118 protein-coding genes and 2 tRNA genes are annotated in these 109,120 nt (G+C 59.8%); 50 read left to right on the forward strand and 70 right to left on the reverse strand.

What is annotated here, in order from left to right; all coding sequences use genetic code 11:
- Positions 1–363 precede the first annotated feature (363 nt).
- Together Q1K31_RS11985 and Q1K31_RS11990 are read right to left on the reverse strand one after the other, a co-directional pair.
- Positions 364–870: a hypothetical protein gene (locus Q1K31_RS11985; RefSeq protein WP_300379763.1), complete on the reverse strand. Its 507-nt coding sequence runs from the start codon at positions 868–870 to the stop codon at positions 364–366.
- A gap of 934 nt (positions 871–1,804) precedes the next feature.
- Positions 1,805–2,596, reverse strand: coding sequence for a helix-turn-helix transcriptional regulator (locus tag Q1K31_RS11990; protein WP_300379766.1), 792 nt, complete (start codon positions 2,594–2,596; stop codon positions 1,805–1,807).
- 204 nt (positions 2,597–2,800) lie between these two features.
- Between Q1K31_RS11990 and Q1K31_RS11995 the strand changes: the two genes are divergently transcribed.
- From Q1K31_RS11995 to Q1K31_RS12010, 4 genes are read left to right on the forward strand one after another with little or no spacing between them, the layout of a single operon-like run.
- Entirely contained in the window at positions 2,801–4,906 is a 2,106-nt protein-coding gene (locus Q1K31_RS11995; protein ID WP_300379768.1) for a TonB-dependent receptor, read from the forward strand.
- Positions 4,907–4,917: 11 nt separating this feature from the next.
- Positions 4,918–5,649, forward strand: a complete 732-nt coding sequence (locus Q1K31_RS12000) for a cysteine hydrolase family protein (protein ID WP_300379771.1) — start codon at positions 4,918–4,920, stop codon at positions 5,647–5,649.
- The gene (locus Q1K31_RS12005) at positions 5,646–6,650 is read left to right on the forward strand and encodes an enolase C-terminal domain-like protein (RefSeq protein ID WP_300379774.1); all 1,005 of its coding nucleotides are present in this window, start codon (positions 5,646–5,648) and stop codon (positions 6,648–6,650) included. Before Q1K31_RS12000 ends, Q1K31_RS12005 begins: the two co-directional genes overlap by 4 nt.
- A 7-nt stretch (positions 6,651–6,657) precedes the next feature.
- Positions 6,658–8,016 (forward strand): MFS transporter, encoded by a 1,359-nt coding sequence (locus Q1K31_RS12010; RefSeq protein ID WP_300379777.1) that lies wholly within the window; start codon positions 6,658–6,660, stop codon positions 8,014–8,016.
- Between the two features lie 46 nt (positions 8,017–8,062).
- On the opposite strand, the gene Q1K31_RS12015 is transcribed toward Q1K31_RS12010, so the two are convergent.
- Genes Q1K31_RS12015 through Q1K31_RS12030 form a run of 4 tightly spaced genes read right to left on the reverse strand, consistent with a single transcriptional unit; the run spans position 8,063 to position 11,538 of the window.
- Entirely contained in the window at positions 8,063–9,052 is a 990-nt protein-coding gene (locus tag Q1K31_RS12015) for a dipeptide epimerase (RefSeq protein ID WP_300379779.1), read from the reverse strand.
- On the reverse strand, positions 9,049–9,519 hold the full coding sequence (locus Q1K31_RS12020) for a M55 family metallopeptidase (protein ID WP_367187582.1): 471 nt from the start codon (positions 9,517–9,519) through the stop codon (positions 9,049–9,051). Before Q1K31_RS12020 ends, Q1K31_RS12015 begins: the two co-directional genes overlap by 4 nt.
- Complete coding sequence (locus Q1K31_RS12025; RefSeq protein WP_300379781.1) at positions 9,413–9,871, reverse strand: M55 family metallopeptidase; 459 nt, start codon at positions 9,869–9,871, stop codon at positions 9,413–9,415. Before Q1K31_RS12025 ends, Q1K31_RS12020 begins: the two co-directional genes overlap by 107 nt.
- Positions 9,868–11,538, reverse strand: coding sequence for a serine hydrolase domain-containing protein (locus Q1K31_RS12030; protein WP_367187580.1), 1,671 nt, complete (start codon positions 11,536–11,538; stop codon positions 9,868–9,870). Before Q1K31_RS12030 ends, Q1K31_RS12025 begins: the two co-directional genes overlap by 4 nt.
- A gap of 115 nt (positions 11,539–11,653) precedes the next feature.
- Here Q1K31_RS12030 and Q1K31_RS12035 point away from each other — a divergent pair, with 115 nt between their 5' ends.
- The 4 genes from Q1K31_RS12035 to folE all read left to right on the forward strand — a co-directional run bounded on the left by Q1K31_RS12035 (position 11,654) and on the right by folE (position 16,505).
- Positions 11,654–13,246 (forward strand): serine hydrolase, encoded by a 1,593-nt coding sequence (locus Q1K31_RS12035; RefSeq protein ID WP_300379784.1) that lies wholly within the window; start codon positions 11,654–11,656, stop codon positions 13,244–13,246.
- A gap of 41 nt (positions 13,247–13,287) precedes the next feature.
- On the forward strand, positions 13,288–14,442 hold the full coding sequence (locus Q1K31_RS12040; RefSeq protein WP_300380374.1) for an FAD-binding oxidoreductase: 1,155 nt from the start codon (positions 13,288–13,290) through the stop codon (positions 14,440–14,442).
- Positions 14,429–15,724 (forward strand): N-succinylarginine dihydrolase, encoded by a 1,296-nt coding sequence (locus tag Q1K31_RS12045; RefSeq protein ID WP_367187581.1) that lies wholly within the window; start codon positions 14,429–14,431, stop codon positions 15,722–15,724. The genes Q1K31_RS12040 and Q1K31_RS12045 overlap by 14 nt, the downstream gene beginning before the upstream one ends.
- Before the next feature lie 85 nt (positions 15,725–15,809).
- Positions 15,810–16,505 (forward strand): GTP cyclohydrolase I, encoded by a 696-nt coding sequence (gene folE, locus Q1K31_RS12050; protein ID WP_300379790.1) that lies wholly within the window; start codon positions 15,810–15,812, stop codon positions 16,503–16,505.
- A gap of 160 nt (positions 16,506–16,665) precedes the next feature.
- Here folE and Q1K31_RS12055 read toward each other — a convergent pair.
- A tRNA-Ser gene (locus tag Q1K31_RS12055) sits at positions 16,666–16,756 on the reverse strand.
- A gap of 170 nt (positions 16,757–16,926) precedes the next feature.
- On the opposite strand from Q1K31_RS12055, the gene rplU reads away from it, so the two are divergent.
- From rplU to Q1K31_RS12085, 6 genes are all read left to right on the forward strand, one after another.
- The gene (gene rplU, locus Q1K31_RS12060; RefSeq protein WP_300379792.1) at positions 16,927–17,667 is read left to right on the forward strand and encodes a 50S ribosomal protein L21; all 741 of its coding nucleotides are present in this window, start codon (positions 16,927–16,929) and stop codon (positions 17,665–17,667) included.
- Between the two features lie 42 nt (positions 17,668–17,709).
- Complete coding sequence (gene rpmA / locus Q1K31_RS12065; protein ID WP_300379794.1) at positions 17,710–17,979, forward strand: 50S ribosomal protein L27; 270 nt, start codon at positions 17,710–17,712, stop codon at positions 17,977–17,979.
- Between the two features lie 126 nt (positions 17,980–18,105).
- Positions 18,106–18,630: a GNAT family N-acetyltransferase gene (locus Q1K31_RS12070; protein ID WP_300379796.1), complete on the forward strand. Its 525-nt coding sequence runs from the start codon at positions 18,106–18,108 to the stop codon at positions 18,628–18,630.
- Positions 18,631–18,639: 9 nt separating this feature from the next.
- Positions 18,640–19,683 carry a GTPase ObgE gene (gene obgE, locus Q1K31_RS12075; protein WP_300379799.1) on the forward strand — a complete coding sequence of 348 codons (1,044 nt, stop codon included), beginning with the start codon at positions 18,640–18,642 and terminating at the stop codon, positions 19,681–19,683.
- Positions 19,683–20,798, forward strand: a complete 1,116-nt coding sequence (gene proB / locus Q1K31_RS12080; protein WP_300379802.1) for a glutamate 5-kinase — start codon at positions 19,683–19,685, stop codon at positions 20,796–20,798. The genes obgE and proB overlap by 1 nt, the downstream gene beginning before the upstream one ends.
- Positions 20,799–20,892: 94 nt before the next feature.
- Positions 20,893–22,317 (forward strand): SLC13 family permease, encoded by a 1,425-nt coding sequence (locus tag Q1K31_RS12085; RefSeq protein WP_300379804.1) that lies wholly within the window; start codon positions 20,893–20,895, stop codon positions 22,315–22,317.
- A gap of 5 nt (positions 22,318–22,322) precedes the next feature.
- Here Q1K31_RS12085 and Q1K31_RS12090 read toward each other — a convergent pair whose 3' ends face one another.
- The 4 genes from Q1K31_RS12090 to Q1K31_RS12105 form a co-directional block, all read right to left on the reverse strand.
- Complete coding sequence (locus Q1K31_RS12090) at positions 22,323–22,619, reverse strand: HPr family phosphocarrier protein (protein WP_300379807.1); 297 nt, start codon at positions 22,617–22,619, stop codon at positions 22,323–22,325.
- Positions 22,616–23,020 (reverse strand): PTS sugar transporter subunit IIA, encoded by a 405-nt coding sequence (locus Q1K31_RS12095; protein WP_300379810.1) that lies wholly within the window; start codon positions 23,018–23,020, stop codon positions 22,616–22,618. The genes Q1K31_RS12090 and Q1K31_RS12095 overlap by 4 nt, the downstream gene beginning before the upstream one ends.
- Before the next feature lie 79 nt (positions 23,021–23,099).
- On the reverse strand, positions 23,100–24,713 hold the full coding sequence (locus Q1K31_RS12100) for a stimulus-sensing domain-containing protein (protein WP_300379813.1): 1,614 nt from the start codon (positions 24,711–24,713) through the stop codon (positions 23,100–23,102).
- A gap of 34 nt (positions 24,714–24,747) precedes the next feature.
- The gene (locus Q1K31_RS12105; protein WP_300379816.1) at positions 24,748–25,212 is read right to left on the reverse strand and encodes a peptidylprolyl isomerase; all 465 of its coding nucleotides are present in this window, start codon (positions 25,210–25,212) and stop codon (positions 24,748–24,750) included.
- Positions 25,213–25,351: 139 nt separating this feature from the next.
- Here Q1K31_RS12105 and Q1K31_RS12110 point away from each other — a divergent pair, with 139 nt between their 5' ends.
- Positions 25,352–25,873 carry a DUF1993 family protein gene (locus tag Q1K31_RS12110; RefSeq protein ID WP_300379818.1) on the forward strand — a complete coding sequence of 174 codons (522 nt, stop codon included), beginning with the start codon at positions 25,352–25,354 and terminating at the stop codon, positions 25,871–25,873.
- A gap of 14 nt (positions 25,874–25,887) precedes the next feature.
- Here Q1K31_RS12110 and Q1K31_RS12115 read toward each other — a convergent pair whose 3' ends face one another.
- On the reverse strand, positions 25,888–26,583 hold the full coding sequence (locus tag Q1K31_RS12115; RefSeq protein ID WP_300379821.1) for a response regulator transcription factor: 696 nt from the start codon (positions 26,581–26,583) through the stop codon (positions 25,888–25,890).
- 249 nt (positions 26,584–26,832) lie between these two features.
- Here Q1K31_RS12115 and Q1K31_RS12120 point away from each other — a divergent pair, with 249 nt between their 5' ends.
- The gene (locus Q1K31_RS12120) at positions 26,833–27,873 is read left to right on the forward strand and encodes an acyltransferase family protein (RefSeq protein ID WP_300379824.1); all 1,041 of its coding nucleotides are present in this window, start codon (positions 26,833–26,835) and stop codon (positions 27,871–27,873) included.
- Between the two features lie 127 nt (positions 27,874–28,000).
- On the opposite strand, the gene Q1K31_RS12125 is transcribed toward Q1K31_RS12120, so the two are convergent.
- Both Q1K31_RS12125 and Q1K31_RS12130 read right to left on the reverse strand, forming a co-directional pair.
- Positions 28,001–28,492 (reverse strand): GNAT family N-acetyltransferase, encoded by a 492-nt coding sequence (locus Q1K31_RS12125; RefSeq protein WP_300379827.1) that lies wholly within the window; start codon positions 28,490–28,492, stop codon positions 28,001–28,003.
- A gap of 61 nt (positions 28,493–28,553) precedes the next feature.
- Entirely contained in the window at positions 28,554–29,654 is a 1,101-nt protein-coding gene (locus tag Q1K31_RS12130; RefSeq protein WP_300379830.1) for an alpha/beta fold hydrolase, read from the reverse strand.
- Positions 29,655–29,913: 259 nt separating this feature from the next.
- Here Q1K31_RS12130 and Q1K31_RS12135 point away from each other — a divergent pair, with 259 nt between their 5' ends.
- The gene (locus Q1K31_RS12135) at positions 29,914–30,603 is read left to right on the forward strand and encodes a hypothetical protein (protein WP_300379833.1); all 690 of its coding nucleotides are present in this window, start codon (positions 29,914–29,916) and stop codon (positions 30,601–30,603) included.
- A gap of 18 nt (positions 30,604–30,621) precedes the next feature.
- On the opposite strand, the gene Q1K31_RS12140 is transcribed toward Q1K31_RS12135, so the two are convergent.
- Together Q1K31_RS12140 and Q1K31_RS12145 are read right to left on the reverse strand one after the other, a co-directional pair.
- On the reverse strand, positions 30,622–31,863 hold the full coding sequence (locus Q1K31_RS12140; protein WP_367187583.1) for an argininosuccinate synthase: 1,242 nt from the start codon (positions 31,861–31,863) through the stop codon (positions 30,622–30,624).
- Between the two features lie 172 nt (positions 31,864–32,035).
- Positions 32,036–32,287 (reverse strand): GlsB/YeaQ/YmgE family stress response membrane protein, encoded by a 252-nt coding sequence (locus Q1K31_RS12145; protein WP_300379839.1) that lies wholly within the window; start codon positions 32,285–32,287, stop codon positions 32,036–32,038.
- A gap of 219 nt (positions 32,288–32,506) precedes the next feature.
- On the opposite strand from Q1K31_RS12145, the gene Q1K31_RS12150 reads away from it, so the two are divergent.
- Entirely contained in the window at positions 32,507–33,268 is a 762-nt protein-coding gene (locus Q1K31_RS12150) for a VWA domain-containing protein (protein ID WP_300379841.1), read from the forward strand.
- A gap of 105 nt (positions 33,269–33,373) precedes the next feature.
- Entirely contained in the window at positions 33,374–34,081 is a 708-nt protein-coding gene (locus Q1K31_RS12155; RefSeq protein ID WP_300379844.1) for an HAD family hydrolase, read from the forward strand.
- Here Q1K31_RS12155 and Q1K31_RS12160 read toward each other — a convergent pair.
- From Q1K31_RS12160 to Q1K31_RS12170, 3 genes are all read right to left on the reverse strand, one after another.
- Positions 34,069–34,767 (reverse strand): SdpI family protein, encoded by a 699-nt coding sequence (locus Q1K31_RS12160; RefSeq protein ID WP_300379847.1) that lies wholly within the window; start codon positions 34,765–34,767, stop codon positions 34,069–34,071. The two genes, Q1K31_RS12155 and Q1K31_RS12160, sit on opposite strands and share 13 nt — an antisense overlap.
- On the reverse strand, positions 34,764–35,060 hold the full coding sequence (locus Q1K31_RS12165; RefSeq protein ID WP_300379849.1) for a helix-turn-helix transcriptional regulator: 297 nt from the start codon (positions 35,058–35,060) through the stop codon (positions 34,764–34,766). Before Q1K31_RS12165 ends, Q1K31_RS12160 begins: the two co-directional genes overlap by 4 nt.
- A 119-nt stretch (positions 35,061–35,179) precedes the next feature.
- Positions 35,180–35,755 carry a type 1 glutamine amidotransferase domain-containing protein gene (locus Q1K31_RS12170; RefSeq protein WP_300379852.1) on the reverse strand — a complete coding sequence of 192 codons (576 nt, stop codon included), beginning with the start codon at positions 35,753–35,755 and terminating at the stop codon, positions 35,180–35,182.
- Between the two features lie 294 nt (positions 35,756–36,049).
- Between Q1K31_RS12170 and typA the strand changes: the two genes are divergently transcribed.
- Positions 36,050–37,879 (forward strand): translational GTPase TypA, encoded by a 1,830-nt coding sequence (typA, locus tag Q1K31_RS12175; protein WP_300379854.1) that lies wholly within the window; start codon positions 36,050–36,052, stop codon positions 37,877–37,879.
- Here the strand turns inward: typA and Q1K31_RS12180 are convergent.
- Positions 37,876–38,406: a hypothetical protein gene (locus tag Q1K31_RS12180; protein WP_300379856.1), complete on the reverse strand. Its 531-nt coding sequence runs from the start codon at positions 38,404–38,406 to the stop codon at positions 37,876–37,878. The genes typA and Q1K31_RS12180 overlap by 4 nt on opposite strands.
- Before the next feature lie 152 nt (positions 38,407–38,558).
- On the opposite strand from Q1K31_RS12180, the gene Q1K31_RS12185 reads away from it, so the two are divergent.
- A complete protein-coding gene (locus Q1K31_RS12185) occupies positions 38,559–38,999 on the forward strand; it encodes a GNAT family N-acetyltransferase (protein WP_300379859.1) in 441 nt (146 codons plus the stop codon).
- A 7-nt stretch (positions 39,000–39,006) separates the two neighbouring features.
- Here Q1K31_RS12185 and Q1K31_RS12190 read toward each other — a convergent pair whose 3' ends face one another.
- Both Q1K31_RS12190 and Q1K31_RS12195 read right to left on the reverse strand, forming a co-directional pair.
- Positions 39,007–41,364 carry a prolyl oligopeptidase family serine peptidase gene (locus Q1K31_RS12190; RefSeq protein ID WP_300379862.1) on the reverse strand — a complete coding sequence of 786 codons (2,358 nt, stop codon included), beginning with the start codon at positions 41,362–41,364 and terminating at the stop codon, positions 39,007–39,009.
- Positions 41,365–41,458: 94 nt separating this feature from the next.
- Positions 41,459–41,911 carry an Lrp/AsnC family transcriptional regulator gene (locus tag Q1K31_RS12195; RefSeq protein ID WP_300379865.1) on the reverse strand — a complete coding sequence of 151 codons (453 nt, stop codon included), beginning with the start codon at positions 41,909–41,911 and terminating at the stop codon, positions 41,459–41,461.
- A 73-nt stretch (positions 41,912–41,984) separates the two neighbouring features.
- Between Q1K31_RS12195 and Q1K31_RS12200 the strand changes: the two genes are divergently transcribed.
- From Q1K31_RS12200 to Q1K31_RS12220, 5 genes are all read left to right on the forward strand, one after another.
- A complete protein-coding gene (locus tag Q1K31_RS12200; RefSeq protein ID WP_300379868.1) occupies positions 41,985–42,614 on the forward strand; it encodes a LysE family translocator in 630 nt (209 codons plus the stop codon).
- A gap of 332 nt (positions 42,615–42,946) precedes the next feature.
- Positions 42,947–43,648 (forward strand): hypothetical protein, encoded by a 702-nt coding sequence (locus Q1K31_RS12205; RefSeq protein WP_300379871.1) that lies wholly within the window; start codon positions 42,947–42,949, stop codon positions 43,646–43,648.
- A gap of 7 nt (positions 43,649–43,655) precedes the next feature.
- On the forward strand, positions 43,656–44,282 hold the full coding sequence (locus Q1K31_RS12210; RefSeq protein ID WP_300379874.1) for a class I SAM-dependent methyltransferase: 627 nt from the start codon (positions 43,656–43,658) through the stop codon (positions 44,280–44,282).
- Between the two features lie 13 nt (positions 44,283–44,295).
- Positions 44,296–45,090, forward strand: coding sequence for a heme-dependent oxidative N-demethylase subunit alpha family protein (locus tag Q1K31_RS12215; RefSeq protein WP_300379877.1), 795 nt, complete (start codon positions 44,296–44,298; stop codon positions 45,088–45,090).
- A 53-nt stretch (positions 45,091–45,143) separates the two neighbouring features.
- Positions 45,144–45,581: an EVE domain-containing protein gene (locus tag Q1K31_RS12220; protein ID WP_300379879.1), complete on the forward strand. Its 438-nt coding sequence runs from the start codon at positions 45,144–45,146 to the stop codon at positions 45,579–45,581.
- On the opposite strand, the gene Q1K31_RS12225 is transcribed toward Q1K31_RS12220, so the two are convergent.
- Genes Q1K31_RS12225 through Q1K31_RS12245 form a run of 5 tightly spaced genes read right to left on the reverse strand, consistent with a single transcriptional unit; the run spans position 45,578 to position 49,463 of the window.
- Positions 45,578–46,270, reverse strand: coding sequence for an aspartate/glutamate racemase family protein (locus tag Q1K31_RS12225; protein ID WP_300379882.1), 693 nt, complete (start codon positions 46,268–46,270; stop codon positions 45,578–45,580). The genes Q1K31_RS12220 and Q1K31_RS12225 overlap by 4 nt on opposite strands.
- An 11-nt stretch (positions 46,271–46,281) precedes the next feature.
- Positions 46,282–46,725 (reverse strand): GNAT family N-acetyltransferase, encoded by a 444-nt coding sequence (locus Q1K31_RS12230; protein ID WP_300379884.1) that lies wholly within the window; start codon positions 46,723–46,725, stop codon positions 46,282–46,284.
- Positions 46,722–47,255, reverse strand: coding sequence for an HAD family hydrolase (locus Q1K31_RS12235; protein ID WP_300379888.1), 534 nt, complete (start codon positions 47,253–47,255; stop codon positions 46,722–46,724). Before Q1K31_RS12235 ends, Q1K31_RS12230 begins: the two co-directional genes overlap by 4 nt.
- Positions 47,256–47,294: 39 nt before the next feature.
- On the reverse strand, positions 47,295–48,569 hold the full coding sequence (locus tag Q1K31_RS12240; protein WP_300379891.1) for a TCR/Tet family MFS transporter: 1,275 nt from the start codon (positions 48,567–48,569) through the stop codon (positions 47,295–47,297).
- Positions 48,570–48,602: 33 nt separating this feature from the next.
- Entirely contained in the window at positions 48,603–49,463 is an 861-nt protein-coding gene (locus Q1K31_RS12245) for a DMT family transporter (RefSeq protein ID WP_300379893.1), read from the reverse strand.
- Between the two features lie 125 nt (positions 49,464–49,588).
- Here Q1K31_RS12245 and Q1K31_RS12250 point away from each other — a divergent pair, with 125 nt between their 5' ends.
- A complete protein-coding gene (locus tag Q1K31_RS12250; protein WP_367187584.1) occupies positions 49,589–50,143 on the forward strand; it encodes a LemA family protein in 555 nt (184 codons plus the stop codon).
- Positions 50,143–51,837 (forward strand): DUF2207 domain-containing protein, encoded by a 1,695-nt coding sequence (locus tag Q1K31_RS12255; RefSeq protein ID WP_300379897.1) that lies wholly within the window; start codon positions 50,143–50,145, stop codon positions 51,835–51,837. Before Q1K31_RS12250 ends, Q1K31_RS12255 begins: the two co-directional genes overlap by 1 nt.
- Positions 51,838–51,839: 2 nt before the next feature.
- Here the strand turns inward: Q1K31_RS12255 and Q1K31_RS12260 are convergent, their stop codons facing one another.
- The 7 genes from Q1K31_RS12260 to Q1K31_RS12290 form a co-directional block, all read right to left on the reverse strand.
- Positions 51,840–52,616: a crotonase/enoyl-CoA hydratase family protein gene (locus tag Q1K31_RS12260; RefSeq protein ID WP_300379899.1), complete on the reverse strand. Its 777-nt coding sequence runs from the start codon at positions 52,614–52,616 to the stop codon at positions 51,840–51,842.
- A gap of 10 nt (positions 52,617–52,626) precedes the next feature.
- On the reverse strand, positions 52,627–53,523 hold the full coding sequence (locus tag Q1K31_RS12265) for an alpha/beta hydrolase (RefSeq protein WP_300379902.1): 897 nt from the start codon (positions 53,521–53,523) through the stop codon (positions 52,627–52,629).
- A 103-nt stretch (positions 53,524–53,626) separates the two neighbouring features.
- On the reverse strand, positions 53,627–54,808 hold the full coding sequence (locus Q1K31_RS12270; protein WP_300379904.1) for a VWA domain-containing protein: 1,182 nt from the start codon (positions 54,806–54,808) through the stop codon (positions 53,627–53,629).
- Positions 54,809–54,888: 80 nt separating this feature from the next.
- On the reverse strand, positions 54,889–55,974 hold the full coding sequence (locus Q1K31_RS12275; RefSeq protein ID WP_300379907.1) for a hypothetical protein: 1,086 nt from the start codon (positions 55,972–55,974) through the stop codon (positions 54,889–54,891).
- Between the two features lie 93 nt (positions 55,975–56,067).
- Positions 56,068–56,751: a hypothetical protein gene (locus Q1K31_RS12280; RefSeq protein ID WP_300379910.1), complete on the reverse strand. Its 684-nt coding sequence runs from the start codon at positions 56,749–56,751 to the stop codon at positions 56,068–56,070.
- 57 nt (positions 56,752–56,808) lie between these two features.
- Positions 56,809–56,885: transfer RNA gene (locus Q1K31_RS12285), tRNA-Arg, on the reverse strand.
- Positions 56,886–56,939: 54 nt separating this feature from the next.
- Entirely contained in the window at positions 56,940–57,932 is a 993-nt protein-coding gene (locus Q1K31_RS12290) for a P1 family peptidase (protein ID WP_300379913.1), read from the reverse strand.
- Between the two features lie 112 nt (positions 57,933–58,044).
- On the opposite strand from Q1K31_RS12290, the gene ggt reads away from it, so the two are divergent.
- Positions 58,045–59,808: a gamma-glutamyltransferase gene (gene ggt, locus Q1K31_RS12295; protein WP_300379916.1), complete on the forward strand. Its 1,764-nt coding sequence runs from the start codon at positions 58,045–58,047 to the stop codon at positions 59,806–59,808.
- 6 nt (positions 59,809–59,814) lie between these two features.
- On the opposite strand, the gene Q1K31_RS12300 is transcribed toward ggt, so the two are convergent.
- The 4 genes from Q1K31_RS12300 to Q1K31_RS12315 are packed head-to-tail and all read right to left on the reverse strand — an operon-like array spanning position 59,815 to position 64,352.
- A complete protein-coding gene (locus Q1K31_RS12300; protein ID WP_300379919.1) occupies positions 59,815–61,218 on the reverse strand; it encodes a HAMP domain-containing sensor histidine kinase in 1,404 nt (467 codons plus the stop codon).
- Positions 61,219–61,233: 15 nt separating this feature from the next.
- The gene (locus Q1K31_RS12305; protein ID WP_300379921.1) at positions 61,234–62,745 is read right to left on the reverse strand and encodes an FAD-dependent oxidoreductase; all 1,512 of its coding nucleotides are present in this window, start codon (positions 62,743–62,745) and stop codon (positions 61,234–61,236) included.
- On the reverse strand, positions 62,742–63,494 hold the full coding sequence (locus Q1K31_RS12310) for a VTT domain-containing protein (RefSeq protein WP_300379924.1): 753 nt from the start codon (positions 63,492–63,494) through the stop codon (positions 62,742–62,744). Before Q1K31_RS12310 ends, Q1K31_RS12305 begins: the two co-directional genes overlap by 4 nt.
- 42 nt (positions 63,495–63,536) lie before the next feature.
- Positions 63,537–64,352, reverse strand: a complete 816-nt coding sequence (locus tag Q1K31_RS12315) for a DUF547 domain-containing protein (protein WP_300379926.1) — start codon at positions 64,350–64,352, stop codon at positions 63,537–63,539.
- Between the two features lie 146 nt (positions 64,353–64,498).
- On the opposite strand from Q1K31_RS12315, the gene rpmH reads away from it, so the two are divergent.
- The 4 genes from rpmH to yihA are packed head-to-tail and all read left to right on the forward strand — an operon-like array spanning position 64,499 to position 67,564.
- Positions 64,499–64,633 carry a 50S ribosomal protein L34 gene (rpmH, locus tag Q1K31_RS12320; RefSeq protein ID WP_300379928.1) on the forward strand — a complete coding sequence of 45 codons (135 nt, stop codon included), beginning with the start codon at positions 64,499–64,501 and terminating at the stop codon, positions 64,631–64,633.
- Between the two features lie 28 nt (positions 64,634–64,661).
- The gene (locus Q1K31_RS12325) at positions 64,662–65,045 is read left to right on the forward strand and encodes a ribonuclease P protein component (protein WP_300379931.1); all 384 of its coding nucleotides are present in this window, start codon (positions 64,662–64,664) and stop codon (positions 65,043–65,045) included.
- A gap of 36 nt (positions 65,046–65,081) precedes the next feature.
- A complete protein-coding gene (gene yidC / locus Q1K31_RS12330) occupies positions 65,082–66,923 on the forward strand; it encodes a membrane protein insertase YidC (RefSeq protein WP_300379934.1) in 1,842 nt (613 codons plus the stop codon).
- Positions 66,920–67,564: a ribosome biogenesis GTP-binding protein YihA/YsxC gene (gene yihA, locus Q1K31_RS12335; RefSeq protein WP_300379937.1), complete on the forward strand. Its 645-nt coding sequence runs from the start codon at positions 66,920–66,922 to the stop codon at positions 67,562–67,564. The genes yidC and yihA overlap by 4 nt, the downstream gene beginning before the upstream one ends.
- Before the next feature lie 47 nt (positions 67,565–67,611).
- On the opposite strand, the gene Q1K31_RS12340 is transcribed toward yihA, so the two are convergent.
- From Q1K31_RS12340 to Q1K31_RS12355, 4 genes are all read right to left on the reverse strand, one after another.
- Positions 67,612–68,361 carry a hypothetical protein gene (locus Q1K31_RS12340; RefSeq protein ID WP_300379940.1) on the reverse strand — a complete coding sequence of 250 codons (750 nt, stop codon included), beginning with the start codon at positions 68,359–68,361 and terminating at the stop codon, positions 67,612–67,614.
- Between the two features lie 87 nt (positions 68,362–68,448).
- Positions 68,449–69,006, reverse strand: a complete 558-nt coding sequence (locus tag Q1K31_RS12345) for a DUF1697 domain-containing protein (protein ID WP_300379943.1) — start codon at positions 69,004–69,006, stop codon at positions 68,449–68,451.
- Complete coding sequence (locus tag Q1K31_RS12350) at positions 69,003–69,386, reverse strand: VOC family protein (RefSeq protein ID WP_300379946.1); 384 nt, start codon at positions 69,384–69,386, stop codon at positions 69,003–69,005. The genes Q1K31_RS12345 and Q1K31_RS12350 overlap by 4 nt, the downstream gene beginning before the upstream one ends.
- Positions 69,383–69,904, reverse strand: coding sequence for a hypothetical protein (locus Q1K31_RS12355; RefSeq protein ID WP_300379949.1), 522 nt, complete (start codon positions 69,902–69,904; stop codon positions 69,383–69,385). Before Q1K31_RS12355 ends, Q1K31_RS12350 begins: the two co-directional genes overlap by 4 nt.
- A gap of 135 nt (positions 69,905–70,039) precedes the next feature.
- Between Q1K31_RS12355 and Q1K31_RS12360 the strand changes: the two genes are divergently transcribed.
- Complete coding sequence (locus Q1K31_RS12360) at positions 70,040–70,507, forward strand: GNAT family N-acetyltransferase (RefSeq protein ID WP_300379952.1); 468 nt, start codon at positions 70,040–70,042, stop codon at positions 70,505–70,507.
- Between the two features lie 100 nt (positions 70,508–70,607).
- Here the strand turns inward: Q1K31_RS12360 and Q1K31_RS12365 are convergent, their stop codons facing one another.
- Positions 70,608–70,910, reverse strand: a complete 303-nt coding sequence (locus Q1K31_RS12365; RefSeq protein ID WP_300379954.1) for a hypothetical protein — start codon at positions 70,908–70,910, stop codon at positions 70,608–70,610.
- A 14-nt stretch (positions 70,911–70,924) separates the two neighbouring features.
- Entirely contained in the window at positions 70,925–72,487 is a 1,563-nt protein-coding gene (locus tag Q1K31_RS12370; protein WP_300379956.1) for a DUF4331 domain-containing protein, read from the reverse strand.
- A gap of 183 nt (positions 72,488–72,670) precedes the next feature.
- Between Q1K31_RS12370 and Q1K31_RS12375 the strand changes: the two genes are divergently transcribed.
- Positions 72,671–73,495: a DUF4198 domain-containing protein gene (locus tag Q1K31_RS12375; protein WP_300379959.1), complete on the forward strand. Its 825-nt coding sequence runs from the start codon at positions 72,671–72,673 to the stop codon at positions 73,493–73,495.
- Between the two features lie 19 nt (positions 73,496–73,514).
- Here Q1K31_RS12375 and Q1K31_RS12380 read toward each other — a convergent pair whose 3' ends face one another.
- Positions 73,515–73,937: a hypothetical protein gene (locus Q1K31_RS12380; protein ID WP_300379961.1), complete on the reverse strand. Its 423-nt coding sequence runs from the start codon at positions 73,935–73,937 to the stop codon at positions 73,515–73,517.
- 148 nt (positions 73,938–74,085) lie between these two features.
- Between Q1K31_RS12380 and argB the strand changes: the two genes are divergently transcribed.
- The 4 genes from argB to Q1K31_RS12400 all read left to right on the forward strand — a co-directional run bounded on the left by argB (position 74,086) and on the right by Q1K31_RS12400 (position 79,441).
- A complete protein-coding gene (gene argB / locus Q1K31_RS12385; RefSeq protein ID WP_300379963.1) occupies positions 74,086–74,985 on the forward strand; it encodes an acetylglutamate kinase in 900 nt (299 codons plus the stop codon).
- The gene (locus Q1K31_RS12390; RefSeq protein WP_300379966.1) at positions 74,975–76,024 is read left to right on the forward strand and encodes a DUF1036 domain-containing protein; all 1,050 of its coding nucleotides are present in this window, start codon (positions 74,975–74,977) and stop codon (positions 76,022–76,024) included. Before argB ends, Q1K31_RS12390 begins: the two co-directional genes overlap by 11 nt.
- Positions 76,021–76,767 (forward strand): pyrimidine 5'-nucleotidase, encoded by a 747-nt coding sequence (locus Q1K31_RS12395; RefSeq protein ID WP_300379969.1) that lies wholly within the window; start codon positions 76,021–76,023, stop codon positions 76,765–76,767. Before Q1K31_RS12390 ends, Q1K31_RS12395 begins: the two co-directional genes overlap by 4 nt.
- A 115-nt stretch (positions 76,768–76,882) precedes the next feature.
- On the forward strand, positions 76,883–79,441 hold the full coding sequence (locus tag Q1K31_RS12400) for an alpha/beta hydrolase fold domain-containing protein (RefSeq protein WP_300379971.1): 2,559 nt from the start codon (positions 76,883–76,885) through the stop codon (positions 79,439–79,441).
- Positions 79,442–79,484: 43 nt separating this feature from the next.
- Here the strand turns inward: Q1K31_RS12400 and Q1K31_RS12405 are convergent, their stop codons facing one another.
- Positions 79,485–80,078: a TetR/AcrR family transcriptional regulator gene (locus tag Q1K31_RS12405; RefSeq protein WP_300379973.1), complete on the reverse strand. Its 594-nt coding sequence runs from the start codon at positions 80,076–80,078 to the stop codon at positions 79,485–79,487.
- A gap of 161 nt (positions 80,079–80,239) precedes the next feature.
- On the opposite strand from Q1K31_RS12405, the gene Q1K31_RS12410 reads away from it, so the two are divergent.
- The 4 genes from Q1K31_RS12410 (at position 80,240) to Q1K31_RS12425 (ending at position 83,481) form a co-directional block, all read left to right on the forward strand.
- Positions 80,240–80,794, forward strand: coding sequence for a carboxymuconolactone decarboxylase family protein (locus Q1K31_RS12410; protein WP_300379976.1), 555 nt, complete (start codon positions 80,240–80,242; stop codon positions 80,792–80,794).
- Between the two features lie 175 nt (positions 80,795–80,969).
- A complete protein-coding gene (gene dapD / locus Q1K31_RS12415) occupies positions 80,970–81,797 on the forward strand; it encodes a 2,3,4,5-tetrahydropyridine-2,6-dicarboxylate N-succinyltransferase (protein WP_300379978.1) in 828 nt (275 codons plus the stop codon).
- Between the two features lie 89 nt (positions 81,798–81,886).
- A complete protein-coding gene (locus Q1K31_RS12420) occupies positions 81,887–82,996 on the forward strand; it encodes a hypothetical protein (RefSeq protein WP_300379980.1) in 1,110 nt (369 codons plus the stop codon).
- Positions 82,997–83,043: 47 nt separating this feature from the next.
- Positions 83,044–83,481, forward strand: coding sequence for a hypothetical protein (locus tag Q1K31_RS12425; protein ID WP_300379983.1), 438 nt, complete (start codon positions 83,044–83,046; stop codon positions 83,479–83,481).
- 13 nt (positions 83,482–83,494) lie between these two features.
- Here the strand turns inward: Q1K31_RS12425 and Q1K31_RS12430 are convergent, their stop codons facing one another.
- A complete protein-coding gene (locus tag Q1K31_RS12430) occupies positions 83,495–84,679 on the reverse strand; it encodes a potassium/proton antiporter (protein ID WP_300379985.1) in 1,185 nt (394 codons plus the stop codon).
- Between the two features lie 177 nt (positions 84,680–84,856).
- A complete protein-coding gene (locus tag Q1K31_RS12435; RefSeq protein ID WP_300379987.1) occupies positions 84,857–85,468 on the reverse strand; it encodes a hypothetical protein in 612 nt (203 codons plus the stop codon).
- A gap of 122 nt (positions 85,469–85,590) precedes the next feature.
- On the opposite strand from Q1K31_RS12435, the gene Q1K31_RS12440 reads away from it, so the two are divergent.
- The gene (locus tag Q1K31_RS12440) at positions 85,591–86,559 is read left to right on the forward strand and encodes a helix-turn-helix domain-containing protein (protein WP_300379990.1); all 969 of its coding nucleotides are present in this window, start codon (positions 85,591–85,593) and stop codon (positions 86,557–86,559) included.
- A 10-nt stretch (positions 86,560–86,569) separates the two neighbouring features.
- Here the strand turns inward: Q1K31_RS12440 and Q1K31_RS12445 are convergent, their stop codons facing one another.
- Positions 86,570–87,580, reverse strand: coding sequence for a sodium:calcium antiporter (locus tag Q1K31_RS12445; RefSeq protein WP_367187585.1), 1,011 nt, complete (start codon positions 87,578–87,580; stop codon positions 86,570–86,572).
- Positions 87,581–87,669: 89 nt separating this feature from the next.
- Entirely contained in the window at positions 87,670–88,137 is a 468-nt protein-coding gene (locus tag Q1K31_RS12450) for a MaoC family dehydratase (RefSeq protein ID WP_300379993.1), read from the reverse strand.
- A gap of 141 nt (positions 88,138–88,278) precedes the next feature.
- Between Q1K31_RS12450 and Q1K31_RS12455 the strand changes: the two genes are divergently transcribed.
- A complete protein-coding gene (locus Q1K31_RS12455; protein WP_300379996.1) occupies positions 88,279–88,722 on the forward strand; it encodes a hypothetical protein in 444 nt (147 codons plus the stop codon).
- Positions 88,723–88,731: 9 nt separating this feature from the next.
- The gene (locus Q1K31_RS12460) at positions 88,732–89,226 is read left to right on the forward strand and encodes a CinA family protein (protein ID WP_300379999.1); all 495 of its coding nucleotides are present in this window, start codon (positions 88,732–88,734) and stop codon (positions 89,224–89,226) included.
- Between the two features lie 15 nt (positions 89,227–89,241).
- Here the strand turns inward: Q1K31_RS12460 and Q1K31_RS12465 are convergent, their stop codons facing one another.
- Together Q1K31_RS12465 and Q1K31_RS12470 are read right to left on the reverse strand one after the other, a co-directional pair.
- Positions 89,242–89,742 (reverse strand): DUF2938 domain-containing protein, encoded by a 501-nt coding sequence (locus tag Q1K31_RS12465; protein ID WP_300380002.1) that lies wholly within the window; start codon positions 89,740–89,742, stop codon positions 89,242–89,244.
- The gene (locus tag Q1K31_RS12470) at positions 89,739–90,581 is read right to left on the reverse strand and encodes a class I SAM-dependent methyltransferase (RefSeq protein ID WP_300380004.1); all 843 of its coding nucleotides are present in this window, start codon (positions 90,579–90,581) and stop codon (positions 89,739–89,741) included. Before Q1K31_RS12470 ends, Q1K31_RS12465 begins: the two co-directional genes overlap by 4 nt.
- Before the next feature lie 77 nt (positions 90,582–90,658).
- Between Q1K31_RS12470 and Q1K31_RS12475 the strand changes: the two genes are divergently transcribed.
- Entirely contained in the window at positions 90,659–91,078 is a 420-nt protein-coding gene (locus tag Q1K31_RS12475; protein WP_300380006.1) for a helix-turn-helix domain-containing protein, read from the forward strand.
- Positions 91,075–91,575 (forward strand): GNAT family N-acetyltransferase, encoded by a 501-nt coding sequence (locus Q1K31_RS12480; protein ID WP_300380009.1) that lies wholly within the window; start codon positions 91,075–91,077, stop codon positions 91,573–91,575. Before Q1K31_RS12475 ends, Q1K31_RS12480 begins: the two co-directional genes overlap by 4 nt.
- 7 nt (positions 91,576–91,582) lie before the next feature.
- Here Q1K31_RS12480 and Q1K31_RS12485 read toward each other — a convergent pair whose 3' ends face one another.
- The 10 genes from Q1K31_RS12485 to Q1K31_RS12530 form a co-directional block, all read right to left on the reverse strand.
- Positions 91,583–92,134: an AAA family ATPase gene (locus Q1K31_RS12485; protein ID WP_300380012.1), complete on the reverse strand. Its 552-nt coding sequence runs from the start codon at positions 92,132–92,134 to the stop codon at positions 91,583–91,585.
- Positions 92,122–92,883, reverse strand: a complete 762-nt coding sequence (gene truA, locus Q1K31_RS12490) for a tRNA pseudouridine(38-40) synthase TruA (RefSeq protein WP_300380015.1) — start codon at positions 92,881–92,883, stop codon at positions 92,122–92,124. The genes Q1K31_RS12485 and truA overlap by 13 nt, the downstream gene beginning before the upstream one ends.
- Positions 92,880–93,377: a GNAT family N-acetyltransferase gene (locus tag Q1K31_RS12495; protein ID WP_300380017.1), complete on the reverse strand. Its 498-nt coding sequence runs from the start codon at positions 93,375–93,377 to the stop codon at positions 92,880–92,882. Before Q1K31_RS12495 ends, truA begins: the two co-directional genes overlap by 4 nt.
- On the reverse strand, positions 93,374–94,327 hold the full coding sequence (fmt, locus tag Q1K31_RS12500) for a methionyl-tRNA formyltransferase (protein WP_300380020.1): 954 nt from the start codon (positions 94,325–94,327) through the stop codon (positions 93,374–93,376). The genes Q1K31_RS12495 and fmt overlap by 4 nt, the downstream gene beginning before the upstream one ends.
- A gap of 186 nt (positions 94,328–94,513) precedes the next feature.
- Complete coding sequence (def, locus tag Q1K31_RS12505; RefSeq protein WP_300380022.1) at positions 94,514–95,059, reverse strand: peptide deformylase; 546 nt, start codon at positions 95,057–95,059, stop codon at positions 94,514–94,516.
- A 66-nt stretch (positions 95,060–95,125) separates the two neighbouring features.
- Positions 95,126–96,484 (reverse strand): DNA recombination protein RmuC, encoded by a 1,359-nt coding sequence (gene rmuC, locus Q1K31_RS12510; RefSeq protein ID WP_300380024.1) that lies wholly within the window; start codon positions 96,482–96,484, stop codon positions 95,126–95,128.
- 74 nt (positions 96,485–96,558) lie between these two features.
- Positions 96,559–97,050, reverse strand: a complete 492-nt coding sequence (locus tag Q1K31_RS12515; RefSeq protein WP_300380027.1) for a flavodoxin family protein — start codon at positions 97,048–97,050, stop codon at positions 96,559–96,561.
- A gap of 147 nt (positions 97,051–97,197) precedes the next feature.
- Entirely contained in the window at positions 97,198–98,295 is a 1,098-nt protein-coding gene (gene ychF, locus Q1K31_RS12520; protein WP_300380031.1) for a redox-regulated ATPase YchF, read from the reverse strand.
- A gap of 79 nt (positions 98,296–98,374) precedes the next feature.
- Complete coding sequence (gene pth, locus Q1K31_RS12525; RefSeq protein ID WP_300380034.1) at positions 98,375–98,995, reverse strand: aminoacyl-tRNA hydrolase; 621 nt, start codon at positions 98,993–98,995, stop codon at positions 98,375–98,377.
- Positions 98,996–99,072: 77 nt separating this feature from the next.
- On the reverse strand, positions 99,073–99,768 hold the full coding sequence (locus Q1K31_RS12530; protein WP_300380036.1) for a 50S ribosomal protein L25/general stress protein Ctc: 696 nt from the start codon (positions 99,766–99,768) through the stop codon (positions 99,073–99,075).
- A gap of 205 nt (positions 99,769–99,973) precedes the next feature.
- Between Q1K31_RS12530 and Q1K31_RS12535 the strand changes: the two genes are divergently transcribed.
- Both Q1K31_RS12535 and Q1K31_RS12540 read left to right on the forward strand, forming a co-directional pair.
- Positions 99,974–100,375 (forward strand): BlaI/MecI/CopY family transcriptional regulator, encoded by a 402-nt coding sequence (locus Q1K31_RS12535; protein ID WP_300380039.1) that lies wholly within the window; start codon positions 99,974–99,976, stop codon positions 100,373–100,375.
- Entirely contained in the window at positions 100,372–101,802 is a 1,431-nt protein-coding gene (locus Q1K31_RS12540; RefSeq protein ID WP_300380042.1) for a M23/M56 family metallopeptidase, read from the forward strand. Before Q1K31_RS12535 ends, Q1K31_RS12540 begins: the two co-directional genes overlap by 4 nt.
- Positions 101,803–101,867: 65 nt before the next feature.
- Here Q1K31_RS12540 and Q1K31_RS12545 read toward each other — a convergent pair whose 3' ends face one another.
- The 8 genes from Q1K31_RS12545 to Q1K31_RS12580 form a co-directional block, all read right to left on the reverse strand.
- Positions 101,868–103,250, reverse strand: a complete 1,383-nt coding sequence (locus Q1K31_RS12545) for an NAD-dependent succinate-semialdehyde dehydrogenase (RefSeq protein WP_367187586.1) — start codon at positions 103,248–103,250, stop codon at positions 101,868–101,870.
- A 111-nt stretch (positions 103,251–103,361) separates the two neighbouring features.
- Positions 103,362–104,294, reverse strand: coding sequence for a ribose-phosphate pyrophosphokinase (locus Q1K31_RS12550; protein WP_300380047.1), 933 nt, complete (start codon positions 104,292–104,294; stop codon positions 103,362–103,364).
- Positions 104,295–104,386: 92 nt separating this feature from the next.
- Positions 104,387–105,850: a hypothetical protein gene (locus Q1K31_RS12555; RefSeq protein ID WP_300380050.1), complete on the reverse strand. Its 1,464-nt coding sequence runs from the start codon at positions 105,848–105,850 to the stop codon at positions 104,387–104,389.
- Positions 105,851–105,871: 21 nt separating this feature from the next.
- Complete coding sequence (gene pgeF, locus Q1K31_RS12560; RefSeq protein WP_300380053.1) at positions 105,872–106,651, reverse strand: peptidoglycan editing factor PgeF; 780 nt, start codon at positions 106,649–106,651, stop codon at positions 105,872–105,874.
- A 14-nt stretch (positions 106,652–106,665) separates the two neighbouring features.
- Positions 106,666–107,304 (reverse strand): TetR family transcriptional regulator, encoded by a 639-nt coding sequence (locus Q1K31_RS12565; RefSeq protein ID WP_300380056.1) that lies wholly within the window; start codon positions 107,302–107,304, stop codon positions 106,666–106,668.
- Between the two features lie 6 nt (positions 107,305–107,310).
- Positions 107,311–108,117 carry a pyrroline-5-carboxylate reductase gene (gene proC / locus Q1K31_RS12570; RefSeq protein WP_300380058.1) on the reverse strand — a complete coding sequence of 269 codons (807 nt, stop codon included), beginning with the start codon at positions 108,115–108,117 and terminating at the stop codon, positions 107,311–107,313.
- Entirely contained in the window at positions 108,104–108,607 is a 504-nt protein-coding gene (locus Q1K31_RS12575) for a YbjN domain-containing protein (protein ID WP_300380061.1), read from the reverse strand. Before Q1K31_RS12575 ends, proC begins: the two co-directional genes overlap by 14 nt.
- Positions 108,608–108,798: 191 nt before the next feature.
- Entirely contained in the window at positions 108,799–109,044 is a 246-nt protein-coding gene (locus Q1K31_RS12580) for an accessory factor UbiK family protein (RefSeq protein WP_300380064.1), read from the reverse strand.
- Positions 109,045–109,120 lie beyond the last annotated feature (76 nt).

Consider the following 109,120-nt stretch of genomic DNA (forward strand, 5'->3'; position numbering starts at 1 on the left):
GACCAGTCCTTTCGCCTTGAGCGATGCAATATCCATAATGTTCTTATTTTGTTCTTGTGCCCGAGAGTCAAGAGGCATGCTTTGATGACAGATACAGATTCCGCGCTCGGGAAGGACTTCGACTTTCCGAAGCGAGAGCGGGGAAGTGCACATACGTCACCCGCGCAAGCTGGACGATCTCAGCTGACGTTTTTGGTAAAGCGAAATGGATTTTGGGCCATGAGGAACGCTAGCGAACCTGACATACCCGCTCAATCGTTAGGTTCCGCTGACAATGCCCTCCTGAGGATACAGCAGGAGATTCCATGGGCGTTTGAGCCATTGGTGACCATCAAAACGGCAGTGTGGGAACAAACAAAGTCCTTATTCGACCGGCCCGAGCGTGACGTCAAAACGCCCGCTTACTTCAACCGGGTTACTCAGGTCGACATCTCGCCCGTAGTTTTTGCTCGTCCCCATCTGGGTGGTGAAAGTTCCAGCGATCTTGAGCTCATCTCCATCCACGGACTTGCTCTCCAAGACCAGGTCGATTCCGCCTTCATCTTCATCTGTGCCAGCGTACAGTTTTTGCCGATCGCCGTCGACAAGTCGGGTCAATGTGATTTCACCCGAGTTCAGGTTGCTCCCCATGGTTTCGAACCCAAGCGTAAATGTTTGGAATTTTGCCTTGGTTTGTTTGTCACCCGGCCGGGCGAAAATGTTGACGCTTGTGTAGCTTTCGGACCCCGACCAGTCGCTTTGGCTCTTCCAAAGTGGAAAGGCATAGGTCGTTTCATCGATCTCCAGGGTGACCTCTCCAGCTTCTTCGGCCGATGCAGTCACGATTGTCGACGCGGCCATCAAAGCGACGGCTAAGTATCGGATTTTCATCTTGAATTCCTTCAGCTCAATCCATTGTCTGTCGAATAGGTTAGCAGCCGCCGGGGCGGCTTGGACATAGGCCGGTTGCCCTAATAATATTGCTCAGGATGCATGTCCGTCCTCCAGAGCCACTATATTGCGGTGACGCTCGCATGCATGTTCCGACCAGAAGACGACCTGTTCTGAACGCCTGGACGGGTGAGGGCCAAATACGAACGCGCCGATCTGCTGCCCGTACACCACACGTATGCAGGCGGCCGACCCAGCGCCTGCGCTACCGGCATTCGCGCTCCAAGTCTTCGACATCGACGCGCATCGCCTTGGCAATCCGGTCTAGGGCGAGCGCCAACGGATTGCGAGCCCCGCCCTCAACACCGCCAAGATAGGTCTGATGGATATGCGCGCGGTTCCTCTGATAATTCTTTAGTCCCTTTCACTTTCGCGGTAAAAAAGAGTTTCCGTGCAAAGCGAATGGAACAGGGAGCGATCACTCAAAACCCCATGTAGCCTGGAATCATGGATTTCCTCGAGTACAGCTTTAACCCGATATGAGTTTTCGATAGCCGAGATATTAAGGCTTACAACAACAGAGCAGCAATCTGAGAGTTGGTCGACAAGCCGTCTGGCTGTCGTCCAGTCATGGGTTTGAAACTCCACCAGCTTTCGCCGCTTAAGTCCAGGGAGTTCGAAATCAGTCTGATCCAAATCTGAACGTGTTTGCCGCATCACGAAAAGCTCCTGTTCTGGAGCCGATCCTTGATCGCATGGCTTGCGGGTAAGCGGCCGGTCAACGGCAACCGCTTTAGCTGTATTTATAATGCGCCCGCAAGCTGGGTCTCAAATCGGCGCCTCAATTAGTTGCATTTGCAACCACATGCCCGGACTTTCGTCAAGTGTAAAATCGGAGCCCATGATTTTGGAGAGTTTTTCTCCGGAATTCGCCTCAGATAGAACCTATGCTTCGCAAAAACCTCTCGAACAGATGAGCTTGCGAATGGATACCGAGCTTGGCGTAAATGTGACGCTTGTGGTTCGTGACCGTGCCTACCTCGATCGATAGCCTGTACGCGATCGACTTGGTTGCATGCCCCCGCAGCAGGAGCTCGACAACCTGGCATTCGCGGTCGGTCAGGTTGCCCATCGCTTCAATCCGCGTGCGCAGATCAATCGGCACGCGGGTCCTGCCGTCGTCACGTTGCATCCTGTCGAGCCGTCTTATCCTGTGGCGAACGAACAGGTCGATGATCGGCCAAAAGCTCCTGAGAAGCCCGAATTCCTGATCGGAAAAGGCTGGCGACTTCATCTCGCGTTCTACAAATACGTGAACGACCCTTGCGTGGCTTATCGGTACGATGAAGCGAACTTCGTCGCGAACATCCGTATGAATGTAGTGGTAGCGGTAGAACTCGCTCTCAAAGAAGTCATCAGGCATGATATCCTGAAGCCGGAGTACTCCCGATATTGATTTCTGGGCTTCGATGACAAATGGATCAAGCAGGAACAGACCATCAGTGAAGTCCTGCATTTGCTCCCGCAGTCTTTTTTCTTGGAGGTTTGAGCCAAGCAGTTCAGGCGGCGTTGTGCCATCGAAGGCGTAGACGATCAGGTTGTCGAATGGGCAGAGCCTGCCAAGCTCGGTCTGAAGGCTCTTGTAGTCCTGTTCATTCTCTGCAGAAGAGATCAGCCGGGCAATCGACTCCATCGATTGACCAAAGGATTGGATGTCAACGCTCAAGGTGAAGTCTCGATGTGTCCATGGAATGCCCTCCGTGTGCTCAAACCCGGCCTGTCATGTTTATGACATATGCAAGCCCGGTCTGATGTCTTTTCCTCGCTAGACAAGCAGCAGGTGATCCATAGCGGGGTAAGACGCATGAAAAACGAAGCGATGAAAGCTAGTCAAGTTAGGTTGCGCGCTTTGTTGCTGGCAACGGTAGCATTGAGCGGGCAGCATGCACTGGCCCAGGAAGCAACGGAGCCTCCCTCCGAGCCGGAACGTGCAGAGGCAAACAAGCTGGACACCATTTTTGTCACTGCTCGCCGGCGAGCTGAGCAGGTCAGTGAAGTGCCGACGAGTCTGGACGTGTTCTCCGGGGACTCGCTTGAGGAGCTCGGTGTCACCTCGCTTGAGACACTTCAATATCAAACTCCGGGCCTCAACATCGCGGTCGGCGGAGAAAGTACGCGGGTCTCACTGCGGGGTGTCGGAACCAATATCGCTTCCGGAGCCCCTTCTGTCGCTGTGCATATTGATGGCGTTTATATTCCCAACACACAGTTCGCGCTAACCGAATTGTTCGATCTTGCACGTGTAGAGGTCCTGAAAGGGCCACAGGGGACCCTGTACGGCCGCAACGCTACTGGCGGTGTCATCAACCTGGTCACAGAAGAACCGGGGTCTGAGTTCAGCGCTGACGGCTGGCTCGGATATGGAAGCTTCGACCTCGTAACCGCGCAGGCGGGTGCTTCAATCCCGCTTGGAGACCGCGGTGGAATTCGGGTCAGTGGCGCGTTCGCCGATGATGAGGGCTATACTGAGAACCTCAATCCGGCGGGCGGTGAAATTGACAGCCGTGGCTATGCCGGCGCACGCCTGAGAGGCCAGTACGACCTGTCAGAGTCCCTGAGTGCGGACTTCACGGTCCAGTATTCGGAGGACGATGGAACACTCGGTTACGGTGGCTCCAACAATCCTGCGTCGCCCGTATTCGCCAGTGTGCCGGAGGCTCAGCGCAGATCACCGGGCGAAATCAACGTCGACACGGCACCTGACTCATACAAGGAGGGTTTGCTGCTCTCGGGAACGCTGACCTGGGATGTTGGCAATATGACCCTGAAGTCGATTACCGGATATGGCGAGTACGAGTTCAACAAGCGTGAAGATGTCGACGGTTCAGGTGGCTTCATTGCTTTTGCCACAACGGATTTTCAGACCGAGTTTTTTTCGCAGGAGCTCCAGATCCTCGGCGAAGAGCCGGGTGGCCTGAGCTGGACGGCCGGTCTGTATTATGCAAGCGAAAGCAATCGTGGCCGGGGCATTGAAACCGATGCGGATTTCCCTGACCCGACACCCTTTATTTTTACGGATGTCTCGCAAAGCATCGACAGTGAAACTGTCGCTGCATTCGGCGAATTGACAGTGCCCCTGACGTCAAAACTCTCCGCAACAGTTGGCGGACGCTACACATCTGCCGAGCAAACCGGCAATGGTGTCTTCGCCGCTCCCCTTTTTCTGCCAGAGCCTATTCCCACCAGCGCTTCGACCGATGACGAAGGTTTCGCTCCCAAGCTGCTCCTGGAGTATCGCCCATATGATGGCGGACATCTCTATGCGAGCGTGACAAGAGGTTTCAAGAGCGGTGGTGTGAACATTGGTTTCGAGGGTGACACCTTCGATCCGGAGAAAATCTGGGCCTATGAAATCGGTTCGAAGAACCGGCTGGCCAATGGCCGGGTCGAACTCGACCTCGCCGGGTTCTATTACGACTATACCGACCTCCAGCTCAGGACAGCGCTCTTCACCGATAATGGCATCGATATTCGCGTCACCAACGCGACAAAGGCCAAGATTGCAGGGGTTGAGCTATCGTCACTATTCCAGGTCACGCCTGACCTGTCCGTTGACCTGAGCGGGGCATACATCGACTCGGAGCTTGAGAATTTCATCTCTCCGGTCACGCTGACGGAGCTCCAGGGGCAACCTACGCCGTTGACGCCGGAAGTCAGCTATACCCTTGGCGCGCAGTACGAAACCCAGGCTTTTGGCCAAGGTACACTCACAGCGCGGGTAGAGGCGAACCATCAGTCATCCATAACCTTCCCCCAGTTCACGGATCTGCAACGGGAACGACGGGATGCAATCACACTCGTCAATGCGAATCTGCGATATGACTTTCCCGGCGAGCAGTACTACCTCGCCCTGATCGGCAGGAATCTCACGGACGAGCAGTACCTGACACAACGCTTCTTCTACGAGGGCTTTGCCGACACGGAATACTATGCCGCGCCTCGCACGATCGAGGCCCGTATCGGCTTCCGGTTCTAAGGAGGTCGATAATGGTTTCAATTTCCGCCCGGCCATTCGACTGGCCCTATGACGACAATCTGGATCCGGCGACTACAGCCATTCTGGTGATTGACATGCAGAAAGGGTTCTTCGCCTCCGATGGATATCTTGCAGGCAAGGGCTATGACACATCGCCAATGCAGACAGTCATCGGCACCGTTTCACGGCTGGTCAAAGGTGCGCGCGATACAGGGTGCAAGGTCATCTGGACCCGGCAAGGGTTTCGTGCTGACGCGGCTGATGCCTCACCATACGACAAATGGCGAGCGTCCCGTGCAGGTATTCAACTCGACGATGCTTCCCAGACTTCGCTCAGCCGGGGTACGCCGGGCCATCAGATACTTCCCGAGCTTGCCCCTCATCCATCAGACATAATCGTCGACAAGACCGCAAACGGGGCATTTTACCAGACCGATCTGGAAATGATCCTGAGGTCGCAGTCCATCACCAATCTTATCTTTTGCGGTGTGACGACGGATGTATGTGTTCACACAACTCTACGCGAAGCCGTCGACCGCAAGTATCAGTGCATGCTGGTTGAAGACGCATGCGCGAGTGGCGACCAATATGCGCATGATGCGGGGGTGCACATGGTAACTGTAGAGGATGGAATATTCGGTGTGGTCGCGTCGACAGATGCCGTTCTGGATGGTTTTTCCAAACTTGGATCTTCGTCAGCGGACTACAGACGGTCAGGTGTCGTCGCAGGTCGTCGCTCATGACTCTTTCAGTTTACGCCACCATGGAGCGCTGGCCCCTCAAAGAGCCATTCTCAATTGCGCGATACACCTTCGTGGAGAGCCTTGTTGTAACAATCCGTGTGCGCGACTCCGAGGGCTATGAAGGCGTAGGCGAATGTGAACCCCATGAGTGGGATGAGCAGGCTAGCCTGGGAATGCTCAAATCTGCAGGTCTTGAGCCGGACAAATGGCTGGAGCCGCAATGGGCAACGCGCCGTATCGATCGGGAGCGATTGATCCAGGAGTTGCCACGTTCGCCAATCCGTAATGCCATTGACTGTGCGCTCTGGGACCTGGCGTGCAAACGCGAAGGCAAAAGGGCCAGTCATTTCGCCGATACTGAATGGTCTCCGCTGACCGTCATCCCCACGATCGGAATCGACACCCCGGAAAAAATGGAAACGATCGCCAGATCCTTCGGGCCAGTCTCGATGATCAAGGTCAAGCTCGGCGCGTCGGACGGGCTGGATGCAGACCGCATGGAAGCCGTCTCTCATGCCATGCCCGGTGTGCCCCTCCTAATAGACGTCAATACGGGTTGGTCGCCCGAAATGTTGACGTCGATGCTACCTGTTGCCCGCCGGTGCAATGTCCGCATCATCGAGCAACCCATGCTTCCTGAAATGGACGAACACATGCTGGCCCCGGTGAACGACATGCTGTATTGCGCCGATGAGAGTTGTCTGGATCGCGCGTCTCTTCCGCGAATCCAGCCCTACTTCCAGTACATCAACATCAAACTCGACAAGACGGGGGGGCTTACCGAAGCCTCGGCGCTTCGGAAAGAAGCTGAACGTCTCGGTATGGGCGTGATGGTTGGCATGATGAGCGGCACATCGCTCGCTGTCGCACCTGCCTCTCTCCTCGCGCAGGGGCTGGAGGTGGTGGACCTCGAGCTTGGCTTCCTCAAGCAGGATCGCGATCCGGCCATGAAAATTGATAGTGATCAGCTGCTTCCGCCCAAGTCCAGTCTCTGGGGATAGGATGGTAATGGGACACGACAACGAGAACAGTAACCCAGAGATAGCACGGACGAGCCTTCGATATGGCATATCAGTCCTGCTGGTGGTGGCGCTGGTCAGCATTACCTTGAACCTCGTCACATTGCCGTTTGCGCAGGTCGCCAACGAGATCAGTGAGACGTATGCGATTGACGATGTGAAGTTCAGCCTCCTGATAGGGGTGTTTTTCGCGATCCCGATCACATTGATGAGCGTGGCGGGAGGCTGGCTATCCGACCGCCTCTCCCGTCGGAACCTGCTGATGATTGCCATAGTTGCCTGGACGGTGGGCGGCATCTGGACTGCGCTGGCTCCCAGTTATGAACAGATGGCAGCCGCCAGGATGCTCGTGGCTGCTGCAGTGGGGATAAAGTTTCCGCTGACAATGACGTGGATCAATGACGCGTTTCCTGCTCACCAGAGAGCAAGGGCGATTGGCGCGCTCTTCGTCGTCCTGAACATCGGGCCAGCCACAAGCGCCGCGATTGCGGGAATGGTCCTGCAAGGCGCCGAAGAAAACGTTTTTTCGTGGCTGCCAATGGTTCCGGGCCTGGCTCCCTGGAGAACGGGCCTGCTTGTGCTCGCCTTGTTGGCTGTAGTGCCCCTTCCTTTTCTGGCTCTGCTGAAAGACGCACGACGCGGACAGGCCGAAGGGCCGGCAAACGGCAAAACGGCAGCTACGCGCTCCTACCCGATCTGGATCATCGGCGCTCTTGTGGTCAGTGCAGCATTGCTTGGGCTGGCAGACACCGCCACGCTTGGTTGGTTGCCGGCCGTGTTGAAGAGGCAGTATGATTACAGTGCCGAACAGGTTGGCTTCACTTTCGCACTCATCGTCATGACTGCGGGTATAGCAGGCCCTCTGCTTGCGGGCTTCCTCGATGACCGTCTGCATAAACGGTATGGCCTCATCGCCAGTCTTGTAACTTGCGGTATTGCTTGTGCGCTATGCGCTCCGCTGATTGCGGCGTTTGCTCAGCCCAGCGCCTACATCCTGGTGGGCGCCCTACTGGTCAGCGGGGTTATTTCAGTAATGGCCATGACAGTGGCCTACGTCGCAATCCAGTCATTGCTGTCCGCCGATACCCGGGGGGCCGGGACTGGCCTTGCCCACGCGCTGGAAAACCTGTCGCGTGCGGCGGCCCCAACGATCGTGGCATCGGTCGCACTGCTGTATACTCAGGCCCCTGGCGATGGCCTCGGTATGGGCGTTGCCACTGTTTGCGTCGCAATCTATCTGGTCAACTGTGTCCTCTATGCCGGGCTGACCCTTAACCTGGTCCGTCGCAAGCGCAGAACGGCAATGGCGGGGGCGCCAGAGCCAGCTGGAAGCTCAGGTATCCAGTAGTTGCCAAGTTCCGGTACCCCGCGATGGCTCCGGTACAGATAAGGCTTTACCCCCAAAGCTGACGGGAGGGGGGCTGGACCATCGGCCCCTCGTAGATGAGCGCATGCTCACGATCCTGCTGGCAGAGCAGCGGCGCGTCCAGATCCACATATGTGCATTTCTGACCGATAACGAAGTGTGGCGCCATTGCGAGCGATGTGCCGCCCATATTGCCGGCCATCAGGCCAAAACCTGCCTGCCTGGCCAGACCGGCGAGAGACAAGGCTTCTGTCAGCCCGCCGGTCTTGTCCAGCTTGATGTTGACGAAGTCATACAAGCCGCGAAGGCCTGTCAGCGAAGAGCTGTCGGTGCAGGATTCATCTGCGGCAAGCCGAACAGGACCAGCATAGCCTTCCAGCGTGCCATCCTCACCTACAGGAACAGGCTGCTCGATAAGTTCCACGCCAAGCTTGTGAAGCGGCCCGGCCAGGGCGTCCAGCAGGTCGCGGTCCCATGAGCCATTCGCATCAATGAGAATTCGCGCGGCCGGGTGAGCCTCGCGCGCCGCCTCCACATTTGCCAAGTGGTGCTCCCGGTCGACTTTGAGCTTGATGATCGGCATGTGCCGGACTGCATCGACAGCGTTATATATTGCGTCGCTTTCCATGATGCCGAAGGTCAGTGCGGTTTGACGAGGCTGCATATCGTCTTCGCCGAAAAGCGCCCAGATGCGCCGCCCTGCTTGTTTGCAGCGTAAATCCCACAAAGCGCAGTCGAGCGCATTTCGAGCGCCCCCCCGCGGCATCAAACGAAGCAGATCAGCTGGCTTGATGGTCTGGCCGAGCAAAGGCGTCATTTCGCGCAATTGCTGCAGCATGCCCTCTATTGTTTCGCCTTCATACGGCAGCCCGGCCGCCTCACCCCGCCCTGTTACGCCATTCTGGTCAGATAACTCGGCTACGATAACTTCCATGGCATAATAGGTTTGCCGTGCAATCCGAACGGGCGCCTTCAAGTCCCACGCCTCAGCGCGAGCTATAAGCTTTAACTCGCTCATGAGTATTTCGACGCAAACCGGAGAAAGGTGAGAATGGCGAGGTAATCGTCGCTCTCCAGTTCCACCTCGGTATCAGATATTAGTTTCGCGCCGGGATAGAATGACCGGGCATAAGCCTCGGCCCCATGCCGAAACTCCACGTTGAGCTTGAAATGGTCCGGCAGGGCAAGCGGAAGTGGCCTGTCGCTGGCGACTGCCCGGCAAACAGCTTCTTCAATGAGTTGAACAGACGAAGATGGTGCGATGGACCTGACGGATGGCCCATGCCCACTCAGTGTGTGCACTGTCATGACACCTGGGATCAGTTTCTCAGCTTCAGCGCACACTGTGCTGTCGCCGGTTACGGCAATGACCGGGACATCAACTGTTGCAGCGGCGAGGGCATAAAGGCGCAGTTCGGATGCGGTTTCGCCATTGAGTTCGATCCCGGCAAACAGCCGGCCATTTATTGTGTGGGGCGAGCGGATTACCGGCCTGGCCGGCCGCGCAGTGGAACCCTATAAAAACAGCTCCGGAAAAGCTCTCATCAATTTCCTGAACCATTCCCAGCGGATGACCGCTCCAGCCGCGAATAAGCTCGAAAGACTTGCCCTCAGGTACCTGGAAATCAGACAGGACGAGATTTCGACCGGACCCATGGGCATCCTTTGTCAGGATTTCAGTCGCGCCAGCCGTAAACGCTCCACGACTTGCCGCCATGACTTCGGCGGCCATCTGCTGGCGAAAAGGCGCGTAGTCTCCGGGCATCGCCATATTGGCTTCACTCGCGGATGCAATGCCAGCAACACCTTCGATATCTGCGCTGATGTAAATCTTCATGTCCGGTCACCATCCCTTCTATCGAACCGCACCCGGCGAGCCCGGTGGGTGTCTATCCACAATCCCCAGCTTATGCCGTCAGCGGCGACGTCAATTTCCATCGAGTAACGTTCAGCGCCGTCTTCGGACACGAGTCCAAGATGGCGGTCAGAGATAGCGAAGGCAGAAAACCGGCGCACGCCGCTATAATCGCCCTGGATCGCAACCTGGCAGTCTTCACTGGCGGATATGGCAACCGTGGCATCAAGTTCTTCACTGAAATACGCGCCCGCTGCTGCCTGTAGGATGGCCGTACATGGACGGGCTGGTTTTTCCAGCAAGTTCATCTGGTGCTTTTTACCCGCGATGGTGACAGGCAAACCGGCGTCGGGGTCATTCTCAAAGTTTGCGAGATCAGACTTTAGCCAGACCAGTGGGCCGAAGCCTATCTCTTCGAACAGGGCAAAGACCGACTGTTCGTCCTCGTAGAGGACGGGCGCAGGCAGCATGTGCATTTGCGACAGGCCTAGCAGTCCGTTCACGTCTCCGAATGAAAGCAACACCCCTGAGGAGTGCGCGAAATGATGGCCGGGCAGATAACCGAAATCGGCCGTTCTTGCGCGCCTACGCGCCGCTTCGGAGAACTTGCCGGATAGACAATTATCCAAGGCAGAGAAAGCAAGCTGCGTCGCGCTCGCAGCAGCACCATTCACAGCAATTACGATGTCGGTTTCATGTTCCGGCACGCTGATGATTTGGGCATTCAGTCCGAACAGACCGCCAGAATGCTGGAAAACTTCCACACCGCGATAGGAGTGAGGTTTGATGCCCATGGCATATGTCGTCTCGAAACCGCTCGCGAGTGTGGCAGGCGCAAGAAGCTCCTCCCATGTCGTATCCGTGCCAACATTCTTTGTGCCTCGCAGGTGCGCAAGCCAGCGAAGCATGTCGTCGACTGTGCTTACAATGCCGCCATCCCCGCGGATCTCCGTATCGACGGGTGGCCGTTCCCAGCGCTCTCCATTTCTGACATGCGCTGATGCCAGGCCCGGCACCATCTCGTGGTCATTCTCGACGATATCTGTGTCGAACATGGCCAGCGGCTCGAAAATGCGCCGTCTGGTAAAGTCGGGAAATGTTTCACCGGAAATCTTTTCGATCACATCGGAAATCGCAACGAATGTTCCGTTGCAATAGAGCTGCTCCGCGCCGGGGTCATACTGGAGACCTTTCTGCCGACTCTGGGCTTGCTCTTGCCAGTCCCGCGGCTGAGGCGCGTAGCCATTGGCAATACTTCCCAGTTCCAGCGTGCACCGCAGCCCGCTTGTATGGGTCATGAATTGCCGGAGCGTTGCCTCTCCAGCAGGGCCTCGAAACCTGGGAAGGTAAGTCGACACTGGCGCGTCAATATCGACCTTGCTTTCTTCGGCGAGCAACATCAGCGCAAGACACGTGAACTGCTTGGTAATGGAGGCGAAACGGATACGGGTCTGGGGTGTATTGGCGAGGCCATGCTGGACGCTCGCCAGCCCGAAGCCACGTCGGTAGATGAATTCCGGACCCGATCTCACAGCCACGATCATTCCTGGCGCATTGCTGTCATTGAACCCCGAAAACAGGTGATCGAGGGCCTCTGCCTGCCTTGTTTCTGGTCGCTGTGGTATCGTCACCAAGAGAATTTGCCTCACACTTCGATGGTCTGCCTATACCCTAAGGAAAGGGGACGCGCGCACCATGTCATAACCTTGCTATCCAAGACGTTTGCGACCGCGGCTACACAGGTAGCCCAATTCGAGGTTCAGGATGGACACACAGAAGATCAGGAAAATCGACGCGCTGTTTGATGCGTTTAACTGCGCTGATGAGCCGGGATGCGCTGTCGCTGTCAGTGTTGATGGACAACCGGTATATAGGCAGGCTTTTGGCATGGCTGACCTGAAGCAGGGCGTTGCGAACCAAGTTTCAACGCCCATGCCGGTCGGGTCAATCGCCAAGCAGTTCACGTCCGCGGCCGTCCTGCTGCTCGAGGCTCAAGGCCGCCTCGCGCTCGACGACACTCTTGGAAAATGGCTTCCCGAGTTATCTTCCGAACATGAAGAGGTTACGATTGAGCAACTGATGCGCCATCAGGGCGGGGTCAGATGCTATCTCGATCACTGGATGTTCAATGCTTACCGCACTTTAAGTGCAGACACGCCCTGGATGATCCAGAGCCGTCAGCAGAGCCTGAATTTCAAGCCTGGCACGCGGAGCGCTTACAGCAATGGCGGATACCTGCTGCTGACAGCTATTATAGAACGGGCCAGAGGCATCCCCTTCGATCCGTTTGTCGCCCAAAATCTTTTTGGACCGGCCGGCATGTACGCCTCATGCATCGCGCCATGGAACGAAATAACCTCTGGCGCGGCGTCTGCTTACCTCTTCGATCAGGATGCCAGCATATGGCGCCCCGCTCCAAAGCTGACAGAAAGAGCCTTTGGGGATGGCGGTCTTATCTCGAGTGTCGACGATTTGCTTCGCTGGGCCAGCTTCCTCCGAACGTCTTCAGGGCCGGTGCAGCTGGATAATTTGCTAGCGCCAAACGTTTCTCGCGCAGTGGGGCCCTCTGACTATCGTTATGGTGTGATTGAACAGGATTGGCGTGGCGTGCGCCTCGTACATCATGCTGGTGGGATGCCCGGAGCCAACAGCATTCTTGCAATGCTTCCAGATGAAGGCATTGACGTCGCCATCCTTTTCAATCGTCCGGCATCTGCAATGACGTACGCTTTCGATGTACTTGAGATCATTCTGGGAGACCGGCTGGAGGCTACATCCGATACCCCACTGACCGAGGACTTTGAAGACCTTCTGGGGACTTACTGGGCGCCCGAAAGCGGGTTTATGTTTGCGTTGTGCGACCTGGGCGGCCAGCTCGGTTTGAGCTTTTTTGGAGATAGTGCCTTTCCACTCGAGAGCTGGCATGGCGATCCCGACGCCTTGCCATTCTGGGCCGATGCAGGCGCATCGCAAATCCGGTTTCGACAAAACGATGTTTCGGGTGCTCTGGATTACTTTGATGGCAGGAGCTGGCTCCAGACTGAAAGACTGGAACCGTCCACGCCTGATCCTGAACGGATTGTCGCGCTCACGCCTGGACGGTTTCATTCAGTGGCTGCCGACGCACAACTGGAGCTGAAGGTGAAAGCAGGCCGGCTGGTTGTGGAGATTGAGGGAAGCGCCGGACTTAGCCGTTACGATGCAGAAGCCCTGACAGAAAATCTTGTGCGTTTCTGGCCGCCTTTGTTTCCGGCTGGGAAGCTGGCACGGATTATTCGTCATGATGGGGCCGTGGAGGCAATTGCCGTGAGCACGCCTCGCACCTGTGAAACGCTTTTCAAGAACATCGATACATAACTGTCAGGGAGGCTGTTTTGATAACCGCCGATTTTTTAGTCGTGGGAGGTGGCATCGCCGGATCATCTGCCGCAGCCGGGCTTGCTCCACATGGGCGAACAATCATGCTCGAGGCGGAAGACGCCTTTGGTTACCACTCGAGTGGACGAAGCGCGACCTATTATCACTTCGGTATAGGCAATTCGACCGTGCGCGGACTGACGGCATTTTCCAGGCGGCACTTCGAGAGCAAAACCTTGAAGGGGGTCGCCCGTTCCCATCTGTCACCAGCCCTGTTTGTTGCGACCTCGGACATGCTCACGGAAATGGATGCACTGCGGCGAGAAATGGGACGATTTACAGATAGTCTCGAGCATATTGATGAGGTCGCTCTGCGTAAAATTGTGCCCGTCCTCAAAAGCGGAGACGAAGGCCTGCTGGCAGGCATCATGGACCATTCTGCCCGGCGTCTCGACAGTGATGCACTTCTGCAGGATTACCGAGCGGCGCTCAGTCAGGAAGGTGGAAAATCGGTCACCAATGCCCGCGTTGCCAGCATTGAACGTAAGGACGGAAGCTGGGTGATAACGACAACCAGGAACGAATGCTACGCAGCACCCGTACTCGTCAATGCAGCGGGGGCCTGGTGTGATCACGTCGCAGGCATGGCTGGTGTCGAACCATTGGAGCTTAAGTCCCTGCGCCGGACGATAATCTCGATTGACGCCCCGCCCGAGCACGATGCCAGGTCCTGGCCCTTCACCAAGACAGTTGTCGACGACTTCTACATGCTGCCGGAATCCGGCAGACTGCTCGCCTGTCCGGTCGACGAAGTTCCAAGCGACCCAACAGACGCTCAGCCCGAAGATTATGACATTGCGCTGGCGGCGGCAAAGGTTGAAGAATACACGAGCATACCCGTCCGCCGTATCGCTCATAAATGGGCCGGATTGCGCACCTTTACGCGTGACCGTGTGCCGGTCGCAGGTTTCGCGCCCGATGCGGCCGGCTTTTTCTGGCTCGCGGGGCAGGGCGGCTATGGATTGCAAACCGCCCCGGCGATGAGCGCCATAACCGAGGCGTTGATTACCGGAGCACCCTGGCCGGATGACCTGGAACAGCTCGGCGTTACAGAAAGCGCACTCAGCGTTGAACGACTGAAGCAGGCGGACAAGAATACTGAGGTTGCGCCCCCGGAGGCACGTGGCAATGCGTGAGGTCAATTTCGATGGCCTCATAGGGCCCAGTCATAATTATGCAGGCCTTTCGCTTGGCAACATCGCTTCATCCAGCAATGCCGGGGACGTCTCTCATCCACGCAAGGCTGCGTTGCAGGGCGTTGCAAAGATGCGTCGGATGATCGAGCTCGGTCTTCTTCAGGGTATTTTACTTCCACATGATCGCCCAAACGTCGCCTGGCTTCGCAAGCTTGGGTTTTCCGGGAACGATGAGGATGTTCTTGCCAGAGCCTGGCGCGAAGAAAAGCACCTGTTCGTAAACGCATTCTCGGCTTCACCGATGTGGACTGCGAACGCGGCAACGGTCTCTCCTTCGCCTGATACGTCTGATGGGCGGTGTCACCTGTCCGTCGCGAACCTCTCAACCATGCTTCATCGCAGCAACGAACCCGCGCAGACGGAGCGTCAGTTGCTACTGGCCTTTTCTGAAAGTGCACACTTTGCGGTACATGGTCCGCTACCCGGTCATATTGGTGATGAAGGGGCCGCAAATTTCATGCGTGTTGGCCCTTCCCATGGAGCGGCATCATTGGAGATTTTCGTCTATGGCTTGCAGGGTGATAACGCATTCCCGGCGCGTCAGAGCGATGCCGCAGGCCGTGCAATCGCCAGGAGGCACGGTCTCGCAGATCTCCGGCAGCTCCATGTGCAGCAAAGCTCTGCGGCGATCGCGGCGGGCGCTTTCCACAACGATGTCGTCGCCGTCGCAAACGAAAATGTGCTCTTTACCCACGAACAAGCCTTCGAGAAGCAGAACGAAGTATATGCCGAAATCCGCGAGTGCGCGCGAGATACGATCATTCTCGAAGTTCCCACCACAGCGGTCAGCCTCGATGAGGCGATAAAGTCCTATCTTTTCAACTCGAAGCTAGTAACGCTACCGGATGGAGCGATGATCCTGGTCGTGCCCGGCGAATGTCGTGAGAGCCCCTCGGTCTGGCAGTGGCTTTGCGACAATACAGGCGGCGACCATCCGGTCTCAGATGTGGAAGTCGTAGAGGTGCGTGAATCCATGAGAAATGGTGGCGGCCCTGCCTGTCTCAGGCTGCGCGTGGCCGCTAGCGAAGCTGCCATAGCCGCAATTGATTCTCGCTTCCTTATTGATGAACGCAAGTGCGACCTGCTTGCTCATATAATCGAAACGCAATGGCCAGAACGCATTTCACCCACTGATCTCAGCAGTCCTGATCTCTGGGCAGAATGTAGGCACGCACGATTATCGCTGCTTGATGCTCTGAACTTCGCGTCTGACGAACTTTGACGGCCCACAATGTCCATTCGAAGTTGTAATCATCAGGCTGACGCTACAGCCATAGGGAAGAAAGATGGCATCGGAGGTTCATCGCATGTCTCACACTGAGCATCCCGGAAATCCGGTTTCGAAACGGATCCGGCAGCGGCTTGAAGCGTCAGGAAAGCGCTATTTCGCAAACGATAATATCGCCGATTTTATTGAGCCGGGAGAGCTGGAAGCTCTGCACGCAGAAGCAGAGAAAGCGGTGGAACATCTTCTGGATGCCCTGGTGATTGACCGCACATACGATCACAATACGCGTGACACGGCACCCCGGGTCGCGAAAATGTACCTGACGGAAGTCTTCGCCGGACGGTACGTGAACCCGCCAGAGACGACGGAATTCCCGAATGCGGAATCCCTGAACGAACTGATGATCGTCGGCCCTGTAACCGTGCGGAGTGCCTGCAGCCATCACCTTTGTCCGATCATTGGCCGCGTCTGGCTCGGCATCCTGCCGAATGCGAAATCGAACCTCATCGGGCTGTCGAAATACTCGCGGCTGACCAACTGGATCATGTCTCGTCCGCAGATCCAGGAAGAAGCGATCGTCCAGCTTGCCGACATGCTGGAAACGATGATCGTGCCGGACGGCATCGCCGTTGTCATGGAGGCAGATCATTTCTGCATGCACTGGCGGGGTGTGAAGGATGACGACACCCAGATGATCAACAGCGTCATGCGCGGCGAGTTTCTGGAAAACGCCTCGCTCCGGCGCGAATTTCTCACGCTCATACGTCTGCGATGAGAGTGAACTTACCCGCCAAGGAGTCGTTAGAGACGACTGACGAATTTTGCGGGAAGAGCAGGGAAAATCGTGCGGGGAGAGACCGCAGCCCAAGAAAAAGCCCGCCAGTGGCGGGCGATTTGCGGAAGTCCCAGATCTGGGCTCTGAAATTGGGTCTCGGTGGCGGAGAGGGAGGGATTCGAACCCTCGGAACGCGAAAAGCGCTCAACGGTTTTCGAGACCGCCCCGTTCGACCACTCCGGCACCTCTCCTACGGGGCGCGGACATAGCGTGCGGGGGCTGTATGCGCAAGCCCTTCATCTCATGCAGGACAGGGTTTGACATGCAGGCTTTGATAGTGTTTATCCGCGCCTTCATGTCCGGCGCTGGGCGCGTGCGGACACCTAGTTTATGAATTTTACCCTGCCGGAAGGACGAGGCCATGTTCGCGGTCATCAAGACGGGTGGCAAACAGTATAAAGTCGCCGAAGGCGATGAGATTGTCGTCGAAAAACTCGCAGCCGACGCTGGTGCTGACGTCACGTTTGACGTGATGATGCTTGGCGACGGCAAGACTGTCACGGCCGGTACGCCGCTGGTCAAAGGCGCAAGCGTTGTTGGTGAAGTCGCCACGCAGCGCAAGGGTGACAAGGTCACCATCATGAAGAAGCGCCAGCGCAATACCTATCGCCGCAAGAAAGGCCATCGCCAGCTTGAGACGGTCGTGACGATCACGTCCATCCTCAAGGACGGTGAAAAGGCCCCTGCGAAGAAGGCTGCTGCGCCGAAAAAGGCCGAAGCGCCAAAGGCCAAGGAAGAGGCTCCCAAGAAAGAAGCCAAGGCCGCACCGAAGAAGGCCGAGGCGAAAGCTGAAGCTCCGGCTGCCAAGAAAGAGGCTGCTCCCAAGAAGGAAGCGGCTGCAAAGGCAGACGCAAAGCCGAAGACGGATGAGCGCGGCCGCCTGGCGAAAGCCGAAGGCAAGAAGGATGATCTCAAGAAGATCACCGGCGTCGGCCCCGCCATGGAGAAAAAGCTCAACGAGGCAGGTGTCTTCCACTTCTGGCAGATCGCCGACCTCAAGAAGGCCCAGATCACCGAACTCGATGATGAAGCCGGTCTCGGCGGACGCATTGAGCGTGACGAATGGGTCAAGCAGGCCAAGCAACTGGCAAAGGACGCCTGAAGTCTGTTATAAGGCTTCAAGACGAGTTGAAGGAGCGCCACGATGGCACATAAGAAATCAGGCGGTTCATCCCGTAACGGCCGCGACTCAAACCCGAAATATCTCGGTGTGAAGAAGTTCGGCGGCCAGCATGTTGTCCCGGGCAACATCATTATCCGCCAGCGCGGCACGAAGACCTATGCAGGCAAAGGCGTCGGCATGGGCAAGGACCACACGCTGTACGCACTTGAAGAAGGCCGTGTGGACTTCAAGCGCTCGCGCGGCAACCGGCAGTATGTTTCTGTCGTGCCAGCGGCTGACGCTGCAGAATAGACAGGCGAGGTCCTCCGGCCTCGACCGCCGGAAGATCAAACCGATTATCGTTCAAGGGGAGACAGCCGGCTGTCTCCCCTTTTTCGTTGCGCGCTCACCGACTGGCGCAAAGCCCGGACCGTCAAGATGACAGAAATCAGAACAGAGCGTTTTCTCATGCGCCCGCCCGTGATTGACGATGCAGCAGCCATAGCCGACATCATTAGTGACAGGCGCATCTATGAAAACGTCGCCTCGATAGAGCCATCTCAGGGTATGGAGAAAACAGGCCGCTGGATTCTCAATGCCGAGCGCGGGGCGCAGCTTGGCACTGATCATGTCTTTCTGGTTGTCGAAGAAGGGGTGGTTATCGCCACAGCGGCGGCCCACCGCCGGGCAACGAGCGAACCTTTTGAGATCGGCTACTGGGTGGCGCCCGCACACTGGGGGCGTGGCGTGGCCACTGAAGCTGCTCGTGCGCTCGTCACCTGGCTGGAGGCACGCGGGCAGGCAGCAAAACTTGTCTCCGGTCATTTCAAGGATAATCCGGCGTCGGGCCGTGTCCTGGAGAAGCTTGGTTTTATAGTCACGCATGAGGCCCCGGTTTATTGCGTCGGACGGGGATGTGACGTCGATCACATCTTCATGGTCCGGAAAGCCGGAACAGAGTAGGACAGCGGCATGAAATTCCTTGATCAGACCAAGATCTACGTGAAAGCCGGTAATGGCGGACGGGGCAGTTCCTCGTTCCGGCGGGAAGCCTATGTCGAGTTTGGTGGCCCGGATGGCGGCGATGGCGGGCGTGGCGGCCATGTCTATGCCGAAGCCGTCGAGGGGCTGAACACGCTGATCGACTACCGCTACCAGCAGCATCACAAGGCCGAGCGTGGCGGGCATGGCATGGGCAAACAGCGCTATGGCCGGTCCGGCGAGGACAAGATCGTCAAGCTGCCGGTCGGCACGCAGATTTTCGAGGAAGACCGCGAGACCCTGATCGCGGACCTCACAGAAGTCGGCCAGCGCGTCATGCTGGCGCGTGGCGGTAATGGCGGCTGGGGCAATATCCACTTCAAGACGTCGACTAACCGCGCGCCGCGCCGTGCCAATCCGGGCGAAGAGGGTGAAGAACGTACGGTCTGGTTGCGCCTGAAGCTGATCGCCGACGCCGGACTTCTTGGCCTGCCGAATGCGGGTAAATCGACCTTCATCCGCGCAGCAACGGCAGCCAAGCCCAAGGTTGCCGACTATCCGTTCACGACCCTCCACCCCGGTCTCGGTGTGGTCGATCTCGGCCCTGGCACACGTTTCGTGCTGGCAGATATTCCCGGCCTGATCGAAGGGGCAGCAGAAGGGGCCGGTCTTGGCCATCGTTTCCTCGGACATGTCGAGCGCTGTAAGGTTCTGCTCCACCTCATAGATTGCACACAGGACGATGTTGCCGGGGCCTGGCGCACGATCCGGAATGAACTGGAAGAGTATCAGTCAGGTATGGGAACCAAGCCGGAGATTGTTGCGCTGACCAAGGTGGATTCCCTGACAGAAGAGCTCATCGATGAGCAGGCAGCCCAGCTGGAAGCCGCATGCGGGCAGACGCCGCTGCGAATCTCTTCGGTTGCTGGCACCGGCGTTCGCAAGGCGCTCGGGCTGATCGCTAGAGAACTCGGTCACATCGAAGCGGCAATCGAGGAAGAAGCCGACGCCGATGAAGAGGGCTGGCAGCCCTGATGTCGAGCCCGCTGGCTTCCGCGCGCCGGATTGTCATCAAGACCGGTTCTGCGCTGATCGCCGCGAAGGGTGAGGCCCGGCGCGACTGGCTGGCCGGCCTGGCTGCGGATATGGCGGCGCTGAAAGCCGAAGGCCGGGAAGTCGTCTGGGTATCCTCCGGGGCCGTCGCACTTGGGCGCAACCATCTGGGCAAGACCAGGCCACGCAAGCTGGAAGAGAAACAGGCCGCCGCCGCGCTTGGCCAGCCACTGCTGATGTCAGCGATTGCCGAAGCTTTTGCGCCTCACGGCATCAAGGCCGCCCAGGCCCTGCTGACGCTGGAGGATACTGAACGCCGCCGCCGCTGGATCAATGCACGCGCGACGCTGGATACCCTGCTGGCCGCCGGTGCCGTGCCTGTCATCAATGAGAATGACACAGTCGCGACCGAGGAAATCCGTTACGGGGACAATGACCGGCTGGCCGCGCGTGTTGCCCAGATGCTGAGTGCAGACGTGCTGGTCCTGTTATCTGATGTCGACGGGCTGTACACCGCAGACCCGCGCAAGGATGCAACGGCTGTCCATATCCCTGAGCTCTATGAGCTAACAGCCGAACACGAAGCGATGGCAGGCGCTGCGAACGCCGCTGAAGGCGTCGGCTCTGGCGGGATGGCGACCAAGCTTGCCGCCGCCCGTATTGCTTATGGGGCGGGCTGTGCGACAGCCATAACGCTGGGCGAGCATGACCGTCCGCTGTCTGTTGTGAGGGCAGGGGGACGCGCGACATGGATCATACCGCCTGTTTCGCCCGCCACAGCACGCCAGACCTGGCTGAAGGGGCACCTCACACCGGAAGGCGCAGTAATCGTGGATTCCGGGGCAGTGAAAGCCCTGGCACACGGCTCAAGCCTGCTCGCGGTCGGTGTGACAGGGGTTGATGGCCGGTTCGAGAAGGGCGCGGCTGTCGCCATCAAGGGACCGGATGGAGCAACGGTTGCAAAAGGGGTTACGGCTTATGATGCCGCCGATGTGCAGCGTATTGCGGGCGCGCACACCGATGATATCGAGGCCCGGCTTGGCTATCGTGGACGCCCGGCCGTCATCCACCGTGATGATCTTGTGCTCGAGCGCTAGCCTCCTCGTGCTTGCTACACCGAAAACAACTTGACCTTAAGTCCCCCGGCTGGCCCATTGCGCCGCCATGGGAGGAAGAACAATTTCATCGAGAATGATCGGACTGGTGCTCGGCCCGGCGCTGGCGCTTGTCATGTTGCTGTCAGGTACGCCCGAGGGACTGAGCTTCGCCGCCTGGGGGACAGGGTGCCTGCTGGCCTGGATGGCGGTCTGGTGGGCGACTGAAGCCATACCTATTCCAGCGACCTCCCTGCTACCGCTTGTCGTGCTTCCGCTGATCGACGCGGGTAGTCCACGTGAAGTTGGCGGCGATTATATGCATCACATCGTGGTCCTGCTGCTGGGCGGGTTCATCATCGCGATGGGAATCGAGCGGTGGGGGCTGCACAAGCGGATCGCATTGAATGTTGTCACGCGGGTGGGCACCTCGCCGCGCGTACTGATCTTCGGCTTCATGGTCGCCACTGCGCTGCTCTCGATGTGGATTTCGAATACTGCGACGACCCTAATGATGGTGCCAATTGCCTTGTCAGCGGCCGGCGCGATAGGCGGCGACTCGCGTGTCTTCACGACCGCCCTCCTGCTGGGTGTTTGCTATGCCGCGTCGATTGGCGGGGTCGGAACGCCCATCGGGACGCCGACCAATCTCATCGCGATCAACTGGCTTCAGGCTGAAGCTGGCGCGACCATCGGCTTTCCGCAATGGATGGCGTTTGGCATTCCTGCAGCGATGCTGCTTGTGCCGGTGGCATGGTGGAGCGTGACGCGCGGCCTTCCGGCTGTTGAAGGCGGCGCATCGATACGTGAAGATATCCGCCAGCAGCTTCGCGCCCTCGGCCGGGTGACGACGCCGGAAGCGCGTTGCGCAAGTGTTTTCGGGCTGATCGCGTTTCTCTGGGTGATGCGGCTCATCATCGTGAATGCGCTGGATGCGGCCGGATGGGACCTGCTCTCGACCTATAGCGGCGCGCAGGTCGACATGATGATCGCGATTTTTGGTGCGGTGCTGATGTTCATCGTTCCGGCCGACGCAGGAGAGCGCCGCGCGCTTCTCAACTGGGAAGAAGCCGAACGCCTGCCCTGGGGGGTGCTGATCCTTTTTGGCGGCGGCATCGCGCTCGGGAATGCAGTTTCGCGGACCGGGCTTTCAGCCTGGATTGGCGAGCAGCTGAGCGTGCTTCAGGTCCTGCCGCCGCTCTTTTTTATCTGCGCGGTCGTCCTGCTCGTCATCTTCCTAACGGAGCTCACCTCCAATGTCGCGACGATGACGACGCTTGCGCCGATTCTCGGGGCGCTGTCAGTTGGCATTGGCGCGGCGCCGGAAAGCCTGCTGGCACCGGCTGCCGTGGCGGCGTCCTGTGCTTTCATGCTGCCCGTCGCGACGGCACCGAACGCAATCATTTATGCCAGCGGCGAAGTCACCATCGGCCAGATGATGCGCCGCGGCCTGCGCGTAAACCTGATCGGGGTCGTGATCATATCTGCGATCGGCTACTGGATCGCACCGCTTGTTCTCTAGGCGGTCTAGTCGTCTTCGTCGTTTTCCCCAAAGCCGTTCTCGATGAGTTCGGCGACAGCTTCGACAGAGCTTTCAGCGTCCGGCCCGGTTGCCTTGACGGTGATGTTGCTGCCCTGATGGGCGGCCAGCATCAAGAGGTCCATGATGGAGTGGGCATTGGCCACGTCATCATCGCGGACCAGGAAAACCTGCGCCGGCAGTGTGGCCGCCAAACGGGCAAGCTTCGCCGAGGCGCGTGCATGTAGGCCCTTCCGGTTGACGATCCTGACGTCTTTCTCGACGGATGTTCCTGTATCGCTCACGCAGTGCGGTCCATGACTTCTGAAGCCACCCTGATATATTTCTGGCCAGCGTCACGTCCAACGCGTACCGCCTCATCGAACTTCACATCTTCGCGAACCTCGATCAGCTTGATGAGCATGGGAAGGTTCACCCCGGCAATCACGTCGATCCGGGCATCCGGCATGACAGAGATCGCCAGATTGGACGGCGTGCCTCCGAACATGTCGGTCGCGATGATCACGCCCTTGCCGGTATTACACGCAGCAACAGTCTCGCGGATCTGCTCGCGCCGGGCGTCGATGTCATCTTCGGCTTCTATCGAGATGGAGCGGAAATATTCCTGCTCGCCGACGACATGCTCTGTCGCACGCACAAGTTCGCGAGCCAGTTTACCATGGCTGACAACAACTATTCCGATCATTCCGGTCCTACCGCTGCTCCGTGAACTGAAATGCTGACAGACCGGGCAGGGAGGTCAAGTTGTTTCCACGCACAGGCGGTTAATTTGCTGGAAGTTCAACGATGAAGCAGGCCCCGCCGCCATCCCGGTTCTCGGCCCATACCCGGCCCATATGGGTTGTCGCGATCTGCCGGACGATCGACAGGCCAAGACCTGAATTCTTGCCGAAGGCAGAACCTTTGGGCCGGTCTGTATAAAAGCGGTCGAAGATTTTCTCGAGCTTGTCTTCGGGAAGGCCTGGCCCTTCGTCCTCGATCATGATGCGGGCAGTGGTCTGAGGCCCTATGCGGCCCTGCTCGATGCGCACGCGGACCGTGCCGGCTTCGGGTGAAAAGGACAGTGCATTGTCGATAAGGTTGCGGATCACCTGGCCAAGCGGGCCTTCGCGCCCGCGCACACGCAGGCCCGCCCCCATGGTTGCATCGTCATAGACGACTTTCGCCCTGTCGTCGCGGACTGCCAGATGCTCGTAAGTCGAGACGATATCCTCCACAAAGCGTGCGATATTGAGCGTCTCGGTCGGCACACGCGTAATTTCGGCTTCAAGGCGCGAAGCGTTGGAGATGTCGGTTATCAGCCGGTCCAGACGGCCGACATCCTGCGCAATCACCTTGTGCAGCTTCTGCATCGCTTCGGGATTGTCCTGCACACGTTCTGCCGTCTCGACCGCCGAGCGGATGGAGGTCAGCGGGTTCTTGAGCTCATGTGCGACGTCGGCGGCAAAGCGCTCGTTCGATGTAATCCGCTCAAACAGCGCTTCAGTCATCGACTGCATGGAATTTGCCAGCGCGCCGATCTCGTCCCGCCGCCGGGTGATATTGGGCAGGTCGAGTTGCTGGGTTGACCCGGTTCGTACCTCGTCGGCGGCCCGTGAGAGGCGCCGGAGCGGCCTGGCGATGCCGATTGTGAGCAGGCCGGAGGTTATCATGGCGACCAGGACCGCCACACCGATGAACGGGATCAGGGCCGCGCGCTCTGCCCGGATGATCTCGTCAATGTCATTGGATTCGAGCGTCAGGACGCCCACGACGGCAGAGACGTGCTGGACGGGGACGGAAACAGAGATAATCCGCTGGCCGCGGTCATTGAAACGCTGGCTGGCAGCTTCCCCTCCGCCGATGGCCACGTTGAACTCCTGCTCGAAAGTCTGTGTGCGCACCGCATCGCCGCCGCGATTGGGCACGAGCGCACCAAAGGTCGAAACCGCCCATTCCGAGAGAGACCGGCTCCAGCGTGAAAGCTGGCTTGGTTCCTGGATTGGCGGAAGTGAGGATACGATGACGCGGTCGGATAGGAAGTAGCTGTCACCGACAAGTTCGCCGCCATCGGTATAGACCTTGCCGCGCACGGAAACAGGAAGCGAAAGGTCTGCCAGCGTGGCGCGGGCCAGGTTCTCGTCCATGACGGGCGACGGCTGGCCGAACGTCGCCCCCTCGGCCAGAAGGTTGGAAAACACCTGCGCCTGGGCAACGAGATCCTGTTTCTTGGCGACCACAAAGCTCGCCCGCATCTCGTTGAGCACCATTGCGCCGATAATCAGGATGGCCAGCCCGGCCAGGTTGGAAGCGAAGATCAGCCGGGCGATACGCGAGCCGAAAAGGTGCCGGCCGCGCGGTCCTTCCGCCTTTCTGCGTTCGCTGTCCTGCCGCGTCATGGCCATCCTGTATTACATGCAGGCCTCAGCCAGATCAGGCGTCAGCGGCGACTTTCATGGAAACGATGGAATCGGGATTGCGCACCGGTTCGCCCCGCTTGAGCTGGTCGATGTTTTCCATACCTTCCGTCACCTTGCCCCAGACCGTGTACTGGTTGTCGAGGAAACGGGCATCATCGAACACGATGAAAAACTGCGAATTGGCCGAGTCGGGATTGTTGGTCCGGGCCATGGAGCATGTGCCGCGCGTATGCGGCTCCGCGTTGAATTCGGCCTTGAGGTCGGGCTTGTCCGAGCCGCCCGTGCCTGTCCCGTTCGGGCAGCCGGCCTGGGCCATGAAGCCGTCGATCACGCGATGAAAGACGATACCGTCATAAAAGCCCTCGCGCGCCAGCTCCTTGATGCGGGCCACGTGATTGGGGGCAAGATCCGGGCGAAGTTCGATTTTTACTTCGCCTTTGGTGGTTTCGAGAAGGATCGTGTTTTCAGCGTCTGCCATGTCTTGTCTCCATGAATGATTTCACCTCCCGGCATAAGCCGGGCAGGCGCACGAGCAAAGCCCCCAACGCACCCTATTGCCCGGCGTCGCGACAGACGTTAGCGCTTTTCATACAACACGAACGAGTAGGAAACACGCCATGACGCTTTCGCTTTACGACACGGTCATCCCGCCATTCAAGCAATTGGTGGGCAGTATGCAAGGCGTCCTCGAGAAAGGCGCCCAGCACTATGAAGCGAAAGGCCGCAGCCCGGACGACCTCCTGCGCGAGCGGATCTTTGATGACATGCTGCCGCTTACCTTCCAGATCGATTCAGTCGTGCACCATTCGATCGAGGCGATAGAAGAAGTGAAGGCCGGTGTCTCCCATGCCAGGTCCAGCATTCCAGAAAAAGACTATGCCGGTTTTCAGGCGATGGTGGCCGAGGCCAGGCAGAAGTTGGACGCACTGAGCCGTGACGAAGTCGATGCGCTCGCTGGCAAGGATGTGGTCTTCAAGTTCAAGGACCTGGAAATGCCGTTCAAGGCAGAAGGGTTCCTGCTCTCATTCTCGAAACCCAACCTCTATTTTCACGCGACCACGGCTTATGACATCCTTCGCATGAAAGGTGTGCCGCTCGGCAAGCAGGATTTCCTGGGGCAGCTTCAGCTCAAGACCTGAAGGAGGCGGCTGGCTCAGCTCTCATTGTAGCGGTAGCCGACCCCGTAAAGTGTCTCGATCGCGTCGAATTCCTTGTCGGTTTCGCGGAATTTCTTGCGCAGGCGTTTGATGTGGCTGTCGATGGTGCGGTCGTCGACATAGATCTGGTCGTCATAGGCGGCATCCATCAGCTGGTCGCGGGATTTCACATAACCCGGCCGCTGGGCCAGCGATTGCAAGATCAGGAATTCAGTCACCGTCAGGCGCACCGGCTCGCCATCCCAGGAGCAGGCGTGGCGGTTCGGGTCCAGCGTCAGGCGTCCGCGCACGATCGGCTTCTGGTCGCCTTCTTCTTCGCCGGGCTCTCCAGCGCGTGCACGGCGCAGAACAGCTTTCACGCGTTCTGACAGAAGCCGGTTGGAGCAGGGCTTGCGGACAAAATCGTCCGCGCCGATATTGAAGCCGATGACCTCGTCGATCTCTTCATCCTTGGACGTCAGGAAGATGACCGGCATTTCTGAGGTCTGGCGAAGGCGGCGCAGGAGTTCCATGCCGTCCATCTTGGGCATCTTGACGTCAAGTATGGCAAGATCGGGCGGCGTTTCCGTCAGCCCCGAAAGGGCGGCAAGACCGTCATAATAGGTCTTTACGGTATAGCCCTCCGCCTCGAAGAACATTTTCAGCGATGCGACGATATTTTCATCGTCATCAACAAGTGCAAGCGTCGCCATGGTGCCTCCTTCAAACCCTAGTGCCAGCGGGGCCGGCCCGGTGCGCAGCGTTCAAACACGGTTTGCCTCACACCGGAAGCCCTCGGCCCGCGATTACTGAACCGTCATGATGTGGCAGCCCTTGGCTCGAACCAAGACAATTTGAGGGCCTGTCTGTTCTGATGTGTCACAATCGTGCACACTCTGCACCGGGGAATTGAGCATGATTCTTGCTTCTCGCCTCTCAGGCTAGTTCCGGAGGATCGGAAAATGGGTGCAGAACGGGTCAACTGGGTCGATTACGGCAAGGGTATTTGCATCATCCTGGTGGTAATGATGCATTCCACTTTGAATTATGGCGATATGGTCGGTGGCACTGGCTGGATGCATGATGTGGTCGCCTTCGCCAAACCTTTCCGGATGCCGGACTTTTTTCTGATCGCGGGCCTTTTTCTTTCCCGGTCGATACATGGGCCGTTGCGAGACTATATTGACCGCAAGGTCATTCATTTCGCCTATTTCTACATTCTCTGGCTCGCGCTCCAGACGCTGGCCTTCGAAGCAGACCAGATCCTGACAGATCCGGCTGCGGTCGTCATTATCTTCCTGAAACAGCTCGTTTTTCCAGCTTCGAGCCTGTGGTTCATTCACCAGCTGCTCGTTTTCTACGTGGTGACACGTCTGGTGCGGAACATTCCTGCTGTCGGTGTCTTCGCGGGGGCCTGCCTGCTGCATGTGGCTTTCTATGCCGGGGCAATCGAGACCGGCTGGTCGGTCACCGACCGGTTTGCCAACTGGTATGTCTTCTTCTTCGCCGGGTATGCCTTTGCCCCAGCTGTCTTCGCCTTTGCGCGCCGTGCAACAGAGCGCTGGCAGATCGCGTTGGCAGCGCTCCTCGCCTGGGCGCTCTGGAACCATGCCATTGTCAGCTTCGGCTGGGGTGAGCTGCCCGGCGTCAGTCTGATGCTCGGGTTTGCGGGGGCCTTTGCCATCGTGACAGCGGCCGCCCTTCTTTCGCATTTCAATCTTGGCAATGCCCTGCGCTATGCGGGCAAGCACTCGATCGTGATCTATCTGACCTTCTTCATACCAATGAAAGTGGCGCAGAAAGGGCTCGCCCAGACAGGGCTCATTCCGGATATCGGGACAGCAAGCCTTGTCGTGCTGACTGTGGCGGTCGTCTCGCCGCTGATCCTGCACCGCCTGATCAAGGGCACGCCGCTGATCGCGATCTATGAGCGTCCGGCCATGTTCCGCCTGCGCAAGGAGAGCCCGGCCAAGGCGAAGATTGCCAACCCGGCTGAAGCCTGAGAGCGGGGCGAAACGTCCCGCAAGCGTCCACGGTCCATAGAGCAGATTCTGTCGGATTTCATGGTGTGACAGGGGTCTGGTGGCGGTGTGGGAGCGGTCCGGAAATCAGCTGTCTACAGAGACTGTCTCACACCCGCCGGACATAATAGGCGACGGCATAGTCGGTAGCGTAGCGCGCCTCGCCGGCAAGTTCGAAACCGAGGCGGCGATGGAAGCGGTGTGAGCCCGGATTGTCCGGATCGGTGTTGATCTCGCAGCCGAGATAGTCGTGGTCTGCGGCCTGCCTGAAGGCAGCTTCATAGAGCTGCTGGCCAAGCCGCTGCCCACGCCCGCGCGCGGCAATCGCGATCCGGTCGACATAGTGAAGGCTCGCCCCCTTTTCGGCCTGCCAGCGCTCGAACCAGCGCAGATTATCGCTCGGATAGGCCTCAGTGCCCGGTGCGACGAGATTGATGAAGCCGAGCGGGCTGTCGTCTTCATCTGCCGCGACAAGGCAGGTGCCGAGCCCGATGAGCTTGCCGAGGCTTGCCTCTGTCTCGTCGGAGACGCCGGGTGTGGACTGAGCATTGATCGCAGAGAGGGCGGGCAAGTCGGCAGGGGTGTAGTCGCGTATGGGCATAGGCCGGGTTTAGCCGGGCCGGGAGGTGCTGCCTAGTCTCGGGCGTGACCGATGCACACGGCTATTCCAGCACGACCTCTTTCAGCCATTCTGCTTGTACGTCGTAATAGCCGTCTACCTTTGAGCGGCTCTCCATGGCCTGCATCTCTCTTATGCTGCCGGTCTCGGCAGTATCGAGATTGTGGTTGGCGTCCGGAAAGGTCTCGACGCGAAGGCTCGCCTCGGGGTTCTGGCCGATGGTCTCTTCATAGAGCGCGCGCGTCTTGCGCCAGTCGACATTGAGGTCCTTCTCGCCAAACACGGCCAGCACATCGATATCGAGCCCGGAGAGCATCTTGCCGAAGTCCTGGATATTGACCGACATGCCGGTCTCGGGATCGAAATTCTGCCGGCGCATTTCGGGCGGCATGGAGAGAAAGCCCTGCTGCTCCATCTCGTAAGCTTCGCGTGTATAGTTCGGCCCCATCATGCGGGTGACATACTCATTGGCCCGCAATGCCGGCGTGGCAGCCTCATAGGCCTCGAAAGAGCCGCCGCTGCTGAACACCTCGAAGCCGGCCCGCCATTCGGCGTCGATGGTGCGCGCCTCGTCTTCGCTATAGCCTTCATGCGGCAGGTTGGAGATGATGAGATACTGGTAGTTATCCTCTGCCGTGACACCGCCAACCGAAATCCAGAAATCCATTTCCGGGTCCTGCGACAGCGCAATAGGCGCGATCCAGCCGCCACGGCTCAAGCCCCAGAGGCCGATCCGCCCTGCGCCGGGTACCGCCTGCTCGCGTAGCCAGGCTGCCGCATCGAGGACTTCCTGCGCGCTGTCATGGACCGGCTGGTTGATGTCGAACGTCCCCTCGCTCTCGCCCTGGCCCGGCTTGTCCCATGTCACCGTGGTGATGCCGAGCCCGGTAAACCGCTCGCGCAGGCCGGCATACTTGTTCTGGCCGCGAATATCGGTGCCGCCATAGCCGTGGATAAAGATGACGAGCGCCTTGGCCTCGCCGCTTGCGGGCACATCCATGACGCCGGACAGCGTCTTGCCGCCGCTCTCGAAGGTGAAATCGCTTGTCGTGGCGGCGTCTCCAGCCTGGCCGCTGGCCGGGCTGGAGGCGAACAGGATGGCGGCAAGCATGACAGCCAGCAGGCCGCGCGACGTATGAAGCATAGTGTCCCCTCGGAGCTTGGTCTGCGGGAACTTTAGGCGATCGCCGGACTGGCGCAACTGCGGATGTCAAAGTGCGATATCGCGGCCGGTAAGAAGTGCGCGGTGTCCGATCTGCTCGACATGATCAAGGATGAAAACCGCCGAGTATGGCGCTCGGCATATTCAAAAGGTCGTGGAGAAACCAATTTCACTATTGTGCGCACGCCTCCTTTAAGTTCTTTTTGAGGCGAAAAATATACTGGAGGGTGATTTGAGAGGATTGGCTATTACAGCAACGAGCATGTTCGTGATTGGATGTGCTACGCCGAGTTACAACTATGTTCCTACGACCGAGTCATTTAGTAGGCCTCCGATTGGTGACAGAACTGTTGCCACAGTTGGGGACCGTATGTTGGCGCAAGGACAAGTTACGGAACGCGATGCGCTTAAAGTGAGCGAATCTTTCAAGATATCAGGGTATTCTCTAACTCCTGGTTTTTTTCCAAAAACTGGCGAAGACGAGAATTCGGTGTTCTTTTCTTTCCTTCCATCGCCAATGAATACCGGAGATGGGAATACGCTAGGCGGATTACAAAAAGGGGTGCTAATGGATCCCGCCGCGAGTCTTGAGTTCGAAAAGGAAACAGGAAAGATTTGTGTAGTAACTGTTTTCAATCTGCACACTTGTCGGGACCGGTCCGAGCGCTTCGAGATTACAAAGTTTGTGCAGGCTGGGGACTCTTCTTTTCAGCAGACTTTATATTACAATGGCCGTGTAGCTAATAAGATTAACATAGGTTATCGCGAGTATTCCGGGTCGATGGCCCGCCCTGCGTTTAGTAATGAGGTCGAATATGACCTTTCGGTATCAGATGAGTTTTCCTATCGCGGCGCAAAGATAAAAGTATTTAATGCCAATAACAATCAAATCGAGTACGAAGTTCTTAAGAACTTTAGGGGCGTGAACTAATATGTCTTAAAGGGTCCCCTAATTCCGCCCCGCCTCTTTATCTCGCCCGGCCAGCAGCCTCAGCCTCAGCGCATTCAGTTTGATGAAGCCTTCGGCGTCTTTCTGGTCGTAGGCGCCGCGGTCGTCCTCGAAGGTGACGATCTTTTCGCTGTAGAGCGAGTAGGGCGATGAGCGGCCGACGAGGTGGGTGGCGCCCTTGTAGAGCTTCAGGGTGACTTCGCCGGTGACATAGCGCTGCGAATGGTCGATGGCGGCCTGCAGCATTTCGCGCTCCGGGCTCCACCAGAAGCCATTATAGATGAGCTCGGCATATTTCGGCATCAGCTCGTCCTTGAGGTGGGCTGCACCCCGGTCGAGCGTGGACTGTTCGATGCCGCGATGCGCCGTCAGCAGGATGGTGCCGCCGGGCGTCTCGTAGATGCCGCGCGACTTCATGCCGACAAAGCGGTTTTCCAGAAGGTCCAGCCGGCCGATGCCGTGCTTGCGGCCATATTCGTTGAGCGCGGTGAGCAGGGTGGCCGGGCTCATCGCCTCATTGTTGATGGCGACGGGATCGCCTTTCTCGAACTGGATGGTGATGATTTCCGGCGTATCGGGCGCGTCTTCCGGCGGGATGGTGCGCATATGGACGAATTCCGGCGCGGGTTCTGCCGGGTCTTCCAGAACCTTGCCCTCCGAGGAGGAGTGGAGCAGGTTCGCATCGACCGAGAAGGGCGCTTCGCCGCGCTTGTCCTTGGTGATCTCGATGCCCTGGTCCTCCGCGAACTGGAGCAGGTCTGTGCGGGACTTGAAAGCCCAGTCGCGCCACGGCGCGATGACACGGATGTCCGGGTTCAATGCATAATAGCCAAGCTCGAAGCGGACCTGGTCATTGCCCTTGCCGGTCGCGCCATGACAGACCGCGTCTGCGCCGACCTGTTCGGCAATCTCGATCTGGCGCTTGGCGATCAGCGGCCGCGCGATGGAGGTGCCGAGCAGGTAGACGCCTTCATAGACGGCATTGGCGCGGAACATCGGGAAGACATAATCGCGCACGAAGTCCTCGCGCAGGTCCTCAATGAAGATGTTCTTTTCCGGAATACCCATCTTCAGCGCCTTGTCGCGCGCGGGCCCGAGCTCCTCGCCCTGGCCGAGATCGGCGGTGAAGGTGACAACCTCGCAGCCGAACTCTGTCTCGAGCCATTTCAGGATGATGGAGGTGTCGAGGCCGCCGGAATAGGCGAGGACGACTTTCTTCGGCGGGGTCTCAGGGCTGGCCATGGCTTCCGGGCTCCGTGCTGGCGGTGGTCTGGTTTCGCGGCGCACCATATTCAGAAGCGCTGGCGGGGCAAGCGGGATTTCCGGCACGGCGAAGGCTGCGATGTCGCGGGCAGATGTGCAAACGCCCCGGCGGAAGGGCCGGGGCGTCAGGGTTCTGGTCTGCTGTCAGGCCTCAGGCGCGTTTCACGAGGCTGATCAGGAAGAGCAGGATGCAGGCACCCAGGAAGGCGCCGAGCAGGCTGCCCAGTATGCCGCCGAAGGTGATGCCGAGCGCGCCGAAGATGGCCCCGCCGAGCACGGCCCCGATAATACCGACAATGATGTTGCCAACGAGGCCGAAGCCTGCGCCGCGCATGACCTGTCCGGCGAGCCAGCCAGCGATACCGCCGATGACGAGCCAGATGAGAATTGCAACTGGATCCATGATGAAAGTCCTTCCGTGCTGTCTATTGCAGATAGAACAGCGTCCGGGGTGACGGAGTTCCGGCCCCGGCCAATTTAATCGGGCAGGTCTGCCCGAAGATGACCTTCCTGTTATCCGGAAGCTGCCGCCTCGTGGCCGCATTTCACGCGCAGCCTTGTCTCCATCGAGGCTCCTAGGGTGGGGCTTCCAGAGGAGAACAAGGAAGAAGAGGAGATCATCATGTTCCGGACCATCACATTTACCATCGCAGCGGCAGCCGCCGCTTTCAGCGCCGCGGCCGCGCCGGCTGTGCCGGGCGAAGACAAACCCGCCTGCACGCCGTGCGGGGAGGGCGTGCATTCCTACATCCTGCTCGACCGGACAGGCTCCATGTCGGGTATCTGGTCTGAGGCGCTGTCGTCGGTGAATGCCTATGCCGCAGAAGTGGGCCGGGCCGGAGAGGGCGAGACAGAAGCGCTGGAAACAGCCGTGACACTCGCCGTCTTCGATGCGCAGGAGGGGTTGCAGTTCGACGTGCTGCGCAAGGGCGTGGCAGCGGAAAGCTGGACGGCGGTGACGGATGACGAGGTCAGCCCGCGCGGCATGACCCCGTTGTTCGATGCGATCGGGCGGATCGTTGCCACAGCCGAAGCCGACAATCCGGACAAGGCCGTTCTCGTTATCATGACCGACGGGATGGAGAATTCATCTCGCGAGATCACGCAGGAAGGCGCGCGGGCCGCGCTCGACCGGGCCGAGGCGAAGGGCTGGGAAGTTGTCTTCCTGGGGGCGGAATTCGCGAAGTTCGATGATGCCGATGCGGTCGGCGTGGATGCCGCCAAGCAAATGGCGATCGGGCAGGGCGCGATGCAGGAGTCGATGTCGCGTCTGGCGCGGAAGTCGCGTGACTATGGCTACAATGCGGAAGCCGGGATCACCTTCGATGCGGAGGACCGCGCGGTGGCGGAAGAAGAAGATGTGAAACGGCGCAAGGGCGACTGACGGCAGGCTCCCCGTTAGAGGCTCTCATGCGCTGAACCCCCGTCCCTCTGCGAGAGGCGGGGGTTTTTATTGCGCAGGAGAAGTTGCGGAGTTAGGACGCGGCGCATGTCGTCCACGATCACCACCATCGGCTTCGATGCCGACGATACGCTCTGGCACAATGAGTCCATCTTCAAGCTGACCGAGGAACAGTTCCGCGGGATGCTGAGCGACTATGCCGACCCGGAAACGGTCGGCGACAAGCTGCTGGCAGCGGAGAAGCGCAATCTCGGTCATTACGGGTTCGGGGTGAAGGGGTTCACCCTGTCGATGATCGAGACCGCGATCGAGGTGACGGGCGGCAAGGTCCCTGCTGCGACAATCAAGGAGATCATGGAAGCCGGCCGTGCGATGCTGACCCATCCGGTCGAGACGCTGCCCGGTGTACATGACACACTGGATACACTCGCGCCGGATTATTCCCTTATCCTGATTACCAAGGGCGACCTGTTCGACCAGGAGCGAAAGCTCGCCCAATCCGGGCTTGGCGACTATTTCGACGGGGTAGAGATTGTCAGCGACAAGACGCCGGAGGTCTATTCCCGCATCTTCGGGCGAACCGATGGCGGGCCGGACGCCGCGATGATGGTTGGCAATTCCATGAAGTCGGATGTGCTCCCGGCCATCGAGGCGGGCAGTACCGGCGTGCATGTGCCGCATGAACTGAGCTGGGCACTGGAGCATGCCGAGGCGCCGGTCGGGTCAGACAGGTTCCACCAGATCGAGACGCTGGATGGCCTGCCCGACCTGCTGGCGCAGCTTCACACCACGTAATCGGCGCTTTCGGTGCGGTCCGAGGCGCGGCGCCAGACCCACCAGGAATAGGCGACGCCGAACAGGGTGACGCTCATCACGGTGCCGACGAAGCTGAAGACCATCCAGATGCCAGGCAGCGTGAAGGCGATGACGATGCCCACCGCACCTGCAAGCATGTAGAGCGGGCCGACGAGGCGGTGGGTCTTCTCCCAGGCGTAATCGCTGGTCAGCGTCCACGGTGTACGGATGCCGAGGAAGAAGGTCTTTCGCGTTTTCGGCAGATAGTTGCCGATGATGATGAACAGCAGGCCGCATCCGGCCATGACGAAGCGGACGAATTCATTGGATTCTGCCCCTGCCGCCCCGCGTGCCATCATCAGGGCGATCCCGCCATTGAGCGCAGCGAGCAGCACCATTGTGGCCGCCCAGATCGCGACATAGGCCTTGTGGCTCCTGCGCAGATTTTCCCTGAAGGGGTCGATGGCCGGCGCGATGGCGAGCAGCAGGGAAACAAAGACTGCCAAAGCCGGAAGAATAAGCAGGTAGAGCAGGGCTTCCCCGCGTGGGGCAAAGGCATCAGCGACGCCTTCAGCGTTCCAGTGAACCGGAATATCCCCGGTCGGGAGGGCGCTCCAGGCCCAGTAGAGTGTGCCCAGCATTACGGCGATGGCGCCGGCTGACCAGATGAGTCCTGTTCTTATCATTCTGCTGCCTCCTTGATGTCATCGTCGCCTGTATCCTTGCCGGTGAGGGCAAGAAGCGCGGCTGCGGCGTCTTCCAGTACGCTCGTATTGGCGCGGTAGAGTATGCTCGTGCCCTTGCGTTCAGCCGTAATCAGCCCGGCGTCTTTCAGGACGCCGAGATGCCGGCTGACAGTGGGCCAGCTGGCGTCAAATGCTTCTGCCAGCTCGCCGGATGTCAGTGGGCCTTTGCGCAGGTGCGTCATGACCTGACGGCGCAGCGGATGGCCAAGGGCGGTGAAAACACTACTTGTCATATTTGCTAATTAGCACGATTCAAAATTAGCGGTCAAGCTAATTAGTTTGCAGGTCACAAAAAAGAAGCGCCCCCCATTCTGGGAGGCGCTTCATCGGCCGCTGGTGCGAGGGGATGAGGTTACGCGGCGACCGAGTCCCTTTGACCGTCGTGTTTGCCTTCGCAGATTTCTTCGGCGATCTTCTTGTTGAAGGCATCGAGGTCACCCGGGTGACGGGATGTGACGAGGCCCTTGTCCACGACAACTTCCTCGTCCGAGACAACGGCGCCTGCATTCTTTAGATCCTGCTGGATCGCCTTGAAGCCTGTCATCTTGCGACCGCTTACCAGCCCTGCTGAAATAAGGACCTGCGGCCCGTGACAGATGGAGAAGACAGGCTTCTTCTGCTCGAAGAAGGCGGAGACAAAATCGAGTGCCTTGTCTTCAACGCGAAGCGCATCAGGATTGAACAGGCCGCCCGGAATGAGAACGGCATCGAAATCGTCTGCCTTCACATCGCCAAGCGTCTTGTCGACCTTGATCTTGATGCCATGTTCACGGTGCTGGTTAGCCTGGATTTCGCCTGGCTTCAGCGAGACGATCACCGTCTTGCCGCCAGCATTTTCGATCGCTTCTTTCGGGGAGGTCAGTTCTGACTCCTCAAACCCGTCGGTTGCGAGAATTGCGAGTGTCTTACCTTCTGCTCTCTTAGTCATCGAAATCTCCTTCTGAGCTTTCTGAAAATTATTCTGGTCACGAGCTTTCGTGCCATTTGCCGACTCAACGGCGCCTGTCGCCGCGCGTTCCCGCGTGACGGGCTTTTAATAAGGGGCTCACGTGGGGTGGGCATCTGGCTTCTCGTTTTCCGGCTGGCAGACATCATTGCATGCACACGAGAAACACCTCAGCCGTGCAAGGCGTTCCCTGCCCATGCGCACAAGCCCTCGCTTTTGGGGCCGGTCCGGTGTAAACGCGCGCCAGACAAGACTTTGCCGAAAGCATTCCCTCCCATGACCGAGCCTACAGCGCTTCGCAACATTGCGATCATCGCCCACGTTGACCATGGCAAGACCACGTTGGTGGACTGCCTTCTCAAGCAATCCGGTACCTTCCAGGAGCATGAGCAGACCAGCGACCGGATGATGGATTCCAACGACCTGGAGCGTGAGCGGGGCATCACCATCCTCGCCAAGACCACATCGGTCGTCTGGGGCGATACGCGTATCAACATTGTCGACACGCCCGGTCATGCCGACTTTGGCGGCGAGGTGGAGCGTATCCTGCACATGGTCGATGGCGCGATCGTGCTGGTCGATGCCGCAGAAGGTCCGATGCCGCAGACCAAGTTCGTGGTCGGCAAGGCGCTGAAGGTTGGCCTGCGCCCCATCGTGGCGGTCAACAAGATCGACAAGCCGGATTCGCGGCCTGACTATGTCATCAACGAGGTGTTCGACCTCTTCGCCGACCTCGGGGCCGATGACGACCAGCTCGATTTCCCGATCCTTTATGGCTCGGCCAAGAATGGCTGGATGTCGGACGATCATGAGAAGCCGACGCAGGACATGTCCTCGCTGTTCGATCTTGTGACCGAGCATGTCCCTGAGCCGAAGACCGAGGACGGGGCGTTCCGGATGCTGGCGACGACAATCTCGGCGGACAATTTCCTTGGCCGCATCCTGACCGGCCGGATCACGTCCGGCACGGTGAAGCCGAACCAGACGGTAAAAGTGCTCTCACGCGAGGGCGAACTGATCGAGCAGGGGCGGGTGTCCAAGGTGCTGGCATTCCGCGGGCTCGGGCGCGAACCGATCGAGGAAGGCCATGCTGGCGACATCGTCTCGCTGGCCGGGCTCGCCAAGGCGAACGTTGCCGATACTTTTGTGGACCCATCTGTCAGCGAGCCGATCGAGGCCCAGCCCATCGACCCGCCAACCCTGTCCATGACCTTCCGCGTCAACGACTCTCCTCTGGCCGGCACCGAAGGTGAGAAGGTCACTTCACGCCTGATCTGGGACCGGCTGGTCAAAGAGGCTGAAGGCAATGTCGCGCTGAAGGTCGAGCGCTCGACCGAAGCCGAGGCATTCACCGTCTCTGGCCGGGGCGAGCTTCAGCTGGCCGTGCTGATCGAGACGATGCGCCGGGAAGGCTTCGAGCTTGGCGTGATGCGGCCCAAGGTCGTGATGAAGGAAGACGAGGCAACGGGCGAGAAACTGGAGCCGGTGGAAGAGGTCGTCATTGATGTCGATGACGAGCATTCCGGCGTGATCGTGCAGAAGCTGCAGGAGCGCAAGGCCGACCTGATGGAGATGAAGCCGTCAGGCGCCGGGCGCACGCGGCTTGTCTTCCATGCCCCGACACGCGGGCTGATCGGCTATCAGGGCGAACTGCTGTCCGATACGCGCGGCACCGCCATCATGAACCGCGTCTTCCTCGAATACGCGCCCTATAAAGGCGCTATCAAGGGCCGCCATACCGGCGTGCTGGTCTCCATGGATCAGGGCGAAGCTGTCGCCTTCGCGCTGTTCAACCTGGAGGATCGCGGGCCGATGATGATCCATCCCGGCGACAGGGTCTATCAGGGCATGATCATCGGCGAGCACACGCGCGACAATGACCTTGAGGTCAATGTCATGAAGGGCAAGAAGCTGACCAACGTGCGCGCTTCCGGCACCGACGAAGCGGTGCGCCTGACGCCCCCGCTCCAGATGACGCTGGAGCGCTCGCTGGCCTATATTGCCGATGATGAGCTGGTCGAGGTGACGCCGAAATCAATCCGCCTGCGCAAGATCCATCTCGATCCGCATGAGCGCAAGCGCGCAGCGAAGGCGGCGAACGCCTAGTCGGACGGGGCGTCAGGCGTGACCTGCCTGGCTGTAAGTCGCTGCATGGCTTCGGATTTCACGCTATCGACAGCCGGGGCGATCTGGCCGAGCGCGCTTGAGACCGAGCCGTTGGCAACTTCCTTGAAAGTGGCGCGGGCCCCCTCGCCGTCAGGTTCAATGGTGATTGTCCAGCTGACCTTTACCGCCATCCCCTGCAGGGGCCCGAAAGGCGCGTCGAGGCGAAGCTGTTCGCCTTCGCGCACCATGAGGACGCTCCCGTGGCTGACCGAGCCGCCGTCCCAGTCTTCCCGCCACAGGCCACCCGCCTGCAGGTCGAGGGAGAGATTGGCGGCATCACCTGAATAGGTGTGCGCCGGGGCCCACCAGTCCTCAGGATGGATGAGCCGCTCCCACAGCTCTTCAGGGGTAAGGCTGGAAGTTGCCTCGTGGTGCAGTTCGTAATGTTCCGGGCTGGCCGCGACGATCTCTGCGCCAGCTGGTGCGGCCGTGGCGGCAAGAAACATCATGCATATGCGGGATTTCATGGAAGATTTCCTCCTGTCAGTAAGTATCTGCCGGGATGAAACTGCTGGCAATACCCGCGCCCGAGAAAGCTTTCGCCTTATTGCAGCATGTACGTGCAATGGACATATCGACGCATCCAATGGTTCGGTTTACAGTTTTGTCCATGGAGCTGATGTCTCACCGTGCGGCGGGCTGGAAGATCCGCTTGCGTCTATCGTCGGACAATCCCGGCGTGGAAGCGCTGTTCGAGACATGCCTGGCACACTTCCCGTGGCGCAGCTCCACTGCCGACGAAATCGTCCGCCTGCGCCAGGCCTTGAATGTTGGCGACTGCCTGATTGCCCATGAGGGGAATGCCGGAGTGATCGGTTTCCTGATCCTGGATCGTCCAAAAGCCTATGTCTCGCACCTTTTCGTGCACGATGACTGGCGTTTCTGCGGCGTTGGTTCAGGCTTGCTGGGTGTCGCGCGGGACATGGCGCGTTCGCCCCTGCAGCTCGATGTCGATGCGCAGAACGAACCTGCCATGAGAGCCTACAAGGCGATGGGCTGGGTCGAGAAGGTCGGCCCGGATCCGATGCGCAGCAACCAGCGGCGCCTGTCCGGGCCGTAAACAGTCCTCAGGTCTCTTCAGACTCGATTTCCGGTTTTTCCTCATCATTGTCTTCGGCTTCCGGCGTGTCAGCTTCCTCGCCGGACGGTTCGTCTGCGTCGGTTGCAGCGTTACCGCCTGTCGCCTGTCCTGACTGTTGAGCCGGCGTCTCGGCGTCTTCTGCCGGGCTGTCGCCAGCAGCAGACTCTTCAGACGTTTTCTTGCGCTCGTCCTTCCGGTCGCGCTTGAACCAGTTGGCCGCTTCTGAAGAGGTCTTTTCCGGGGCCGTGTCTGCCTTGCCGCCGGAGTCTTCATCCTGCTTGGCGGGATCGTATTTCGCGAACCAGCCCATGATGTTGTCGGTCTTGGCAATCAGGCGGCTTGGGCGTCCGGCAATATAGTGCGGGGATTCCGGCACGCGGATGAGCGCACTGTCGATCCCGCGCAGTTTCAGAGCAGTGTAGAACTGCTCGGCTTCCCAGGTCGGGGTACGCCAGTCTTCCTCGCCCACCATGACAAGTGTCGGGGTGACGACGTTGCCAACCAGGCTGATCGGGGAAAGCTCCCAGTAGGCTTGCGGGTTTTCCCACGGATCTTCACGGATCCAGTGGCGCCAGACGGTTGGCGCGATGTCACCAGCGAGCGCCTCGGTGAACCAGTTGATGACAGGCTTGATGGTCGCGGCGGCCGCGAAGCGGTCTGTCTTGCCGACAATCCATGCGGTGAGGACGCCGCCGCCGGAACCGCCGGTGACGAACAGGCGGTCGGGATCGGCATAGTTGTTTTCGACGATGGCGTCGACGACGCTCATAAGGTCGTCATAGTCATTGCCGGGATAGGCCTGGTCGATCAGCTGGGCGAATTCCTCGCCATAGCCTGTCGAGCCGCGCGGATTGGCCCAGACGGTGACATAGCCTTCGGCGGCATAGCGCTGGATTTCCGCAGCGAAGAAAGGCCCGTACATGGAGAACGGCCCGCCATGGATTTCCAGGATCATCGGATAGCTGCCATCCGCCTCAAAGCCGGGTGGAAGGGCAACCCACGCCTCGATCTCGCGTCCGTCATGGCTTGAGGTGACCTTGATCTCCTCGACGGTTGCCATGTCCAGGTGAGGCAGGATGTCGTCATTCAGCGCAGTGAGTTCGCGTGCATCGACGGTTTCGCCTGCAACGGCGATGTCCGCGGGCTTGTTGGGTGAGCCCTGCGTGTAGGCAAAGACAGGTTCCCCGGTTTTCGAAACGCTTACCCCTGCACCGGCATAGGGCCGCCCGATTGAGGTGCCGCCCAGCCCGGAAAGCGCCTTGGAGACCCCGCCTGTGCGGCTCACCTCGAAGACGTCCATATTGCCCTTGTTCTCGGCCAGGACATAAACGCTCTCGCCATCGGGGGCCCACATCGTCTCGCCCATGGAGCGGTCAAAGCTGGCGGCGAGTTCGCGCACATTCGTGCCGTCGGCATCCATGAGATAGAGATTGGACTGCTCATAGGAGAGCACATTGTCGTCATGGCCGCGAAAGGCGATGGTCTGACCATCCGGAGAGACGACGGGGGAGTGGTCCGGTCCGTCACGGTCGGTCAGCGCCTTCATGGACATGTCGGAAAGCTCGAGCGTGTAGATCTCGCTCTCGATGCGGTCGATGTGGCGGTCATCGGCCTTGTTGCCGGTGACGAGAAGTGTGTCCTCATCCAGCCAGACCGGGTTCGACATGTCTGCCTCGCCGGAGGTCAACTGGCGGGGAGAGCCGCCATCGGTGGAGAGCACGAAGACCTGCTCGACACCTTCCTCGAGATAACCCTGTCCGTCGAACCGGAAGGTCAGGTCATCGAAGACCTTGACCGGCTCGTTCCATTCTGCGCCTTCGGGCTTTTCTGGTGCTTCGGCAAAGCTTGGCGTTTCACCGGGGACGAACTTTGAGAAGGCGATCATGCTGCCATCAGGCGACCATGACGCGCCGGAGGGGCCTTCCTCGAACTGGGCAAGTGAAAAGCTGTCGCCGCTATCGAGATAGAGCAGGCGCAGTTCAGGCTTTTCGTCTTTCGTGGTCGAGTAGATCAGTTTTTCGCCATCAGGCGACCAGCGCGGATTGCTGGCGGACATGCCACCAACGACAAGCGGGCGCTGCTCGCCGCTCTCGACGTCGATGATCCAGAGGTCGCCACGATCCTGGTCTGTGCGGATATCCATGGAGTGGCGGACATATACGATTTTCGAACCGTCTGGCGAAACACGCGGTGATGTGGCGTATTCAAGGTCGAAGACGCGTTCGGCGGTGAAGCGGTTGCTGTCCTGCTTGCTGTCATCCTGCGCGCTTGCATCCTGGGCGAGTGCTGGCATGGCGACCAGCAGGGCAGCGGCACCTGCGCCGATTAAGCGGGCATGTCTCATGAGGTCTGAGCCTTTCTGTCTCGTCATGTCCGGGAAGCTATCACGGGGCTGACCGGGATCAACCGGACTCGCCTGCGACGAGAGGCAAAAATGCTCAGGCGCGTTCATCCTTGGGAGAATCCATGACGATATAGGATGTAATGCTGCGGACCTGCTCCAGCGTGCCGAGCACGTCGGTGTGGAAATGCTTGTAGGCATCAAGATCGGCGACCTCGATGCGCAGGAGGTATTCGATCGACCCGGTCACATTATGGCATTCACTCACCTGTGAGGCGCGGGCCATGGCGCGCTCGAACTCCCGTGATTCCGCCTTTGTATGCTTGGACAGGCCAACGCAGACATATACGACGAAACCACTGTCGAGGGCTGCCGGATTGAGCCGTGCGCGATAGCCGAGGATGACGCCGGCGCGCTCAAGCTCCTGCACGCGGCGCAAGCAGGCTGAAGGTGAGAGGCCGATCCGGTCTGCCAGCTCGGCATTGCTCAAACGTCCGTTGGCGGACAGTTCCTGCAATATTCTTCGGTTGATGTCGTCTATCTTGGCCATTCGTTGATGAAATAATGGGCAAGGGGGTGAAAACGCAAGGAAATTAATTCACAGTCACACTATTGTTGTGTTCATGACGATCGAGCACCTCCTTGCCTTTGCGGCTTTCGCTTTCGTGTCTTCTGTCACGCCGGGACCGAATACCCTGATGCTGATGGCTTCAGGCACCAACTACGGCGTCTCGCGCACTGTCCCGCATGCGCTCGGCGTGAGCATCGGCTTCGTGATCATGGTGGTGCTGGTGGGCCTCGGACTCGTACGGGTCTTCGAGATGTTCCCGGCCAGCTATGACGTGCTGAAGACGGTGAGCGTGCTCTATCTTGTCTATCTCGCCTGGAAGATTGCCAGTGCGCCTCCGCCAGCCGGCGACGCGAAAGAAGGCGAGGCCTCAGGTGGGCGGCCGCTGACTTTTCTTCAGGCGGCCCTGTTCCAGTGGGTCAACCCGAAGGGCTGGACAATGGCGCTGACGGCGGTCACGGCCTACACCCTGCCGGGCGCACCGATCTACAGCCTGCTGATTATTGCGCTCCTGTTCGGGCTGATAAACTTCCCGTCCGTGTCGAGCTGGGCGGTGATGGGCCGTCAGCTGCGCCGTGCGCTGGAGCATCCGGCCCGGCTGAGGACATTCAATATAATCGCGGCGCTTCTGCTGCTCGGGTCGCTCTGGCCGATCCTGACGGCAGGTGGGCTGGATATGGCGTGAATTGTCGCACAGGGCTCACTGAAGGTTGACGATAGTGGGCTATCGTAAGATATGCGCCTCACTGGCTTTTTCAGCGTCCTCCCAGACCAAAGCCAGTCTGACGCTTCCACATCGTGTCCGGAAGCGTAGCAACTTCTGGCGGGGCATCTGGCCCCGCTATTTTTTTTGTTCAGACCTTACATGAAACCGTGTTGGCGCGGAGCGGGTTGAGCGATGCATCACCTGCAACCAGTACGTTTCCGGCCTGTCTTGCACTCAGGCTTTTGGTAAAACGCGCTAGTAGGGTACACCTGTAAGCTGGGCAGGTGAGGCGACGAGATTTCGGGAGAGACATGGGACTGATCTGGTGGATTTTACCGGCGCTTGCAGGCGTAATCGGCCTGATGCTGACCTTTGCCGGGCTGGGCCGTTTGATGAAGCTTCGCCTTGCTGCAGGCGGCGCGCGCTTCCTGTTCGGTGTCGGCTTCCTCGGCGCAGCGGGTGTTGGCACCTTCGCAGGGCTCAACCTCCAGACCTATATGCGCCTCACCCATGAGCGCCCGGTCGCGCAGGTCAGCTTCAATGCGGTGTCCGGCGAGGAAAATGCTTACAGTGTCGAGGTGAAGCTGGCGGAAGGCGGCAATTTCCGGTGTGATGATGGTGTGGGCGGCAAGGCCGACTGCATTGTGAGCGGAGATGAGTTTTCCATGGGCGCGCGTGTCATCACGTTCAAACCCATGGCCAACATGCTCGGCTATGACAGTGTCTACCGCCTGGAATATCTCGAAGGCCGTGTGAACCGGCGTTACGGCACTGGCGCTGTCAGCGAGGCGACGAGCAATGGCGTTGCGCTTTCCGAAAACCCCGGCCTCGATGTCTATGCCCTGGCCAAGGAACAGGGGACGCGTTTCGGCATGAAGGGCACACAGTTCGGCTCTGCCTTCTATGTACCGATGGCTGATGGCCTCTCCTATGATATCATGATCACGCAGGATGCACTTGTGCCGAAACCTGCCAATCAGGCGACCGAACGGCGCCTCAACTCGAAAGGCTGACAGCTGTATGGGTCTCTGGGAAAAATATGTCGTTCCGCCGCTGATCTCATGTGCCTGCTCGACAAAACCGATCCTGAAACAGCGCGAAAAAGTCGTCCCGCTGGCATTCGGCAGGGTGCTCGAGATCGGCGCCGGGTCTGGCACGAACTTCGATTACTACACGCATGCCGATATCGAGACGCTCTTCGCACTTGAGCCGTCTGAAGGCATGATGAAGCGCGCCCGCCAGAAAGCAGCAGGACTTGGCTGGGGCAACAGGATCGAGTTTCTCCAGACGGGCGCAGAATCCCTGCCGCTGGAAGACAAGTCCATCGACACGGTCATCATCACATTCGTCCTGTGCACCATACCGGACTGGCAAGCCGCGCTGAGCGAGGCCAGACGTGTGCTGAAGCCTGGCGGACAGGTTCTCTTTTCCGAGCATGGGCTGGCCCCGGATGAAGGGGTGGCGAAGTGGCAGCGCCGGATCGAGCCGGTCTGGCGCCCGCTGGCGGGGGGGTGTCACCTGACGCGCGACACCGGCTTGATGCTTGCAAAGGCCGGCTTCGCGCTGGACGGTATGGAGACGATGTACCTGCCCAATACGCCGAAGATTGCCGGTTTCGTCAGCTGGGGGGCGGCGCGTGTCGCCTAGACGGCCCCCATATATGCCTTTCCTCAATGGTCCGCCCGAGGTTGCGCCGGGTCTGCGTCCAATCCCGGAAAGCAAGTGGCTGGTCCCGGATACAGAGAATGAGGAGTGGCTGCCGGGCAAACGCATCGTCATGGCAACCCGGCCCGATGAAACCGTTCTCGGCGATGTGAATGGCCTGCCCGCCCGTGAGCTTCTGTCCCTGGTCGGTGAGGCCGTTGGCGGATCACCGCATCACAGCTGGGAGACGGCACTGGAAGCGGCGGCCTCAATTGTGTCCGACGATCTGTGCCTGCTGGAGCGGGACACGGATGGGGCCTGGGTGCTCACGGCGGCGGTGGTCGCTGCGCCGACCTACTGGTGGCCGGAAGATCAGCTGGGCCTGTCCCTGGCCGACCTGCATGATCCCGTTCCCGGCGGCAATCCACAGCTGGCGGCGCGCATCAACCGCATCTTCGACAATCTGGCCAGTGACAGGGTACTCGAACGGTTTAACTGGACGGTACAGGCCGAGGGCACGCGCCATACGCCGGACCGCCCGCGTGCCGATGGTGTCGCGCCGGAGCAGCTTTTCCTGCGGGTCGAGCGCCAGACCATACGGAAGCTGCCGGAAACCGGCGCGATCTGTTTCACGATCCGGGTATGCATGGATCCGCTCCTGCCCATTCTCGCCGATGCAGACCTGCGTGAAACCTTCGAGGATGCCTGGCTTGGGGCGGCCCCGGAAATCCGCGCTTACAAGGGCTGGGACGAGCTGGAGCCGCTCGTCAGGCAGGCGTGCCGGCAGTCGGCTGGCGCCCCGTGGTCGTAATCGCGGCGAACTGCTTTATGTAGGCTGCGTGTAAGGATTCGACGGAGGAAAACATGGCATACTGGCTGTTCAAGTCCGAGCCGTTCAAATGGGGCTGGGACGCGCAGAAAGAAGCAGGCGAGAAAGGCACCGAATGGGATGGCGTGCGGAATTACCAGGCGCGCAACTTCATGCGGGACATGAAGAAAGGCGACCTCGCTTTCTTCTATCATTCCAACAAGGGTCTCGAAGTTGTCGGTATCGCCGAGATCTGCGCCGAGAGCCATCCGGACTCCACGACCGATGACGAGCGCTGGGACTGCGTGGATATCCGCGCCGTCTGCGACATGCCCGAGCCGGTGACGCTGAAAGACGTGAAAGCCAATGAGAAGCTGGAGGACATGGCGCTGGTGACGTCTTTCCGGTTGTCGGTCCAGCCGGTGAAGGAAGATGAGTGGATGGAAGTCTGCCGCATGGGCGGGCTGAACGGAAAGACGCTGAAGCCGCTCTAGGCCAGGGCTGTTTCCAGCGCGACCGCGCAATGGATCGCGGCTGTGTCATAAACCGGCAGGGGCGAGTTGCCGTCATCGAGCAGCATGCCGATTTCCGTACAGCCGAGGATCACGCTGTCTGCCCTTTCGGCGGCATGGCGTGCGACGATGGCGAGATAGGCGCTGCGGCTTTCCTCCCGTACGACGCCGTTGACCAGCTCGTCGAAGATGATGCTGTGAATGAGGGCGCGTTCGGCAGGTGCGGGGATCATGGCGTGAATGCCATGCGCGCGGCTGAGCCTGCCTTTGTAGAAATCCTGCTCCATTGTGTAGGCGGTGCCGAGCAGGAGCGGTTTGTTCCGTCCCTCTGCCGTCAGACGCGCGGCAGTAGCATCCGCAATATGGAGAAATGGCACCTGCAGGGCGGTCTCGATGGCCGGGGCGCACTGGTGCATCGTATTGGTCGCGAGGATGATGAGGTCGGCGCCTGCTGCCTCAAGCCCCTTTGCAGCGCGGGCGAGGTGGTCTCCGGCGCGATCCCACTCGCCGGCTTTCTGCATGGCCTGGATCTCGCCAAAGTTCATCGACGCGATCAGGCAGTCGGCGGTGGAAAGCGGGCCGAGCGCCTTGCGTGCTCCTTCATTGAGGAGGCGATAATAGATCACGGTGCTTTCCGGGCTCATCCCGCCAAGGATGCCGATACGTTTCATGGCCCCGTCCATCATCTCTGGTATTTGATGAAGGGTGTGCGGCTGGCGACCTGATCGTAGAGCATCCGGCCACGATAGTTGAATTCCTGGGTCATCCAGTAGACTGAAGGCGTGCCCTTCCGGTCCGCGGCATCGTAGACCGCCTCGATCAGGGCGCGGCCGACCCCGCCGCCGCGTATGCCGGGATTAACGTAGAGATCCTGAAGGTAGCAGACCTCTTCCAGCTTCCAGCAATGTTCGTGGAAGATGTAATGGACGAGGCCGCAGGGTTGCTCGCCGGAGACTGCAAGAAACGCGTTCATTGAAGGGCGTTTCGGGTCGATGAGCCGGGCGAATGTGAAATCGTAGACCTCATCGCTGACGGTGGTTTCATAATAGTCGAGGTATCCGCGCCAGAGGTCACGCCAGGCTGGTTTGTCTTCTGCTTCCAGCGGTCTTGTCGTGATTTTGCTCATCCCCGCACCCCGTCCTCGAAACTCGCCAGCGACCACTCCGCGAAAGTATCCAGACGGCCGCCCTTGAAAAGGAAGGCCCCGACGCCCGCAGCTTTCGCAGCTTCCATATCGGTCTGCTTGTCACCAATCAGGAAGCTCTGCTCACGGATGACCGGGAAATCTGCCATGGCCCGGAGCAGCATGCCCGGACCGGGTTTGCGGTCGATACTGGCCTTGCGGTAATAGGCGACTTCGCCCTCTTCATGCCAGGGCGCATGGTAAAAACGATCGATCGCAGTGCCGTGCGCGGCAAGTTCTTCGATCATGTGCTCATGCAGCGCCTGCATCTCGGCTTCCGTATAGAGCCCGCGTGCGATGCCTGACTGGTTGGTAACGACAAAGACGAACCATCCACGCGCCTTGAAATTTGCGACGCATTCTATCGCGCCTTCAATCCATTCAAAGTCTGCCGTCTGGCTGACATAGCCACGGTCGACGTTGAGAACGCCGTCACGGTCAAGGAAGAGGGCGGGACGTCTTTGTGTCATCATTACCATCTGTAAAGGAGACTGTTGGCCCGGACCAGTGACCTAGGCCGGGGTCTGACCGGTATCTGGAGCCAGCTTGGCGACTTCCCTGCGGTTTGCCCGCACGCCAAGCACGAACGGGATGATGGCCAGGGCCGTGATCATGGCGGCCAGCAGGAAAGCGGCGCCCGGGAACCTGACAGGTGCATCCGGTGCCGAGAAGGTATGCAGGGTCTGCGTCATGAGGATCGGGCTGAAGGCCATGGTGAGTGCTTGCAGGCTGGAGACAGCACTGTGAAGCTCGCCCTGCGCGTTGCGGGGAGTAAGCCCGGATGTGACCTGATTGATGGCAGGGATCATGACCCCGCCGAGCGAGCTGATGGGGATGATGGCATAGGCCATCCAAGGCATGTCGGCATAGGCGAATGCGGCAAATGTCACCATGTTCACGGCAAGCCCGAAGGCGGCCGTGCGCAACGGTCCAAACCGCTTGATGAAGGGGCCAATCAGCGCAGCCTGGACAATGGCCGACCCGATGCCGACAAAGGCCAGTGACAGGCCGATTTCCCCATCATCCCAGCCATAGCGTATCACGCCATGAAAGCTCCAGGTCGATGGAAACACGGAATGGGCGATGCTGAAGAGGCCGATTGCCGCGATGAACCATGCAACCTTCGGCAGTTTCGAGAAGTGCATGAATGTGCCGAAGGGGTTCGCCCGGCTTAGCTTGAAGGGGCGGCGCTCGTCTTCTGCCAGTGACTCCGGCAGGACGAAATAGCCATAGAGGAAATTCATGAAACACAGGGCTCCGGCGGCAAAGAAGGGCAGGCGTGTATCGATATCGCCGAGAAAGCCACCGATGGCCGGGCCAATGACAAAGCCGAAGCCAAAGGCCGCCCCGATCATGCCGAAAGCCCTGCCGCGTTCATCAGGGTCTGTCGTATCGGCGATATAGGCATTGGCGGTGGAAAAGGTGGCTGCTGAAACGCCGGACAGCGCCCGGCCGATGAAAAGCAGCCAGAGCGAATGCGCAAATCCCATGATCAGGAAGTCGATGCCGAGTGTTGCGATAGAAGCCAGCAGCACTGGCCGGCGGCCATAACGGTCTGACAGGTTGCCGAGAACCGGCATGGCAAGGAAGTTCAGGAAGCCAAATGTTGCAGCGATCAGCCCGCCGACCTCGACCGCCTCGGACGCAGGTTGGCCGGTCAGCTCCATCAGGAGCGACGGCATGACGGGGATGATGATGCCGAAGCCGAGCATGTCTATCGCCACGCAGACGATGACAAACAGGAAAGCGTTTTTCCCATGCTTGCGGGTGGCGGGAGCCTCGGTCATCGCGGGAGGGTTTGGCCGCGATTGCCCCGCGCGTCAATTCGCCTTTTTGCGACGGTCGTTCAGAAGGCTTGCAATCGCGACGCCGGACAGGATGAGGGCGGTTGCAAGCAGGAAGCGCGGCGTAAGCGGTTCAGCGAGGAATACGACGCCACCCAGGGCCGCGATGGCCGGCACGCTGAGCTGTGCAATCCCGGCAAGGCTCGCGCTGAGGCCCTTGAGCGCGGTGTACCAGATCGCATAGCCGAGCCCGGAGGTAACCGCCCCGGAGAGGAGCGCGTAGACCAGACCCTCGATGTCGGGCGTGGCTTCAGGGGCGATGAGGAAGACCGGCAGGCTCATGGCGGTGGCCATGATCCCCGCCCGCAGGAAGTTGCCCGCCGTGCTGGCGGTTGGCTTCGTCCCACCGCGTCCGCGCAGGGAGTAGACCCCCCACGCAATGCCTGCGCTTGCCATCAGCGCTGCGCCTGCCAGGGGCGGGGCATCGAGACCCGGCAGCATCAGCCAGACCAGACCGCCGAAGGCCATGGCCAGCCCGATCCAGCGCGCCGGGCCGGGCCGTTCGCCTGACACAAGCCCCCAGCCGATCATGGTAAGCTGGACGAGCGCGAACAGGATCAGCGCGCCCGTGCCGGTGGCGAGGGTGAGATAGGCAATCGAGAAAGCCCCGGCATAGACTGTGAGGGCGAGGCCAGACAGCCAGCTGCCTGTTCGCACGGCCTGTCGTGGGGAAACGATCAGGGCGAGCATGAGTGCGCCAGAAACCAGTCTGATGAGCGTGAACGTCCACGGGCCGGTCTCGCTCTCGACCATGGCGAGGCGCGCCAGTACGGAATTGGCGGCAAAGGCCGTCATGGCGAGTGCAGTCAGCAGGAAGGTGCGAAGCGGCAGGCTCATCAAGAATATCCCTGATCTTGCCCTGCAACAGGGCGGGAACGACTAGGCCCTTAACAGGCCATCCGGTTTGCCCGATAGTCCCATGAGCAAATTATGGAGGAAGGGGACGTATGGAGATGGGGCTGCTGATCCTGCTGGCGCTTGGCGCTGTGCTCGTCATTGGGCTGGTGATCATCTACAACCGGCTTGTTGCGAAACGACAGATGGTTCGCAATGGCTGGGCGGATATTGACGTCCAGCTCAAGCGGCGGGCCGACCTGCTTCCCAACCTGGTCGAGGCGGTCAGGGGCTATGCCGCCCATGAGCGCCAGCTGTTCGAGGAAATCACGGAGAAACGCAATCGAGCTGCCCAGGCAGGCGACGATGCTGCAGAACGTGGCGCGGCAGAGAGCCAGCTGTCGCGCCCGATCAGTCGGCTGTTCGCCGTGGCCGAAGATTATCCGGACCTGAAGGCGAGTGTAAACTTCGCTCATTTGCAGGCCGAGCTTTCCGATACTGAAAACAAGATCGAGATGGCGCGCCGCTTTTATAACGGGGCCGTGCGGGAGCTGAACACACTGGTCGAGAGCTTCCCATCAAGCCTTGTGGCAGCGCCTTTCGGATTTGAGCAGGCCCAGTATTTCGAAATCGAGACATCCGACCGCGCCTTGCCGCAGGTCGGTTTCGGGAGTGAGACCTGATGCTAAGGCTGTTCTATGTCTGTCTCGTTGCGGCTGTCCTGACCCTCACAGCGGCCGGTGAGGAAGCCATCAAACGCTATGAAGCCGCCATCAAGGTCGAGACGGATGGCGACATTGTAGTCAAGGAGACGATCAGCCTGACCTCGGAGGGGCGCGAGATCAGGCGCGGTATCTTCCGCGATCTGCCGCGCTTCTTTGAAAGTGAAGGCGACAAGCTGCGCTATGACTATGATGTGATTTCGGTCTGGCGCAACGGAACGCGTGAGCCTTACGAAACCATGAGCGAAGGCAATGCCTTTCGTATCCGCATAGGCGATGCAGAAAGACTCCTGCCGCGGGGCGAACATACTTACGAGATCCGGTATCGCGTTTCCAACCAGGTCCGCTATTTCGAGGGGTATGACGAACTTTACTGGAATGTGACCGGCAGTTACTGGAGCTTCCCCATCCGCAAGGCAGTGGCGCTGGTACAGCTGCCGAAAGGGGCAGGGCTGGTCGAGCAGAACGCCTATACGGGCAGGCAGGGCCGCAGCGAAAACGCCTACAGTTTCAGCCGTGATGGAAACCTCTACACGTTCGAGACCACACAGCGGCTCGGCCCGCAGGAAGGGCTGACCATTTCGCTCGCTTTCGAGAAGGGGGCAGTTGATCCGCCAAGCCTCAGCGACAGGAGCAGTCTCTGGTGGCAGCGCAGGGGCGCGTTGGTGATCCTCGGCGTTTCCCTGCTCGGGGTCTTCGTCTTTCTCTACCGGTCCTGGCGGCTGGTTGGCGTCGATCCGCCCAAGGGGCCTGTTTTTGCACGCTATGAGCCGCCGAAAGGGTATTCGCCGGCCGCCGTCCACCACATCTATCATCGTGGGTTCAACAAGCATGACGCACTGATCGCCACGCTCGTCAATCTTGGCATCAAGGATGTGATCGAGATTGATGCCCGCGAGAAGAAGAAGACGGTGCTGACGCCGAAACAGTCCGGGCATGAGAAACTTTCGGGCGAGGAGGGCGTATTGGTCAGCAAGCTCCTTTCCGGCGCGCCGGTTACGCTCGGCGGCGAAGAAAATGAAGGCTTCACCAGCGCATACACGAAGTTTCGAAAGCGTGTCTCCCGCCGCTTTGGTGAACCGTATTTCAAGTGGAATCTGGGCTATACCCTGTTTGCGGTAGGGCTTTCCATCGTGGCTGTGATCTGGGCTGTCGCCCACGCGACCAGCTGGTCCTGGTGGCTTATGGGCCTGATCGGTGCGATCGTGCTGATGAACGGCATTTTCATGTACCTGATGCCATCACCGACGCCGAAGGGGCAAAAGGTGCGCACCGCCATAGAGGGCTTCCGGCTTTACATGGACAAGGCGGAGAAGCTCCAGCTGAATGCTGCCGAGCCCGGCTCGGGTGAGCCACCACCAATGACGAAAGAGCGTTATGAGCGCTTCCTGCCTTATGCCATCGCGCTTGGCGTGGAAAAACCGTGGACGAAGTATTTCGAGAAAACGCTTCCCCGTGAGGCCGCGGACTATGATCCGGCCTGGAGCCATATGGGCTATGGCCACGCTTCATTGGCGAGCCTCAATGACAGCCTTGTCAGCAATATCAGTTCGGGTGTGACCAGCTCCATGCCGCAGAGCTCCGGCTCCTCGGGCATAGGTGGTGGTGGCTTCTCCGGTGGGGGCGGCGGCGGCGGAGGCGGTGGAGGCTGGTAGCCCTAGAACGCCCCGTGGCGCCCTTTGCCGGACTTGAACTCGGTCGCGCCTGCCTCGGTCTCTCCTGAGCGTATGACATCCAGTCCACCGCTGGTTTCGGCCAGCAAGGCAGTTTCCTCGTCGAGACTCCATTGCGATAGGACGGAAGACCGGTCCTTGCGCATGCAGAGCTGGGGAAATGCGGCGATCTCATGAGCGAGTGCCTGCGCGGTTTCCAGCGCGCCGCCTTCCGGCACGTGGCGATTGGCGAGCCCGATCTGCATGGCCTCGTCCGGGCCAACCTCCCGGCCTGTCAGGATCAGGTCCATGGCATGAGACTGACCGATCAGACGGGGCAGGCGGATCGTGCCGCCGTCAATCAGCGGCACGCCGAAACGCCGGCAGAACACACCGAAGCGCGCTGTTTCTGAGGCCACACGCAGGTCGCACCACAGCGCCAGTTCCAGTCCGCCGGCGACGGCATAGCCCTCGACGGCGGCGATAACAGGTTTGGAGAGCCTCAGCCGGGATGGTCCCATCGGGCCGAAATCTCCCGATGGTTTGGTGACGTTGCCCCGACCTTCGGACACGGCTTTCAGGTCGGCCCCGGCACAGAAATTGCCGTTCGCGCCTGTCAGGATGGCGACCGACAGGCTTTCATCGCTATCGAATGCCTTGAAGGCATCGTAGAGGGCCTGGGCGGTATCACGGTCAACTGCATTGCGGGCCTGTGGCCGGTTGATGGTGACGGTAAAGACCGGGCCGTCTGTCTGCGTGAGGACGTTCTCGCCTGTGCTCATGGCTGTGGCCCTATGTATGGCGCTTGAGGAAAGGCACGACCAGGTCGAGCAGCACGGGCACCATCTTTTCAGGCAGGTCATGGCCCCACTTGTCGACGATCTCGATCTCTGCGCCGGGAATGCGTTCGGCCACATCGCGACCGCAATCGGCCTTGATGAGCGGATCCATCGCCCCGTGAAGGACAAGCGTCGGATGGGAGACGCCGGACAGGCGCTCATGCCAGCGCGGCTGGGCCAGGATGGCAGCGTATTGTCGGGCTACACCCATTGGCCGGTCTGAACGTTCGAAATCGGCAATCGACTGGCGGCGGGTCTGATCATCGCTGTTGCGGATGTCGGCATGGGAGCCGATGGCCTTGCGCGACTGGACGGCAATATCAGCGACGGCCTCGGCGGTGCGTATCTCCGGCACGGCTGTGAGCGCGGCCTGTGCTTCCTTGTCAGCAGGCGGCAGGCCCGGCGCACCTGAGGTCGTCATGACGGGTATAAGGGAGCGCACCCGGTCCGGGTGGTTGAGCGCCATGAGCTGCACGATCATGCCCCCCATGGAGGCACCGAGTACATCGGCCTTGTCGGCACCAAGCGCCTCGATCAGCCCGGCCGCATCTGCCGCCATGTCGTCGAGGAGGTAAGGCACCATGCCCGTCGGGTCCTTGCCCTCGGAGATTGCGGTGACGATGTCGCGCGGGGCTGCTGGAACTTCATTTGTGAATTCTGTCGACAGGCCGATGTCGCGATTGTCGAAAACAACGACCCGGCGCCCGGCATCAACCAGACCCTGCACAAAGCCTTCCGGCCAGCGCGTCATCTGGCCGGAAAAGCCGGAGACGAGCAGGATCAGCGGATCGTCCTTTGATCCGTATTCCTGATATTCGATCTCGATTCCGTTGGCGTTCGCGCGTGGCATGTCCTGTCTCCCATGATGGTCTTTTGCGGGAGAATAGAGGGCATGCCGCAGGGGCATGTAAATGGGTCCCGTGAATTGATTTATTCAGCGGGCCGGTGGGGCGCTACCGCCCCAGCTCCTTCATTGCGTCTTCGAGACCCTGAATCGTCATTTCAAACATGCGGCCCGGACCGATCAGCTCGTTTATGAGCTTGATGGAGCCGGTATAGTCCCATGCGCCGGACTTGACCGGGTTGAGCCAGACAAAGTTCGGGAACTGCTGGACGAACCGCTGGAGCCAGACACCACCGGCTTCCTCGTTCCAGTGCTCGACGGAGCCGCCGGGATAGGTGATTTCGTAAGGGCTCATCGTGGCATCCCCAACGACAATGACCTTGTAGTCCGACGGGTACTTGTGAAGCACGTCCCAGGTGGGAATACGCTCATTGTGGCGACGGCGGTTATCCTTCCACAGGCCTTCATAGGGGCAGTTGTGGAAGTAATAGTATTCGAGGTTCTTGATTTCCGAACGGGCTGCAGAAAACAGCTCCTCGCAAACGCGCACGTGCGGGTCCATCGAGCCGCCGACATCGAGGAGGAGTAGGACCGAGACCGTGTTGCGCTTTTCAGGCCGCATCTCGATATCGAGATAGCCCTGCTTGGCGGTCTTGTGGATCGTCGAATCGAGATCCAGCTCTTCCTCGGCGCCCTCGCGTGCCCACTTGCGCAGGCGTTTCAGGGCAACCTTGATGTTGCGGGTACCAAGCTCGACACTATCGTCGAGGTTCTTGAACTCACGCTTGTCCCAGACCTTGACCGCACGGCGGTGACGGGACTTTTCCTGCCCGATACGTACGCCTTCCGGGTTGTAACCATTGGCGCCAAACGGCGAAGTGCCGCCCGTGCCGATCCATTTATTGCCACCTTCATGGCGTTCTTTCTGTTCCTCGAGGCGTTCTTTGAGGGTCTCCATGAGCTTTTCGAAACCGCCCATCGCCTCGATCTCGTCCATCTCTTCCTGGGTAAGGAATTTCTCCGTCATCTTGCGCAGCCATTCCTCGGGAATGTCCTGCACGTCGACAGCGTCCTGCAACGTGTCCAGGCCCTTGAAGACATGGGAGAAGACACGGTCGAACTTGTCGAGATTACGCTCGTCCTTCACCAGCGCGGAGCGGGAAAGATAGTAGAAATCCTCGACCTGCATGCCGATAACGTCTGCGTCCATCGCGTCTAGCAGGGTGAGATATTCGCGCAGCGTTACCGGGACCTTGGCTTCGCGCAATTCATTGAAAAAGTTCAGAAACATGGGGCGGACTCTCTTATGTCTGCCTCCAAGGTAACGCGCGCGCCAGCCAAGTCCAAGGGCTGACGCGGCGCAATAGTGCCCTACCAGCGCAAATCGGCGCGGATTTCGGCAACGGCATTGTGCTTGTGAGCGGCATACCAGTTGATATCTGCACCGTTCTCAAGCGCAAGATAGGCCGTACGGTTATGGCCCGCTTCGCTGCTGTCATGGGCAAATTCACGGAACTTCACATGCTCATCGGCCTGTTCGTGCATTTCTTCCAGCAAGGCGTGCTCAACAGGCAGGTAGAGCGTGTCGATCTGTCCGGCCTTGGCGGCATCGTTCAGGTCCGGAAGATTCTTGCCTTCCGGCAGTTTGCCTTCCGTGGCTGATTCATCGCCAAATGCTTCTTTGATGTGCTGCTCGACCTCGTTTGGTCCGCCAGCATGGTGCTGGACGAGATCAAAGCGGCCATGCTCCATGACCTGGGCGAAGTGGCCAACCGTGCCTTCCTCGCCGATCACATGAAGGGTCTTGGTCTGCGGGGGCAGGGCCTGGTCAGCTGCATTGGCAACGTCTTCATAGAAGGCGCGGTCTGTCTTGTCGCGCTCTTCATCCTGGCCTGTGCCGAGGGCATGGAAAGCCGACTCGCCTTCACCAGCGCTTGCCGATCCGCGGGAAACGGAATGGAAAAACACATCGTCATGCACGTGGCGGCGTGCCTCGACCGAACGGTATTTAGGCGCGTCCAGCCGGTCCGTCATGTCCTTCACATGGCCGCCCGAATAGAGGAAGAGTTTCGGCTCATCGCGCGTAACGAACAGCACCCAGTGGGTTTCACGGTTCTGGTAGTCGGCCAGAAGCGGGAGAATGAAAGGCGGCTCGCCTGTCGTGATGGAGGCGACAGGGCGCGAATTCAGGTGCGCCATGCGATAATGTTCGCCATCCTGGAAAAGGACGATGCCATTGGCGCGAAAATTGGGCAGCTCGAAATTCTGCAGCCGTTCGATAATCCGATCAGCGTTTGGGGCGTGATTCTGTACGGCATCGACAACATTCTTGCGCAGGATACGCCACTTTTCACCACCAATCTCGACGGCAGGGCGGGGTACATAAACCGTCACAGTCTTGTCGGAGAAATCTGCGAAGGCGTGGCGGATCGTCTCGAGGGAGAAATGCTCATTCATCTTCTTGCTCCTGTTTTGTGGTTAGACAGAAAACGGGCAGGAGCAGGGTCGCGTTCCCATTGTATGGATAATCTTGATCAAGTTTGCGAGCGGTCACGCGTCGGTATCGACATCTTTCGGCAGGCTATCCGGCACGGGGCTCGTGGTATCGCCAGAATGTGACGTGCCCCCGCGGACGAGGAATTTCGGCACTTGCCGGCCCCCGAGGAGCTCGTCGAAGAGTGTGTTCCCGGCGCCGAGATTGAGGCCGCCGCCTGGCAGGTCGGTGAACGCTGTCTTTGCCACTTCGGCGAGTGTCGCGACGACGGAATTAGAGTTCTGGAACAGGAAATTATAGTTCAGGTTCGCTTCATTGATAGCTTCGGCCACGATGGCGACACGGCGCCAGTCATCTTCGCTGAACTCTGTGGCGATGATGGCAACACGCTGATGGGAAGTCTGCCCACGCATCGGGGAGTGTGGGCTTTCATGCCAGGGGGTCGGTCTGGCGACCCTGAGATAGCCATTGCCGGGATAGGCCGTAATGATTTCAGGCTCTTCGCCACGCCCGGGTATTCGGACCATGTGCGAATGCTCGCCAATCATGGCGACATCGAACTCGATCTTCAGGAGGGTGTTCTCACCGAAGACGAGCTGGAAGGCATGATCTTCGTGTTCCAGCAGTGTGACAAAGTCGGACGCACAAATCCCGTCTGCGAAAACGCGCGCACGCAGGGTGCGCAGCTCGTCGCTGTCGAGCGGCGGCAGTTCGCCGGGATCAAGAATGCAACCGGTCACATCAGGACCAACGCACAAAACCCTGAGCGGGTTTCGCTGGATAGATTATGAGGGAAATGGCGCACCGGGGAGGACTCGAACCCCCGACCCCGTGATTCGTAGTCACGTGCTCTATCCAACTGAGCTACCGGTGCCACGCCGAGTTGAGAGGCGGACACATACAGGCGGGGTGGCGGCGATGCAAGCGCTTATGCTGCAACTTTCTGATCGGCTTCATACACCCCACGCGCAATGGCCCTTGCGAGCGTTGAAGCGGCCAGTTCGCCCATGCGTGTGAGCTGGATCGGTGTTGGCTCTTCCAGCGCGACCTTGCCGGTCGAGAGAACAAAAAGTGCATCCCCATCAAACGGCGCGAAGACAGGCCTAATGGCGCGTGAAAAACCTGCCAGTGCCATCTGCGCGACACGCTGGGCCTGCGCCGGGGTGAGGATGACGTCCGTGGCGATACAGGCGATCGTGGTGTTCTGGCCGGGCTGCGGGTTCATCTTGGCATCGCCCCATTCCTCCGGGTCGCACGCATAGTCGGTGGGCGGGCGGTGGCCGCCGAATTCGCCACCAAGTTCATGCGGCCAGGCCCAGAAGCAGGTCGTGTCCGGCATGAAGACAGAGCCGAAACAGTTCACGCCAGCCAGCGCCCCGATGGTCACGCCATCGGCTGTGCGCAGAGACGCCGAGCCGAGACCCCCGGCATGGGCACCGGCATTTGCCCCGAGCCCGCAGCCGACATTGCCAAGCGGAAAGCTGGCGGCCCGGTTCTCGAAGGCTTCTTCTCCAAGCGCGCGGTAGGGTGGGGTCTCGCCCCAGTTCTTGTTCCCGCCATTGGCGAGATCATAAAGGATGGCGGCCGGCACGATGGGGGTTGGCGGCACCCCCGGCAGGTCTTTCAGGCCGAAGCCGCGGCCCATGGCGCCGAGTTTGGCTGCCACACCGTCGGCAGCGGCGAGTCCATAGGCGCTGCCGCCCGAGAGTACGATGGAATCAACCTGTTCGACCATTGTGTCGGCGCGCAGCAGGTCTGTCTCGCGTGTGCCCGGTCCGCCGCCGGCGACGGCACATGCGGCTGTTGCCGGTTCCTCGGCGAACACGACCGTAGAGCCGGTCATGACGTCCCGGTCTTCGGCATTACCGACCAGCAGGCCGGGGACATCGGTAATCAGGTTTCGCGGGCCGGGTCGTGACATGGTCTGAAAACCACCTTTTATCTGAGCTGTGAGTGTTTAGTCTGTGATATGTTGAACCACAGAACAGGACCTGCGCCAAAGTATGAAACCGCGTTTTTTATTGCTGCCACTAATGTCTGCACTTCTGGCGACGGCCTGCCAGCCCGCCGGGGAGACACCGCAACCGGTTGAGCCGGATCCCGAACAGGCCCCGGCCGAAGAAGCTGAGGCCGCGCGGGCCTGGACGAAAGGTGCCATGGTGGCTGCGGCTGACCCGCGTGCGGTAGAAGCCGGGCTGGATGTGCTGCGTGAAGGCGGGACAGCCGTGGATGCTGCAATCGCAGTTCATGCCGTGCTTGGCCTCGTCGAGCCGCAGAGTTCCGGTATCGGCGGCGGGGCTTTCGCGGTCTATTATGATTTCGAAGATGATGCGCTGACCGTCTATGACGGGCGTGAGACCGCACCAATGGCGGCGACCGAGGACCTGTTCATGCAGGATGGGGAGGTTCTGGGGTTTGTTCCCGCCTGGCAGTCCGGGCGCTCTGCGGGTGTGCCGGGCATGATCGCACTTTACAAGGCGATGCACGAAGCGGAAGGCGAAGCTGACTGGGCCCGGCTTTTCCAGCCAGCCATCGATCTTGCCGCCGACGGGTTCGAGGTGTCTCCACGCCTTGCCGGCCTGCTGGCGAATGAGCGCTTGCGCCAGGCAGTGCGGCTGGACGACGAAGACAACGAAGCGAGCGCAGGATACTTCTATCCTGACGGCGAGCCTTTGAAGGCCGGTTTCGTGCGCGAGAACCCAGCTTATGCAGAGACGTTGCGGGCTGTCGCCGCGAATGGGCCGGATGCGTTCTACACCGGCGCGAATGCCGAAGCCATCGTGGCTGCCCTTTCGGCTGATCCCATCCCCGGCAGCATGACGCTGGAAGATCTTTCAGGCTATGACGTCGAGACCCGTCCGGCGCTTTGCGGAAAGCATGAAGATATCGAGATATGTTCCGCGCCGCCGCCCTCTTCAGGAGGCGTGACGCAGAACGCCATCTATGGCCTGTATAACCGGATCCTGCCGTCAAACAGCGGCGACTCGAAATCGGACAGGCTGCGGGCCTGGGTTGAGGCCCAGCGCCTCGCCTATGCCGACCGGGACCATTACGTCGCTGACTCCGATTTTGTGCAGGTGCCGAGCGAGGACCTTATCAATCCGGACTATCTTGATGCGCGCGCGACCCAGGGCGGCGACATGGACGCCGAACCGCAACCCGGCGATCCGGGTGAAGTGCTCGGGCGTGGTCCCATGATTGACATGTGGGGGCGCGACACAAGCGATGACAAGCCGGGCACGACGCATATTTCCATTGTCGACAGTCAGGGGAATGCCGTCTCTATGACGGCAACCGTGGAATCGGCTTTTGGCAATTCGCGCATGGTGAATGGCTATCTTCTCAACAACGAACTGACCGATTTTGCGCGCCAGCCACGTATGGGTGGCAAGCCGGTCGCGAATGCGCCGGGGCCGGGCAAGCGCCCGCGTTCCTCCATGTCACCGAGCATGGTGTTCGATGAAGCAGGTGATCTCCTGATGGTGACCGGGTCGCCGGGCGGCAACTCGATCATTGCCTATGTCTCGAAGACGGTCATCGGTGTTCTGGAATGGGGCCTGTCTGCACAGGACGCCATAGACCTGCCCAACGTGATCGCACGTGGCCGCACGGTTGGCGTGGAGATTGATGTCCGCAAGGGCGAGGACTGGGCCGCAATGCTGAGCGACATGGGTTATGTCGTCGAGGAGCGGACCGGTGAGAATTCCGGCCTGCATGTCATCGTTGTGCGCGAGGATGGCCTTGAAGGCGGGGCAGACCCGCGCCGGGAAGGCGTCGCGAAAACGCTGGAGGAGTAAGAAGGGTCAGTCCTGCTCCGCTGGCAGGCTCAGGCGGAAGCAGGTGCCCTCCGGCCCGGTCTCGACAAGTTTCAGATCCCCGCCCATGGAGCGGGCGAGGTCACGTGAGAGCGCCAGCCCGAGACCGGAGCCATCGCGCCGGGAGGAGGCCGCGAAAGGCTTGAACAGGTTCTCCTGCGCCTTGTCGGGCAGGCCCGGTCCGGTATCCTGGAAGTCCACGCCGTCAGCTTGCGGGACGAGCCGGATAAGGCCCTCTCCCTGCATGGCTTCGGCGGCGTTGCGGATCAGGTTGGCGGATATGCGGTGGAAATGGTCAGGATCGGACTGGCCCGTGGCCGTTTCCTCCAGCTCATTCTGTACGTCTATGCCGGGATAGGGCGCGAGTGCTTCAATGGCAGCTTCCTCGACAGCCTGTCGTAAATGTATTTTCTGAACCTTGGCGGCGGGTGTATTGGACCGGCCGTATTTCAGCGTTTCGCTGGCCAGGTTGATGGCGCGTTCAAGCGCACGCTCCAGCCGCGGGACAGCCCGCTGGACCCTTGGGTCATCAGAGGCCGAGAGAGCATCCGAAGCAATCTGGGCGGTCGCGAGTGTATTGCGCAGATCGTGATTGATCTTGGCCACGGCTTCTCCAAGCTGGGCAAGGCGTTCACGCTGACGGAAACTGTCGGAGACCGCTGCTTCCATGTCAGCCAGTGCATTCTGGGCGCGCCCGATTTCGTCGCGCCGGGAGGTTGGCTCGACGCGCTGCTTCCAGCCGCCCGGATTGCGCCGGAAGCGGATGACGGAATCGGTAACCCTCTGCATCGGACGTACAACCAGACAAAGGAGCAGCAGGTAGATGAGAGTCCCGGCCGTCATCGAGATAATTAGTGACAGGCCGAGAATGCGCCAGCCGAAAGCCGTCAGGCCTTCTTTCAGCGGGGCTTCGGGCACGATGATCTCAAGGACATGGCCAGGCTCGGAGCCCATGGCACGGACGGTCAGCATACGTCCTTCCGGCGCAGTCCATGTCGCAAAGGTCTGGATGATGGCGCCGCTCATGCCTTCTTCCATGAGATCGACCTGCTTCATCGGACCGTCGAGCGGCATGGCAGGCGGCAGGATCTGCTCACGCCTGTCAGCGCTGATTTCGGCTACGGCAAGAACTTCGGCACGCTCAAGCAGCTCGTTCGAGAGTTCTTCCGAGACCATGCGGCTGGGGGCGGCTTCGAGTGACAGGGCCGCAATGCGCGCGGCCTGAACCCGCTCAGACAGCCAGCTTTGACGGTAATTGGCCGCGCTCGGTACAAAGACGAGAAACTCGACCAGCAGGATCGCAATTATGGTGAGGGCAAAAAGCCTGAAGGACAGGCTATCCATCCAGCCCGTGTGGCCATTGGCGGCAGAAGGTGACGGAGCGTCATGCACACTTGCCGGAATAGGTCAGGGAATGCGTTGAAGCAAGCTTACAAGGATGCGCGCGGGCTTGCCGAAGACCGTATCACTGAAGTGCGCGCTGGCGGCGCGTTTCACAACCTCTGTCCGGGTCGGGTAGGGCGAAATGAAATTGGTCAGTGAGGTGAGCTTCATCTTGTTGGACATGGCATAGCCGACAAGCTGGATGATATCGCCCGCGCCCTCACCCACGACAGATGCACCAACGAGCTTCCCCTTCCGGAGGATGAGCTTGCATTCGCCCTCTGTCTTGGCTTCGGCAATGGCGCGGTCATTCTCGTCAAAGGCAAAGCGGGTAACGGCGACATCCTCGCCATATGTCTCATAGGCCGCTTCCTCGGTGAGGCCGACCTGGGCGACTTCCGGAGAGGTATAGGTTACGGCAGGCAGGGGCAGGGAAGATGAAGTCGCTCCCTGCTTGAAGAACGCCCGGCGCACCAGAACGGAAGCCTGCCAGCCGGCGAGGTGCGTGAACTGGCCCTTGCCGGCAACATCACCAAGTGCCCAGACGCGCTTGTTGCTGACGGAACGCAGCTTGTCGGAGACTTTTATGCCGTGCTTGTCGTAATTAACCTCCCCGGCCTCCAGCGCGAGCCCGTCAGTTACCGGCTGACGGCCGGCTGCAACAAGCAAATGAGTGCCGCGAACAGTCTTCGTTCCGGCTTCACCTTCGGCTTCGACCGTGACCAGCCCGTCTTCCCGGCTTACCCTTGCAGCCTTGTGGTTTTCGAGCAGGGTGACACCTTCTTCGCAGAGCTTGCGCGCCGCCAGGGCTGCGTGTTCAGCATCCGAGGCTGCCAGGACCCGTCCCATTTCAATGACGGTGACTTCCGATCCCAGCCGGCGGAAAGCTTGCGCCATTTCCATACCGATCGGCCCGCCTCCGAGAATTACGAGATGATCGGGCAGTTCCGGCAGGTCGAATATGCTTTCATTGGTCAGATAATCGATATCCTCCAGTCCGGGCACAGGCGGGGCCACGGCCCTTGAGCCCGTAGCGATGACGATGCGACGCCCGCTCACGATTGTACTCTCGGACGCGACCGTGCGTGGATTGGTGAAATGGGCATGTTCGCGGATGACGGTGACGCCAAGCCCCTCGAACCGTTCCTGGCTGTCGACGGGCGCAATCGTGTCGATCGCTTTCCGGATGTGCGCCTTCACGCCAGACCAGTTGGTCTTCGGCTCACCCGAGATAACGCCGTAATCAGAACTTTCACGCGCCGCGGCAGCATATTTTGCAGCCGTCAGAAGGGCCTTGGACGGCACGCAGCCGGAATTGAGGCAATCCCCACCCATGTCTCCTTTCTCGAACAGGACAACCTTGAGGCCCAGCATCGCGGCCCCGGCTGCGGCTGAAAGGCCGCCGGACCCGGCACCAATAACGACGAGGTCAGCCTTCAGTTTACGCGACGGGGCACGTCCTGCCGCCGGCTGCTGCTCATTTGCCTCTGACTGAGAAGTCTCTGCATTCGACGTCGGTGCAAGATTGTCTGTCATTGCGCGGCATCCTCCAGCCGGGCAGCCTTGTTCCCGGCAAACTTGCGGTAGATGACCGGCAGGAGCGCAACGACGGCGAGCGCGATAAAGGCGGGGACGAAATTCTTGACCACGTCGAAGAGGGATTCCGTATCGCCAGCATCAAACGTCATGCCAAGGCTCGCACCGATCCATGTATAGGCAACAACGCCCGGAATGATGCCAAGTGCCGTGGTAAGTACATAATCCCTGAATTTTGCGCCGAGCAGCGCTGGCGCGATATTGGCGACTGGAAACGGGATGGCGGGCAGCAGGCGCAGGGCAAACATGTAGGAGATGGCGTTTTCCTTGAAGCCGCTTTCCATGCGTTTCACGAACTTGCCGGCGCGTTCCTGTAGCGTCTTGCCGATGGAGGTCTTCGCCGCAAGGAACAATATGCTGGCGCCCAGCGTGGCCCCTGTGACAGTGGCGAGTGAGCCGCCGATGAGGCCGAAACCGAGCCCGCCGGCAATTGTGATCCACAGGGCGCCCGGAATCATGAAAGCGGTCGCGGCGGCATAGATGACGACATAGGCAATGATCGCGAGAAGAAGGTGTTCATCCACGAAGCTCTGTAGCGCGGTGTTTTGTTCTTGGAGGGTTTCCAGCGACAGATACTGGAACAAGCCGAATTGCCAGGCGGCAATCAGGCCGGCAGCGATGATATAGACCGGCCAGAGCCGTATCCAGATAGAGCGATTTTCCGGGGCGCTGTTTTCTTTGTCGGCCATGGGCCTGTCTTTCTTGCTGGGAGGGGCGCTTTGCGTGCCCTGTTATTCGGTATCGTTGAGTGACCAGTCATATTCATGGTCGCGGATATCGAGGTTGGCGCGGATGTCTTCTGCAAGCGCGGGTTCGGCGTATTGGAGCAGATGCGCGATCACGGCATCCTCGCTGCCGCCGAAATCATCCCGGTACCAGTCATAGATCGAGGAGATACGAAGGCCATTGTCCAGCACGGTCACGCCGCGCGGATGATTTACATAAGCGTGTGCGGCAGCTTCCAGGTCAGCTTCCAGCGTCTCTGCCTGCCACGGCGTCTGTTTCAGGTTGGGGCAGCCATAAGACGCGCAGTTGACGGCGTAGTGGAGGCGCGGATCATCTGACCACTGCTCCCGCAATATATCATGCTCGATCCCGTGGAGAGAGATTTCACGCCCGTCAGCCGAAACCTTCACCTTTTTCCATGGCCCTGAAGAGTACCACGGCTTGATCGTGCCGGTCGGATACGCCTCTACGATGTAGCGCACGGTCACGGCATTATAGAGATTGGCCCATGCTGCGAACTGCGCGTCGCGTGACAGGGTGTCGAAGTCGAGATCGCCATACTGGGCAATATACTTGTCCAGTCCGGCGCGAGCCTCTTCATCATTCTTCAGCGCGCCGTAATCCACCCGGTTAATACCCTCGGGGCCGGGGGTTACGTAACTTTCGAGTATATCGCCCCAGGCGTCATGCGAAAGACCGTCTGTAGCGGCATGTGCCATGAGGGCTCCCTGACTGACAGCCAGGGCAGTGGCGGCTGGCCTGATCGTGTTTACAATGATTGCGCGTACCTGTTCCATTCCCGGCATATAGGCCGTGGGCATGGGCTGTACACATCACGAGGTTTTCGCGCAGGATCAAACTCTCGTGATCGCCGCAACACTGGCATGATGGCCTTGACCGGGGCCAGCTCACACTGTATCAGCCGCGGTTTCCGAATTCGGTCAACACAAGTCCAAGGCGTAAGCCCATGAAACGTACATTTCAGCCCAGCCGCCTCAAGCGCGCGCGCCGTCACGGTTTCCGTTCCCGCATGGCCACCAAGAATGGCCGCAAGGTGCTCGCGCGCCGTCGCGCAAAGGGTCGCAAGAGCCTGTCTGCCTAGGTTCTCGCGCTTCTGACGGGAGCGCCCCATGGCACAGGATGTAGATAACAGGACTGAGGTCGTACGTCTTACCGTGCGGCCTCAGTTTCTTTTTGTGCGCGGCGGATTGTCCGAGCGGCGCAAGAGCCTTGTCATACAGGCACGGTTGCGCGGCGATGAGGCAGGCCATATCGGCAAGGGGTTCACCGCGACGAAGAAGATCGGCAATGCCGTTATCCGCAACAGGTCCCGGCGTCGTCTGAAGGCGGCAGCAAGCGAACTTCTGCCGGGTCTGGGCGTGCCCGGAGCGGACTATGTGTTCATCGCCCGCATGGAGACGGCTGGTATCGGCTGGCAGCGCTTGCTTGACGATATGGAAAGCGCGCTGATAAGCCTCGCCGCAGCCTTGAAACAGGGGTCGGGCACGGCCTGACCCCCTTTTAGTATGTAATGATGGCGGACTGACAATATGAATCAGGGGATGGACCCGCAGGACCAGCGTAATTTCATCATCGCCATGGTGCTGATGATTGCCTTCGTGTTTGGCTATCAGGCGCTTGTCGTCAGCCCCGAGCAGGAAGAGCGCCGCGAGGCACAGGAACAGGCTGAACAGCAGCAGGAAATAGCTGGCCCCAATGCGACGCAGGAGAGCCAGCAATCCGTCACGATTGCGCCGAGCGTCGACGAAGCGCTCCAGACCAACCAGCGGGTCGAATTCGATGCTGCGCGCGTGGACGGCTCGATCCGTCTGACGGGTGCCATCCTGGATGATCTCCAGCTGAAGGATCACTTCACCACCGTCGAGCGGGTCAACGAGTTGCGCCTGCTGCGGCCGACCAATGCAGAGTATGGCTATTATGCCGGCTGGTACTGGTTTGACGGCAACCAGCCCGTTGCCGGGCCGACGACACGCTGGCAGGTCGAAGGCGAAGGGCAGCTCAGCACGAACTCGCCGCTCGTCATGACCTATGAAGGCAATGGTGTTTCCATCGAGCGCACGGTGCGGGTCGATGACAACTACATGTTCACCTTCACCGACGAGATCACCAATACCGGCAGCGAGGCGCGCACGCTTTCACCGCTTGGCTCGATCCGCCGCCACGGGGAATGGAAGAATTTTCTCGATGCGACCGATCCGGGGTCTTCGCGTACCTCCGGCATGGCGCACCAGGGCCTGCTCGGCGTGTTCGACGATGAGCTGACCTGGCGCAACTACAAGAACCTCGACAAGGGCAAGGGGCTCAAGAAGTCTGACGACCAGGGCGTTCGCCGCGCTTCAGAAGGTGGCTGGCTGGGGCTTACCGACAAATACTGGATGACCTCGCTCATCCCCGAGCAGCAATATGAGTTTGCCGGGCGCTATCAGCGTCTTTCACGTGAGACAGGGCCGGTCTTCCAGGTTACTGCGACCGGCACGGGGCGGGTCATCCAGCCGGGTGAAACGATCACATCTGAAAACCGCATCTTCTCCGGTGCCAAGGAGTATGCCGTTCTCGACGATTACAAGGATGCAGGGATCCCCCGCTTCGAGGATGCGATCGACTGGGGCAATATCCTCTATTACATCACCAAGCCGCTTTTCTCCCTGCTTTACTGGCTGGAGCAGAATGTCGGTACGTTCGGTTTCGCCATTCTGGCGCTGGTGGTGATCGTGCGTCTGCCGCTCGTGCCGCTCTATAACCAGTCCTACAAGTCGATGGCGAAGATGAAGAAGCTCGCCGAACCGATGAAGGAAATCCAGGAGCGTTTCGCGGCCGATCCCCAGCGCCGTCAGCAGGAGATCATGAAGCTCTACCAGCGGGAGAAGGCGAACCCGATCGCCGGGTGTATCCCGATCCTGCTGACCATCCCGGTCTTCTTCGCGCTCTACAAGGTACTGTACGTCACCATCGAGATGCGCCACGCGCCGTTCTGGTATATCCGTGACCTCTCCTCGCCAGACCCGACGGCCATAGGCAACCTGTTCGGCCTGTTGCCCTGGGCGGCGGGGGATGTGAAATCCATCCCGATTCTCGGCTTTGTCATCGGTATCGGGGTTCTGCCGATCCTGTACGGCGTGACGATGACGGCCATCCAGGCACTGTCACCGCCGCCGACGGATCCGACGCAGAAGATGATCATGCGCTTCCTGCCGCTGATCTTCATGTTCGTCTTTGCCGGTTTTGCCGCAGGGCTCGTGCTCTACTGGGTGTGGTCGAACGTCCTGTCGCTCGTCCAGCAATACTTCATCATGCGCCGCAACGGCGTTGAGACCGAGTTTGACAAACTGATCATGCGCCTGCTCGGGCGGAAGAAGGAAGAAGAGGTGTGACCGACGCGCCGGAGTTCGATGCTGAAACGCTGGAGGCCGGACGCGTCCTGTGTGCGGGGCCATGCGACTTTGTCCTCGGCGCAGCCGCGCTCACCCAGCTTCCAGATGCTGACAGGCCCGAAATTGCCTTTGCCGGGCGGTCGAATGTCGGCAAGTCGAGCCTGATCAACGGGCTTTTGAACCGCAAGAACCTGGCGCGTGCCTCGTCCGAGCCCGGCCGGACGCGCGAACTCAACTATTTTGACCTGGGCGAGGGCAAGCTCTGGCTCGTCGACCTGCCGGGTTTTGGCTATGCCAAGGTTTCACGCACACAGGCCCATGAGTGGCAGCGCCTGACGCTGCGCTATCTTCAGGGGCGGGTGAACCTGCGTCGTGTGTTCCTTTTGATCGACAGTCGTCGTGGCCTGATGGACACTGACCTGGAAGTCATGGACATGCTGGACAGTGCAGCCGTGACCTACCAGGTCGTCATGACCAAGGCCGACAAGATCAAGAAAACCGAAGCAGAGAAAACCCGCGAAAAGATTGACGCGGTGTTGAAGAAACGCGCTGCCGCGCATCCCGTCATCCGTCTGACTTCTGCCGAAAAGGGCTGGGGCTTGCCGGAGCTACGCGCGGAAATCGTCGGGCTTACGGTCTAAGGGCCAGAAATTGTGCTGGCTCATGGAGCGCCATAAGGCCGCCCTGCCTATTCCAGGTTTGTCGGGTTTGTAACACTCCGGTTGCCACGAAGCTCCTTGCGGGCGCGGCGGGTTGCACGACGTTCCCGTCTGGCCTGGCGCTCCGCAGCCCTTGCCCTGTTGCGATCCTGGGCCTTGTTGCGGTTCTGGCGAGCTCGGTCATGGCGAGGTGTGTTGCGCTGGCGATGGTCGGCCCTGTGGTTACGGCCACGCTGGCGGTTACGGCCTTCATCCCCTGAGCGGTCACGCCAGTGACGCCCGTCTACACGGTCGCCCCGTTGGCCACGCTCCCCCCGGTCCCTGCGATTGCGATCACCGCGGTGTCCACGATCCCTGTCACCACGGTTCCAGTCGCCGCGGTGTCGGCGGTCCCGGTCTCCCCGGTCTCCCCGGTCGCCGCGATTGCCGCGGCGTCCCTCGTGTCGCCAGCCGGGGCCATGGCGTGCGCCTTCACCCCTGTCATGACGCTTGCCTTTGTGGCGGTTGTGGTGGCGTTGATACTTGTCCCGGTGCTGTACGCCCCACCGGGTCGAGGGGTAATAATAGGTTTCGCCATAGCCGTAAGTATAGCCGGGGCTGTAGTAGCCCGATCCATAATATGACCCCTGGTCATAGTAGCCATCATCGTAGCCATACGGCGCATAGCCGTCTTCATAATAGCCGTACCCGGTCGTGCAGCCAGCCGCCAGCAGCCCGGCGGACATGAGCCCGAGGGCTATCCCTGCCCGCTTCCATCCGGTTCTCTGTTCAGGGTTCATGATGACCTCCGGATTATTTCTATCATTCCGAAGTTTAGCGCAGCGCACCTGACTGGGGTATGAATGGCGCTTAATGGGCTGTTCTGATCAGGCGTCTTGGATCTCAAGACCCGCCAGTTCCGCCACCTTGTACACGGTGCGCATGTTGCGCCCGGTCATGGCGACGGGGACGAACTTGCCGAGCTTTTCGACCAGCTTCGAGCGGCCTATGCCGTCCGGGGCGAGCAGGTAGACCGCTTCGTCGGTCACCTCGACCTCCTCATTGTAAGCCTTCAGCTCTTCAAGCGACTCCAGGTCAGCGTCGCGTGCAGGTTCGGCCAGGAAGAAGACGTGAACCGACTTCGGGTCTTTCAGGCTTTCCTTCCTGTAGGGGTTGGCATTGATAATGCGCAACAGGTCCTGCGGGGAATAGACATGGCTTCGCGGTGTGATGTCGAAGGCATCGCGCAAGATGCCGGTCAGGGCCTTGCTGGCATCGTAGTAGGACTCGTCGGACGAGGTGAAAACGATGTTGCCGCTCTGGATATAGGTCTCGACCTCTTCATACCCGGCCTCTTCGAGGATGCCGCGCAGCTCTTTCATGGGCAGCTTGTTATGGCCGCCGACATTTACACCACGAAGGAAAGCGATCCAGCGTTTCGTCATGCGAGATTGATCTGCCATGAGAGGCCGAAACGGTCCGAGACCCAGGCGAATTTCCGGCTGAAATCATACGTGTCGAGCGGCATCATGATCCCGCCACCGTCCGACAGGGCTGCGTAGACGCGCTCGATCTCGGCTTCATCATCGCATTCCAGGAATATCGAGGTGGCAGGTGTAAAGCCGAAATCATGGCTGACGGGGCTGTCAAAGACCATGAACTCCTGTCCGGCCAGCGAGACGAGGACCGGCGCTGGCAGGGCATCCGTTTCAGCATCTTCGTGCGACCTGTCATGGATTTCGAAGTCATCGAAAAGGGCGGCGTAGAATTCCAGGGCCGCGGCCGCATCTCCCTGGAACATGAGGAATGGACGCGCCGACTTCATTGATGCGGCCCGCTATCCTGGTCGCGGATATCACTGATCACGATTTCGTCTGGCTGGCGCGGGCCATCATTGGCCGGGCTTCTTTGCCAGCAGGCGCACGCATTGTCCCATGTGAAAGCTTTGCCCTTGGCGTTCACCCGCAGGGTGGGGGAGGCATAGGAGCCGTCTTCTGTGTCGCCGTAGACATCGGCCAGCCCGTCCCCATTCGTGTCGCAGGTATAGAGACTGCCTGAATGGCTGCACTGGTTGATGCCGACATCATCGCCATAACCATGGCTGGCAGGCCAGCCTGAATAACTCCCGAAGGTCTGGGGGGACCAGAAAGTGCCTTCATATCCCGCGGTCGGACTGTAGGAGGCGGCGCCATTATACGAGGCTGTGTAGGGTGCATTTACCATCGCCTCACGCGCCATTGGTGAGAAAATAGTCGAGTTATCGCTCGCGCAACTTGCCACGAAGGCCGCTGCACTGACCGCCACGCAGCCTTTCAGCCTGTCTGGTTTCCAGATGTATCTCATCACGGTTGCATTTTCTACGTATCTACAATGACTTCAAGTGGTTCTTGCGCGTCATACTATTTTATCGTGTCGCGCATCCGCCGGCGGTGGTAAACTCGACTCCACGGTCGCGGTAGATGGGAATCTGGAAGCGTCATGAGCCTGAGCATCGAACTGGCCAACCTCGAGGAGGAAGACTTCGTAAACCTGATAACGGCGCATAAGTCTCTCATGCTTGAGACATCGCCGCCGGAGAGTTCGCATGCCCTGCAAATAAGTGGACTGAAGGTGCCGACCCTGACGGTCTGGGAAATGCGCAAAGGCGGGCTTCTGATTGGTTGCGGCGCCCTCAAGCGCCTTTCGAATGGTTCCACCGGCGAAATCAAGTCGATGCATATAGCCGCCCAGTTCCGCCGTAGCGGGCTTGGCCGTCAGATGTTGCGTTTTCTTATCGCCGAAGCCCGTGAGCGCTACTATACCGCGCTCTATCTTGAAACGGGTGTGCAGGAGGCATTCTACCCGGCCCGCAAGCTCTATGAGCGAACCGGTTTCGTCTATTGTGGCACGTTCGAAGGCTATAGCGACGACCCGAATTCAGTCTTCATGAAACTGGTTCTGGACTGAGCGGCAACAAAAAACCGGGCCATGCCGAGAGAGGGTGCCGACATGGCCCGGTTCTATTGTCCTGCCCGCATGAGCAGTCAGGATTCTAGCCGCAGGAAAATCAATCCACTGGCTCTGGATCCTCCGTCAGGGTGACGGGAATGATATTGATGCCATCTGCATCAACCGGGTCAGAATTGGCATCCGCCCTGAAAGCCGCACCAAATCCGGCACCGAAAGCATCCGGATCAACCGAGCCCCCGGGAGGAGGTGGCGGCGGTGGGGGTGGAGGCGGCGGAGGCGGCGGCATGGGAGCGGGATTACCGCCCCCGTCACTTCCACCACCGCCACAGGCGGTTACGCCGATGGCCGCAACGCCAGCAAGCAATGCGGCGCGCAGAAATGTAGTACGTCTCTGTGACATGATCTTGGCCTCGCTTAGCTGTTATCGTTCGGCGAACCGGGGATCGGGGTGTTCAGATACGGGAACTCGTTCTGAAGCTCGCTCGCACTGATCGGGGCCCCATCGGTGAATGCCACATTGCCGACATTGGCATCTTCCTCGTCACACAGGCCGAGGTCGGTTGGCTCACCATTGATCGGCACCGGATAACAAAGCGCACCCATGGCAACACGCAGGGCGATATCGACAGTGTCGTCACCCGGACGGCGTCCATTCGGGAACCCGGCAAGGTCATCACCGGCCACCCCGAGCGGGCTTTGCTGGTCGCGCGGTGTGGGCGCGATGCCCATGTTCAGGCGCATCATTTCAGACGCCTGGACACTGGCGGGCTGGTTGAGCCCCTCAATGCCGGTCAGGAAAGCGGCGACCAGATCATTACGTGGAATGTTCGTCGGCGCGATCGTTTCGTAATCTGTTCCCAGCGTGTCGTTCACGGCATCGCGGAACAGTGTGTTGAGGAGAACCGGCAGGGTCGGATTGGTGACATAGTCTGCCAGAGCGGCATCCTGCGTCGGTTCAGCTGCGTTGAACAGGTCCTTGTCCGGCAGGCCGATCACCACTTCGTTGACCAGCGGTGCCGAGAGACGTGACTGCTGGACGAAAGCCCCGCCATAGACCGAGGTCTGCTCATAGGTCGGAGAAGGATCCTCGATTTCGGCTTGTGGCAGGCTAGCCGTCGTCCAGGCACCGATAATGCCATCGCCATCATCGTCGAGACAGCTGATCGGGACTTCCACGGCCAGTGAAGTGACATTCGCCTCGCCGACAAGGTCATCATTGGCACGATCCTGGGTGATGCCACCCGGGAAGCCGCCACCATCGCCAGCGCCGCGTGAGCTGTCGCCTTCAATCGGGACAAGGTTCACGAGGTCGAAGACTTCACCAAGATTGACGGCAAAGGCTTCTGCGCGCTGGCCGGCGAAGACGCGGCCAGAACCGCAGCCCGGGATGTTGATGTCGTAGATGTACTGATTGGCGTAGGCGCTGTAGTTCGGCAGGGTCTTGTTACCGATATTGTCGACCGGCTTGACGAATGTGCCAATATCCGAGCTGGAGCCCGTCCGGCGGTCGCCTGTGATGACACGGAGGTCATAGCCTTCCCGTTCACCTAGCGCGAAGATGTTGTCGGTCGTGATCTGACCAGCCTGGCGCAGGGCAATCGGCAGCCTCTTGTCACCAACGGGCACTGTGATGCCTGTGCCGTTTTTCAGCGTGTTATCGAAATCGAACTGGTAGGTGATGTCTTCATTGGCATCGCCATCGACGTCGATATGGATCTCGTAGATCGCATCTTCGTCCATGGTGAAATAGTTCGGCCCACCATACGGAGCCTGAAGCGGCTGGTAATTGGCGATGAATGTTACATAGTCCTCGCGGCCGGATTCATAGCTTCGGAACATGTAGAAGTCCGTTCCGTCGACTTTCGGCTGCTCGGTCGTTCCGGGTGCTTCGCGGTGGCTGGAGGCCAGCGCTGGTGTCACGGCAGCGCCGGTCGCGGCGACGGCCAGCACGGCGAGTGAGACATGTGAGAGTTTCATTGTGCGGTTCCCCGTAGTTTTCTGAGACGCCCTGACATGGGGCGCAGTTCAGATACGAGGGCTGGGCATTATCGGGTGAAGGCGTGTTAAGATTCTTTCGATGACGTCCACGCCGCAAATCAGGCTGCATCCAATCCGCCGGGACGTGCGTACTCTCAAATGTGCCAACAAAGAGGAATGAGAATGCCCTTTAAACTGTCCTGCCTGCTTGCCGCGGCGAGCCTGATCGCGCCAGCCGCAATGGCCCATGACTTCTGGATCGAGCCGGAGACCTATACACCCGAACCTGGAGAAACGGTCGATCTTGCCGTCCTGACAGGACATGGCGAGGATAAGGCCGACTGGCCGCTTGCGCCTCACCGGGTCATCGGGCTGAGAAGTGTCGGGCCGGACGGGCTCGTCAGTCACGCCAAAGGTCCAGACAGCCTGGAGCTTCCTGCGCAGCTGAGTTTTGAAAGCCCGGGCCTGCACATGGCCTTTATTGAAACGACCAACAGCTTCAGCTCCCTCGAGGCGGACAAATTCAACGATTATCTCGACGAGGAGGGCATCCGCTCCATTGCGGCTGATCGGGCCGCAAACCGAAGCCAGGACAAGGCTGGCCGCGAACTCTATTCCCGGCGCGGCAAGGCACTGGTGAAGGCAGGCTGTGCAGCGCCGCAGGGAGAGGTCTGGGCGCAGGAGCTTGGCCTGACGCTGGAAATTACGGCGCTTGAGAATCCTTTCGACTGGCAGGAAGGCCAGCCCCTGACTACGAAGGTGTTCTTCCACGGGGCAGCTGTGCCCTCCGCGACGCTGCATGTCACCGCACTTGAGGGCGATGGCGAGGATTTCACCGTCACGACAGGCCCGGACGGAACTGCCGATCTTGGCGAAAACCTCGCCGAAGGCCGCTGGCTTGTTCATACGGTCTGGTCCGAACCGGCGCTGAACCTGCTGGAAGACGCCGATTACCAGACCGTCTTTTCAAGCCTTACCTTCGAGACGGAGGATGCCTGCGCGGACTAGGCGGCCGGGCCTGGCGCGCCTATTGCGCACTGCATCCCCTGGCCTGGTAGAACCCCATCATCCGCTGGCGCCGCGCCGTGGCTTCGCTCTCGCGCTGGCGGGCCTGCGAGGCGCTCATCTGCGCGCCTTGCTGGACGCTGCCGGACAGGGTCTGGAAGACGCGGGCGGCATCGCTATAGCCGCCATACCTTCCGGCGCGGCTCGCAGTGGTGGCGCCGACCTGGGCGGTTTGCGAGCCAGTATAGGCCGCGCGCGCATTGGCGATTTCCTGGTCCATGCGTGAAATCTCGTCCAGCAGGGCGGCACACCCCATCGTGTCATCACCGGGCTGGACGGCCATGATCGGGCCGGCCGTTCCGGTGGCTGCGCTGCCGGTTGCCCCTGTGGCGCAGCCGCCAAGCGCGAGGAGGGCGAAGCTCGCCCCTGTAAGAAGGTGTTTCATCAATAGTCCCCTTTCCTTTGTCGTGGAACTCGTCCTTTATTCGGGGGAACGGGAAACACGCCTGAAACCGGACATGACGAGCGGTTTTTTCAGGGTCTGGACGCTTGTCCTTCCCCCTCACGCCAAAGTCCGCTAGACGCTCAGCCCCATGAGTGATGAGAGTTTCAATCCTGCGCAGCTGACCGCGTCGACCCTGTCGGAGGCGCTGCCCTATATCCAGCGCTATGACCGCCAGACCGTGGTCATCAAGTATGGCGGCCATGCCATGGTCGATCCCGCTCTGGCCGATGCGTTCGCGCGCGATGTGGTGCTCCTGAAGCATCTCGGCATCAATCCGGTGATCGTGCATGGCGGCGGGCCGCAGATTGCGAGCCTGCTTGAGCGGCTTGGCATCAAGTCGGAGTTCCGGGACGGCCTGCGCGTGACCGATGATGCGACGATGGAAGTCGTCGAGATGGTCCTCTCCGGCCCGATCAACAAGAATATCGTGCGCGCGATCAACAAGGCGGGCGGCAAGGCGGTCGGGCTGTCGGGGTCTGATGCAGACCTGATGAAGGTGAAGCGTGCCTCGAAGACCAAGCGGGACGCGCAAAGCGAGGTCGAGAAGGTGATCGATCTCGGCTTTGTCGGCGAGCCGGAGACGGTCGATGTTTCGGTGCTGGAACTGCTCGGTGGATATGAGCACGATTTCATCCCGGTCATTGCGCCGGTCGGTTTCGATGCCGAGGGCAAGCGCTACAACGTGAATGCGGACACGGCCGCAGGCGCGATTGCGGGCGCGCTTGAGGCGAGCCGTCTGTTGCTGCTGACCGATGTGGCCGGCGTGCTGGACGGCAAGAAGGAGCTGATCCGCGAGATCAAGGCGGGCGATATTGCCGGGCTGGTCGAAGACGGGACAGTTTCAGGCGGTATGATACCGAAGCTTGAAACCGCGGCGAACGCTGTCAAGAATGGGGTTGGAGGGGCTGTCATTCTTGACGGGCGGGCCAAACATGCCCTGCTCATGGAGCTGTTTACCGAACATGGTGCCGGGACGATTGTACTTTAAGGCCTTCGCGTTTCTTCTTGGACTTGCCCTCTCGGGGCTCACTTCTCTGACAGGCATGGTAGCCGCTCAATCCGGTGCTCAGGCAGGGGATGCAAAGAGCGACGGCTGGAAGCTCTGCAACAGGACGAGCTATGTGATCGAGGCGGCCGCGGCGCGATATGAAGGCCAGGGCGTTTTTGTTGATGGCTGGAAGCGGCTGCGGCCCGGTGCGTGTGAAGTCGCGTTAGAGGCACCGCTCGATCCCGGTATCCACTATCTTTTCGCGCGGTCCTCATCGGCCCATCGTGGCGGACGCCGCCTGTGGGGCGGAGACCAGCCACTATGCGTCGATACGACGGGCAGCTTCTCGGTCGAGAGCCCGCAGGAGTGCTCCGAGATGGGGCTGGAGGCGCGAGATTTCCGCCCCGTCCTGATCGAGAATACGAAAACCTGGACGACCAGCCTCACCGAAACAGAAGAATTCGACCTTGAAGAGGCCTCTGCGGCGGGTGTGCAGCGCCTGCTGGACAATGCCGGTGTGTTCTCCGGCAATATCGACGGCAGGATCGGGCGCAAGACGCGCGCGGCTATCAGTGATTTCCTCGGGGCGAACGACCTGCCTTCCGACACCTCCGACGCGGACTTGATCGACCTCCTGGAGCAGGTCGCCCAGGAGCGCGGGCGCGAGATCGGCCTGAACCTGTGTAACCGTACGGACAAGCGCATCTGGTCTGCGATTGCGCGGCGTAAGGGTGAAGGCTGGGAGAGCCGCGGCTGGTGGCTTCTGGAAGCGGGCGGATGCGCGCGCGTGATTGACGAGCCGCTGCTGACGGCAGAGCATTTCGTGTTTGCTGAAATGGAAGATGAAGGCGGGATGCGTACCCTGAAAGATGCGACAGACCCGTTCTGCCTGGCGCGCACAAGGTTTGCCATCAATGGTCGCAAGGATTGTGGCGCCTCGGCCAACCGGCAGGGGCTTTTTGCCGCCACGCCACCTGCGAAGAACCGCCGTCTGGTCTATGAATTCTTCGAACGTGATTTCAAGGAGAGTGGCTCGTGAGTGCAGACGGGGCGGACCTCGGACGGATTATGGGACGCGACACCTGGGTGTTCGATCTCGACAACACGCTGTACCCGGCAGAGTGCGACCTGTTCGCCCAGATCGATGAGCGGATGACGTCATTCGTGGCCGGTTTCCTCGAGATGGACCCGGCTGAGGCGCGTGTGCTCCAGAAGCGTTATTATGCCGAACATGGCACGACGCTGAAGGGCATGATGACAATGCATGGCATGGCGCCGGAGGACTTCCTTGCGCATGTCCACGAGATCGACCTGTCACCGCTGCCGCACCTGCCGGACCTGTGTGAAGCGATTGCGGCGCTTCCGGGCCGCAAGCTGGTCTACACCAATGGCTCGCGGCGCCATGCCGAGCGGGTGACCGATTACATGAAGCTGGGTGGCAGCTTTGATGGCCTGTTCGGCATTGAGGACAGCGCCTATACACCGAAACCCTCGCAAGGTGCCTATGAGGCGTTCTGCCGGCATCATGATGTCGATCCGGCGCGTGCGGTCTTCTTCGAGGATCTGGCACGCAACCTCGCCCCGGCGCATGAGATGGGGTTTGCAACTGTCCTGGTGCGCTCCGAGAAGGACTGGAGCCATGAGCCCGTGGAGGCGCGCCCTGCCGGACCGGAGGATGCAGCCGCCCCGCATGTCGATTACGTTACCGGCAATCTTACGGGCTTCCTGCAGGATGTTCTCAGCAAGCTGAAACCCGAAGGCCAATCCGTCCGGACGGACTGACCTGCTGCCCGTTTTCGTCGCTTCCCGAAAGATGGAAGGCCAACTTTCCCCTGCGTCGGCAATTGCCAGATGCGTTTAGTGGCGCGACCATGCGCCCTAAAAAGGGAGAGAACGCATGAAACTGGATATCGCGACGACCGCCGTTCTGGCGCAGATGGCGTCGATGGGCGCCCCGCCGATGCACGAGATGAGCCCTGATGAAGCGCGGCTCGTCGGGGAAGGCATGGCTGCTGCCTATCCCGAGGGACCGGCCATGGAAGAGGTCCGCGATCTCGATATCCCGTCGAGCGATGGCGCGACGATCCGTGCCCGCCTGCTGAGACCGGTGGCTCAGCCCAAAGGCGTCATGGTCTACTATCATGGCGGTGGCTGGGTGCTCTCAAATATCGATCAGTATGACGGCCTTGGCCGCCAGCTGGCGGAACGCACGGGCTGTAGCGTGCTCCTGGTCGACTATCGCAAGGCGCCGGAGTTCAGGTTCCCGACCGCGCCGAACGATGCCTGGGACGCGCTGAAATGGGCGAATGACAATCTTGAGACGCTGGGTGGCAAGGGGCTGCCGCTGATGGTCGGCGGCGATAGCGCCGGCGGCAATCTTGCGGCCGTCGTCTGCCAGAAGGCGAAGGCCGCGAGCGGGCCGCAGATTGCGCTCCAGCTGCTGGTCTATCCTGTCACCGATGCCGACATGGAGCGGCCCTCCTATGCCGATCCGGACAACCAGCTCCTGCTTAATACACCCCTGATGCAATGGTTCTGGGACCATTATGCGCCAGACGTGGCGGACAGGAAGAAGCCGGACGCCTCTCCCCTGCGGGCAAAGGACCTTACCGGCCTGCCGCCGGCGATCGTGGTGACAGCCGAATTCGATGTCCTTCGCGAGGAGAGCGAGGATTATGCCGAAGCGCTGCGCAAGGCCGGGGTGCCTGTCACCTTCAAGCAGTTCGACCGCCAGATGCACAATTTCTTCGCCATGCCGGGCCTCCTGCCGGCCCAGGCGAAAGCGGTGGACTATGTCGGCGACCAGATCGAGCAGCACCTGGCGCGTTTCTCCGAGGCAGATGTCGTCATCGTGGGCGCAGGCTTCTCGGGGATGTACCAGCTCAAGCGCCTTCGCGAGATGGGGCTGACTACACGTGTCATCGAAGCGGGCGATGATGTTGGCGGCACCTGGTACTGGAACCGCTATCCCGGTGCACGCTGCGATATCGAGAGCATGGCCTATTCCTTCGGCTTCGATCCTGAACTGGAGCAGGACTGGACGTGGAGCGAGAAATATGCCGCCCAGCCGGAAATCCTGAGCTATGCCGAACACGTCGCGAAGCGCTTTGACCTGAAAAAGGATATCACCTTCGAGACCCGTGTTACCCGCGCGATATACAGTGAGGATACCGCGCGCTGGACGATCTATACCGATACCGGCGAGGCGATCTCCGCGCAGTATTTCATTATGGCGACCGGCTGTCTGTCGATGCCGAAGAAGCCCGACATTGAGGGCAGCGACAGCTTTGAGGGGCCAACCTATATTACCGGTCTCTGGCCGCATGAGGGCGTTGATTTTTCTGGCAAGAAAGTCGCTGTGATTGGCACGGGCTCTTCGGCCATCCAGTCAATCCCGCATATCGCTGAAGAGGCTGATCACCTGACAGTCTATCAGCGTACACCAGCCTATTCGCTGCCTGCGGGCAACCGGCCCCTGACCAATTCAGAAGTGGCCGAAATGAAGGAGAATTACCGCGACTATCGCGAGGCGCAGAAATACCACCTGGCCGGCATTCCGAACCCGCCGCGCAACCTCCAGTCCGCTCACGAGGTAAGCGAGGAAGAGCGCCGTGAACGGTACGAAGCCGGCTGGGACACAGGCATCCTGACCGGTCTGACAACCGCCTTCATGGATACGTTATCCGACCAGCAGTCAAACGACTGGGTCTCAGATTTCATCCGTGAGAAAATCCGTGACCGCGTCGACGATCCGGATACGGCGGAAACCCTGATGCCGCGTTCATACCCGTTCGGCACAAAGCGGCCGTGTCTCGATACGAATTACTACGAGACGTTCAATCGCGACGATGTCTCGCTCGTCGACCTTCGCGACACGCCGATCGAGCGCATCACGCCTACGGGTGTGAAGACGAGTGCCGGCGAGGAACCGGCAGATATCATCGTTTTTGCCACAGGCTTCGACGCGATGACCGGGGCGATTCTGAATGTCGATATCCGTGGCAAGGACGGCGTGTCACTCAGGGACAAGTGGGCGAACGGTCCGCATACCTATCTGGGTATCGCGATTGCGGGGTTCCCTAACCTGTTCACGATCACTGGCCCGTCCAGCCCTTCAGTGCTTTCCAATATGATGGTGTCCATCGAGCAGCATGTTGACTGGGTCAGCGACTGTATTGCCTGGATGCGGGAGCGTGGGCTGGAAACAGTTGAGCCGACGGAAGAGGCCGAGGACGAGTGGGCCGAGCACAATGAGGCGATGGCCGAGCAGACGCTCTTCCCGCAAGCCAATAGCTGGTATATCGGCGCCAATGTGCCCGGTAAGCCCCGGACCTTCATGGCCTACGTGGCTGGGGTCGATGTCTACCGCATGGTTTGCGACCAGATTGCGGCGGCTGGCTATCACGGCTTCCGGACGACCAGAACCAGGGAAAAGCTACAGGCGGTTTCGGCCTGAGGTTCAAGTCCGGTTGAAATGCACAGGCAATTCGTGGGCGCTATCAGGCGTCCACGCAAAGGCGTTCTGTTTCCTGTGCCATGTCCTCGGCAAGTTCAGCGATGTCGGCTGGTCGTGTGCCGCGTTGCAGCTCGATCTGCAGTGCCATGAAGTTTGACTGGTAGCGCCGGGCAAGGCGGCTGGGGTCTGCATCGTCTGGAAGTTCCCCACGCCCCCTGGCATCCTCGAAGGCGGCCCGGAATTCGGCTTGCATCCTGTCGAGGTAGAACCGCGCCTGGTCCGCGATTTCGGTGTCCATGTCCGTGGTACCAAGAACAGTCTTGACCAGCATGCAGGCATGACACGGCCCGCCGTCTGTCTGGCCCATACTGCGCAGTGCCGCGGCAAGGCCCTGAAGCGGAGAGCCGGCCTGTTCAATATCAGCGCGCAGCCCATCGCGCATGGACTGGAAATAGCGCTCCAGCGAAGCGAGAAACAGGGCCTGCTTGCTGGAGAAGGCGGCATAGATGCTGCCGGGTTTCATCTGGAGGGCAAGCTCCAGGTCCTTGAGAGACGTCGCATAGTATCCCTTCGCCCAGAAGAGATCCATTGCCGCGTCGAGTGCCGCGTTCCGGTCATATGAAGGTGTGCGTGCCATAAGCTCTATATAATGTCGTCGTGGATGCCTGTCTGGCAATCGGGATGCTTACGTATAATCACATTTGAGTGATTGCTCAAATTTAAACTTGAGTGACTGCTCAATAATTTCCAACTGCGTGGCGTGCCAAGAGGCATGTCAAAACTCAGGAAGGATACCCAATGACTGAATTTACCCAGCACACCGAAGAGACGGCCCCGGAAGAAAGCCGGGAAATCCTGGCCAACGCCAAGAAGCAGAACGGGAACATCCCCAACCTGTGGGCCATCATGGCAGAAGCGCCCGGCCTGCTGAAAGGCTATACGCATCTGCACGAGGCCTTCGCCAATTCCAGCTTCGACAAGGATGAAGTGACGGTTGTCTGGCAGACCATCAATGTCGAACATGCCTGCCACTACTGCGTGCCTGCACATACGGCGATCGCAAAGGGCATGAAGGTCGATGACGAAATTACCGAAGCGCTTCGCAATGAGACCGAGCTGCCGACGCCGCGCCTTGAGGCGCTCCGGACGTTCACGCTCAGCGTGGTTCGCGGACGGGGCCATGTGGATGAGGCTGATGTTCAGGCATTCCTCGATGCCGGCTTTACAAAGCGCCAGATCCTCGAAGTGGTGCTTGGTGCGGCGCAGAAGGTCATGTCCAACTATGTCAATCATCTCGCGGAGACGCCGTTGGACGATGTTTTCAAACCTTTCGAGTGGCACAAGGCGAGCTAAGGCTCCCAGCCTTTCAACAGGTGGCGGGGCGGTTTCAGGAAACCGCCCCGTTTTTGCGTCTAGAGGGGATGACGGGGTCATCCGCATCGACTATGTGACGGGCGAATTCATGCAGTTGCAGACAACTCGTCCTGTCTGAACTGAAGCCCGAACAAACGATTACGGAGAGCGCGCCATGACCGCGAACCTTGCAAACATCATCGACCAGGCCTGGGAAGATCGCGCCAATGTATCCGGCGAAACGAAAGGCGAAATCCGTGACAGTGTCGATGAAGCGCTCAGCATGCTGGATTCCGGCAAGGCACGCGTCGCCGAGAAGGGGGCTGACGGCGACTGGGTCGTGAACCAGTGGCTCAAGAAGGCCGTGCTGCTCTCTTTCCGCCTCAACCCGAATGGGCCGATCAAGGGCGGGCCGGGTGGCTCGACCTGGTGGGACAAGGTCCCGTCCAAGTTCGAGGGCTGGAGCGCGGAAGATTTCGCCGCGTCCGGCCTTCGCGCGGTGCCGAATGCGGTGGCGCGGCGTGGCAGCTATATTGCCTCCAGCGTCGTGCTGATGCCGAGCTTCGTGAACATCGGTGCCTATGTCGATGAAGGCACGATGGTCGATACATGGGCCACCGTCGGCTCGTGCGCACAGATCGGCAAGGGCGTGCACCTCTCCGGGGGCGCCGGCATCGGCGGCGTGCTGGAGCCGCTTCAGGCCAACCCGACCATCATCGAGGACAACTGCTTCATCGGCGCACGCGCTGAAGTCGCCGAGGGTGTCATCGTGCGCGAGGGCGCGGTGCTTGCCATGGGAACCTTCCTCAGCCAGTCGACCAAGATCGTCTACCGCGAGACTGGCGAGGTCGTGATGGGCGAGGTCCCGGCCTATTCCGTGATCGTGCCCGGCTCCCTGCCGGACCCGAAGGGCGGGCCGAGCCTTTATTGTGCGGTGATCATCAAGACCGTAGACGAACGCACGCGCAGCAAGGTCGGCGTCAACGAGCTGCTGCGGCCTTGAGGCCGCACATTCTAGTGCATGATTTCGTTTGCTGCCGCAATATTGTCGAAACCTATGGCTGAAATGATACCTCTTAATGGAGGTTCATCATGCTACGTTCTATATGCCTTTTGCTGTTAGCTCTAAACCTTTGGGGCATAACAAGAACGGCAGCTGCTCAAAAGAAACCGGCCAGTTTCTGTCAGCGCATCGCGGATGCGGCCTATAAGGAGAATTCGCGTCTCGATACACGCCGGGTAGCTGAACGAAACTCTGCACCCTTCGTGAAGAAATTTCTCGTCAGCTCTGCGTTTGAAAATATTCCTGACGCCGAAGGCTATCGGAGAATTGGGCAGGAGCGCGATTGCAGGGACGAGGACACCGGGGAGTATTCGCGTTGCGGTGTGCCCGGCGACCCGGTCAGTTTTGACAAGGCTGAAACCTATTACACGGACCCGGGACTCTATGAGGATTTTGATCGATGGTCTCGCACAGCCGGTCTTCTACCTGTGGAGGGCGGCCTTGCCGCTGTGCGTGCCTATGCCGACTACAGTCCTTACAGGCGTGGCTGGACGACTGGTGTGTTCATGACCAGCATCGTCGACCGGGAGTCCATGATGTGCGCCTTCGAAAACCGCATTCATGAAGAGTTCGCCTCTCCTTGGTGCCGGTCAATTTCCGAGAATGAGAGTAATCTTATTGAGGTGGATCGGCCGATGCCGGAGGAAAGCCGGGAAGCGCTCTACAATTATTCCAATAGCTCTCGCCCGAACGACCATTACCTGAAAGGTCATGCCGATCTGGACATTGATGGGGATGGCAAGGCAGAGCGGCTCGTCAAGGTGAATTTTAGTTCCGGAACCGGTCTCTGTCCAAACACATACTTCGATGTCCTCGCCCCCGGATCGTTTACCGAATTTGCAGATGACAAGATACGCGAATTGGTGCGCGAGGCGCAGGCAGATCAATTTGAGGGGCCTTTTGCCTCTGGCTATAGCTGTTACCGCCAGACCTATTTGAGAGTGTCAGATGGTAAGATCTGGTTCGAGCGCACTGGTGTTGGCAAAGTACCAGCGGATGGCAAGCCACGCGTAGTCAAGGGTACCGGGCCACTACAGCGCACGCTTCGCACAATTGAAGACGGCGAAGTAAGAAACGTCTGCGCGAGTCGCTTTTCCATTGAGCCAATTGTCGCGTACGATAGAGAACGTGTGGAGTAGGTGGTTTTGGCGTGACGCAAGCTACGTGCTTGTTTAGACAGGCCACCATGATCACCAACACCCTCACCAAACCCTCTGCCCTCGCGAAGATCGGGGAGACCGTGCCGGAAGAAGGCGGGCGGTGGGAGATCCGGCTGGAGATGATACTCAAATCCTCGGGCCGGGAAGTCACGATGAAGGCGATGGCCGATTTCGTGCGGCTGGGCCAGCAGTTCAGCGGGCAGACCATGGTCGTCTATTATATGGGCGAGCAGGGCGGGCCGGGCTTCGATGCCGATGTCGAGGGTGAGCTGAGCGAGACCGATGTCCGGCTTGATCTCAACATGCTCGAAGGAGACTTGCGGGGCGCATCCTTCCAGTGTTCCGGCACGGCGAGCGCAAAAGGCAAGCGTTATGAGGGCCGCTGGCACATGCCGTGTATCGACCCTGTGGAATGCGGGTGCGAGGGCGATGACGGAGACTTCTCGCTGACGCGGGTGGCTTGAGGCAGGTGAACCGTCAGTCCGGCTGGAGCTTGAGCAGGCGGCCGAGTGCCCCGGCCGTGAATCCCTGAACGATCAGGGACGACACCACGATGATGAAGACCACATTGAAAAATTCATGCGTGACAGGGCCGGGAGAAACCACGGGATAGATCGACAGCAGGATGGGTACGGCACCGCGTAGGCCGACCCAGCTGAGGAAGGTGAGTTCCTTTGGCCTGTACCCAAACGGGGCGAGACCGAGCCAGACGGCGACCGGGCGCGCAACAAAGGTCAGCAGGCCCGCACAGATCAAGGCGCCGATGATCTCGTCCGGCAGCTCGCTCGGCGTGACGAGAAAGCCCAGCAGAAGGAAGAGGAGTAACTGGCTCAGCCACTGCATGCCCTCACTGAAATTGGCGACGGGTTCGAGTGGGCCTTTCAGACGGTTCCTGAGCGCGATACCGGCAATGTAGACAGCGAGGAATCCTGATCCGCCGATGAGGGTAATACCGGCGAAGATGACCAGGGCCCCGGCAATGGCGAGAACAGGATATGTCCCTGTCGGCATGGTCAGCCGGTTCATCAGGGCTGAAAGAAGGCGCCCGCCCACGATACCGCCCGCAATGCCGAAGACGATCTGTGCGGCGACCAGCCAGCCATACTCTGCCCACATCGCCGGGTCTGCGGCTGTTGGCGCACCAATCAAAGCCGTCAGGATGATGGTCAGGCAGATACCAGCCGGGTCATTGAAGCCGGACTCGAGCAGCAGTGTGCTTCGGGTCCGGTCGGGTATGTTGAGCTTGCCGTGCTGGATCAGCATGAAGGTTGCCGCTGCATCAGTCGGGGCAACGACGGCACCGAGGAGGAGGGCGAGAAGCAGGGGCAGGCCGAGCAGGAAATGCGCTGCCACGCCGACGATCCCTGCCGTGATCAGGACACCGGGCAGGGCCAGAACGATGGCAGGCAGGCCTGCCCGGCGCAGGACATCGCGGCCTGTTTCCAGACCGCCTGCGAAAAGGATGAGGGCCAGCGCCACACTGCCCGCATTATAGGCCAGTTCGAAATCAGAGAAGGCAACGCCGCCCGGGCCATCCTCACCGGCCAGCATCCCGACAGCAAGAACAACCAGGAGCATGGGCGTGCCCGAGCGCCTCGCCAACGGAAAGAAGGCGAGACTGACAAGAACAAGTATACTGATCAGGAATAGAGCCTGGTACATTCTCTGATGATTTCATAAGGCCACAACAGGTGCCACAGTGTGTCTGCGCCTGTTGCCAAGGGAAGGTCGGAACCGTCTTTGCTGTAAGTATCTGTCTGCTGATATAGTCAACAGCTCAGGCTATGGAAGATAAGTTCCGTACAGTTTCCAGAAGAGTGACAGAAATTCCACACACTTCTACTTTGCTGACGGGGTGACGGGTGTGTAGTTCCTTTTCAGGGCGATAGCGGGCTGGAAGTCCGGTTTCGCTGCCAGCGTTTTCTGCAGGTAATGGTAAGCTTGATCGTACTGACCGAGGTCGTGATGAGCGAGTGCGAGGTTGTGATAGTGTTTATGCCGTTCTTCCGCGGATGGTAGATCAGAACCGTAGAGCAGCTCTATTGCCTCGGCAGGTTGTCCGGCCTGTATGAACACGGCCGAACAGGTAACCGCCGCAGCCGGGATGGAAAGGCCCTGTTCGAAAACCGCCCTGCAATCGGCAGCCGCAAGCTCAAGCCTGCCATGCCGCCTGTAGATCAGGGCGCGGTTCGCGTGTGTTGCCACTCTTGTTTCTTTATCTAGAGCACCGCGCTCCAGTGCCATTGAGCAGGTTCCGATGGCTTTGCGAGGCGGTGTATCCGCGCGCTGGGCATACATCTGACACTGCACGGCATCACTCAGCCCGGAAGAGAGCGTGCGTGGATTGGCTGTCGCGTGCAGGGCGGCGGCGATAAACGGGGCCGTGAGCAGGACAGCTGGCCACCGGCGCTGGTGCTTGCGTGCTGCGACGCTCTTGGTGCGGGTTTTCATGCTGGTTTCCTTTCATTTCCAGAGGCTGGACATGAAAGCTGGGGGATTGAAAGGCGCTGTGGAATTGGCGATAATGACAACAAATGGTCGAATTTTGCCAAACTGGAAGCAGGATAAAACAGATGGCCCAAATAGCCCCACACCAAGTGGTCGCCATTACTTATGATCAGCTCTGGCCGTTTGAATTTGGTATTGCTGCCGAGATATTCGGCTGGAATCGGCCTGAACTGGAAAGCGGCTGGTATGAATTCAGGGTGGCCGGTCCGGGCAGTCCCGTGCGCTCGATTGGTGGGCTCTCTCTGTCGGCAAGCCACGACTATGAAATCATTGCAGAGGCCGACACGGTGATCATCCCGGCCTGGCGGGATGTTCATGAAACGCCCACACCTGACCTGCTGGCTGGCTTGCTTGCGGCGCATGACGCAGGCAAGCGCATCGTGTCCTATTGTACGGGCGCGTTCGTTCTGGCGCATGCCGGCTTGCTTGGCGGGCACAGGGCCACGACACACTGGCGGCATATACCGCTCCTGCGGGAGGCGTTTCCAGACATCGATGTCGTCGAGGACGTACTTTATGTCGAGGACAGGAATATTGTGACCTCGGCGGGCAGTAGTGCGGCGATCGATGCGAGCCTGCATGTGATCCGCCAGGATTACGGTTCGGCGGTGGCAAACAAGGTCGCACGCAGTCTTATCACCCCACCACACAGGGATGGCGGACAGTCGCAATATATCGAGGCGCCCTATCAGGAGCGTACGGGCAAGTCAGTTGCAGGCGTTCTGGACTGGGCGCGCGAACAGCTGGACCGCCCGCTCGAAATTTCTGAAATGGCAGCATTCGCAGGTATGAGTGAGCGAACATTCCTGCGCCGCTTCCGGGAGGGCACGGGTACAACACCGCTTAAGTGGCTGAGACGTGAGCGTATCTTTCGGGCGATGGGCCTTCTGGAGAAAACCTGTCTTGATGTTGCTGATGTTTCAGACCAGTCTGGATTTGGTTCGGTCGAAACGTTCAGGACGGCTTTTCGCGAGATTGCAGGCGTTCCACCGCACACCTACCGCAAACGTTTCGAGGGTGTCATTCAGCGTTAACGGGGCTGCTTCATCCGATACTGACCTGGATTGCTACAAGGCCGAAATAGGTGGCCAGGATGGCAAGACCCTCAAAACCGATGCCGCGGCGTTCGCGCAGGATGAGGCCCATGAGCAGGATGGCGGTAATCACGATGGCGCCGACCATCATCAGGCCGTCAGCTTCTGTCATCGCGTGATAGATCGAGCCGTCCCGATAGGCGGCGTCCGATAGCGACAGGAAGAGCACATCGAAAGTATTCCCGCCGATAATGCCGCCAACCGCAAGCTGGAGTGCGCCGCGGCGCACAGCCGCCAGGGTTGTCACCAGTTCCGGAAGCGAGGTTGCCACCGCCGTCATCAGGGCGCCGACAACGGTTTGCGATATGCCGAGACTTTCGGAGATTACAGCACCCGCCCGGGCAATGGCGAAGCCACAAGCAGCCAGCACGAGGCTGAGCAGGACGAAAAAGACGATCATGTAGGTCAGTGAACGCCGGTTCGCGGCGGCGTCATCCGGTTCGTCCGGCCGCGTATCGACAGTTCTCTGGGGGTGCCACATGGGGCGGTCCTTGAGCAGGACGGCGGCGCGCGTCCCGAACAGGTAGACAACAAACAGCAAGACCGAGACGGGGTGGATCCCGAAAAAGGCAACTTCCGGGGCGTAGGCAGCCGCCAGCGGCAGGCTGACAAGTAACATCAGCAAGGCCGCCATCAGCATGTTATTGGCGTCAGCAGCAGCGTGCTCGAGATTGACGCGCTGGTAAATCAGGTCGGCGATGACGAGAAAAGTGGTCTGCGCGGCGATCCCGCCAATTGCGTTGGAAACCGCCAGGGAAGCCAGCCCGTCAGTGGCGGCAGTCAAGGATGTGACGATACCTGACAGCGAAGTGGCCGCACCGAGCAGGATGCCGCCGAAAACAGCTTCGCCCAGACCCGTGCGGTCGGCCAGCCTGTCGGCGAGGTTGGTGATACGCACACCGGCAAGCGCCACCACCGCTGCAGCGGTGACAAACAGGATGATGGCGATCTGGATTGAAATGGGCGGGTCCTCTTTGTGCTGCGAAACCGGACGTCAGAAATCCAATGCCCGCCCTGTCCAATGGTTCCAGCGCACAGCTGCAGCGAAAATTATTCGGTGTCAGCCTCTGGATCGCGGACCCTGATGAGGCCGTTACCGATCATGCTCAGCACCAATTCGTCATCCTGGTTGAAGACCTTCTGCTGTGATTTTGTAAGGCCCATATCGGGGCGTGATTTCATGCGGCGTTTGGAGACGAGCGTCGTTTCCACACGGAGTTCGTCGCCCGGATAGACTGGTTTGTGCCATTTGAGTTCGTCAATGCCAGGGGAGCCAAGCCCGGCGGTTGGCTCCTTGTCCTGCATTCCCTCTACCATGAGCCGCATCGTCATCGCCGCCGTATGCCAGCCCGATGCAGAAAGCCGGCCAAAAAATGTGTTGGCGGCGGCCTCATCGTCGAGGTGGAAAGGTTGCGGGTCATACTTGCTGGCGAAGTCGATCACTTCCTCGCGCGTAACCTTATAGGCTCGCGGAGAGTGTGTGACTGTCCCGACGACCATGTCCTCATAGTATTTCATGCGGGCGATCCTTGCTGAGTGGAATTTCGCCATAGATCGGGGCACTCGCTCCGGGACGCAAACCCTGACGGTGCGGCATGTATTGTTGAGTTTGCGGATTTGGCTGCTAGGCTTCTGGCTGGAATACGAAAAAAGGACGCGATGATGAAGACCGGTTTGGTGAGTGCATTTGCGGCTGGCGTGATACTGGCTGCCTGCTCCGGGGAGCCATCTGAAGGTGAGCCCACACAGCCAGCTACGGAAACGGAAGCTGAGGCGCCACCCGCAGAGACCGATGAACCATCATCCACCGGGACGCCGGCCAGTGATCCGATTACCAGGCTTTGCATAAGTCAGGGCGATTCAGGTGATGTCTGCGATTGTGCGACAGAAACGCTGCGGGCATCCGATACGAATGTGAAAACCTACGCCGCGCTCGCGCGGTATTTCCTCGACGAAACAAACCCGGCTGCACCGGTTGAGGACCGCTGGCGGGTGACTTTTGATACCGTTCTGGAAGGCCAGGGCGGAATGGCCGGGCGGATGGATGTATCGGATCCGCTCAGCGCCGCACATCGCGACGCGATCCAGTCATGCAAGGGTTAAGCTGAGGCCATGGAAACCCTGCTCCCTCTTGCCGCCGAAATTGGTGAGCGGCTGAAAGCGCGCGGCGAGACGGTCGCGATTTCGGAATCCTCCTCTGGCGGGCTGATCTCGGCTGCGCTGCTGGCGCAGGCCGGCGCATCGGCCTTTTACCGCGGGGCGGGGATCATCTACACGCCGCACGCCTTTCGTGGCCTGATGGGGCTTGGGCGCGCTGACATCGAGGGCATGCGTTCGTCGACCGAGCCTTATGCCAGACTGATGGCGCGGACCGTCCGCTCACGTCTGGAGGCCAGCTGGGGGCTTTGCGAAACGGGCGCTTCAGGGCCGGGGGGGAATGGCTACGGGGATGCGGCAGGCCATACATGTGTCGCGCTGTCGGGCGAAGACCTGAACGGTCCACTGGAAGTTTCCCGTACACTCGAAACAGGGCTGGACGACCGCGTGGAAAACATGCGCCGGTTTGCCTTCGACGCACTGCAACTCCTGCACAATGTGCTGAGCTGAGCGCGTCGTATATCTTCAGTAAAGCAGCATGTGAGTGAGCCAGCCTCCAGCGTACAGGCCCACACCAAAGATCATATGTGTCACAAGGCTGCGCAGACGCGCGTGACAGGGGGCATGTGTCCGGCTGGCTGCGACTCCCGCCCCCATGCAGGGCTGCATCAGGAAGAATGGAGCCGCGAGTGTCGCCGTGCCGACAAGCAGTGCTGGCAGGAGGGTTGGGCGTGCGATCCATCCTGTTCCACAAACCGCCAGGAGCAGACCTGCGAAGACGATACCTATGACGTAATGTGACACCCAGCCGACGATACGCTCCCCCTGCATAGGTGGGGCTTCGGCGATAGAGACATGACGAAAGCGGCCATGCCGCATGTGAGCAATCCACCGTCCGACCATGGCATAGTCCAGAGAGGGTGACGCCATCAGGTATTTGCGAGCAAAGGTCCAGATATCCATGAGCAGGGTGGCGATAAGGCCGGTCACCATGGCCGCCAGGCTGAAATCGAGGGCCACGCTCATGCGTTCACCGCGCTGATTTGCCAGCAGGCCGCGGTGAATCGAACCTCGCCATCCTGAACATAGGTGTGAAAAGCATCAAGAAGCGCCTTGATGAGCTGAGTGCGCTTTGAAGCTTCAAGCTCCGGCAGAACCTGCCCCAGTGGGCCGAGGCGGGTCAGGAATGTTTCCAGTGCGCCGGCTGGGAAAGCGCAGTCCATGTCGAGTGGGCTTATCCCGATAGCCTGCCATCCGGCTGCCCGGAGTATGCCGGTGACCTTGTCAGCGTCCGCGAAAGCAAACTGGCCGGGGGCGTCCGGATCGGGTGTAGGCAGGCCCGGCAGGAGTGGCGCAGCTGTACGCCTGGCCAGTGTCATGAACGGGGTCTCTTCCGGGGCACGCCATGCCAGAAGGTGCAAGTGGGCACCCGGCCTTGCGGCCCGGCGCAGATTGTCGAAAGCGGCTACCGGGTCTGCAAAGAACATTACCCCGAAACGGGAGATGATCATGTCGAACTGGTTTTCCCGGAATGTGCGGGTGCCCGCATCGGCGACGATGAAATCTGCTGTCACCTTTTCGGCCTCGGCCCTCTGGCGGGCAAGCGCGATCATGGGGGCGGAGATGTCGACCCCCGTGCAGTGACCATCTGGCATGGCCTGGCTGGCGGCGAGTGTGGTTGCGCCAGTGCCGCAGCCGACATCCAGCAGTGCCCTAGGCGCGATCGTTTTGACCTGACCGGTCAGGTGTGTCTCGAACCCGGCAAGCATCTCGTCCATGAGCGCCTGGGTGTCGACCCATGCCTGTCCGCTGATGCCGTTCCAGAGGGCGTGTTGCTGTGTTCTGATTTCGTCTTCGTGGCTCATGGAAGGGGCCTTTTTGCTTGTGCCAAGTGTGAAGTCGACGCAGTCTGCCACTTCAAGCCGACTTGAGGTCAAGCGCGATGACTCTGGATATATCGGAAGTTGCCAGACGCACCGGCGTGCCGGCCTCAACCCTGCGCTATTATGAAGAGAAAGGGCTGATCGCCTCTGTTGGACGCAGAGGACTGAAACGGATGTTCGAGCCGGACGTGACGGAGCGTCTCGCGCTTGTTGCACTTGGACGCGCCGCTGGTTTCTCGCTTGACGAGATCGCACAGATGTTCGGGCCTGACGGACAAGCACAGATCGACAGGGAGAAGCTCTCCACCAAGGCTGATGAGCTCGACCAGCGGATCAGTGAATTGAGCGCCATGCGTGATGGCTTACGTCATGCTGCCGCCTGTCCTGCACCGAGCCATATGGAGTGCCCGACATTCCGGCGTATCGTGCGTGCAGCCGCTTCCGGGGCAATCCGGACACCTGCAAGGCCGTTTCGATGACGTCGCCTTTGCGTATCCGCAGTTACCGGCAAACGGATGCGGTGCGGCTTGAGGAGATCTTTCGTCAGGCTGTCAGCGCGATCGGCCCTCAACACTACTCAGAAGAGCAGGTCTCTGCCTGGAGCGGCCCGCGCGTGAACGCCGAGAGGCTGGACGCGATGTATTCCGATGGGCGGGCGACCTTCATCGCTGTAGACGGGACGGAAAAGGTGGTTGCCTTTTCAGACATGGAGCCGGACGGTCATATCGACATGCTGTATTGCGATCCGGCGTTTGCGCGGCAGGGCTATGCCACGGCACTGGTACGGGCGACCGAGATGGAAGCGAGACGGCAGACCCTCAGACGGCTTTTTACCGAGGCAAGCGAAGCGGCGAAACCGGTTTTCGCACGAATGGGGTTTGAAGTGCGTTACCGGCGCGACATCGAGGTGGATGGCGTGGCGATCCATAACTGGGCGATGGAGAAGCGGCTGGCACCATCGCCAGTGGCGCGGTGATCTCGTCCTACAACCCCAGTGTCCGCAGCATGAAGTCAGCGCGTTCCGCGACGCTCGCTTTCGGCAGGTCAATGAGCGCATACCCCCGCGCGGGATAGGCCAGTCGTAACCAGCCATACTCACGCACGGCTTCTTCGTAGGGAAGGGGGCGTTCATCATCCTGCTGGTAGAGGTCCGGCCAGGGCGGTGCGAAGAAGACGGGGCTGGAATAGAGGCACCCTTCTCCCAGTGCTTTTAGCGCGTCGGGGGCGCGGATTGAGAGACGTTCGAAATGGGCAAGCGCGTCTATGGCGGAACGGTCGAAGAAGACAGGGCCGTCGATATGCTGAACGCTATTCAGGCTGGCATTTGCATATTCGATCGCGCGGCTGACAAAGCTTTCAGCATTGACCCAGGGCAGGGCATCAGAGCCTGTCGCAAGGGCTTCACGGACGATATTGCGCCCGGGTTCCTCCATGGTGTGATGCCCGCGCCGGCCAAGCTCTTCCAGCAGCGTGGACTTACCGCCTGAAGAGCAGCCGGAGATCACGATACGCCGCCGGTCGGTCAGTCTCCCCACGGATGATCCTCATACATGACATGTTCGAGGTAGAGCCCGTCCGGCGGGGCCACAGGCCCGCAGCGTGTTCTTTCGCAGGCCTCCAGTATTTCCGCGATCCAGCCTTCCGGTTTTGCGCCGCGTCCAACCTCGACAAGACTGCCGACGATGGAGCGGACCTGCCGGTGCAGGAAGCTGCGCGCCGTTGTCGTGATTTCCACACGATCAGCAAAGCGCTGGACGTATAGCGTATCGAGTGTCTTTACGGGGCTTGCCGCTTGGCACTCCGTGTCGCGGAAAGTCGAGAAGTCATGCTCGCCGATCAGGTGGTGCGCCCCGGCCTGCATGGCATTGACATCGAGATGCTGCGAGATGCGCCAGGCCCGCCCGCGCTCCAGTGTCAGGTCGGCCCGGCGATTGAAAATAACGTATCGGTAGGCCCGGCCCGTGGCGGAGAAGCGGGCATGAAAATCTGCCGGAGCCTCTTCGGCCCGCAGTACGGCCACGGGCGTGGGGCGCAGATGCGCGTTCAGGGCGTCGGCAATCTTGCGAATGGGCCGCGGCTTCTGCAGTTCGATATGGGCCACCTGACCTGTAGCATGAACGCCAGCATCGGTGCGCCCGGCCCCCTGGACAAGGACAGGCCCGCCATCAAGCACCGCGCAGGCAGCTTCCAGTGCTCCCTGGACGGTTGGCTGGTCGTCCTGGCGCTGCCATCCGGCAAAGGGACGGCCATCATACTCGACGAGAAGGCGGATACGCTGGGTCATGCAGTCTGTGTAAAGGCTTTGGGGTAGGTGAGCTTGCCGGTACGCGGGGTATCCAGGCGGAGTTCGATGCCCATGAAGGCCGGGCCGGACCAGGGCGCTTCATAGCGTTCAGCCACCTGCGGGGAAAAGCCGAAATAAGGGTAATAGTCGGTATGTCCCAGAACGAAGACGAGGCCGCGGCCTTCACGCTCCATCAGGGGCATGCCCGCGATGATCAGCTTGCGGCCAATGCCTTTGCGCTGCCGGTCCGGCGCCACGGACATGGGGCCGAGGCCTGCGGCGATGTCGCGCCCGTCGACAAGGACGGGAAAGAACTGAATGTGGCCGACGATCTCTTCATCCTCAAGCGCAACCAAGGATACCAGACTCTTCCCGTCATCCGCCAGTTGCCGCACAATGCCTGCCTCGTCGGGGCCTCCGAAAGCGGCTATGTTGAGCGTGGCTATGGCCTCCATGTCTTCTGGCCGGGCGTGTCTGATGGCGGATTTGCTCATTCGAACACAGTGCCTTTGCCGATCTTGTTGCCACGCAGGAAATCATCTGCCGACATGGCACGAGATCCCGGTTTCTGGAGCTTTGTGAGGCGCACGGCCCTGCCATCGCCGCAAGCCACAAGAAGGGCATCGTCAAGCACCGTGCCCGGTTCAGCCTTATGGGGGGTGTCTGAAAGCTCGCTCATCAATGTCTTTACGCGGACAGGCTCACCCTCCGGGCTTGGGCACCAGTGGAACCAGGCGCCGGGGAAGGGCGAGAGGCCGCGTATCTGGCAGTCAACTTCATGCGCTGCGCGTGTCCAGTCTATGCGCTGGTCTGCGGCGGTAAGCTTGGAGGCGTAGGTGAGCCCGGTTTCGGCCTGTGCGACAGGTGTAAGCGTGCCATCGGCAAGCCCTGCAAGGGCACGCGTGGCAAGACTGGATGCAAGGTCAGCCAGCCGGTCATGCAGGCTTCCGGCGGTGTCGTTGCGCGTGATGGCAGTTTTTTCAGTCGCGAGCACCGGGCCGGTATCGAGCCCTTCCTCCATCATCATGGCCTCTACGCCCGTTACCTCGTCGCCCGCCATGATCGCGCGCTGGATGGGGGCGGCACCGCGCCAGCGGGGGAGCAGCGAGGCGTGCATGTTCAGGCAGCCAAGACGCGGAGCATCGAGCACGATTTTTGGCAGGATCAGGCCATAGGCAACGACGACAGCCGCATCAAGCTCGAGCGCGGCGAAGGCGGCCTTTTCCTCTGCGGGTTTGAGAGAGTTCGGTGTGCGCACCTCGAAGCCCTGTTCCTCTGACCAGGCATGAACCGGTGTGGGCTTCAGATTCTTGCCGCGCCCTGAAGGCCGTGGCGGCTGGGAATACACACAGGCGATCTCATGACCGGCCTCAACCAGTGCGGCGAGCACCGGCACGGAAAAATCCGGGCTTCCCATGAAGGCGATGCGCAAGGGCTTAGTCATGAAAGCGGGTCTATCGCGGCGGGGCGAATGTGCAAGATGGAAGGCTGACCTCTACCATCTCAGGCCGTGCGGCGCGCCCCAGTCCATACGGCCATAATCGCCGACGATAAGGGCGATGAACACTGCAATAACAATGGCGACGGTCCAACGGACCCAGGCTTTGGCGAGGAACCGTCTGATGACGCGCTACGCCGCACTGGCCTTTGACTTGGCGCGGCTGCGCAGCAAGCGGGTTGCCTTCTTCACCTTGTCGACCGCGCGCTGGCGTTTCAGGCGCGAGAGGTGGTCGATGAAGAGAATGCCCTCGAGATGGTCCATCTCGTGCTGGATGCAGACGGCAAACATGCCCTCGGCGACCTCGTCGCGCTCATTGCCGTCATAATCTAGATATTTCACGCGGCAGCGGGTCGGGCGGTCGACCTCGTCGAACACGTCCGGCACCGACAGGCAGCCTTCCTCGTAGGGGGCTTTGTCCTCAGTCAGAGGCAGGATTTCCGGATTCACGAAATAGCGCGGTTGCGGCTCTTCATCCGGGCCGGCAAGGTCCATGACGATGACGCGCAGCGGCTCGCCCACCTGGATGGCGGCGAGGCCAATGCCGGGGGCGTCATACATGGTCTCCAGCATGTCATCCATGAGCGTGCGGAGCTCATCGGTGACGCCGCCCTCGACGGGCTTGGAGACTTCCTTCAGACGCGGGTCCGGGACGGTGAGAATTTCGCGAATAGCCATACGCGGAAAATAAGGTGGGGCGGGGCGAAAATCAACGCTTAGGCGCTGTGCTATACCGCACAGTCACTACTGGGGGTCTGCGTCAGCATCATCAAAGGCCAGTTCGCCCGTCCGGTCTGGCAGCGTGGCGCGTTTTTCGATGGTTTCGATCTCGGGCACGGATTTTTCCGGCGGGGCGATCTGCAACTCCTCAAATTTGCGTGCGGCGGGCAGGACGCGGGAGGTGAGGCTTGAGCCCATCTTGTTATAGGCGTCCACCGCGCCGTTAAGCGACTTGCCGACCTTCTCGACATGGCCTCCAAGTGTGGTGAGGCGGGAATAAAGTTCACGGCCGAGTTCGGCGGCCTGGCGGGCATTCTCGGTTGCCTGTTCCTGGCGCCAGCCATAGGCGACGGCTTTGGCGAGCGCGAGCAGGGTGGAGGGTGTAACGACGATGACCTGCCGGGCAGCGGCGAAGTCGAACAGGTCCGGCTCATGCTCGAGCGCGGCGACATAGAAACTCTCGCCGGGAATGAAGAGGGCGACAAAGTCGACGCGGGATGAGAACGCGCCCTGATAGTCCTTCGAGCCGAGCGTCTTGATATGTTCGCGGACCTTCTTGCCGTGGGCGCGCATATAGGCGTCACGCCGGGCCGGATCGCTCTCGTCGAGGGCTTTGAGATAGTCTTCCAGCGAGACTTTTGAATCGACCACGATCTCGCGCCCGCCGGGCAGCTTGATGACGACATCGGGACGCTGGCGGCCGCTTTCTGTCTCGTCATGGACCTGTTCGGAAAAGTCGCAATGGGCCGAAAGGCCAGCATGCTCCATGACATTGCGCAGCGTTGTCTCGCCCCAGCGTCCGCCACCGCGCGGGGCCGACAGGGCGGAGACAAGCTTATTGGTCTCGTTGGTGTGCATCTTCAGGCTTTCGCCAATCGCTTTCACCTGTTCCTGGAGCACCGATTTGTCGTCGGCGCGAACCTTCTCGATCTCGGAGACCTTCTTGGAAAACTCCTCAAGGTTCTTCGTAATCGGGGTCATCAACTCCTTGAGGTTGGTCTGCGCGCCTTCCTTGTGACGTTTGAAATGCTCCTCGGCAAGCTCGAGGAACTGGGTATTCGCCCGGCGCATAACACCCTGGGCGAGGTCTGCGAACTTCTTCTCGTCCTCCTCGCTCCGTGCTTCCTGACGGGCGAGATCGACCCGTGCCTGTTCGGCGACGGCCTGCTGGCTCTTCAGCTGCTGGCGAAGGTCATCGCGTTCGGTCCGCAGCTCGGCGAGGTCGTCCCCGGCATGATCAAGCTCGCGCTCGGCGTTCTGAAGCCGGTGCTTCAGCCGTGATGGCAGCCAGAAGAGGCCGACGGCGAGCGCGATGCCTGCCGCAGCGAGGATGACGTGTACGAGGTCGAGGCCGAGCGAGCCTATGGTGATGATCGGGTCCATGAAGCTATCCTGCTACGATTCGGAGGCTGCGACGCGACGGAACGTATCAGGAACAATTATCAACGTCCAGCGCGCTAGAAGACCCCCATGGCCAGTCCGGCGGCCATCGCCTCACCGAGTTCGCGGCACCTGGCGAGGTCGTCATCGGATATTGTCTTGTCCCCGAGGATTTCGTCCTTGCCCTGGGCGTGGGTGCAGACGATGAAACCTTCCTGCGCCATCTTCAGCCGCCAGCCTGTTGCAATGCGTGCGGTCTGTTTCATTGCGTTCTGGCCATCAGAGCCCGCGCAGACCATCTGGGCGTAAGGGCGCCCTTCGATCTTTCCCAGAACGGCATAATAGGAGCGGTCGAAGAATTCCTTCATGCCACCGGCAATCGCAGCGAGGTTTTCCGGCGCGCAAAAGATGTAGCCATCGGCGTTCAGCAGGTCGTCAGGCCCGGCGTCTTCTGCCCATTTCAGGATGGTTTCGGTGTCTTCCTCGGAGCGCGCAGCCTCATAGGCGGCTTTCGCCATCTGTTCGGCCCCGCCCGTGCGGGAAAAATAGACGATGAGGAGCTTGGCCATCCGGGTGAGTGTAGTGGTTTTAAAAGCAGGGCCAACATTTTCGTCATCCCGGAAGCGCCGCAGGCGCTGTCCGGGACCTGTCTCAACAACCCCGCCCTGGGTCCCGGATCGCGTTCCGCGTCCGGGATGACGCAATCAGGGGCAGCCCTACACATTAAACCGGAAGTGCAGCACGTCGCCTTCCTTGACGATATATTCCTTGCCTTCCTGGCGCATCTTGCCGGCGTCTTTCGCGGCCGCTTCGCCGCCGAGGGCGACAAAATCATCATAGGCAATGGTCTCTGCGCGGATGAAGCCCTTTTCGAAGTCGCCATGGATGACCCCGGCGGCCTGCGGGGCGGTCCAGCCCTTGCGGATCGTCCAGGCACGGGACTCTTTCGGCCCCACGGTGAAATAGGTCTGCAGGCCCAGCAGGTCATAGCCGGCATGGATGAGACGGTTGAGGCCAGGCTCTTCAAGGCCCTGCATCTCAAGGAATTCGGCACGCTCGTCAGCGGCCAGAATAGCCATTTCGGCTTCGATCTGGGCAGAGATGACAACGGCCTGCGCGCCTTCCTTCGCGGCGCGCTCAAGCACTTTTTCGGAATACTGGTTGCCTGTCGCCGCGCTATCCTCATCGACATTGGCGACCAGCAGGACTGGCTTGGCCGTGAGCAGCTGGAGCATGTTCCAGGCCTTAACCTCGTCTGGCGGCACATCGGCGGTGCGGGCCGGGCGGCCTTCATTGAGTTCGGCCAGGGCCAGATCCACAAGAGCGAGCGTGGCCTTGGCCTCCTTCTCGCCGGTCTTGGCTTTCTTCTCCAATGTGACGCGGCGCTTTTCGAGGCTTTCCATGTCCGCGATCATCAGCTCGGTCTCGACGATATCGAGGTCGGCGATCGGGTCGACGCGCCCGGCGACGTGGGAGATGTCATCGTCCTCGAAGCAGCGTAGCACATAGATGATTGCATCGGTCTCGCGTATATTGGCGAGGAACTGGTTGCCGAGGCCCTCGCCCTTGGAAGCACCTTCCACAAGCCCGGCAATGTCGACAAAGTTCATCCGGGCGGGGATGATCTCCTTTGACTTGGCGATGTCGGCCAGCTTGTCGAGGCGTGGTTCGGGTACGGCGACCTCGCCGACATTCGGTTCGATCGTGCAGAAAGGATAGTTCGCTGCCTGGGCTGCCGCTGTCTGGGTCAGCGCATTGAACAGGGTGGATTTGCCGACATTCGGCAGGCCAACGATGCCGCACTTGAATCCCATCTGTCTTCTCCTCTGTCCGCATCCGCGCGTGAGAGCGCATAGCGCATTTTGCCTGCCGTGGCAGGGTGTTTAATCGGTATCAGCTGTTCCCGGACGCGCCCTTGCGCGGATCTGACTTTGGTGCTGGCGCCAGCCGCAGGACTTCTGTCTGGAACCGTTCATCACTGCCTTCAAACAGGTAGGGCAGGGCTCGCGAACAGGCATCCATCAGCGCATCGACCCATTCCCTGTCGGCTTTTGAAAAGTCTGACAGCACGTATGGCATGACCCGGGACTTGTCGCCCGGATGGCCGACGCCAAGCCGGATACGGCGTACCTCCGGTCCAAGATGAGAGAGCATCGAGCGGATGCCATTATTGCCCGAGTGCCCGCCCCCGCGCTTCACGCGCAGGCGGCCCGGAGCAAGGTCGATCTCATCATGGAAGACGGTGACGGCGTCTGCCGGCAACTTGAAGAAGCGCGCTGCTTCGCCCGCCGCACGTCCGCTTTCATTGTAGAAGGTCTGGGGCTTCAGGAGGAGCAGTTTGACCGGGCCATTGGCCGTCTGGATCGTGCCCTCGGACGCTTCGCTCTGGAAGCGCGACTTCCATGGGCCGAAGCCATGGTCACTTGCGATACGGTCAAGCACCATGAAGCCGAGATTGTGCCGGTTCCCGGCATATTTCGGCCCCGGATTGCCCTGTCCTGCAAGGATATGCATCACAGGCTCCGTGCTTGTGTCGTCCTCTGGTCCGGGTGAGGCGGGCTGGCCTTTCAGCCAGCCCAGGATCCTGGAAACTAGTCCTTGGATTCTTCGTCGCCTTCTTCGGACTCGCCTTCGCCTTCACCGTCCTCTTCATCGGACTGGTTGATGGCTTCGACATCTTCGGCGTCTGTCTCTTCCTCGTCGCCCTCTTCATCCTCGGCTGTAATGCCGCCAACGATAGAGGCGATCGTGAAGTCACGGTCCGTGATGGTCGGCTCGGCACCTTCCGGCAGTGTGATGTCGGAGATCTTGACGTTGTCGCCGATATCAAGCCCGGTGAGGTCGGCGGTCAGGTATTCCGGAATGCCGTCTGCACGCACGTGGAGCTCGACAGCGTGGCGCACGACGTTGACCGTGCCACCGCGTTTGATGCCCGGAGATTCTTCTTCGTTCTCGAAGTGAACCGGCACTTCGACGGAAATGATCTGGCTGGCCTTGACGCGGTACAGGTCGACGTGCAGCGGCATGTCGGTGACCGGGTGCATCTGGATCGCCTGCGGGATAACGAGCTGCTTCTTGCCGTTATGGGTCAGGTCGGCTGTTGAGGTCAGGAAGTGGCCGGAATTGATTGCGCGGATCACTTCGTTCTTTTTCAGGTTAAGAGTAACGGGGTCGCCACCGCCGCCATAGAGCACTGCTGGAACCATGTCATTGCGGCGTGCCTCGCGTGCGCCGCCCTTGCCGGTACGCTCACGCAGTTCTGCGTTGAAATTGATCTTGTCAGCCATTGTCTTTCCTTTCGCCCTGAAGTCCGCCGCCGGTCTCTTGCCGGTCAGTGACAGCCTGACAGGAACGGCCTTGCGCCGCCCTTTCGAAGCGGTGGGCATTACACGAAGAGGGGGATACGCGCAACCGCTTCGCTGAAACAGGCTTGACAGGCGCGCTACACCTGTAGCAGGTTACAGTTGTAACTTGCGAAAGGGTCATGCAGACATGTCGAAGCCGAACGCATCGGAACTGGTCATCCTGAAATATCTCTGGTCGGCAGGGCGCCGGACAGCAAGGGAAATACATGAAGCCATTGGCCAGGAACAGAGCTGGCAGCTTTCCACGACGCGCACGGTCATCAACCGGATGGAGACGAAGGGCTGGGTCAAGCGCGACGGGGAGTCGGCAGAAGCCGCGGCTTTCTACGTCGCTGTTCTGGACCGGGTCGAGACGCTGGGCGGGCTGGTCCGTCAGCTCACCCGTCAGGTGCTCGACCTGAAAGGACCGCTGCCCGCCGCACTGTTCGCCGACAGTCCGCACCTCTCAGAAGCCGAGCTCGATGAACTCGATGCGATCATTAACGCTGCCGAAGACAGCAACGCATCAAGACAAGGAGACAAGACATGACCCCCGCATGGTTCGTCGTTTTCATCCTGCTGTGGACCGGTTTTCTGGCCGGGACGGCGAGCCTTGTCACGCATGGGCGTGTACCGGCCCGCTTTGCCCAGCTGGTCTGGCGTGGCGCAGGCCTGCTGGCTGTGTTTCCGCTTCTGGTCATGGCGGCTGTCAGCCTCATGCCGCAACAGATGCCGGCGGCATTGCCCGATATTCCATATGTTGAACCGGCTGCCGGTGCGGTGACCAGTGCAACAGTCACACTCCAATCTGCTGTCTCCGGGCCTGAGTGGGCCTGGACGGGCCCGGCTTTGCTGGCCCTTCTGGCGGCTGGCTGGCTCTATCGTCTTGCGATGGGGCTGTGCGGTCAGCTTCGCCTGCAGCGACTGAAATCCCGCTCGATGGTCCACTGGCGCAATATCGACGCCTTTCCCCTGACGCAACTGGGCCTCGAGCGGGTCCCTCCTGTGCGGCTTATCCCTGATGGATCGCCCTTTATCGCCGGTATTGCCGGGCGGGCTGTCTATGTCCCGGAAGGACTTGAGGCCCCGGGCGACCTGCGCCGCATCGTGATCCATGAATGTGTTCACCTGAAGCGTGGCGATCTCATAACGCGCCCGATGGAGCGGATGATAGCCGACATATTCTGGTTCTCACCATTCGCCTGGATGATGCGCCGGGAACTCGATTTCTGGCGGGAGGCGGTGTGCGACGAAATCGCTTCCACACTGAGTGGCGACCGGATCGCCTATGCCCGCACCCTTGCCCAGGCCGCGCGTATCGCGACACCACAGCGGGCCTTGCCTGTGGCGGCCTTCATTCTTCCCCGCAAAAGGAGCCTACCCATGCGTCTCGACCGTCTTCTTGAAGTCCGCCCGGCCCGGAGCCGGCCCCTGGCTGCACTTGGTGCAAGCCTAGCTGCCCTGGCACTGACGCCACTTGCCCTGGCCGAAGTCAAACAGGCCGAAACCGCAGACAAGGGCGAAGGGCGTGCAATGTTCGGGCATGCCATTCTGATGAGCGGCGAAGCGAAAGTGTCGAGTACTTTCGGCAAACGCTCCGATCCGCTCAATGGAAAGGTGCGCCTGCACAAGGGCACAGATATCAAGGCGCCGATGGGCACGCCGGTACACACGCCGGGCTGCGGCACAGTGATCTTCTCGGATTTCAAGAAAGGGTATGGCGAAACCATCGAAATCGCCTACGAGGATGGCACACGGATGCGGTTTTCCCAGCTCAGCAAGCGGCTGGTGACTGCTGGTGATGAAGTTTCGACTGGAACGGTTATTGGCAAGGTCGGCGCATCGGGCCGGGCCACCGGCCCACACCTGCATCTTGAGCACTGGAAACCCGGTGTCGACAGCAAGACAGGCAAGACCGCCCTTGCTCCGCAGGACCCGCAGACAACCGAGGGGCTGGTCCTCTACGCGGCAGGTTGATAGTCTGATCCAGCGAAGACATACGCCGCAGGCTGGCAGGACCTGCGGCGTATGTGCTTTTCAGTCTATTCAGACATGATGTTGATGGCCTTGATGTTCACGAATTCCTTCATGCCGAAGCCGCCATGCTCGCGGCCATAACCGGAATCCTTCACCCCGCCAAAGGGCATGTTCGGCTGGGCCAGGCCGAAGCCATTGATGAACACCATGCCGGTATCGAAATACTTGTCGGCCAGCTCAATGGCTTTCGCGGTATCCTCGCTGAAGAGGCCGCCGCCGAGGCCAAAGCGTGAGTCATTGGCGATACGCATGGCGTCATCTGCATCCTTTGCACGGATGAGTGAAGCAACCGGGCCGAACAGCTCATCATCATAGGCTGGCTGGCCAGGCTTGACCTCATCCAGAACGGTGGCCGGATACCACCAGCCTTTCTGGTCGGGCTTCTCACCGCCGCAGAGCACCTTCGCGCCCTTCTTCACACTTTGCTCGACCTGTTCATGCAGGTCGTCACGCAGGTCCTCCCGGGCCATGGGGCCGATGTCTGCGTCATCACCTGTTGGGTCGCCATGCTTGATGGCCTTCATGGCGTCGACGAAGGCGTCCCGGAACTTGTCATAGATGGCGTCGACCACGATGAACCGTTTGGCGGCAACACAGGTCTCGCCATTGTTATAGACGCGGCCCATGACGCACTGGCTGACGGCCTTGTCGATATCGGCATCGTCCAGAACGATAAAGGCATCGTTCGAGCCAAGTTCGAGAACGGTCTTCTTGAGATTTTCGCCTGCCTTCTTCGCGATGATCTGGCCGGCTGCAGCACTGCCTGTAAGCGTCACGCCGCGTACGTTTTTATGGGCGATGACACTATCGGACTGGTCGTGATTGATCCGCAGCACCGTGAAGAGGTTTTCCGGCAATCCGGCCTCTTTCATGATTTTTTCGATCATCAGGCCGGACCCGGTGACTGACTCCGCATGTTTCAGCAGGACGCCATTGCCCGCCATCAGATTGGCGATGGTATAGCGGATGACCTGATAGGTCGGGAAGTTCCAGGGCTGGATGCCATAGATCACGCCGATTGGGGCGTATGTGACGAGACCACGCCCACCGTTTGGCAGCTCACGCTGCTCTGCCTTCAGCTCTTCAGGGCCATTATCTGCAGTCCAGTCGCAGATACCTGCGCAAAGATCGACTTCCTGCTTGCCCTGTTTGACCAGCTTTCCCATTTCGCGGGTCATCAGGTCAGCCAGTTCATCCTTGTTGTCGCGTAGGGCCTTGCCGACCTTGCGGATCGTGTCTGCGCGTTTTTCCGGGCTTTCATGGCGCCACTTGAGAAACGCGTCGTGACAGCCCTGAATGGCCGTCTCAACTTCATCGTCGCTCATGAAGGGATAGCGTTCGATCTCCTCGCCTGTTGCAGGATTGATCGTTGTGAGCGTGTCGCTCAATTTCATGGAGTCAGCCATTTCTTGGCCCTTTCCGGTTGCGGGTAAATCTACTCACACAACCAGTTAGAGGGCCTGCATGTTCCGGCCTGAAGTCTCAACCCAGATTAATCTTCAGTCGAACAGCTTCGAAACACTCTCATTGTTCGCTATGCGGCGGATCGCTTCACCGAGCAGCGGTGCAACGGAGAGGACACGCAGGGCGTTCGATTTGAAATCTTCCTCGCTCGGGCGGATCGTGTCGCAGATGACGATCTCGTCCATCACCGACTTTTCGACCCGCTTGACCGCATTGTTCGACAGGACGCCGTGGGTGACGTAGGCACTGACACCACTTGCGCCCTTGTCCTTCAGCGCAGCAGCCGCATTGACGAGCGTACCACCGGAATCGCAGATATCATCGACCATAATGCAATGGCGGCCGTCGACATCGCCAATAATATTCATCACTTCGGACTTGCCGGCTTCCGGGCGGCGCTTGTCGACAATGGCGAGATCGACCCCCAGCCGGTTGGCAAGGTTGCGCGCACGGACCACGCCGCCGACATCCGGCGACACCACCATGACGTCATTGCTGGCATGGGCTATACGAATATCGTTTTCGATGACGGGCATGGCGACAAGATTATCGGTCGGCACGTCGAAGAAGCCCTGTATCTGGCCGGCATGGAGATCCATGGTCAGTACGCGGTCAGCACCGGCCTTGGCGATGAGATTGGCCACGAGCTTCGCCGAAATAGGCGTGCGGCCATCGGTTTTCCGGTCCTGGCGGGCATAGCCATAATAAGGGATGACGGCAGTGATTCGGCTGGCCGAGGCACGCACCAGCGCGTCGATGCAGATCAGCAGCTCCATGAGATTGTCATTTGCCGGCTTCGAGGTCGACTGGATGACGAAGACATCCTCCCCGCGCACATTCTCGTTGATGCGCACGAAAATCTCGTTGTCTGAGAAGTTCTTGATCTCTGCATTCGAGAGGGGGCAGTCCAGATGATCTGCAATGGCTTCTGCGAGCGGTTTGTTTGCGTTGCAGGAAATCAGTTTCATTGCGGGGCAGCCCTTCCCGTTAATCCATCTGCCTCGCGTTTTATACATGGCGGCGCGAGTCGCAAGGAGAAGGGTGCAGGTGGGAGGTGAACTCAGTGGGTACTCATAACCTCCAAGCAGAACTCTTTAGCACGATCCCTGTCACCATGGGGAAACATGCCGCCGGGCCCCTCGCACGACGAATCAACTAGGGCCTGCAGCTTAGCTGATCGTTGTGGTCCGCTTGATATGAGAAGTTCGGCGCGCGCTTGAATGGGCCCAGGTGCGCCGCCTTTCTGATTTGCTTTATTGATCAGCGCGTCGACAAGCTCGGTTCTTCCGTCTCCATAGGTGGCCACCCGCACTATGTCGGTATCAACCATCAATTGGTTCAGAAGCTGTGAGCGGAGCCAGTCTTGGTAACTGTTGGCCAGCTTAGCGGCAGCGTCGCCTCCATAAAGGAGGGCTAGCTGGCTGGCTAGTTGGAAAAAGCCCACGTTCTTATAGAGCGGTTCGCCCTCACTGGTGTCGAAAAACTCATCTTTCAACATGGAATTTGTGCTCCGATGAAACGCGCGCTCGGCACTTTCTAACCTCTTGGTAGACCGGCGGCCGAGCATCTCGACGACTTGGCTCATAACTGCAGCGCTCTGGTCGGTATTGCCCGCTGCAAAGAGTGCCCGCAAGGCCAGCGCACGACGTTGATCGTCTGTCTTGAGCAGTATTTCTGACTCGAAGATTTCCCTCACCACAGTCTCAGGAGTTGGAGGCGTTCGCTCGATGTACCTTTCCGGCCGTCCGTCGGGGCTTTTTTGAAACCGCGTCTTCAGTCTACCTTCTATTAAGCTTAGAGCTGCCCTTTGCATTTCACCACCGGCTTTAATGGCCCTGATCAGAGCGATATCGCTGACATCGTCCTGACGCTTTTTGGAGCCTTCGAGGTTCCATAGGTCGAATTGCGGTGGCCGCGCATTCCCTGTCAGCTGCCAGATATCATCTTTCTCCCCATCTGAGATGAGAGGTGTAGCGCTCGGGGTTTCTTCCACACTCAGTGACCATTGGGACTCTGCTGTGACAACATGATTGGCTCCCAATTCATCTGCAGGATAGGCGATAACGCAATGACCTGCGACAAGTTGGTGATCAAATCTTTTGGGCTGGAACAGAATGGGTTGCGTGTCTGGGGTAACGCGGAATGAACCGATATGGCCATGCTCAGGAAGCGCTGTGCTTGCACAGACTTCGAAGTTATCGACCGTGCGTAGGACATAAGAGGTTTTTTGAACGAGATTGTTATCGAGATCGGAGATGCTAACCCTGTGGAAAGTTACTTCGATACGATCAAACCGTCCGCTGCGAACTGCCTCATAAATGAGGATGCTGACACCACTGAATGCCTCAAGCTGGGGGGACTCAAAGCGTAATGAAATAGGGCTTTCATTTTCTATAGAGTCTTGGCCGTTAGCGCCTGGAGTGATGGCCAAAGATAGAATGAGGAACGTCGTTAGCCCTGCTCTAGAGCATTTTCTCATGACACGAGCAAAATCAATGCGCATGCGACCAGCAAGAGTGGACATCCTCATTGTCTCTACCCCCTCTTACCCCTCAAGCATGATCACCGAGCCCTGACGGCCATAGTCTGCTTCGCCAAGCTGGTTACGGCGGCGGTTGGAGAAGTACATGTCCTCCATGGCGCAGGTATCATGCTCGATGACATCGACCCAGGCCAGCTTTGCCTTTACCAGCCGGTTCTTCACGAAGGTGGAGATGTTGAAATGGAAGCGGTCGCCCTCACCGGGATGGAAGAGGTTGGCGCTCCATGGGGCCTTGTCCAGGAATTCCTGACGGAATTCCGGGCCGACCTCGTAGCTTTCCTGGCCGATGCAGGGGCCGATGGCGGCGTGGATGTCCTTCCGCTGCGCACCAGCGGCTTCCATCTTTTCTATCGTGGCTTCGCAGATGCCTCCGAGTGCCCCCTTCCAGCCGGCATGGCAGGCACCGATTACGCCGGCCTTGCGGTCTGCGAACAGCACCGGCACGCAATCAGCCGTCAGGATACACAGGGCGATGCCAGGCAGGTTCGTTACCATGCCATCGGCCTGTGGGCGGTCAGCGCCCCAGGGCAGCGTCGCCATGATCGCGAGGTCTGAATGGACCTGATGGCAGGAGAGCAGATGATCGACCTCGCTAGCGCCGATCGTGTCGGCGACAAGGCGGCGATTGCGCATGACCGCTTTCGGTTTGTCGTCCGAGCCGAGGCCGAGGTTCAGACTGTCATAGATGCCTTCGGAAGTGCCGCCCTGACGGCCGAAGAAGCCGTGACGAATACCGTTCATACCGGCAATGCGGGGCGCGAGCGTGTGCGGGATAATGGCCATTGTCCGAAGTGCGCCTAGCTTGGCTGATGTTCTGTTGTAGTCTCGGCGTCGCCAGACGGCTCTTGCGGCCTGGTCTTGTTGCGTCGTCCGGTAATCCAACTGGCGCGCTCTTCCATCTTGCGCAACTCGCCGTCGAGCCTGGCCATGGTGCGTGAAAGATCAGCGGAATCTTCCTTGCGCCAGGCGCGTTCGGCTTGCGCGATGGCCCAGGCGATGGCGGTCGATTTGACGGGTTTGGGCAGGCCTTCGGACGTATCGAGCCCGGCACAGACGAGCGCCCACTCGGCAGAGGCCTGACGCGCGGTGACGAGATTAAGCAACCGCACAGGCTGTGTCTGGCGCCATTTCATCAGGGAGACCAGCGCGTCACGGTGGGCTTCCATCGCCTCAAACCGCATCATGATGACATCGAACAGGCGTGTGCGCGGTGTTTCATCCGCATCGAACGAGCCTTCGCTCATCGCCTTGTCAAAATAGCCCTCGACGGCGTCCGCGATCGTGTCCTTGCTGGCCACACCGTGAAAGTCTTCCAGCGATAGCCCCGCTTTTTCCGCGATGGCTGACAGGGTCAGCTCGTTCCAGCCGGTTTCAGCGGCAAGCCTCAGTGCGGCCTCGACGCCCTGTTTCATGATGGTCTTGCTATGGTCGCCCATGGTGTCTCAGTCTCCGGAGAGTTCGCGATCACGTTTGATCGCTGCCCCGACAGCCTCTTCCATGAGAGATGGCATCGCGCCTTCGCGCATCAAGACATCGAGCGCGGCCTTTGTGACCCCGCCCGGGGATGTCACGTTCTCGCGCAGTTTCGACGGGGGCTCATCCGCGTCGATCATCAGGGCACCTGCGCCTTCGACAGTTTTCTTCGCCAGCCTCAGCGCCATGGCTTCGTCCAGCCCATGTGCCCTGCCAGCCGCGGCCATGACTTCGGCCAGCAGGAAGGCGTAGGCCGGACCGCAGCCCGAAATCGCCGTGGCGGCTGAAATCTGGTCTTCGCCGATCGGCCCTTCGACATCACCAAGCGGGGTCAGAAGGTCTTTCAGATAGGCCCCGTCATCAGCTGACGCATTTTTCGGAAGGCAGAGCAGGGTCATGCCCTTGCCGACAAGGCCGGGCGTGTTCGGCATCGCGCGGGCGACCCGTTTTGTACCCAGCTGCCCGGCCAGTCCGTCAAGTGTGATGCCGGCCATGATCGACAGGACGAGCGTGTCCGGGCCGACATGCGGGCGGATGTCATCTATGATCTTCGGAAAAATCTGCGGCTTTACTGCGACGATCAGGGTCGCAGCGGGCGTGGCGTCCGGATTGACGCTGATCTTGCTATCGGTTTCCCAGCTTTTCAGCTGGTCCGAGGGGTTGGGATCGTGGATTGAGATCGGCCCGTCATAACCCGACGCAATCCAGCCGCCTGCAAGCGCTGAACCCATCCGGCCGCCGCCGATGAGTGTTATGCCCGGCTCAGGCTTCGCCATCGGTCTCGAACAGGGCTGCGTCGATAGCCTCTTCCGGCGTCTTTCCAGCCCAGATCACGAAGTTGAAGGCAGGTACGAACATGTTCGCCGCATCTGTCGCCGCGGCCAGTACGGCACGGATCTCGCCCGGATCCGGCTCCAGCCGGTCGAGCATGGGCAGGGTGTGGCGGAAGAGAATGATATTGTCATCCATCCAGTAATCGAAGTGGCCGAGCCAGAGGCGCTCATTCGCCATCAGGACGAGTTTTGCGATCGCCTGCTTGCGGGCTGAAGTCGGTTTCAGGTCGAGCGTCAGCGTGAAGTGCAGGGCCGGAGGTTCGCGGCGGGAGGCGAAAAGGGCTCCCATTTCACCCCAGCGGCTCTGGGCGATGCACTGAATGGCGGTATCGTCATCGCGCTGATGCTCCCAGCCGGCATTTTCCAGGCAGGCTTCGACGAGATCGAGCGGGTCAGACAGGGTATCCTGTGAATATTCGAGGTTGAGGCTCATGAGGCTTGGTCCTCCGAATCAGCGTGGCGGGAACACCACTGGACGAAACGGTATCACGGGCAGGGTGGCCTGCAACCGCACCTCGTCCAAGGGTTGTGGAAGCACCCCGTGGCTGGGTTGCACGGGGCGTGCCAGACTGCAATTGCTGTGTGCAGTTCAGCCGGGTCAAATTATTGCGATTACTGGTTGGTTCAGGCCTTTTTGCCTTCCAGTACTTCTATGCGTTTTTCGAGATCCTCGACGCGTTCCAGCGCCTTGACTGCAATCTCCCGGATCGCCTCGACCTCATCGCGTTCGGCAAGATCCATATCGGCGATCATGGATCGGACACGCGCCTGCATGGCGGTACGCGCTTCATCCCCGGCGGCGCGGGCGGCCCCCATGGCACCGGTCATCAGGCCGGCGAGGTCATCAAGGCGTGAATTCGAACTGGCCATGCGGTTTACTCCTTGCCGCTTGTGTCATGACTGGCTAGGCGGGTTTCTAGCAGATAGGCCGGGTGGCAGACAGGGG

The organism is Henriciella sp., assembly GCF_029936995.1.
Taxonomy (GTDB): Bacteria; Pseudomonadota; Alphaproteobacteria; order Caulobacterales; family Hyphomonadaceae; genus Henriciella.

What these genes read in the sequence shown, in the direction of transcription:
- Q1K31_RS12255 (WP_300379897.1), top strand. Translation starts at nt 50,143, where the DNA reads ATGCTAAGGCTGTTCTATGTCTGTCTCGTTGCGGCTGTCCTGACCCTC.
- Q1K31_RS12010 (WP_300379777.1), top strand. Translation starts at nt 6,658, where the DNA reads ATGGGACACGACAACGAGAACAGTAACCCAGAGATAGCACGGACGAGC.
- Q1K31_RS12555 (WP_300380050.1), bottom strand. Translation starts at nt 105,850, where the DNA reads ATGTCCACTCTTGCTGGTCGCATGCGCATTGATTTTGCTCGTGTCATG.
- Q1K31_RS12085 (WP_300379804.1), top strand. Translation starts at nt 20,893, where the DNA reads ATGATCGGACTGGTGCTCGGCCCGGCGCTGGCGCTTGTCATGTTGCTG.
- Q1K31_RS12325 (WP_300379931.1), top strand. Translation starts at nt 64,662, where the DNA reads ATGGCACAGGATGTAGATAACAGGACTGAGGTCGTACGTCTTACCGTG.
- Q1K31_RS12115 (WP_300379821.1), bottom strand. Translation starts at nt 26,583, where the DNA reads ATGGCGACGCTTGCACTTGTTGATGACGATGAAAATATCGTCGCATCG.
- Q1K31_RS12165 (WP_300379849.1), bottom strand. Translation starts at nt 35,060, where the DNA reads ATGACAAGTAGTGTTTTCACCGCCCTTGGCCATCCGCTGCGCCGTCAG.
- typA (WP_300379854.1), top strand. Translation starts at nt 36,050, where the DNA reads ATGACCGAGCCTACAGCGCTTCGCAACATTGCGATCATCGCCCACGTT.
- rpmA (WP_300379794.1), top strand. Translation starts at nt 17,710, where the DNA reads ATGGCACATAAGAAATCAGGCGGTTCATCCCGTAACGGCCGCGACTCA.
- Q1K31_RS12185 (WP_300379859.1), top strand. Translation starts at nt 38,559, where the DNA reads ATGTCTCACCGTGCGGCGGGCTGGAAGATCCGCTTGCGTCTATCGTCG.
- Q1K31_RS12210 (WP_300379874.1), top strand. Translation starts at nt 43,656, where the DNA reads ATGGGTCTCTGGGAAAAATATGTCGTTCCGCCGCTGATCTCATGTGCC.
- Q1K31_RS12105 (WP_300379816.1), bottom strand. Translation starts at nt 25,212, where the DNA reads ATGGCAGACGCTGAAAACACGATCCTTCTCGAAACCACCAAAGGCGAA.
- Q1K31_RS12305 (WP_300379921.1), bottom strand. Translation starts at nt 62,745, where the DNA reads ATGACAGACAATCTTGCACCGACGTCGAATGCAGAGACTTCTCAGTCA.
- Q1K31_RS12170 (WP_300379852.1), bottom strand. Translation starts at nt 35,755, where the DNA reads ATGACTAAGAGAGCAGAAGGTAAGACACTCGCAATTCTCGCAACCGAC.
- Q1K31_RS12420 (WP_300379980.1), top strand. Translation starts at nt 81,887, where the DNA reads ATGCTACGTTCTATATGCCTTTTGCTGTTAGCTCTAAACCTTTGGGGC.
- Q1K31_RS12315 (WP_300379926.1), bottom strand. Translation starts at nt 64,352, where the DNA reads ATGCCCACGGCCTATATGCCGGGAATGGAACAGGTACGCGCAATCATT.
- Q1K31_RS12355 (WP_300379949.1), bottom strand. Translation starts at nt 69,904, where the DNA reads ATGAGATACATCTGGAAACCAGACAGGCTGAAAGGCTGCGTGGCGGTC.
- ggt (WP_300379916.1), top strand. Translation starts at nt 58,045, where the DNA reads ATGTCTGCACTTCTGGCGACGGCCTGCCAGCCCGCCGGGGAGACACCG.
- Q1K31_RS12475 (WP_300380006.1), top strand. Translation starts at nt 90,659, where the DNA reads ATGACTCTGGATATATCGGAAGTTGCCAGACGCACCGGCGTGCCGGCC.
- Q1K31_RS12265 (WP_300379902.1), bottom strand. Translation starts at nt 53,523, where the DNA reads ATGCCACGCGCGAACGCCAACGGAATCGAGATCGAATATCAGGAATAC.
- Q1K31_RS12350 (WP_300379946.1), bottom strand. Translation starts at nt 69,386, where the DNA reads ATGAAGTCGGCGCGTCCATTCCTCATGTTCCAGGGAGATGCGGCCGCG.
- Q1K31_RS12005 (WP_300379774.1), top strand. Translation starts at nt 5,646, where the DNA reads ATGACTCTTTCAGTTTACGCCACCATGGAGCGCTGGCCCCTCAAAGAG.
- argB (WP_300379963.1), top strand. Translation starts at nt 74,086, where the DNA reads ATGAGTGATGAGAGTTTCAATCCTGCGCAGCTGACCGCGTCGACCCTG.
- Q1K31_RS12430 (WP_300379985.1), bottom strand. Translation starts at nt 84,679, where the DNA reads ATGTACCAGGCTCTATTCCTGATCAGTATACTTGTTCTTGTCAGTCTC.
- Q1K31_RS12140 (WP_367187583.1), bottom strand. Translation starts at nt 31,863, where the DNA reads ATGGCCAGCCCTGAGACCCCGCCGAAGAAAGTCGTCCTCGCCTATTCC.
- Q1K31_RS12470 (WP_300380004.1), bottom strand. Translation starts at nt 90,581, where the DNA reads ATGAGCCACGAAGACGAAATCAGAACACAGCAACACGCCCTCTGGAAC.
- Q1K31_RS12200 (WP_300379868.1), top strand. Translation starts at nt 41,985, where the DNA reads ATGACGATCGAGCACCTCCTTGCCTTTGCGGCTTTCGCTTTCGTGTCT.
- Q1K31_RS12215 (WP_300379877.1), top strand. Translation starts at nt 44,296, where the DNA reads ATGCCTTTCCTCAATGGTCCGCCCGAGGTTGCGCCGGGTCTGCGTCCA.
- Q1K31_RS12450 (WP_300379993.1), bottom strand. Translation starts at nt 88,137, where the DNA reads ATGAAATACTATGAGGACATGGTCGTCGGGACAGTCACACACTCTCCG.
- dapD (WP_300379978.1), top strand. Translation starts at nt 80,970, where the DNA reads ATGACCGCGAACCTTGCAAACATCATCGACCAGGCCTGGGAAGATCGC.
- Q1K31_RS12130 (WP_300379830.1), bottom strand. Translation starts at nt 29,654, where the DNA reads ATGCTTCATACGTCGCGCGGCCTGCTGGCTGTCATGCTTGCCGCCATC.
- truA (WP_300380015.1), bottom strand. Translation starts at nt 92,883, where the DNA reads ATGACCCAGCGTATCCGCCTTCTCGTCGAGTATGATGGCCGTCCCTTT.
- Q1K31_RS11985 (WP_300379763.1), bottom strand. Translation starts at nt 870, where the DNA reads ATGAAAATCCGATACTTAGCCGTCGCTTTGATGGCCGCGTCGACAATC.
- Q1K31_RS12405 (WP_300379973.1), bottom strand. Translation starts at nt 80,078, where the DNA reads ATGGCACGCACACCTTCATATGACCGGAACGCGGCACTCGACGCGGCA.
- Q1K31_RS12025 (WP_300379781.1), bottom strand. Translation starts at nt 9,871, where the DNA reads ATGAAGATTTACATCAGCGCAGATATCGAAGGTGTTGCTGGCATTGCA.
- Q1K31_RS12515 (WP_300380027.1), bottom strand. Translation starts at nt 97,050, where the DNA reads ATGGCCAAGCTCCTCATCGTCTATTTTTCCCGCACGGGCGGGGCCGAA.
- Q1K31_RS12410 (WP_300379976.1), top strand. Translation starts at nt 80,240, where the DNA reads ATGACTGAATTTACCCAGCACACCGAAGAGACGGCCCCGGAAGAAAGC.
- pth (WP_300380034.1), bottom strand. Translation starts at nt 98,995, where the DNA reads ATGCATATCCTTGCAGGACAGGGCAATCCGGGGCCGAAATATGCCGGG.
- Q1K31_RS12095 (WP_300379810.1), bottom strand. Translation starts at nt 23,020, where the DNA reads ATGATCGGAATAGTTGTTGTCAGCCATGGTAAACTGGCTCGCGAACTT.
- Q1K31_RS12270 (WP_300379904.1), bottom strand. Translation starts at nt 54,808, where the DNA reads ATGTTTCTGAACTTTTTCAATGAATTGCGCGAAGCCAAGGTCCCGGTA.
- Q1K31_RS12375 (WP_300379959.1), top strand. Translation starts at nt 72,671, where the DNA reads ATGCCCTTTAAACTGTCCTGCCTGCTTGCCGCGGCGAGCCTGATCGCG.
- def (WP_300380022.1), bottom strand. Translation starts at nt 95,059, where the DNA reads ATGGCTATTCGCGAAATTCTCACCGTCCCGGACCCGCGTCTGAAGGAA.
- Q1K31_RS12435 (WP_300379987.1), bottom strand. Translation starts at nt 85,468, where the DNA reads ATGAAAACCCGCACCAAGAGCGTCGCAGCACGCAAGCACCAGCGCCGG.
- Q1K31_RS12070 (WP_300379796.1), top strand. Translation starts at nt 18,106, where the DNA reads ATGACAGAAATCAGAACAGAGCGTTTTCTCATGCGCCCGCCCGTGATT.
- Q1K31_RS12260 (WP_300379899.1), bottom strand. Translation starts at nt 52,616, where the DNA reads ATGAGCACAGGCGAGAACGTCCTCACGCAGACAGACGGCCCGGTCTTT.
- Q1K31_RS12235 (WP_300379888.1), bottom strand. Translation starts at nt 47,255, where the DNA reads ATGATGACACAAAGACGTCCCGCCCTCTTCCTTGACCGTGACGGCGTT.
- proC (WP_300380058.1), bottom strand. Translation starts at nt 108,117, where the DNA reads ATGGCGAAGCCTGAGCCGGGCATAACACTCATCGGCGGCGGCCGGATG.
- Q1K31_RS12370 (WP_300379956.1), bottom strand. Translation starts at nt 72,487, where the DNA reads ATGAAACTCTCACATGTCTCACTCGCCGTGCTGGCCGTCGCCGCGACC.
- Q1K31_RS12220 (WP_300379879.1), top strand. Translation starts at nt 45,144, where the DNA reads ATGGCATACTGGCTGTTCAAGTCCGAGCCGTTCAAATGGGGCTGGGAC.
- ychF (WP_300380031.1), bottom strand. Translation starts at nt 98,295, where the DNA reads ATGGGATTCAAGTGCGGCATCGTTGGCCTGCCGAATGTCGGCAAATCC.
- Q1K31_RS12160 (WP_300379847.1), bottom strand. Translation starts at nt 34,767, where the DNA reads ATGATAAGAACAGGACTCATCTGGTCAGCCGGCGCCATCGCCGTAATG.
- Q1K31_RS12230 (WP_300379884.1), bottom strand. Translation starts at nt 46,725, where the DNA reads ATGAGCAAAATCACGACAAGACCGCTGGAAGCAGAAGACAAACCAGCC.
- rmuC (WP_300380024.1), bottom strand. Translation starts at nt 96,484, where the DNA reads ATGGACCCGATCATCACCATAGGCTCGCTCGGCCTCGACCTCGTACAC.
- Q1K31_RS12240 (WP_300379891.1), bottom strand. Translation starts at nt 48,569, where the DNA reads ATGACCGAGGCTCCCGCCACCCGCAAGCATGGGAAAAACGCTTTCCTG.
- Q1K31_RS12345 (WP_300379943.1), bottom strand. Translation starts at nt 69,006, where the DNA reads ATGACGAAACGCTGGATCGCTTTCCTTCGTGGTGTAAATGTCGGCGGC.
- rpmH (WP_300379928.1), top strand. Translation starts at nt 64,499, where the DNA reads ATGAAACGTACATTTCAGCCCAGCCGCCTCAAGCGCGCGCGCCGTCAC.
- Q1K31_RS12180 (WP_300379856.1), bottom strand. Translation starts at nt 38,406, where the DNA reads ATGAAATCCCGCATATGCATGATGTTTCTTGCCGCCACGGCCGCACCA.
- Q1K31_RS12460 (WP_300379999.1), top strand. Translation starts at nt 88,732, where the DNA reads ATGGAAACCCTGCTCCCTCTTGCCGCCGAAATTGGTGAGCGGCTGAAA.
- Q1K31_RS12575 (WP_300380061.1), bottom strand. Translation starts at nt 108,607, where the DNA reads ATGAGCCTCAACCTCGAATATTCACAGGATACCCTGTCTGACCCGCTC.
- Q1K31_RS12225 (WP_300379882.1), bottom strand. Translation starts at nt 46,270, where the DNA reads ATGAAACGTATCGGCATCCTTGGCGGGATGAGCCCGGAAAGCACCGTG.
- Q1K31_RS12100 (WP_300379813.1), bottom strand. Translation starts at nt 24,713, where the DNA reads ATGACGCGGCAGGACAGCGAACGCAGAAAGGCGGAAGGACCGCGCGGC.
- Q1K31_RS12400 (WP_300379971.1), top strand. Translation starts at nt 76,883, where the DNA reads ATGAAACTGGATATCGCGACGACCGCCGTTCTGGCGCAGATGGCGTCG.
- Q1K31_RS12565 (WP_300380056.1), bottom strand. Translation starts at nt 107,304, where the DNA reads ATGGGCGACCATAGCAAGACCATCATGAAACAGGGCGTCGAGGCCGCA.
- Q1K31_RS12340 (WP_300379940.1), bottom strand. Translation starts at nt 68,361, where the DNA reads ATGAACCCTGAACAGAGAACCGGATGGAAGCGGGCAGGGATAGCCCTC.
- Q1K31_RS12535 (WP_300380039.1), top strand. Translation starts at nt 99,974, where the DNA reads ATGTCGAAGCCGAACGCATCGGAACTGGTCATCCTGAAATATCTCTGG.
- yidC (WP_300379934.1), top strand. Translation starts at nt 65,082, where the DNA reads ATGAATCAGGGGATGGACCCGCAGGACCAGCGTAATTTCATCATCGCC.
- Q1K31_RS12275 (WP_300379907.1), bottom strand. Translation starts at nt 55,974, where the DNA reads ATGAATGAGCATTTCTCCCTCGAGACGATCCGCCACGCCTTCGCAGAT.
- Q1K31_RS12290 (WP_300379913.1), bottom strand. Translation starts at nt 57,932, where the DNA reads ATGTCACGACCCGGCCCGCGAAACCTGATTACCGATGTCCCCGGCCTG.
- Q1K31_RS12360 (WP_300379952.1), top strand. Translation starts at nt 70,040, where the DNA reads ATGAGCCTGAGCATCGAACTGGCCAACCTCGAGGAGGAAGACTTCGTA.
- Q1K31_RS12530 (WP_300380036.1), bottom strand. Translation starts at nt 99,768, where the DNA reads ATGGCTGACAAGATCAATTTCAACGCAGAACTGCGTGAGCGTACCGGC.
- Q1K31_RS12455 (WP_300379996.1), top strand. Translation starts at nt 88,279, where the DNA reads ATGATGAAGACCGGTTTGGTGAGTGCATTTGCGGCTGGCGTGATACTG.
- fmt (WP_300380020.1), bottom strand. Translation starts at nt 94,327, where the DNA reads ATGACTAAGCCCTTGCGCATCGCCTTCATGGGAAGCCCGGATTTTTCC.
- Q1K31_RS12120 (WP_300379824.1), top strand. Translation starts at nt 26,833, where the DNA reads ATGGGTGCAGAACGGGTCAACTGGGTCGATTACGGCAAGGGTATTTGC.
- Q1K31_RS12150 (WP_300379841.1), top strand. Translation starts at nt 32,507, where the DNA reads ATGTTCCGGACCATCACATTTACCATCGCAGCGGCAGCCGCCGCTTTC.
- Q1K31_RS12195 (WP_300379865.1), bottom strand. Translation starts at nt 41,911, where the DNA reads ATGGCCAAGATAGACGACATCAACCGAAGAATATTGCAGGAACTGTCC.
- Q1K31_RS12035 (WP_300379784.1), top strand. Translation starts at nt 11,654, where the DNA reads ATGGACACACAGAAGATCAGGAAAATCGACGCGCTGTTTGATGCGTTT.
- Q1K31_RS12425 (WP_300379983.1), top strand. Translation starts at nt 83,044, where the DNA reads ATGATCACCAACACCCTCACCAAACCCTCTGCCCTCGCGAAGATCGGG.
- folE (WP_300379790.1), top strand. Translation starts at nt 15,810, where the DNA reads ATGTCTCACACTGAGCATCCCGGAAATCCGGTTTCGAAACGGATCCGG.
- proB (WP_300379802.1), top strand. Translation starts at nt 19,683, where the DNA reads ATGTCGAGCCCGCTGGCTTCCGCGCGCCGGATTGTCATCAAGACCGGT.
- Q1K31_RS12145 (WP_300379839.1), bottom strand. Translation starts at nt 32,287, where the DNA reads ATGGATCCAGTTGCAATTCTCATCTGGCTCGTCATCGGCGGTATCGCT.
- Q1K31_RS12310 (WP_300379924.1), bottom strand. Translation starts at nt 63,494, where the DNA reads ATGGCCGACAAAGAAAACAGCGCCCCGGAAAATCGCTCTATCTGGATA.
- Q1K31_RS12580 (WP_300380064.1), bottom strand. Translation starts at nt 109,044, where the DNA reads ATGGCCAGTTCGAATTCACGCCTTGATGACCTCGCCGGCCTGATGACC.
- Q1K31_RS12465 (WP_300380002.1), bottom strand. Translation starts at nt 89,742, where the DNA reads ATGAGCGTGGCCCTCGATTTCAGCCTGGCGGCCATGGTGACCGGCCTT.
- rplU (WP_300379792.1), top strand. Translation starts at nt 16,927, where the DNA reads ATGTTCGCGGTCATCAAGACGGGTGGCAAACAGTATAAAGTCGCCGAA.
- Q1K31_RS12190 (WP_300379862.1), bottom strand. Translation starts at nt 41,364, where the DNA reads ATGAGACATGCCCGCTTAATCGGCGCAGGTGCCGCTGCCCTGCTGGTC.
- Q1K31_RS12000 (WP_300379771.1), top strand. Translation starts at nt 4,918, where the DNA reads ATGGTTTCAATTTCCGCCCGGCCATTCGACTGGCCCTATGACGACAAT.
- Q1K31_RS12125 (WP_300379827.1), bottom strand. Translation starts at nt 28,492, where the DNA reads ATGCCCATACGCGACTACACCCCTGCCGACTTGCCCGCCCTCTCTGCG.
- Q1K31_RS12015 (WP_300379779.1), bottom strand. Translation starts at nt 9,052, where the DNA reads ATGAGCGAGTTAAAGCTTATAGCTCGCGCTGAGGCGTGGGACTTGAAG.
- obgE (WP_300379799.1), top strand. Translation starts at nt 18,640, where the DNA reads ATGAAATTCCTTGATCAGACCAAGATCTACGTGAAAGCCGGTAATGGC.
- pgeF (WP_300380053.1), bottom strand. Translation starts at nt 106,651, where the DNA reads ATGGCCATTATCCCGCACACGCTCGCGCCCCGCATTGCCGGTATGAAC.
- Q1K31_RS12365 (WP_300379954.1), bottom strand. Translation starts at nt 70,910, where the DNA reads ATGTCACAGAGACGTACTACATTTCTGCGCGCCGCATTGCTTGCTGGC.
- Q1K31_RS12440 (WP_300379990.1), top strand. Translation starts at nt 85,591, where the DNA reads ATGGCCCAAATAGCCCCACACCAAGTGGTCGCCATTACTTATGATCAG.
- Q1K31_RS12205 (WP_300379871.1), top strand. Translation starts at nt 42,947, where the DNA reads ATGGGACTGATCTGGTGGATTTTACCGGCGCTTGCAGGCGTAATCGGC.
- Q1K31_RS12245 (WP_300379893.1), bottom strand. Translation starts at nt 49,463, where the DNA reads ATGAGCCTGCCGCTTCGCACCTTCCTGCTGACTGCACTCGCCATGACG.
- Q1K31_RS12380 (WP_300379961.1), bottom strand. Translation starts at nt 73,937, where the DNA reads ATGAAACACCTTCTTACAGGGGCGAGCTTCGCCCTCCTCGCGCTTGGC.
- Q1K31_RS12495 (WP_300380017.1), bottom strand. Translation starts at nt 93,377, where the DNA reads ATGAGCAAATCCGCCATCAGACACGCCCGGCCAGAAGACATGGAGGCC.
- Q1K31_RS12110 (WP_300379818.1), top strand. Translation starts at nt 25,352, where the DNA reads ATGACGCTTTCGCTTTACGACACGGTCATCCCGCCATTCAAGCAATTG.
- Q1K31_RS12550 (WP_300380047.1), bottom strand. Translation starts at nt 104,294, where the DNA reads ATGAAACTGATTTCCTGCAACGCAAACAAACCGCTCGCAGAAGCCATT.
- Q1K31_RS12480 (WP_300380009.1), top strand. Translation starts at nt 91,075, where the DNA reads ATGACGTCGCCTTTGCGTATCCGCAGTTACCGGCAAACGGATGCGGTG.
- Q1K31_RS12155 (WP_300379844.1), top strand. Translation starts at nt 33,374, where the DNA reads ATGTCGTCCACGATCACCACCATCGGCTTCGATGCCGACGATACGCTC.
- Q1K31_RS12540 (WP_300380042.1), top strand. Translation starts at nt 100,372, where the DNA reads ATGACCCCCGCATGGTTCGTCGTTTTCATCCTGCTGTGGACCGGTTTT.